Below are 115343 nucleotides of genomic sequence, written 5' to 3' on the forward strand. Positions count from 1 at the left end.
CCAGGCCGTTCTTGTACTGCCACTCTTCGACACTGCCGGACACCACATAGTCGAGCTTCTGCTCGCGGGCCCAGTCCATGGCCCCGGCCAGACGTTCGCTATCGTCCAGCAGGGCCGGCTCGCCCTGCCCCGGCGCGCCGCTGTAGACCTGGGGTTGCAGGCCACGGCTGCTGAGCACGCTGAGCAGGATCTGCTCACTGCGCTCGCCGGCCTGGGGCGTCTGCGAATAGTTGACCAGCGGCAACACGCCCCAGCGGGCATTTTTCGACAGTTCCGGGCTGCTTTGACCGGTAAAGCTGGTGCACCCGGCCATCAGCAAGGCGGCCATCGCCAAACTCACGCAACGAAGGGATTGCATAAGGTTCACTCCTCTTTGAATTCCATGATCAGCGTCCAAAACGCACGCTGTAGCTGACACCTGCAGTGCCGCCGGATTTGCCGGTTCCGCCTTGCGGCGCCGACTGGTAACCGAAGGTCACTGCCAATTCGTCATCCCCTATCACCTCGGTGCCGATACCGGTACTGATGGCGTAGTTGATGGTGTTGTCGGTCCACTGCCAGCCGGAGCTGACGTCCACCAGCCAGGTGTACTGCCCGCGCGTGCGGTTCAGCGCCCCCGGGAAGCCGCGGCGCCAGGCGCTGCCGAAGAACAGCTGGCCATAGCGTTTTTGCAGCAGGGTCTGGCTGTTGATCTGGTTCGGGTCGTCGAGCTGGATGCCGGCCAGATCGATGCCTCCGCCCAGGGTATTGGCCAGGTTGGGCAGCGCCCGATTGTTCAGGCTGTTCTGCTGGTAGTCGATGCCGCTGCGCAGTTCCCAGTTCGGACCTTCGAACTGCAGGGTGTGGTCGAACTCGATCTTCAGTGCCTGACCGCTGCCCAGGTCATCGCCGCCGCGGGTCGAGAACCAGCGCTGGGCCAGGTTCCAGGACAGCTGGTCGCGGGCCGAGTAGCGATGCCGACCACCGACCCAGAGATCGTCCTGCTGGCCGAAGGCACGCATCAGGCCGCTGTCTTCGTTCTTGCGGTGCCAGTCGGCGCCCAGGTCCAGTTCGTTGCCGCTGTCCACCTGCCAGCTGCGACTGATGCCCAGGCCGTTGCGGTCATCGTCCTTGCGCAGGCTGCTGTCGAAAATCAGCTTGTAGTTGCCGTTCTCCACCTGACGCTGCAGGGTCAGCTCGGTATTGGTCTCGTTGCCCAGGCGCGCGGTATCGAGGGTGTCGCCGCTGTAGCGGCCCTGCTCCAGCACCAGCTTGGCGTACCAGTTGTCGTTGAGGTAACGCGCGGCGGTCAGCCGCGGGCCGTTGAACACCAGTCCGCCGTAGTCCTGGCGCTCCCAGGCCAGTTGCACGCCCTGGGGCGTGCGCTCGGTCATCTCGATGGTCTGGCGCCGCAGTTGCTCACGCAGGGATGCCGGTTGGTCGTCACCCAGCGCCGACAGCCCGGTGGCCAACGCTTCGCCGCCGCGCCCGAGGCTGTTCAGGGCCTCGACCTGCTGCGCCGGATCAAGGCTGCCGCCGGCCACCAGACGCTCCAGGGCCTGGCGGTTACTGCCGCGCAAGGCTTCCTGGATCTGTTCGTAGCTGCTGATCTTCAGGCCCCGGCTGCGGGCCCAGGCCAGCCACTCGTCCTTCTGCGCCGACTGATTGAGGTCATCCAGGCGCGCAAGGAACTGATCGAACCACAGCTGCAGCATCGGCTTGGAACCGTCCTGCCATTGCATGGCCTTGTTCTGCGCCTTGCGCGACGAATAGCTGCTGGCCAGCAGGCGCAGCCAGGTGGCATAGCCCTGTGGCGTGGCGCGGATCTGCTCCGCGGTCACCTGGCGATCGAGCTTGAGCCGCAGGCGCTGGGCCGAGTCGGCGTAACCTGCACTTTCCAGGGCATCGGCATAGGCAGCCTGGACCATCCAGTCCTGCGAGTTGCCCTGCAGGTACAGGCGATACCAGGCCAGGGCCTCGGTATTGCGCCCCACCAGCTGGCTGGCGGCGGCAAATGGCAGCCACAAGGTGCTGTCGCTGCGGGCCAGGGAGCGCCATTGCTGCAACAGCGGCTTGATCTCGGCACTGCGCCCCAGGTCGACATACAGCCACAGCAGGCGTTCGCGGAAGGTGTTGTCATCCGGGAACCGGCTCAAGCCCAGGCGATACAGGCGCAACGCCTCGTCGCTGTTGCCCTGCTGCACCGCCAGGGCGCCGCGGGCGGCCAGCACCTGGGACTGATCGGCAGCGTCCGGGTACTGCTCGGCTTCCTTGAGCAGGTCGACCACCAGCGGCCAGTCCTGAAGCTCCTGGGCCAGTTGCAGGGCGGCCACCAGACGCTGGGGATTGTGCCCCTGGCGCCAGCTGTCGACGGTCAACTGCAGGGCCTTGCGTGGATCGCGGGTGCGATACAGGGCGATCAGCTGACTCTCGTCACCGCTGTTGAGCGAGCCCTTGATCGCCAGCATCCTCTCCAGCGCCAGCTGCAGCTCATCGTCCAGCTCCAGGTCCCAAGCCAGGGAGGCGCGGGACTGCCAGTAGTTGAGGTCGTCGATCTTGTTGCCATCGACCGCGGTGATCACCTTCCACGCCGACTGGCTGTCAAACAGCTTGAGGTAGTTGTTGGCCCAGTCCACCCGTTCGGTGCTGGTCAGCGGATACCGCTTGGCGAAGTTCTTCCAGACAGCCAGGCGCTCCGGGTACTGCTCGGTGTTTTCCAGGTTCTGCAACAGACGTACCCAGGCCAGCCGGTGCTTGGGGTACTTGGCGACGTAGCGGCGCAGCCATGCTTCCGCCCGCTCGGGGGTGCCGCGGGACTCTTCGGCGTACACCAGGGCGTCGAGCTCGACGTTACTCAGGGCCCGGGTGTCCATGATCCCGGCCAGCAACGGAATGCCACGGTCGAAGTCGTAGGTCTGCATGGCCAGGCGCCAGGTGTGTTCGAACTGCGCCGGGTCGTGACGCAGCTTGCTCAGGCTGATCCAGTAGCCCAGCGCCGAGGCCGAATCGCCCTGCCACTCGGCGAGATGGGCCATCTGCTCCAGCAGTGCCGGATCCTCCGGGCGCAGTTCCAGCAGTTGCACGCCTACCGCATGGGCGCCGTTGAGGTCGCCGAAGGCCAGGCGCTGCTTGAACTCCTTGGCCAGGACCTCCGGGCTGTCGGGCTGCAACTTGCGCCAGGCGCTGAAGAACTGCTCGGCCAGGTCCGCACGGTTGTGGGCAATCGCCACATCGACGCCCTGGTCCAGCAGTCCGGCATCGAATTCAGCCTCGGGCTGGGCCGCCAGTTCCCGGGCCAGCAGCTCGGCGGCCTGATCGCCACGATCCGCCGCCACCAGGGTGGTGAAGGCTTGCTGCAGGAGCTGGCGGCGCACGTCGGGGGCCTGGCTGGCATCGAGCAGTTGCACATAAAGGTCGGCGGCGCGTCCGGGCTGTTCGCTGGCCTGGTACCAGCGCGCCGCCTCGGGCAGCCAGTGCTGACCCTGCTTGGGATCGCGACGCGCCAGCTCGGCGTAGGCATCCGCTGCCAGCCCCGGGGCCTGGGCCGCCAGGGCCAGGGAAGCCAGGCGCTCCAGCTGCGGGCTGGGCAAGGAACGGTAATCGAAGGCCTTGAAGCGCTCGGCCAGGGCCTGCAACGCGGCGCTGTCGGTGCTGTTGTTCAGCGCCAGGGCATCGAGCTGCAAACGGTAGTAGGCCTTGAGCGCCGGGTCGGGTTGCGGCCGCTCGGCCAGGTGTTTTTCCGCCTTGGGGTAGTCGCCCAGCTGGATCAGCAGATCCAGCAGCTGGGTGCGCAATTCGCTGTTTTCCGGGTGCGCGGCCAGCAGCACTTCGGCATAGCTGGCGGACACCTCGTCCGGTTGCCCGCCCTTGGGCCGGAAGGCGTCTTCGTTGCGATAGGTCGCCCACAGCAGCACGCCGACGGCAATCGCCACCAGCAGCAAGGCCCAGGGATTGAGCAGCCGCGCCCGCGGGGCCTTGTCAGTTGCAGAAGAGTTGGCCATCACTCACCTGCTTCAAAGGAAGTTGGAAATGCCACAGGCCCTGTTCGGACTTGCCGGCGTAACGTTGCCCCTGGACCTCGACCCGGCAGGCGCTGGCCGACCGCACCGAGAACTCCAGGTTGAACTGGCCGGCAAAGGAGAACGTCACTTGCCGGTCATTCACATAACGCCAGTCGCGCAGGGGAATGTTCGCCAGCTCCAGGGCCGGACGCGGATCACGCTCGGGACGCAGGGCCAGCAACGGATGATCGCTGCTCAAGGCCACATAGCGCCCCTGGGGCAGATCACGGACCCCGGCCACGCCTCGGGAGCGACCCAGATCCGGCCAGCCGAGCTCAGGGTCCAGGCGCAGGGTGCGCAAGCCATCCAGGCCGCGCACCTGCCAGTCGCCTTCGGCGGTACGGGCCAGGCTGGCCTGGTACAGACCGTGGACCCGGTCCAGGTAGTCGCTCATCCACAAGGACAGCGGCTGCTGGCCACGCATGAACCGGTAGATGTCGGTCATGGCCTTGATCGAGGCCTGCTTGGTGCCCGAATAGAAGTGGTAGTACAGGTGAATGCCGCGCAGGCGCCGCGGGCTGTCGGTCAGCTCGAAGGTGTCGATCACATCGCGGAAACCGTAGTACGGGCCCTTCCAGAGGTTGGTGTACATGTTCTCGTTGATCACCGGCGCGTAGTACTGCAGGCCGCCTTCAGTGGGACGCAGCAAGGGATAGAGGCCGGTCAGCGACGGGTTGGCCTTGGTCAGGATGGTCTGTCCGCCGTTGACGTTTTTCAGCCCGGCGGCGTAGGCCATCTTGATGGTGTCGGCGCTGGGCAGCGCGTCCCCCGGCCAGAAGATCAGCTTCACCGGCTTCTGCGCGGTGGTCAGGCGGCTGTTGATGTAGTCCCGCGAGCCGTAGATCTCGCGCTTGTAGTCCAGGGTCTTGTACCCCGGGATGTTCAGGCGCAGGCCGTATTCGGCGTGGAAGTCCTCGTCCTTCTTGGCCTTGTCCGGCTGCATGTAGAACGGGTGGCTGTAGGTGTGGGTGGCCACCTCGACCTTGGGATCGGCAAAGATCTCCTGGGCGATCGGCTCCAGTTCCCGGGCGAGGAACGGCGACATGCCCTTGGGCCCGATCTCCCCTTCGATGATCGACACCGAGGTCAGGTACGGGTTGGGCCGGATGTAGTCATCCAGCACCTGGCGCCCGGAATACGGGGTGCCGCGCACTTCGGCGTGGGACGGAAAGCCGTCGCCGTCGATGTGCACCGTGGCGATCCGCCGGCCGTTCTCGGTGGTGGTGTCCGGGCGCGGTTGCGCCGGCAGGCGCAGGGCCTTCTGGATAAAGGCGAACGGGTCGAGCATCCAGCGGCTGCGCTCGACATTGGCCTCCACCACATAAGGGGCCAGGGCCATGCCGCCCCAGGTGCCGATGACCACGGGGGCATATTTGCCGCCCTTGTCGTCCCCCAGCAGCAAGGCCGGTTTCGGTCCGTCGGGCAGCAGCGTGACCCGGGTCAGTTCACGGGTCCGCGCCACCACCGGTGCTTCAAAGGCACCGATCAGGCTCTTGTCCTGGCTCAGCACCTGCAGGTTTCCACGGGTTCCCGGCGCCGCCAGGCCCAGTCCCAGGCGCTTGAGCAGTGCACGGTCTTCGATCGGCAGGCCGGCCATGATGGCCAGCGGCACCTGTTCGTCCAGGCGCTGGCCGATCCAGTGGCTGAAGGCGCGGCTGTCCTGGGGCGGGCCGCTGGTCATCCACACCACCACCCCGGCGTACAGCCCGGCGAAGCTGTAGGACGGCAGGCTGTCGTCGGCCGGCAGGTAGTCCACGCGGTAACCCAGGTATTCCAGCAGGCCGCCGAGCATCCGATGCCCGGCGTGATCGTAGAGTTCGCCTTCACGCGGGTCGTAGAGCATGGCGATGCGCCGCGGCTGCACTTCCACGGTGCTCAGGCCGATGGCGTTGAGGTCCGGGGTGGTGACCACCGGGATAAAGCCTTCCTGACTCAGTTGGCGGGCCAGCTTGCGCGCTTCTTCGCGGCGGTTGGGTGGCAAGTAGTCGATGGCCACCAGGGGAATGTTTTTGGCCCGCAGTGGCTTGAGTTCACCTTCGAGCCAGTTGCGATCGGACTCGGAAACCGGCCGATAACGCTTGGCCGCGGCATCCCAGCCGGCATGGATCGATTCGACGGCCACGGCCGCGGCCACGCCGTCCAGCTCCCCCAGCACCTCGAAGCCACGGTTGAAGAACAGCTTGAGGTTGGGCAGACGGCTGTGCAGCTCCCGCAGGAACGAGGCCAGGGCCTGGCGTTGCGCTTCGCGCTGGGCTTCAGGCAGCAGCTGGAAACTGTCCAGGGTATCGAGGAACAGGCCGGCATAGCCCTGGTCCTGCAAGGCCTTGGCGCGCTTGAACAGGTGTTCGCGCCAGGCCGGGGTGGCGATGTCCATCACCTGGCTGTCCCAGGCCTTGTTGCGGATGGCGCTGGCGCCCTGGGTCAGGGCCTGCTTGTCCAGTGCCGCGCGGTCACCGTCGAACTCGCCCACCGACAGGTAGGCGAACGGCTGGCTGCCCAGCTTGCGCAAGGTGGCGACATCCGCAGTGCTCATATGACCGGGCTCGACCACCGCCCACTCGTACTGCGCCAACTCCTCCAGCGGAGGTCGTTCGGCGTACCAGAAGCCGACGCTGGCAGGCGCCGCCGGCGCGGCCTGTACCAGCGAAGGGGTTGCACACAAGGCCAATGCGGTAAACAGGCGCCGAACCATGTTGAAGACACGCCCCCTGCGAAACTCGATGTCCATAACTCACTCTTCAGTAGATCAATCGGCACACCATCAGGCTGTCGAGCTCCGGCTCGCCGGAACGCTCAAGGCCAGGAAGCTAGAGACTGCGGTACAGCTGCGCCAGGCCCTCCCCGAGGCGGGTCGGCGTCCCCAGATCGAAGCGCTCGCGCAAACGTCGGTTGTCGGCCTTCGAATGGCGGATATCACCGGATCGCGCCGCGGCATGATTCACCTTCAGCGGCTGGCCGCTGATCTGTTGCAGGGTCGCGATCAGGTCGTTGAGGCTGGTCACGCCACCCAGGCCGACGTTGGTGGCATCGATCGCGGGCGCAGGTTGCTCCAGGCCCTGGACCAGGATCTTCACCAGGTCGGCGACATAGACGAAATCCCGGGTCTGCCCGCCATCGCCGAACAGGGTGATCGGCTGCTGGCTCCTGGCCCGTTCGCTGAAGATGCTGATCACCCCGGAGTACGGCGAGGAAGGATCCTGGCGCGGCCCGAAGATGTTGAAAAAGCGCAGGATCACCGGCTCCAGGCCATGCTGGCGGCGGTAGAAATCCAGGTAGTACTCGCTGGCGAGCTTGTCCGCTGCGTAGGGCGTGAGGGGCGACTTGGGCGTGTCCTCGCCAATCGCGGTGCCCTCGCCGTTGTTGCCGTACACCGCCGCGCTGGAAGCGAACACCACCCGGCGGATGCCCGCCGCGGCCATGGCCTCGCAGACCCGCAGCGTGCCGATGAAGTTGCTCTGGTGGGTGCGTACCGGGTCTTCGACCGAGGCCTGCACCGAAGCCACCGCCGCCAAGTGCACCACCGCGTCGCAGCCGCTCATGGCCGTGGCCAGGAGCGTGGCATCGGCGACATCACCGACCGTGAGTTTCAGGCCGTGATGGGTCAGCGGCAGATTGCTGGTCTTGCCGGTGGACAGATCATCCAGAACATGAACGGCATAGCCTTTGGCCAACAACGCATCGACCAAGTGGGAACCAATGAAACCGGCGCCACCCGTAACCAGTATCCGTTCAGAAGACATAGATCATCCCAAGGAAAATTTCGTCGCTACGCCGATTCAAGCTAGCACACCGGTTGAAAACACCCTGGCTAATAGCTGCCATGGGCGTCATTTTCCGGGGGGCTGTGGTTTGCCGAAGGCTCTAGCGCCTTGGCCCGAGCCGATCCGATGATGTTGGCGTCAAAAAAACATCAATAAAATCAATTGCTCAGCGAGCGCATACTGGGGTGAAAAAGCCATTACGTCAATATTACGTCTAGTTCTGGCCGTTTCTAAAAAACAATGAACTTTTAGCCAATATGTTGACGTAGAGCCTCGGCAGCCCTCCCCGACCACTGAGCGCGGAAAACCATGTCTGCGACATTCCGCCGCAGCACCAATAACCCGGGTCCGCGGGCAGGAACGACCACCCCTCCTGCGGCAAGCGATGGGAAAACCCTGATCATCCCCACGCAACAGCCAATGGCGCCCTTGGCTGCGGTCACCGATGGCCCAGCGCGCCGCCGAGGCCAGCATCAACTGGTCGTGCAAGGTCGGGAGCACTTGCCGGGCAAAGCGCGATGGCTACAGCCCGACATCCAGCCACAGGTGACAGGTCCCGTTCGGTGACAGCCGCTGCTGCGCACAGCTCATGAACGGGCCAAAGATCGCCAGCCCGCCCGGGCCCGGGAGCTGGAGCTGTTGAAGGGGGAACTGGCAAGGGGGTGGCTGGCGACGGGGAACGCCGTGGCCAAGGGTGACGGCGGGCATCGAGATGCTGGCTCGCCCCGTGAAATCTGCAAAAGAGTGCCGGGCTCCTCGCGAAACACCGGCACTCAGTGACGTGATGTAACCCTGCCTGGAGAAAGCATCCCGTCGGCCGGCAATCTAGCACGCAGGCTTTGCCGGCCTGATGTGCGACAACCTGCCACAGATTGCCCGCCGCCGGCCGGTGGATCGCCTAACTCAGCGCTGGCGGGCGGCACCTGCGGCGGGCGGTCGCAGTGGGGGTGTAAAAACCCCCTCCCTACACTGCGTCGATCGCGTCCGTGCGCGACAACCTGATGATAAGAACACGATGAGGACCATCATGAAGACGCTACTGGCTGCCGCCTGTTTACTCGCATTCACCAGCGCCCACGCCGCCCAGGACCCGGAGGCGGTGTTCAACCGCGCCTGCACCGCCTGCCACAGCGGGCAGTTGCCCATGGCGCCGAAAAAGGGCGATCAGCAGGCCTGGAAACCGCGCCTGGCGCAAGGCACAGACGTATTGGTCAAGCACGTGACCGAAGGCTTCAATGCCATGCCGCCCCGGGGCCTGTGCATGGATTGCAGCGCCGAGGACTACAAGGCGGTGATCGATTGGATGTCGAAGTAAGGCGCCGCGCGCCCTGCCCTGTTCTGCCCTTGCAGTGCAGGCCGGGCAGCCACTGCCGAGTCGCTTGAGCGAGCGCTGCCGAGAAAAATCGGCCAGCGCCGCATCCGTTTGCCGATGGGCACCGTACATTCAGCACCCTCATCAGGAGGGCCGAATAATCGAGGAGCTGCATCATGCACACGTTTAGCAAGCGCCTGGCCGCTGTCTGCTTTGCCGTATTCTCCGTCACTGCCCCGCTCAGCGGATTCGCCGCTGATTCGGTGATGGTCGGCGGCGCTGCGATGTACCCGAGCAAAACCATCGTGGAGAACGCGGTCAACTCCAAGGACCACACCACCCTGGTCGCGGCGGTCAAGGCCGCGGGGCTGGTGGACACCCTCAACAGCAAAGGCCCGTTCACCGTGTTTGCCCCCACCAACGAGGCGTTCGCCAAGCTGCCGGCCGGCACCGTCGACACCCTGCTCAAGCCTGAGCACAAGGCCGATCTGAGCAAGGTCCTGACCTACCATGTGGTGCCCGGAACCCACACCGCCGGGCAACTGCTGATCGAGGCCAAGCAACATGGCGGACAGGTCATGCTCAAGACCGTCCAGGGTGAAGCCCTGACGGTCAAACCCTATGAAGGCAAGCTCTGGGTCATCGACGCCAAAGGCGGCAAATCCGCGATCAGCATCGCCGATGTCATGCAGTCCAATGGGGTGATTCACGTGGTGGACAGCGTGCTGCTGCCGCAGTAACCCAAGGTGCCCGGCAGACCCGGGGTCTGCCGGGCATCAACCCTGGGCGGATAGCCGTCTCAGGGAATCGGCAACCAACGACGAAAGCCCGCGCCGCCCTTGGCGCTCAACGGGCACCAGGCAAAGTCCCAGGGCACCGGCGGGTACTCCTCCGGCCCGCCCTCGGCCTGCGGCACCAGGCGCGGCGCCACCTTCCAGTCGAACACCCAGTCCGCAGATTCGCGCCAGGCCAGTACCAGCCCACGGGCCTGACTGTCGTCGGTGTTGATCCAGCGCGCGGCCGCGGCGCTCATGAACGCCTCGATATGCTCCGCATTGATCCGCGCTGCGTAGCGCGACCCCAGCAGCCAGCGGCACAGGCTCAGGTAATAGGTCCAGTTCAGCGGCGGATGATTGCGGTAGGCCCAGGTCATGAAGCCACGAAAGATGTTCAAGCCGTCCGGCGGATCGAGCTTGAGCAGCCCCGGGCAGACATCGAACAGGGTGTGCCAGTACGGCAGCAGGCGCGCATCCAGGTGCACGAAGCTGCGAGCGTTGCTCGGGTAATCGGGAAACGGCAGCAGAAAGTCGCCGTGGTTGGGGCCCCGCGTGCTTTTACTCAGCAGACGGCTGACGCCAGAGGGGATCGCTAGTGCGCGCATGCCAGCCTCCGGCGACCCTTGTCCAGATTGGCGGCCACGGGCCGTGGCGGCTGTCGCCGGCCGTGAATGATTCGAGCCATGTGGTGCTCCTTTGCATCTTTGCAATAACCATGAACACGTCCTCGGCCACCGGCCGTGGGGACGCGCGAATGACAACGGTCATGCATCAGCGTGGGGAGAAGCCCGGGGATTGATCGACGGCCAGCGTTGGCGAGGCGTCAGCCTCAGCGGCCGGCCGCTCGGCAGGCGCGGTGCCAGGCCGAGGAAGACCGGCAAGACCGGGGAAGACGCCCCCAGCGGCGCAGCGCCGATCGACTGTGAGCAGCAGCAATGGCCCGAATCGCCCTGCACCGCCGAACTGGCCGGCTCTTTGTCCAGGGCCACGGCAAGCCGCACGCCGCCGGACGAACAGAAACTGCCCGCCAGCAGTTGCTCCAGGCTCAGGGTGCCCATGGCACTGGCCATGGGCAGCGCCGTGATCTTCAGCACAATGGCCAGGAACGCCGCGACCCAGGCGTTCTGCCGGCTGGCATTGCGCAGCCCGCACCCGAACATCAGCGGCGCGCGCCCAGGTCAGGGAGCCCGCGTTGAAAAGCGTTCATGCCACGTCCTCCACATCTTGAGAATCGAACGGCCTGCATTCAGCCACGCAGCCACGGCCGCGAACGGCAGCCAGAGGCAGGAGGGAGACAGGCCTACCGGCGGTCAGCGGCGAAGGCGGCTGTCCGCTTGCGAGCTCAGATCAGCGGGGAGGCTCGGGGATTGGCCGAGGGCCAGGAGTAGCGCGGGGGCGCCTTGCAGCGCGGTTCAAGGCTATGGCGCCGGAACTGGCCGATACGCAGCAGCCAGCTCAGGCAGAACAGCAGGACCAGACTCAGGGCCGCTCCCGAACAGACCGGGCAGGAGAAGCTGCCGGCCCAGGTGCTGGCGCTCTGGTCGCTGAAGTCGGACTGCTGCAGCGGGGCCTTGCTGACCAGGGAGGAGCAGAACTGCCCGCCCACACCGTTGAGGGCCAGGCCCATCATCTGGCCGTGCCCCAAGCCGCAGGCGAACACATTGAACAGGACGCAAAAATACAGGGTCCAGGCAATCAGCGAGCGGTCGGGGCGGGACAATTTCATGGGGCGCGACTTTAACACCGAACAACCCGGCGGATGAAGCGTGACCTGGCTGCTGGCAGCGGGCCCTGCGCCCGGGTCAAGGACCTCGGGCGCAGCGCACTCAGGTGTCGCTGTACGCTGGCCCCCTGAGCTGCCCTTGGGCCAGCGGCGGCGGGCTGTGCCGCTCGCTGAAATCCGCGGTCCAGCTCCAGTTGCGGATTTCCGGCAGGTCTTCGAAATGCTCGCGGATCCACAGCTGGTGGCGGCGCAGCTGGCTCTGGAAATGCTCCACCGCCGGCCGCGCCTGCTCCTGCAGGCGCGGCACATGGGTCAAGGCGTCCAGCGCCAGTTGATAGCGGCTCATGTTGTTCAGCACCACCATGTCGAAAGGCGTGGTGGTGCTGCCGCGATCGCTGAAGCCGCGCACATGGAAGCGCGCTTCGTTGGCCCGGCCATGGACCATGGAGTGGATCACCCAGGTCGAACCATGAAAGGCGAACATCACCGGCACATCGCCGGTGAACAGCGCTTCGAACGCCAGATGGTCCATGCCGTGGGGCCGGTCCTGGGGCGCGGCGAGAATGCCCAGGTCCACCACATTGACCAGCCTGACGCGGATGCCCGGGACATGCTTCTGCAGCAGCCAGCTGGCCGCCACCGCTTCCGCCGTGGGCACATCGCCGGCGCAGGCCAGGACCACATCGGGCCGCTGCCCGTGGTCGTTGCTGGCGAACGCCCAGATCGAAGCGCCCTGGGAGCAGTGCTGCAGCGCCGTCGCGAAATCCAGCCACTGAAAATCCGGCTGTTTGCCGCAGGTCACCACGTTGATGCAGTCGCGGCTGCGCAGGCAGTGATCAAACACATTCAGCAGGCAATTGGCGTCCGGCGGGTAGTACACCCGTACCACGTCGGATCGGCGCTGCAGCACATTGTCGACAAACCCGGTGGACTGATGGCTGAAGCCGTTGTGGTCGTTGCGCCAGGCATGACTGGTGATCAGGATGTTCAGCGACGCCAAGGGGCGCCGCCAGGCAAACTCCTTGCTCTGCTGCAGCCATTTGGCGTGCTGGGTGACCATTGAATCCACCACCTGGGCGAAGGCCTCGTAGGTCGACCACATGCCGTGGCGACCGGTCAGCAGATAGCCCTCCAGCCAGCCTTCGCACAGGTGCTCGCTGAGCACCTCCATGACCCGGCCGTCCGGCGCCAGCCGATCGTCGATCGACAGGCACGGGCCGCAGGCGGTGCGCCGGTCGGCTTCGAACACCGCATTGAGGCGGTTGGAGTTGGTTTCATCGGGGCCGAACACACGAAAGTTGCGCGGGTTGTTGCGCATCACGTCCCGCAGGTACTCGCCGAGCTTGCGCGGTGCCTCGGCAATCACCTGCCCGGGGCCTGGGACCTGCAGCCCGTAGTGCGCAAAATCCGGCAGCTCCAGGGCGATCAGCCGCCGGCCGCCATTCACATGGGGCACCGCGCCCATGCGCAACTCGGCCGCTGGCGTCAGGGCCTGGAGTTCGGGCAGCAACGCCCCGCTGTCACTGAACAAGGTGGCCGGCGCATAGCTGCGCATCCAGCTCTCCAGCTGCTGCAGGTGCTCGGGATTGTCGCGGACATTGGCCAGGGGCACCTGATGCGCGCGGAAGGTGCCCTCCACGGGCAGGCCGTCCACCACTTTCGGACCGGTCCAGCCCTTGGGGCTGCGCAGGATGATCAGCGGCCAGCGCGCCCGTACCGGCGAGCCGAGGGTCCTGGCCTGCGCCTGGATCGACAGGATCTGGTCGTGACAGTCATTGAGCGCCGCGGCGAAGCGTTGATGCATCCCGGGCAAATCGTCACCGGCGACGATCTGCGGCTGATAACCGCGCCCGCGATACAGCTCCAGCAAATCTTCATCGGCCAGGCGCGCCTCCACCGTCGGCCCGGAAATCTTGTAGCCGTTGAGGTGCAGGATCGGCAGCACCGCGCCGTCACGCCGCGGGTCCAGAAAGTGCACGCTCTTCCAACTGCCCTCCAGCGGGCAGGTCTCGGCTTCGCCGTCACCGACGACACAGGCCACCAGCAAGTCCGGGTTGTCGAACACCGCACCGAAGGCGTGCAACAGCGAATAGCCCAGCTCGCCGCCTTCGTGCAGTGAATTGGGGGTATGCGGCCCGCAGTGGCTGGGTATGCCGCCGGGGGTGGAGAAGCTGCGAAACAGCCGCAGCATGCCGGCTTCGTCCTGAGTGACGTCGGCGTGCACCTCACTGTAGGTGCCCTCCAGCCAGGCGCAGGCGTTGAGCGTGGGGCCGCCATGGCCCGGCCCGGAAATGAAGACGGTCTGCACGCCGCGCTCGCTGATCAGCCGGTTCAGGTGCACGTAGATGAAACTCTGCCCGACCGATGTCCCCCAGTGCCCCAGCAGCCGCGGCTTGATGTGCTCGGGGCGCAAGGGTTCACGCAGCAAGGCGTTGGCCTGCAGGTAGATCTGGCCGACGCACAGGTAGTTGGCCGCGTCCCAGTAGCGCTGCAGGCGTAGCAGCAGTTCGGGCGCCAGCGGCCCGGCTGACTCGGCAGCGCCGGCCTGGATCGGCAACGGGGTATCGACCAGCTCAGCGCTGGAAAGCCGTGCATTGAAGCGATACATAGCGACTCCACTGAATGCGTTGCCAGCCAGGTGGTGGCTGGCGAAACGGGGCTTGAGGCGCGGGACACCCGCAACAGAAGGAGCCGCGCGGCCTCTTCCCTATGCCCTTATGCGCCCGGTATTGACAGATTTGAGTCCGGCGCCCGTCAGTCTGGGCGTCGCTGAGTCGAATGTGCTGATCTGGATCAGAAAGTACCGACCTGGATGGCGGAAAAGACCGGCGCTACCCGGCGGCTCTTTAGGACATTTCTTAAAAAAGCCGGTTTCCAGCCGCGCCTGTCCCACTGTTAATCCGTGCTTAACGCTGTGGCGCTGAACTCCGCGCTTCATTGCCGGGGTGAAATACCCGGTGAATCAACGGTTTGAACACGACCCACGCAAAGCACCAAAGCTCCGGCCGGCGACAACGCGACCGCAGCGACCCCCAAGCATTGCCGCTCATGACGCCGATCCGCCGCTCCGGCCCGATCGGTCGGCACCGGGCAATGCGCGCAAATCATGCTTGAGGCAGGCAAGCCAGTGACGGCCGCCCTTGCCCCCTAATCCATCGGGTTGAGGCTTCTCAACCCAATCCGTCGACGCCGCAGGCAGGCAGCGCGTCCGGGAACCCAGACCGAGGAGTGTGCGAATGGTCCAACTGGACTTCTATGGAACCCTGGTGGCCGCGTCATTGGTGCTGTTGCTGGGACGGGGCCTTGTCACCCGGGTCGGTTTCCTGCGGGCCTACAACATCCCCGAACCGGTGGCGGGCGGCCTGGTGGTGGCCGTGCTGCTTCTGGCGCTTCGAGTTTTTGCAGACATTGAGGTCAGCATCAACAAATCACTGCAGGCGCCCTTGATGCTGGCCTTCTTCGCCACCATCGGCCTGAGCGCGGACTTTGCCAGCCTGAAAAAGGGCGGACGCAAACTGGCGATCTTCCTGCTGGTGGTGACCGCTTTTCTGTTGGTGCAGAACGCCATGGGCATCGGCCTGGCCAAGGCATTGGGGCTTGATCCGTTGATGGGACTGCTGGCCGGCTCGGTGACCCTGTCCGGCGGTCACGGTACGGGCGGCGCCTGGGGGGCGGTATTCAAGGAGCAGTACGGCCTGGCCTCGGCTCCGGAAATTGCCATGGCCTCGGCCACCTTCGGCCTGGTACTGGGCGGTTTGATCGGCGGACCGGTCGCCCGCCTGCTGGTCAAGCGGGTGCAGACTCCCGGCCTTGCCCAGGCCGAGCCGCGCCTGCCCAGGGGCTATGAGCAGCCGTACAAGGAGCGGCAGATCACCGCGTTGAGCTTCATCGAAACCCTGGCCCTGGTTGCCATCAGCCTGCAGGCCGGGAGCTTTCTCGGTGACTTGATCCAGGGCACGGCGCTGGAGTTGCCGACCTTCGTCTGCGTGCTGTTCGTCGGGGTGGTGTTGCGCAACGGCCTGTCGGCACTGGGCTGGCACCAGGTCGTCGATCAGGAGGTGTCGCTGCTGGGCAATGTCAGCCTGTCGCTGTTCCTGGCGATTGCCTTGATGTCGCTGCGGCTGTGGGACCTGGCCACCCTGGCCCTGCCGATCCTGACGCTGCTGGCCGTGCAGACCCTGGTGATGGCGCTGTTTGCGATCTTCGTCACCTTCCGCGTCATGGGCCGCAACTATGACGCCGCGGTTCTGGCGGCCGGCCATTGCGGCTTCGGCCTCGGCGCGACCCCGACCGCCATCGCCAACATGCAGGCGGTGACCCAGCGCTACGGGCCGTCGCAGATGGCGTTTCTGGTGGTGCCCATGGTCGGCGCCTTCTTCATCGACATCAGCAACGCCATCGTGATCAAGCTGTACCTGGCGCTGCCCTGGCTCGGCGTGGCCGCTTGATCGAGCGCTCCGCCCGCCCCTGACCCGGGCCGGCGGGCAGCTCATGCCCAGCCCAGCCCCAGGGCAAAGCTGTACAGCAGACTCACAACGTACAACCTAATCCCCCGGGTACGACTCTTCGCCGCCCAGACAGGCACTGGCCCTGTGCCGCTGGCCCGTCCCCCTGGGCTGGCGTCGGCGTAGGCACAGGAACAGCGCCATGACCGCAACCAGGCTCAACAGCAGGTAGATCCCCCACATGGCACTCTCCTGGGTTCGCAGAAGCCGGCAATGGCTTGTGCCGGAAGATTTTTAGCAGGCAATTCTGCAAATAACCTGTACAAAATCAAATTTTATGTACAAATATTACCCATGGATTTTCACGGTGTGAGCAGGGAGTCAGGCTCGCTGCCACGTCAATCGGTGGGTAACACACAATGAGCAATACCTTGAACATGCAGTCCCTGGGCGCGGGCTACCGTGCGCTGGTGATTGGCGCCAGCGGCGCCCTGGGTTCGGCCTTTTGCCAATGGCTCGAAGAGGACCCGCACTGTGCGGGGGTCCGCGCCCTGTCCCGCGGCACGCTTCCCGGGCTCGACCTCGAACGGCCCGAGAGCATTGCCGCGGCCGCCGCCGCATTGGCGGATGAGGCGCCCTACCAACTGATCGTGCATGCCGCCGGCCTGCTGCATCGCGCCGACGTCAAGCCGGAAAAAACCTACGCCGCCCTTGAGGACGAGACACTCAAGGCAGTGTTCCAGGTCAATGCGGTGGGCCCGGCCCTGGTCATGCGTCACTTCCTGCCCCTGCTGGCCCCCCAGGGCGCGATGGCGCTGCTGTCGGCCAAGGTCGGCAGCATCGGCGACAACCGCCTGGGCGGCTGGTACGCCTATCGTGCCTCCAAGGCCGCGCTGAACATGCTGGTCAAGACCGCGGCCATCGAACTGGCGCGAACCCGGCCCGGCGCCCGCCTGCTCAGCCTGCATCCCGGCACCGTGGTTTCGCAGTTGTCGCAGCCGTTCCGCGGCTCCGCGGCGGCGCGTCCGGCCAGCGTGGCGGCCCGGGAGCTGCTGGCGCTGATCGACCGCCTGAGCGCAGCCGACAGCGGCCAGTTCTTTGCCTACGACGGCGAGCGTCTGCCATGGTAAGCGCCGCTACTGGCGGTCGACTGGGGCTGGTGCTGGGCGACCAGCTGTCGTTCGACCTGGAGTTGCTCAAGGTCCTGGACCCGGCCCACGACACGCTGCTGATGGCCGAAGTCGACAGCGAAGCGCGTTATGTCCGGCATCATCCACAGAAAATCCTGCTGATCTTCAGCGCCATGCGCCACTTTGCCGCGCGCCTGCGCGAGCAAGGCTGGCAGGTGATCTACGTCACCCTGGACGACCCCGACAACAGCGGCAGCCTGCCCGGTGAGCTGCGGCGCTGGCAGGCGGCCCTCGGCGCGACGCAGCTGCATGTCACCGAGTGCGGAGAATGGCGACTGGAACAGGCGCTGCGCGATGCGGGCCTGCCCCTGACCTTTCATGTGGACCGGCGGTTCCTGTGCTCCCGCGAAGCCTTCGGCCGGTGGGCGGCCGGGCGGACGTCGTTGCGCATGGAATATTTCTACCGCGAGATGCGCAAGCAAAGCGGCCTGCTGCTGGAGCCCGACGGGCGCCCCTGCGGCGGCACCTGGAACCTCGATGCCGACAACCGCAAGGCCCTGCCCCGGGGTCTGCGCGGGCCCTTTGCGGCGCGCTTCGGCCACGACGCCATCACCCGCGACGTGATGCAGCTGGTGGGCCAGCGCTTCAGCGATCACTACGGTGACCTGGAGCGCTTCGACTATCCGGTGACCCACGAGCAGGCGCAGCAGCTGTGGCAGCACTTCCTGGACTTTTCCCTGGCCGCCTTCGGCGACTACCAGGACGCCATGGCCGAGGGCGAGCCCTTTCTGTTTCACGCGCGGATCAGTGCCGCGCTGAATATCGGCCTGCTGGATGTGCGCCAGCTCTGCGCCGATGTCGAGCGTGCCTACCGTGAAAACCGGGTGGCGCTGAATGCCGCGGAGGGTTTCATCCGCCAACTGATCGGCTGGCGTGAATATGTCCGCGGCATCTACTGGCTGCGCATGCCCGACTACGCCGAGCTTAACGGCCTGGGCAATAGCCGGGCCCTGCCGGAGTTCTACTGGAACGGCGCCACCGACATGCGCTGCATGGCCCAGGCCATCGGCCAGACCCTGGAGCTGGGCTATGCCCACCATATCCAGCGGTTGATGGTCACCGGCAACTTCGCCCTGCTGGCCGGCATCGCCCCCAAGGCCATCTGCGACTGGTACCTGGCGGTCTACCTGGATGCCTTCGACTGGGTCGAGTTGCCCAACACCCTGGGCATGGTGATGCACGCCGACGGCGGCTACCTGGGCTCCAAGCCCTATTGCGCCAGCGGCCGCTATATCCAGCGGATGTCCGACTACTGCGGCGGCTGCCGTTACCGGGTGGACCAGGCCACGGGCAACGATGCCTGCCCGTTCAATGCCCTGTACTGGCATTTCCTGATCCGCCACCAGGAGCAACTGGGCGGCAATCCGCGGCTAGCCCTCACCTATCGCAACCTGCAACGCATGGACGCCCCGCGCCGGGACGCCATCTGGCAACGGGGCGAGGAGTTACTCGCGCGCCTGGACGCCGGAGAGGCCCTGTGAAGAAGTCCGAACTGCCGCGCAAGGACTGCGCCGCCTGCGGCCGGCCCTTCACCTGGCGCAAGCGCTGGGCGCGTTGCTGGGATGAGGTGCGCTGGTGCTCCGAACGCTGTCGCCGCAGCGCCCGCGCCAGGCAGCCATGAGCCCTGGGCAGGCTACAGGCAGTCTTGCGCGGCCTTTTCGAAATGGGACGGGGCAAAGCTGGAGGCCAGCAGATGCCGCTCATAGAGGAACACCTTGCCGCCATTGGGGGCCTTGTAGGCTTCCAGTACGTTGTCCGCGGCCACCTTGCTGGTGACCACGATCCGGTAGCCGCGCTGCGACTGCGAAACGGTAGCGGTCTGGTCGCTGCTCTGCAGCTTGGGGATCACGCAATCGGCGTACTGGGCAGGTGTTTTGCGGGTCTGCATGACCAGGCTCGGGTCGTTCGGCGCGGAGGCACAGCCGGCCAGCACGAGAGCGGCAGAAGTCATGGCAAACAGGGGTAAAAGGCGCATCGGACAAATCCTGGAGTCAAGAACGCGGGTACAGGGCGCCACGGATCGAATCTGGCGGGCGCTATCGAGGGCGGCGATTTTCCACGGTTAGTGCGCCGAGCAAAATAGCTGTTTTTTGATTGTCACTATTACTTGAACCAATAGTTGCCCTCCGGGCAGACTGCCCGGCAGTCCAACTACAACTAAAAGGGATTCTTGCGTGCGAACTTTTGACCTGATCCGTGATGCCGTCCTGCCCGAGTTCCGCGACCGCGTCGCCGACTACCTGATCGAGTACGAAAGCGTGCTCGGCGACCCCAGCGCCGACCCGCAGCTGCTGCTGGCCGTGGCCTACCAGCTGCGCGGCTACCTGCGCGGCCTGAACACCACCCGGGTACTGGGCATGGCCGATTGGGAGGAGCTGGACCGGCGGGTGCTGGCGACCTGGTTGAGCCCTGTCCAGGACGCAGCCGACGCCGATTGAGCGCCGCTACGCCGCCCCGTCCAGCCCTCAGCGCCCCGAGACATCCAGCACAAAGACCTTGATGTACGCCCGCTGCGGCTCGGGGACGCTGGCCTCGAGCAGGCTCAGCATCTGCTCCGCACTCTGCGGCACCACGCCCCCGGGGCCGGCCCGGACCTTGGCTCGCGGTCCATGCCAGAACACACCGTAGATGCCGTAGCCACGGGCTCCGGGATCGGGGGTATAGAGCGCAATCAACTGATCCTGGATCGCGCTCCAGACGTCCTTGTGTGAACTGCGCTTGAGCTCGATCACCAGCTTGATGGGCCCGCTTTGCACCGCGATATCCACGCGTTTTTCATCGGCCATGTGCGCCTCGGGCTCGGCCGTGATCTGGCGTGCCTCCAGTCGCGGACGCAACAGGCTCAGCAGCACGTCGCGGCAGCTTTCCTCCCATTTGGGAGTGCTGATCCGGCCCTTGACCTCGTTCCAGAAGAACTTGTGCACGTCGAGGTTGCTGCGCAGCAGGCCGGCAATCCCTTGCAGCTCATCCAGCACCAGCGCCTGCATCTGCTCGATAGTGCCGGGCACGCCGTTATTCAGGACCTGCGCCACCTGCTCCCAGCCATGCCGGGTGTGCCGGGCATCACGCCGCCGGGCGTCGTTGAGCAGCAGCGCGTGGTTCAGGTAGGGGTGCCACGAGGCCAGACGCGGATGACCTTGCAAGCTGAGCAGATGACGCCGGGAGTCGTCGCAGGTCTTGCTCGCCAGATAGCTGATCAGTCCGGCCAGGAACTCATCGGCGTCCTCGGCCCCGGTGTTACTGAGAGCAAACCAATCGAAAGCCTGCGGCGTGGCCGGGTATTGGTCGGCGACCAGGCGGCAGAAACAGAACGCCTGCTCGGCGGACAGGTGCATGGGGCCGTCGAATCCGCGCACCAGCCCGGTCAGGTCGCGCAGGTACCAGACCACCTCATTGCGGGTGGCGGTATCGCTGGCTTGCAGCACAGGAGCGAACGACTCCAGCGACAGCAACAGCCCCAGGGTGATGATGAAGGCCTGATGTTCCAGGCCTGCACCGCTGCTCAGCAGTTGACTGATGCAGGGGCCAAAGCGTGGCAGGTCGAGGTGCCGGCAGAACGGTCGCACCACATCGTACAAGGCCGTCTTGTCCAGCGACGCGGCGCTATTGAGGACCTGGAACACCACATCGAGCTTGTCCGCCAAGGCGATTTGCCGGGTGGCTTTCCACGACAGGCAACTGCGCTGCCTGAAATGGTCCGGCAGCACCAGAAAGTGCAGGACGATGCAATCGATATAGTCCGCGTACTGCGCTTGGCGAAAGGCTGAGAACCAGGCCTCCCCGGCCAGGGTCTCGCGTTCGATACAGTCGAAGATCACGAACCCCAGCAGGAAAGCGTCACAGGTGAGCGGCGCCTCAGTGGCTTGCAGTTGCTGGTGCAACGCTGCAACCGCAGGTTGATATTCCTCGGGGCACGGATAGCCGCTCTCCTGCGGCTCGTCCGCGCTTGGCAGCTCTTGCTCAAGAAACTCGCAGCCCGCCAGCCCAGGATGGCTGGCGGCCCTGTCCAACAGGCCTTGGGCCGTCTCCGGACGTCGCTGCAGCGCCGCGCGCAGCCCATTGAACAGCCACGGATGCGGGTCGACCACGCCGGCATTGATAAACGCCAGCCATTGAAAGACTCGGGGCTCGTCCAGCACGGCCACGGTGTTGAGATACCGCACCAGCAAGTGCAGGACGAACCTGAGCACCTCGCCCCTGGGGTTGTCCTCAGCGATTTGCGGCCACAACTCGACCATGCCGTCCAGGCAAGCGGTCATCTCGGGATCGGCCACCACCTCATGCAAGCTCCAGCGCGCCAGCGAAGCGTAGGCGGCACCCTGGGCATCGGCGCCTTGGCGGTAGAGCTCCAGCAGCTGGTCATAGTGGACCTGGCCTGCCAGGCGGTGACTGAGGATGTAGCCACACAGGCTCCTGGCGTGCTTGTCGCCCACCAGGTCTTGGTAGGCCCGGCGCACCACCTGAGTTCCCTCCTCGCCCCAGCGCGCCAAGGCCTGCGCGGCGTAGGCACGCTCGTTCAGGTGAGTGCCCGCAGCGGCCAGCAATTGGGTCAAGGGTTGCAACATCGCCGGCAGTGGCTGGCCGGCGCGCAACAAGTCCAAGAGCAGCAAGCGCAGCTCGTGGGGCAGGCCCGGGTCGGACAACAAGCGTTGAAAACAGGGCTCCAGCCCAGGCTCGGTGAAGCCCGCCAGGTTCAATGCCGGAGGCTCCTGGCCACGGAACCAGGGATCGGCCAACGCCAGCGTGGCCAGTGCCTGCAGCAACTGGATCTTGCTCTGCACGCTCAGCGAGGCAGCGTCGCCATAGACCAGGATTCCATAAGGGTCCGCCTCGATGAACGGGCTGGCCTGCGCCCCGAGAAATACCGCCAGCCAGGCATGCACGCCGCGCAGGTACGAAGCCGGCTTGCCCTCGACACAGAGCAACAGGCGGATTCTGCTCAGCGGCAACCCGGCATGGAACTGCCCGGCAAGGTAGCGCGCCGCCAGGTACTCGGCGCTGGCCTTGTGGCCGTAGTCGAACACCCCGGGCTCGCGGGTCGAGGTAAAGACCCGGCTGGCCAGGGCCGCACGCAGCGCGGCAGTGCCAAATGCATGCAACTTGCGCAGGGGCGGATAGCGCCGGTCGTAGCGCTCGTCCGTGCTGAACCCGTCGATATCGGCCAGCAGGCGCAAGGCGCACAACAGGCCTGCCGCCTCCAGCATCTGCTGTTCCGAGAGTTGCGCATGGGGCTGACGATCATCGCGGTGCGCCGCATTGAGCTCGTCCAGCAACAGCACGCTGGAACGCTCGAACAGCTCCCTGCGGGTCAGGGGCCAGTGATCCTGGGCAACCACCTGGGCCAGCATCAGCAAGGTCAGCGGGTTGCCGAGCATTTCGCCCAGGCCGCGCTGGCGCGCCTGCTGCAGAAAGTCCTTAGGCGTGCCGCCATGCTGCTCCAGCACCTGCTGCTGTTCCTCTTCGCTGAGCGCCAGCAAGTGCAGCTCTTGCACCTGGTCCTTTCCCGGAAAGCAGCTGGACAACAGCTTCAGGTCATTGAGCCCCGCCCAATCGGCACTGCGACAGGCAATGCGCACCCGGCAAGGCGGCAAGCGCCCGAGGTGGCGAATCAGGTCGTCGAAGGCGGGCCGCTCGCCATACTGCGCACGGTGCTCATCCAGGGCATCGATGAACAAGGTGCTGCCCGCGGCGATCAGCGCGGGATCGCGCAACAGGAAGCCGCGCAGCGACATGGCCCGGCCGCCCGCCTGCTCGGCCCAGTGCTCGAACAGATGACTCTTGCCGGCTCCGGGATCACCCAACAGCACCAGGCAGGTCACGGATTCAAAGGTGGAAAACGCGCTAACGCTGCCATCAGCCGTTAACACCATGCGATCAGTCAAAGCCTGTTCCTTACCTGGATAGATGAATCGTCAAGCGCCGCACTGGCCAGCCTGCGGCGCGGCTGCAAAGAGTAGCGGCAAGTCGCTGGAATGTAACCCGCAGCAGCCCACGGCGTTCAGCGCCGCCGTCGCCACAGGCCACGCATCGGCGCTGACAAGGGCGCAGGGCCGCCCCTATACTCCATGGCTTTTTGAACCCTTGGACACCAGAGCCCCCCATGACCCAGCCAGACCTGATCTTCACCCCCGACCCGGACGCCGATTCCATTTCCTCCGACGTTGCCGCGTTCAACGGCATCCTGGTGTCGACCCAGATCCCCACGCGCGCCGACGGCAGCCTGGAACTGGGGGACATCACCCTGCAGAGCGAATGCACCCTGCAGGCGCTGAAAGTCGCCCTGGAGCGCGCCGGCAGCTCCATGGAGCGGGTCATGCACCTGACCATCTACCTCACCGACATGGCCGACCGCGCCGCGTTCAACGAGGTCTACCAGCGTTTCTTCGCCAAGCCCTGGCCGGTGCGCGCCGCGGTTGGCGTGGCCGCCCTGGCGGTGGAAGGCATGCGCGTGGAAGTCACCGCCATGGCCGCCAAGGCCTGACGCAGCGGCTGTAACCGGCGGCTGCGCGCAAGGCGTGGCCGCCACCGGGCAGCACACGGGTGCCGGGCACGCGTTTCGCCGCTACAATGCGCGCCTTGACCCTGATAAGCCTGACTAAAAAAACATGTCCTTGCCCAAACATCACCTGGAACTGCTCAGCCCTGCCCGCGATGTGGCCATCGCCCGCGAAGCCATCCTGCACGGCGCCGACGCGGTGTACATCGGTGGCCCGAGCTTCGGTGCCCGCCACAACGCCAGCAACGAGGTGGGCGAGATCGCCCAGCTGGTGGAGTTCGCCCGCCGCTACCACGCCCGGGTGTTCACCACCCTCAACACCATCCTCCACGACAACGAACTGGAGCCGGCGCGCCAGCTGATCCACCAGTTGTACGACGCCGGTGTCGATGCGTTGATCGTCCAGGACCTGGGGGTGATGGAGCTGGATATTCCGCCCATCGAGCTGCACGCCAGCACCCAAACCGATATCCGTACCCTGGAGCGGGCCAAGTTCCTCGACCAGGCCGGTTTCTCCCAGCTGGTACTGGCCCGCGAGCTGAACCTCAAGGAAATCAGCGCCATCGCCGCCGAAACCGACGCGGCCATCGAGTTCTTCATTCACGGCGCGCTGTGCGTGGCGTTTTCCGGGCAGTGCAACATCTCCCACGCCCAGACCGGGCGCAGTGCCAACCGCGGTGACTGCTCCCAGGCCTGCCGCCTGCCCTACACCCTGAAAGACGAGCACGGCGGGGTGATCGCCTACGAGAAGCACCTGCTGTCGATGAAGGACAACAACCAGAGCGCCAACATCCGCGCCCTGGTGGAAGCCGGCGTGCGCTCGTTCAAGATCGAGGGGCGCTACAAGGACATGGCCTACGTGAAGAACATCACGGCCTACTACCGCCAGCGCCTGGACGCCGTGCTCGAAGACCGTCCGGATCTGGCCCGCGCTTCCAGCGGCCGCACCGCGCACTTCTTCGTCCCCGATCCGGACAAGACCTTCCACCGTGGTAGCACCGATTACTTCGTCAGCGAGCGCAAGATCGACATCGGCGCCTTCGATTCGCCGACCTTCACCGGGCTGCCAGTGGGCACCGTGGAAAAAGTCGGCAAGCGCGACCTGCAAGTGGTGACCTTCGAGCCGCTGTCCAATGGCGACGGCCTCAACCTGCTGGTCAAACGCGAAGTGGTGGGTTTTCGCGCCAACATCGCCGAAGCCCGCGGCGAGTTCGAAGAAGACGGCGAGAAGCGCTACCGCTATCGGGTCGAGCCCAACGAGATGCCCGAAGCCCTGAGCCGCCTGCGGCCCAACCATCCGCTGAGCCGCAACCTCGATCACAACTGGCAACAGGCTCTGACCCGCACCTCCGCCGAACGGCGCATCGGCCTGTCGTGGCTGGCCCGCCTGCGGGAAGAACACTTGGAACTGACCGCCACCAGCGAAGAAGGCATCAGCGCCAGCGTCGCCCTGGACGGTCCGTTCGGCGTGGCCAACAAGCCGGAACAGGCCCTGGGGCAACTGCAGGACCTGCTCGGGCAACTGGGCACCACCCTCTACCACGCCACTGACATCAAGCTGGATGCGCCCCAGGCCTACTTCATCCCCAACTCCCAGCTCAAGGCGTTGCGCCGGGAAGTCATCGAAGCCCTGGACGCCGCACGCATCGCCGCCCATCCGCGAGGCACGCGCAAGGCCGAGAGCAACCCGCCGCCGGTGTACCCGGAGTCGCACCTGTCGTTCCTGGCCAACGTCTACAACCAGAAGGCCCGGGACTTCTACCACCGCCACGGCGTGCAACTGATCGATGCTGCCTTCGAGGCCCACGAAGAGCACGGCGACGTGCCGGTGATGATCACCAAGCACTGCCTGCGCTTCTCCTTCAACCTGTGCCCCAAGCAGGCCAAGGGCGTGACCGGAGTGCGCACCAAGGTGGCGCCGATGCAACTGGTGCACGGTGACGAAGTGCTGACCCTGAAGTTCGATTGCAAGCCCTGCGAGATGCACGTGGTGGGCAAGATCAAGGGCCACATTCTCGACCTGCCGCTGCCCGGCAGCGCCGCCGCCGAAGCCGTCGTCGGCCATATCAGCCCCGAAGACCTGCTCAAGACCATCCCCCGCGCACCGCATTGAGTGCCGGGCCGGCGCAACCCTAAGCGGTTGCGCCGGTTGCAGCAGCCGACAGCCGCTCACCCAGCACCTGCTCCAGCACCGCGAAAAACTGCTTGATGTGCGGCTGCTTCAAGGCTTGCGGCCGGGTCACCAGGTAGACCTCCAGCGGCGCAAATGCCATGGGCGCAAACACCTCCAGCAGATCCCCGGCCAAAATCCGCGGCATCACCGCAACCCCCATCCCCTGACGCACCGCCTCGACCTGCGCACTGAACGAGTTGACCCGGATCTGCTTGCCGTCAAGGCCTGCGGCCTTGGCCGTGCGCATCGGCGGCAAGTTGTCCAGGGGCGGCAGCAGGCCGATGGTGGGTGCGGTGGCCGGGGTGATGCCCGGGTAGCCGCGCAGCAGGTCCGGGCTGGCGAACACCCCGTATTCAAGCTTGCCCAGGGCTCGATAGATCAGCGACGGCTCTCCCAGGTGCGCGGTTCGCACGGCGATGTCCGTCACACCGCGAGCCAGCTTGTGAAACTCGGCACTGACCTGCAATTCCACCGAGCATCCAGGGTGGGCCGATGTCAGGCGCCGGGCCGCCTCGAGCACACTGGAGGCAAAGCCCTCCCCGGCGCTGACCAGGATGCTGCCCTGCAGTTCGCTCGGTCGCGGCGGGTTGCCCAGGGCCCGCTGTCGCCTGAGCCCGGCCTCCGCCGCCAGGGCCACGTCCACCAGCGCCTGGCCCCGAGGGGTCAACCAGCAGCCTTCGACGCCCCGCTCCAGCAACGGCTCGCCCAGGGCCGCCTCCAGCTGGCTCAAGCGCCGGGACACCGTCGACGGCGCCACCTGCAGCAACTGCCCGGCCTGTAGCAAGCTGCCCCGTCGCCAGACCGCCAGCAACAGGCGCAGATCATCCCAATTGGCTTCCAAAGTGCTACTCCCTGCCGTCAGCTGTGCAAATTCGCAAAGCCATTATGCAGGACTCGCCATTTTTCCGGGGTCTCGTCCAAGGTATATCTAGCGCCCTCGCCTCCCCATGGAACGGATTGAATGAGCAACGCCCCCGAACACCCTGTACCCACTGACACCGATAGCGGCTATTGCCCTGAAATGCACTGCACCTTTGTCACCGGTGCCACCGGCCTGCTGGGCAACAACCTGGTACGCGAGCTGCTGGCCCGAGGCTGCAAGGTCAAGGCCCTGGTGCGCTCCAGGGCCAAGGGCGAACAGCAGTTCGGCCCCCTGCACGGCCTGGAACTGGTGGTCGGCGACCTGGCCGATGTCGACGGGTTCGCCGCCGCGTTGCAGGGCTGCGACACGCTGTTTCATGCCGCGGCGTTCTTTCGCGACAATTACAAGGGCGGCAGCCACTGGCAGCAGTTGCACAAGATCAACGTCCTGGGCACGCAGCACTTGCTGGAGCGGGCCTACGGCGCCGGCATCCGCCGCGTCGTGCAGACCTCGTCGATTGCCGTACTCAACGGCGCGCCCGGCAGCCTGATCGATGAAACCTGCCTGCGCGACCCGGCAGGCGCGGACCACTACTACCGCAGCAAGATCCTCGCCGATCGCGTCCTGCTGGCCTTTCTCGACAACCATCCACAGATGCAGGGGTGCATGGTCCTGCCCGGCTGGATGTGGGGCCCCGGCGATATCGGGCCGACCTCCTCCGGGCAATTGCTCATGGACGTGGTGCGCGGCCGCCTGCCGGGACTGGTTCCCGGCAGCTTCTCCCTGGTCGACGCCCGGGATGTGGCCCTGGCGCAGATTGCCGCTGCCCGCTACGGACGCCGCGGCCAACGCTACCTGGCGGCGGGCCGGCACATGACCATGGCCCAGTTGGTGCCCATCATCGGGCGTATCGCCGGGGTCGCCACGCCGACACGCCCGCTGCCGGTGCCCTTGCTCTATACCCTGGCCGCCGTGCAGGAGGTCTATGCGCGCCTGACCGGCAAGCCGGTGTTGCTGAGCCTGGCGACCGTGCGCCTGATGCTCCGGGAAGCGGACCGCAGCCACTTCGACCCCCGCAAGAGCGAACAGGAACTCGAGCTGAATTTTCGCACCCTGGAACGCACCATTGGCGATACCCTGGCCTGGTACCGGGATCACGGCTGGATCGCCCAGGCTGCCCCCGCCTCCTCAAGCAGCACCAACAAGGACGTAGAAAGCCGTTGAACAACACCATCATTCTCATGCGTCACGGTCAGCCCCAAGGTATCGCCACCCGGAAAGTTTCCGCCCTCGACATGCAGGGCTGGATACAGGACTACGAACGTTCCGACATCGGCGGGCAACCGGCCCCGCCCTCCAGCCTGCAACTGGCCGCCAGCGCCGGGGTGATTGTCTCCAGCAACGCTCCGCGGGCCCTGGCGTCCGTCCAGGCGCTCAGGAGGGAGCCAACCCTGGTGGACCCGGTGTTCGGCGAGGCGCAACTGCCCTACGCACGCTGGAGACGACCACGCCTGTCGCCCTTTACCTGGGCCGCGATCCTGAGAATCCTCTGGGTGTGTGGTTACTCAAGGCAGGTCGAATCGGCCGCTGCGGCCCGCCAGCGCGCCGCTGTCGCCGCCCGTCGATTGCAGTCCCTGGCCGGACAACAGCCGGTGCTGTTGCTCGGTCATGGCTGGATGAACCGCCTGATCGGCAAGCAGTTGGCCGCGGCCGGCTGGAAACGCCAGCACAGCGACGGCAGTCGCTACTGGAGTGCGACAGTCTATCGACGGCAATAGCCCGCCCGGGGCGGCCCGGGAAATCCGCCATGCCCTGAGTCCTGATGGAATTTAACGGCACCGAACACTGTCTATTGCGCGCCGGTTGTCCGGCAAACGGGTATAGTTGCCGGCTTGCCCGGCGCGCTACAGGCAGCTTGGGCTACAGGACTTGGTCAGGACTTAATGGTTGCCGCGTGTTGGTAAGACTTCTATTGATTGCACTGCTGCTGGCGGTATCGGCCTGCAGCTCCCATTCCACCGATCCTGGCGGCAATGCGCCGCTCAAGGCCGGTGAATATCGGGTCAAGCGGGGTGACACCCTGTACTCGATTGCCAGCCGCAACGGCACCAGCTGGAAGGAAGTGGCGCGGCTCAACGGCCTCAAGGCGCCCTATACCGTGGAAGTCGGCCAGGTGCTGCGGGTAGGCGGTGCGGCCAAGAGCACCCGGGTGGCCAGCAGCTCGCGCAGCAGCGCCAGCAAGAGCAAGGCCAAGGCCGCCCCGCCTGCCCCGCCCATGCCCAAGGTCACCCTGCAGGGCTGGAGCTGGCCGCTGCGCGGGGTGCTGATCGGCCGTTTCTCCCCTACCGGCAAACTCAACCAGGGCATCCGCATCGCCACCACCGAAGGCCAGCCCATCCACGCCACCCTGGGCGGCAAGGTGGCGTTCGCCGGTTACATGCGCGGCTACGGCAACCTGATGATTCTCCAGCACGGCCCTTCCTACACCAGCACCTATGCCTACAACAGCAAGCTGCTGGTCAAGGAAGGCCAGATGGTGATCAAGGGCCAGAAGATCGCCGAAGCCGGCTCCCAGGACACCGACCGCGCCCAGCTGTACTTCGAGATCCGCGCCAATGGCGTACCGGTAGACCCGTTGCGGTTGCTGCCGCCGGGGTGAGTGCAGCAAGACCGCTGTGCTCAGGGCCAAGGCACGTCAACGAAACCCGAGGCGATGGCCTCTCGCGCTATTGAGCGGAGGCCGCGCGGAGTCAAATGCCTCGCAGTTCGTGCTCGATGGCATAGGGATCGCCCTCCCACCAGGTGGGAGTCTCCAGTAACTCCGGGATCGCCACCTGCCGTTCAAGCTGCGACTTCAACTTCTTCAGATACACCCGGGTCTGGATGGTCGGTTCCAGCTGGCAGAGGGCTTGCCAAGCCAGCTGGATATATTCCAGGTAGCGCGTGGCCTGCTCTGCACAGGTAGAGGAAGACTCCCATCGATCAGTAAACGCACCAAGGTAGGACAAGGCGTTCTTCGCCAATATTTCCCTGGCGCCCAGCTCCTGGGTGCTGCCGATCAGTTGCTTCAAGGCTGCGCATCCCAGGTCTTTGCTGGCCTCCGCGTACAGAGGGGAGCGCCCTTCAGTCAGAACCCACTTGAGCCGCGCATCATCCTGAATCAGTGCCTTCATGACGCCATCGGGTAGGGCGAACACATGAATGGCACGGCGTATCAAACGAGGCGCGAGCACCTCCTGTAGCGCCGCCACATAGTCCTCGCGCGCACGAGAAAATTCCCAGGAAGGGACACGCAGGGTGCCCTGAAAAGGTTCGGCATCCAGATAGAGGCGCTGCGGATCATCGCACTGAGCGGCAATGATCGCCGCCAGTCGCAGCTCGCGCTCACGGAGCGCCCTTTCAGGTGCGCTAGCGTCTTTGGCAACGCTTGCAAAAAAGCTCCTGATAAAACCGATGCACACTTCATAGTCGCCGCGCGCCGTGGACATGGCCCCTTCAATCTCGGTCGAGTAACAGAACTCGATCAATCTCAGGAGCTCTGCGGCGCTGCGCATCGCTCGTTCGAACGCCTCCCGTGAGTAGAGGGACGCGGTTCTGCCCAACTGCTCGCCATACTGGAAATTCGCCATATTGAGCATGGCGCAGGCCACTGCGGCCTCACCTTCATCGCTACGACTGGCCGCCTCGCGAATGAAGTCGTTGAGGGTCTGGGCACTCGGGTATTCCCCCCAGGATTTCACCAACCGGGAAAACTCGGGAATGGTGAACTCCACCTCGCGGACCGCCAGGCTCATCTCATATTGAATGTTTGCCAAAGACAGTTTGCTTCTGGCACGGCCCAGCTCTTCGATCAACTTCCACAGGCGCTTGTTATTGACTTCGTCCTTGGGACATTGCGCGGCGTTGAGCGCTGCTTGCTTGTGCTGCTCCTGTTTGGCGTTATTGGCATTGCCGAACATGCTGGCACCGAAGTCCGAGTGGACACCCAGCATGTGCTCTTCTACCACCTGGGCCACCTTGGGTTCGGTCTCACGCAAGAGGGTCTGCAGGATGATTCCGCGCCAGTCCAGTTGGCCCTCGGCATGCCGATCAGCCGCCGCGCCAAACACCGACAAACTGCGGCAGATGCGCTTGGCCTGGCGCGGATTGGTGGGAAACCACTCAGCGGTCTGCGCGATGGCCGTGTCCGGCAGGAATGGGCAGCAGTCTTTCAGGTTCCTGGCGACCATTCGCTGCACCTGCTTCGGGCTTGGCTCGGGCAACGTCACCGGCACATCGATGATCTTGTCCAGGAAGTGCTGGGCCGACTCGCCGAAGGCTTCGGAATAGGAGCGAAGTGCCTTGCCCACCACGTCCTTGTCGAAGGCCAGGACAAAGACGAATCCCGGCCAGTCCAGAAGTTCGCGCAGCGTCAACAGGGTCGCCGGGAGCATCCGCGGATCGGCACGGTCGAGGTCGTCGACAAAGACAATGATGCGTCTATCGCCCAGTTGCCCGCGCAGGGCATCCAGGTCGCTTTTTTCCAGTTGCAGTATTTCGCTCAGTTTCTCGAAGACCAGCCCTGCCGCACCGGCGGCCAAGGTTACGATTTCGCTGTAGCTGGCCGATTCGGGAAGCTTGAGGTCAGCGGTTTTCCTGGCGGCTTTTTCCAGGATATCGGCGATCTTTTTCGACTGGCGCTTGGTCCAGTGCTTGAAGGGTTCACCAACGCCTGAACGTTGCAATGCTTCTGCCAGCGCCAGATAGAACTGCACGATGAACTCCTGCTCGCCGCTGGTTCGCCACGCCGGAAGCCGCACTATGATGTCGCCCTTCTCCTCGGCTATAAGCTGCAAAAAATTCAGCACGCTGGTCTTGCCGCTGCCCCACGGGCCATACAGACCGAGCCGGGTCGACCAGCCCAGGGGCGTCGCGGTGATCATGCGATAGACCAGCTTGGCCACCGGCCAGCGATCCAGAAGGTCGTCGTCGCGCCGGGTCAGCGCCGCATCGTGTCCGCCCGGGGCGGTAAAAGCCTGTGTCACCGACATCTGCTGGGGTCCTTATTGCTGCTGCGGCTTGATCAGGTCGATGGAGATCATCTTGTACATGCCGCTGAGCGGCACCATGCGCTTGATGTCCATCTGGTAGAAACCGGCCACCGGGCTGATCGAAGCCGGCATGGCCGGGGTGCAGCCGGTCAGGCTGTAGAGGTTCATGTAGTCGGCATTGGGGTCGCCCACAGTGCCCTGGCGCATGGACAGGCTGCAACGCAGGCTGCCCTTGAGCCCGGGGCCGCCATCCCCCTGGACTTCCAGGCGCAACGGGCAGACACCCATGCGCCGCCCACCCATCCAGGGGTCCTGGGCCTGCGGGCATTCCTGGTCGCCGACGGTGGCCATGACCTGGCCCACCAGCTGGCGCAGGTCCTTGTTCTGGTCGGGCCAGACTTCGCCGTTGTCGACCATGCGGTCCTTGATGAACAGGGTGTAGCGCACCGGGAAGCCGACCTTGTTGCTGAGCATGAAAGCGCCCTGGGAATAGGCCAGCTTGTCACCGGCCTTGCATCCGGCGCGATCGGTGACGGCGAACTCGGTGGTGTTGAGGTTCTTGATCTCGGTGCCGCCGTTGAGCCTGATCAGGCACTGGGCCTGCCGGCCGTCGCGGCAGCCGTTTTCCACCAGGCGCAGCCCCTGGCTGACCACCGCACTGTCATCGATGACAAAACCGTTGAAGTTGACCATGTCGCTGGGCAGCACGCGGTTGATCCGCAAGTCGACGAGAAAGTCGCCGTTGGGCGCCAGCGAGGGCTCCAGGCTCATCGAAAAGCGTGCATTACATTGCTGCTTCAGAGTCACCTTGAAGTTCTGCGCATCCGGCAGGCCACCGATCATCCCGCCCGCACCGATCGGCAGGCCGAGAACGCTGCCCAGGGTACTCAGAATGCCCGAGATCACGACCTTGGTCTTGGCATAGGCCTCCAGCTCGTCGTTGGTCATGTCGTGCACTTGCGCGTCGCTGAAGTTGTTCGACTGCTTCCAGTTGAAGCTGGTGGTGGAGCTGATGGTCCCGCTGAGCCGGGCTTCGTCACAGGCCCCACGCTCCTGGCAGAACTTGAGGTTGAAACCCCAATCCTTGTGGAAGATATCGAAGATGTTAAACATCGGTTTGCTCAAGGCCATCACCAACATGCCCTGCTGGCGCGCGCCGATCATCACGGGACCGGACTCCAGGCCCTTGGCGGTGGCGTATTTGGGCACGCTTACCGGGTATTTGCGCTCGAAATCCGAAGAATCGACGTGGAACGGCGGCTCGAACGTGATGGGATAGTCGCCTTCGTTCTCGATCACCAGGGTGATGAAATCAGGCTCCGCTGCCTGAGTCTCAAGGCTGAGAACGGCCAGCGGCAGGCCGAGCAGGCAACTGGTCAGTACGGCGGTTTGGCAGCGGGTCCAGAATCCGGTCGGGCGCATCGTCAATCCTTGAACGAGGGTGGGGGACGCTCACTTTAATGACTTTATGGCCCATTGCCATCCCCTTGCTGAAGACTTCCGATCGACATCAAGCAGCACCGATCGCCTCGGTCTACAGTTAATCGTCAGGCTTGCCCTCCTCCCTTGCCGAGTCGGCTCAACCGTCGAGAGCCCCCCCATGCCGCCATTCGAAGCACGCCCGATTCAGGTACAGCACCTCAAGACCGCCTGCTCAAGTTGCAGCGTGCAGGAGTTGTGCCTGCCCATCGGCCTCAGCCACCAGGAAGTGGAGTGCCTGGACACCTTGATCCTGCAACGGTTGAAGGTGAAGAAAGGCCATGCGCTGTATCACGCCGGCGACCCCTTGCATTCGCTGTACGCTGTGCGCCTGGGGTTCTTCAAGACCTGCGTGCTGTCGGTGGATGGCCGCGAGCAGGTCACCGGGTTCCAGATGGCCGGCGAGATTCTCGGGCTGGATGCCATCAGCACCAACCAGCATGCCTGCAGCGCCTTTGCCCTGGAGGATTGCGAGGTCTGCCCGATTCCCTTTGCCCAGCTGGAGCACTTGTCCCAGGCCCTGCCTTCGCTGCAGCACAACCTGAACAAGATCCTCAGCCGGGAGATCGTGCGTGACCACGGCATGTTGCTGCTGATGGGCAACATGAACTCCGACGAGCGCCTGGCGGCATTCCTGCTCAATCTGTCCCAGCGCCTGAGCCTGCGGGGCTATTCGTCCCGAGCCTTTATCCTGCGCATGCGCCGCGAGGAAATCGGCTCCTACCTGGGGCTGCGCCTGGAAACCGTTTGTCGGGGCATAGCCCATCTGCGGGACCAGGGCCTGGTGACCATCAACGGCAAGCAGGTGGAGATCCTCGATCTGGAGGGCCTGAAGCAGCGGGTCGCGGGTTGCCAGAACGCGGCCAGGGACTAGGTCGCCGGGCCCGACTGCAACTCCACGCTGTCCCGGTATTCCGGCACCGACACCGACCAGCCCAGTTCCAGGCTGATGCGCCGGCGCAAGGTGTCGGCGGCGTTGGCCTCGCCGTGGACCACATACGTGTGTTTCGGCGGGCGCTTGAAGCCTCGCAGCCATTGCATGATCTCGTCGGCATCGGCATGGGCCGAGAGGTTCTGCATGGCCGTGACTTCGGCGCGGATCGGCACCTCCCGGCCATGGATGCGCACCGACTCGGCGCCGGCGATGATCTGCGCGCCGCGGGTGCCGCCGGCCTGAAACCCGGGAAACAGCAGGCTGTTGGCCGGATCGGGCGCCAGCACCTTGAGGTGGTAGAGCACCCGGCCACCGGTGGCCATGCCGCTGGCCGCAATGATCACCGCCGGGCTCTTGAGCTGGTCCAGGGCCATGGACTCCTGGGTGCTGCGCACGATGAGCGCCACATGGCACATGCCTTCGCACTCCTCCCGGGACAGTCGATGGTCACTGCGAAAGCGCTGGTACAGATGGGTGGTGTCGGTGGCCATGGGGCTGTTGAGGTAGATCGGCAGGTCGGGGATCACCTGGCGCTGGCGCAGGCGATACAGGTGGTACATCAGCAGTTGCGCGCGTCCCACGGCAAAGGACGGCACCAGGGTGATGCCGCCACGCTCGGCGGTGCGGTTGATGACATCGGCCAGTTGCTGCTCGGGGTCGTCCCGGGGATGCAGGCGGTCGCCGTAGGTCGACTCCACCAGCAGATAATCGGCTTGCTCGATGCTTTCGGGGGCGAACATCAGCGGGTCCTGCATGCGGCCCAGGTCACCGGAAAACACCAGGCTCATGCCCGCGGCGTCGACCTGGACCGTGGCGGCGCCGAGAATGTGCCCGGCGCCGCGCAACTGGATGTGCAGCCCCGGCAGCACTTCCACCCGATGGTGCAATTGCAGCGGATGCAGGAGTTTCAGGGCCTGCTCGGCATCGCGCTCGGTGTACAGCGGCAATGCCGGAGAGTGCTTGGAGAAGCCATGGCGGTTGGCATAGGCCGCCTCCTCTTCCTGCAGGCGCGCACTGTCGCGCAGCAGAATCCTGGCCAGCTCGCAGGTGGCCGCCGTGGCATACACCGGCCCGCGATAGCCATTGCGCACCAGCAGCGGCAGGTAGCCGCTGTGATCCAGGTGAGCATGGGTCAGCACGATGGCGTCCAGCTCGCGCAGCGGCAGGCCGAAGGCTTCCCAGTTGTGCTGGCGCAGCTGCTTGTAGCCCTGGAACAGCCCGCAGTCCACCAGCACATGCCGGTCCTCATGCTGCAACAGGTATTTGCTGCCGGTGACGGTGCCGGCGGCACCGAGAAAGCTCAGGCGCATCTCCATCTCCTTCGTGTCGGGCGAGGTTGCGGGGCATGGCCGGGCCTCACTCCTGGGGCTCCACCAGCATCAGGCTGCAGGGCGTGTGATACAGCAGTTGCTCGGCGCTGCCGCCGACAAAGCGTTGCAGGCCCCGGCGATGCGCGCGCCCGAGGATCATCAGGTCGAAGTCGTTGTCGGCGGCAAAGCGCGCGATGACCTGATGCGGCACGCCCTCCAGGCGATGACAGTGCTCCGGGGCTATGGCGTAGCGCTCGGCCAGAGTCTCGAACGCTTCCTGCTGCGCGTCGTTCACCGCATCGCGCATGCTGAGGTCGTTGTCGGGACTGTAGATGGGCAGGCCGGTGGCGTTTTCCGTGGCCCAGTCCACCACGCTCAGCAGGTGCACCCGGGCGCCGCAGTATCTGGCCAGGGTCGCGCCCATCTCCAGAATCCGCTGGTTCAGGCTCTGGGTCAGGTATTCCAGGTGGGACAGATCCAGGGCCGCCAGCACCTTCAACGGCAAGGGATGGCGGCTGTCGGTCACCAGGTGCAGCGGCTGGCGCAGGTCGCGCAGCAGCAACCAGTCCAGGGGCTTGTAGAAAATGCGCCGCAGGGCCGGTACTGGCTGGGCGTCCTTGATCACCAGGTCCGGGTGGTAGTCGGTCACATAGTCGAGGATGTCCTGCAGCCGGGCCTTGGCCCACAGCACTTCGGTGGTCACCCGCAGGCCATTGGCCCGTTCGAAGCGAGCCTGTTGCTCCAGCCACTGCCGATGCACCTGCAGGTAGCCTTCCCGGGCCTGGGCCATGGCCTGGTGATCGAACAGCCCGGCGACCTCCAGCACTTCGATGAAGTCGAAGGCGACGATGTGCAGGCTGGCGCCCATGGCCCGGGCCAGGGCACTGGCCCGGTCGAAAGCCGGCGTACGAGACAGCGCCGTGGGGGCGATCAACAACACGCGTTGCAGTGTGGACATGGGCACCTCCCGGGCGGCGCACTGGACAACGGCCCGGGAGTCCCGAGCCGATGCGCCGATGATGCGCGCCGCTCGGGCCGCCGATTTGACAAAAGTCACAAAGCCTCGGGTTAAGCCCGCGCCGACAGTCAATATCCGCGGCGGTGGGCCGCATCTGATCCAGATCAGATCCTGCCCCGGGCAACAGGGGTAAAGGATAGTCAGCACGCGGCCGCGGGTCGCGGGCCCACCTTCATCGTCCCCAGAGGATCGCCCCATGTTCAGCATCAAGGAACACAACGATCAGGCCGCCGCTGCCTACGGCACCGTGACCGGCCTGCACTGGATCGAGGCGCTTAATGACGGCCGCCATGTGCTGATACGGCCCTTGGCCGAGAAAGACCGCGAGCGCGAGTACAACTTCATCAAGCGCCTGTCCCCGCAATCGCGACACATGCGCTTTCTGGCGCAGATCAAGGAGCCCGACGCCGCCATGCTCGAGCAGTTGATGGACGTCGACGGCAAGCAGCGTCTGGCCTACATCGCCCTGGTGCATGAACAGGGCCAGTTGATCGAGATCGGTGTCAGCCGCTATGCCGCCACGTCCCACGATGAATGCGAGTGCGCCGTAACCGTGGCCGATCAATGGCAGCATCTGGGTCTGGGGTCATTGCTGATGACCCATCTGATCCGCGCCGCCCGCCAGCATGGGTTTGTGCAGATGTATTCGGTGGACAGCGTGAACAACCAGGCCATGCGCGAGCTGGCCGCGCACCTGGGTTTCACCACCCACACCGACCCGGACGACGCCCATCAGGTGGTGCATCGTTTGCTCCTGTGACCGGCGGTGCCACGCCGGTGCGGCACCGGCGTGGCCTGGTGCGGCTCATGGCAAGGGGTCACGCGGCGGCTTGACCGCCCAGATACTGCAGGGTGCCTGCAACAGCAGATGTTCGGCGGTGCTGCCCAGGCGCTTGTGCAGGCCGCGGTGCTGGGTGGTGCCCATGACGATCACATCGCTCTGGTGCTCCTCGGCGAAACGGCAGATTTGCTGCAGCGGCATGCCCTCGATGAAGTGGCTGCGTTGCGGGGGCACGCCGTGGCGCTCCGCCACGGCGCGATACACGTCGCGTTGCGCCTCCCCCAGGGCTTCGTACAAGCCGCTGGCCAGGGACAGCGCGCCGACCCCGGCGTCCTTGGCGTAGACCGCCACCCAGTCATACACATGCAACAGGTCCAGCTCGGCGTCGCATTGCTCGGCCAGTTTCACCGCCGCGTCGACGATCTGATCGTTGAACTGCAGGTCCTGCACTTCGCTGCGCAGTACATCGATGATGGCCAGCACCCGGCGTGGCCGTGGGTGCCGGGCCTCGGTCACCAGATGCACCGGCAGCGCGCAATCGCGCAGCAACTGCCAGTCCAGCGGGGTATAGAAGATCCGCCGCATCGCCGACTCGGCATGGGCGTCCTTGATGATCAGGGCCAGGGGCATCTCGCTGGCGAACAGCTGGATCTCCTGATACGGCTGGCTGGCCCAGCGCGCTTCGCAGGTCACCAACAGGCCACGCTCGCGCATGCCTTGCGCCTGCAGCTCCAGCCATTGCCCGTGCTGTTCCAGGTAGGCCGCCTGCAACTGCTCGGCCTCACGGCTCTCGAACAGCCCGGCCAGCGTCAGGGCCTGCAGATGATCCAGGGCGACGATATGCACCGGCAATTGCATGGCCAGGGCCAGTTGCTCCGTGCGTTCGAACGCCGGCGTGCGTTGCATCTGCTGGGGCGCGATCAAGAGTAAACGCGGGGTTTGCGACATGGTTCACCTCGGCACTGGAGCTTGAAGAAACCGCTAGGGGGTCATTCAAGACTGAGCGCAATGGCCAGGCACGAGTTGATCTTTATCAGGCGGCGCGGCATTTTTTCGACCTGGCAGCCGCTTATTGCAGCCAGACACCGACCCACATCGCCAGGGTTAGCAGTGCCTGCCCGGGCACGACGTACAGCGCAAAGCGCCATCCACCGCTGAGGGCCGCCAGCATGCACTTGCTCAGGGAGTTGCTGCTGACCGCCAGCATCACCGCGCTGCCGATGGCGCTGCCGGGCAGTTGCCCGGACTTGACCAGCGAAGCAATGGACGCCGTGGACGCATGGGCATCGGCAAAGCCGCTGATCAAGGCGCTCAACATCAGGCCCAACTGCCCGAAGTAATTGAGCATCAGCGAACAGGCGAAGGTAATGGCGCTCATGGTCAGGGCCACGATCAAGGCCAGCTTGGGATTGAACGCGCCCTTGTCGCTGACCGGTTCGACGCTGCTGGGCTGGCTGCGGGGAAACACCAGGCAAGCGGCATACAGCGCGGTGCAGAGCCCACCCAGCACCAGGGGCAGCCACATGGTTTGCAGCAGTGCGCTGTCGACCGTTACCAGGATCAGAGCGATCTGGGTCACCGTGGCCAGGTTGGACAGCAGCGCCGCGGCGGCCAGAACCCTGACCTGCCCGGGCGCCTTGGCGACCCGCTGGCCCATGGAGGCGATGGTCAAGGTGCTGGAAACGAATCCCGACGCCACGGCGCTGAGGGCATAACCGTAATGGGCGCCCAGGGTCCGCACCGCGACGTGGCCCAGGGCCCCAACCGCCATCAGCAACACGGTCAGGGTGCCGATGGTGCGCAGGTTGAACGCCTCGTAGGGGCCGATGAAACGATCCGGCGCCAGGGGCAGGATCACCAGCGCCGCCACCAGCAGCGTCAGACCGTCGGCGATTTCCCGGTCGCTCAACTGACTGCGCACAAAGTGATGGAGTGTCTGTCGATAGGCCAGCAAGGCGGTCATGACCACGGCGATGGCCAGCGCCAGCTCCGGGGCCGTGCCACACAAGGCCCCGAGGATCAGCACCGCCAGCAGCGCCACTTCGCTGGTGACTCCCGGGTCCTCTTGCTCGTTGCGCCAATAGGCCACCGTCACCAACCCGGCCACAGCAATGGCCAGCGAGGCCAACAGCAGCGGACCGCCGACTCGCTGGCCGATGAACCCCAACAGCGCGGTAATGGCGAAGGTACGCAACCCGGCGCTGCCACGCTGAGGCCCCTGCCCTTTGCGCCGCTCGCGCTCCAGGCCCACCAGCATGCCGATCCCCAGGGCCGCGGCGGCGTTGGTCAGGTCGATGGTTTCAAGCATTGCACGCCCCAGGAAGACAGCCCACACCGAGAATAGAGCGCTGCCGGCGCTTTCGCGAATCGGCAGCCCAGCGCCTTGCAGGAGCCGGCTTGCCGACGAAGGCTGAGAGTGATGCAGGGCTTGCGGGCCTCTTCGCTGGCAAACCAGTTTCTGCGGCCAGTGCTGCCGATCAGCTCGGGCGACGTTTCAGGGTCTGGCTGGGCAACTCCTTGAATAGCGCCCGATAGCTGCTGGAAAACCGTCCCAGGTGCCAGAACGACCAGTGCATCGCCACCTCGGCCACGGTGGTCTCGCTGGGCCCGCGGCTGAGCAGTTCGCGGTGCGCGCTGTTGAGCCGGCGCAGGCGCAGCCACTGGCTGGGGGCCATGCCGGTAAAGGCCTTGAACGCGCTTTGCAACTGACGCAGGGAAACCCCGGCCACCTGGGACAGCTCCAGCAGATTGAGGGTTTCCTCAGGGACGTCGGCCGCCCATTGCGCCACCCGCTGCATGATCACCCGCTCTTCGCTGCGCCGTTGCAGGCTGCCCGGGTCCAGGCGCACGCAGGCGTTGTCGAGGATGTACAGGCAGTCGTCCAGCAGTTGCTGGGTCAGGGCTTCGCGGCTGGGGGGATCGAGGGTCTGGGACAGGCGGGTCAAGGTGGCGCTCAGCCAGCGGCAAAACAGCGCATTCTGCTGGCTGCCCAGCGGCGCCATGAACAGGCCGTCCAGGCGTTCCAGCCCCAGGCCCTGGCGCTGGACGAACTCGGGGCCGAACACCACCGCCACTTCCTGGTAGTTCTCCGGGGTGATCCAGATATTGCGACTCTCGCCATTTAGCAGGTACAGGGCGTTGTCACTGCGGTCGAAACAGAACGCCAGGGCGCCTTGCGGGGCGCTGAAATTCTGCTCGACCCGGGTGTTCATGCACTCCTCGTAGATCTCCACGCCCTGCAGGTCGAGGTAGCGCACCAGGCCGTTGAAATGCCCGGGGGACATCTGCTGGTAGTGCTGCACCCAACCCGGGGTGGCACGAATCTGATCGGCGACATCGAAGGTGTTGAACGCTTGAACCTGAAGCGGATTGGACGCTGTCATCGGGGGACCTTGCGCACTCTTTTGGTGCGCTTTGGTGCTGCTTAAAGTGGATAGATGGAACAACAAGGCTCGCCCAAGATAGTCGCCAATGCGCCGCAGGGGAAGCCTTGCCGGGATACTCCCGCTCACCTCGGAGCAGACAAGAACAATCATCGAGGTCTTTATGAACGCCCCTTTCGATCAGCTGTCCTCCTGGCTGAAAGATCACAAGATTACCGAAGTCGAATGCGTGGTCAGCGACCTGACCGGCATTGCCCGCGGCAAAATCGCGCCCACCAACAAGTTCCTGCACGAGCGCGGCATGCGCCTGCCGGAAAGTGTCCTGCTGCAAACGGTAACCGGGGATTTTGTCGACGACGACCTGTACTACGAACTGCTGGACCCGGCGGACATCGACATGGTCTGCCGCCCGGATTCGTCGTCGATCTACCTGGTGCCCTGGGCCATCGAACCCACCGCCATCGTCATCCACGACACCTTCGACAAGTTCGGCAACCCCATCGAGCTGTCGCCGCGCAACGTGCTGAAAAAGGTTCTGCAGCTGTACACCGACAAGGGCTGGCAGCCGATCGTCGCCCCGGAAATGGAGTTCTACCTGACCCAGCGCTGCGAGGACCCGGACCTGCCGCTCAAGGCCCCGCTGGGCCGTTCCGGTCGCGCGGAAAGCGGCCGCCAGTCGTTCTCCATCGACGCCGCCAACGAGTTCGATCCGCTGTTCGAAGACGTCTATGACTGGTGCGAAGCCCAGGGCCTGGACCTGGACACGCTGATCCACGAAGACGGCCCGGCGCAGATGGAAATCAACTTCCGCCACGGCGACGCCCTGGACCTGGCGGACCAGATCACCGTGTTCAAGCGCACCCTGCGCGAGGCGGCGCTCAAGCACAACGTCACCGCCACCTTCATGGCCAAGCCGGTGGCCGACGAACCCGGCAGCGCCATGCACCTGCACCAGAGCGTGGTGGACATCGCCACCGGCAAGCCGATCTTCGTCGATGCCGACGGCCAGAAGAGCCAGCTGTTCCTGCACCACATCGGCGGCCTGCAGAAGTACATCCCCAAGGTGCTGCCGATGTTCGCCCCCAACGTCAACTCGTTCCGCCGCTTCCTGCCGGACACCTCGGCCCCGGTGAACGTCGAATGGGGCGAGGAAAACCGCACCGTCGGCCTGCGCGTGCCCACCGCCAGCCCGGAAGCCATGCGCGTGGAAAACCGCCTGCCCGGCGCCGACGCCAACCCCTACCTGGCGATCGCCGCCAGCCTGCTGTGCGGCTACCTGGGTATGGTCGAAGGCATCGAACCCAGCGCCCCGGTGGAAGGCCGGGCCTATGAGCGCCGCAACCTGCGCCTGCCGATCACCATCGAGGACGCCCTGGCGCACATGGAGGATTGCCCGACCATCGAGCAGTACCTGGGGCGCAAGTTCGTCCGTGGCTACGTGGCGGTCAAGCGCGCCGAACACGAGAACTTCAAGCGCGTGATCAGCTCCTGGGAACGCGAGTTCCTGCTGCTCAGCGTCTGATTCCCCAGCGTCTGCAACCCATAAAAACAACCCGAAGAGGTGTCGATATGCGTCTTTTGCAAGCAGTGATCCCGGCAGCACTGGCGGCCTTGATGAGCGCCGCCGTCCAGGCACAACCCAGTGTCAGCGTGTACAACTGGACCGACTACATCGGCCAGACCACCCTCGCCGACTTCCAGGGCAAGACCGGGATCAAGGTGATCTACGACGTCTTCGACTCCAACGAAACCCTGGAGGGCAAGTTGCTGGCCGGGCGCACCGGCTACGACGTGGTGGTGCCCTCCAACCATTTCCTGGCGCGCCAGGTGAAGGCCGGCGCGTTCCTCAAGCTGGACCGCTCGCAGTTGCCCAACTGGCAGAACCTGGACCCCAAGCTGCTGGCCCTGCTGGAGCAGAACGACCCCGGCAACCAGTACTCGGTGCCCTACCTGTGGGGCACCAATGGCATCGGCTACAACGTCGACAAGGTCAAGCAGGTGCTGGGCATCGACCACATCGACTCCTGGGCGGTGCTGCTGGAGCCAGAAAACCTGAAGAAGCTCCAGCAATGCGGGGTGTCGATGATGGACTCGCCGGATGAAGTGTTCCCGGCGGTGCTCAACTACCTGGGCCTGGACCCGCGCAGCGAAAAGCCCGAGGACTACCAGAAGGCCGAGGCCAAGCTGCTGACCCTGCGTCCATACATCACCTACTTCCACTCCTCCAAGTACGTCTCGGACCTGGCCAACGGTGATATCTGCATCGCCTTCGGCTACTCCGGGGACGTGTTCCAGGCCGCCAACCGGGCCAAGGAAGCCAAGAACGGGGTGAACATCGCCTACTCGATTCCCAAGGAAGGCAGCAACCTGTGGTTCGACCTGCTGGCGATTCCCGCCGATGCCGGCAACGTCAAGGAAGCCCACGCCTTCATCAACTACCTGCTGGACCCGCAGGTGATCGCCAAGGTCAGCGCCTACGTCGGCTACGCCAACCCCAACCCGGGTTCACAGCCGTACATGGACGCTGAGCTGGTGAACAACCCCGAGGTGTATCCGCCGCAGGCCGTACTCGACAAGCTGTACATCTCCAGCACCCAGTCGCCGGCCATCATGCGCTTGATGACCCGTTCCTGGAGCAAAGTGAAGTCCAACAAATGAATCAGCCACGACACTCGGGCAGCGCCAGCGAGCATGCCCGCTCCTACTACGCCGCCTCCGCCGGGCCCCTGCCCGGCTACCCGGCCCTCAGTGGCGACCTGCAGGCCAATGTGTGTGTCATCGGCGGTGGTTTCACCGGGGTCAACGCCGCCATCGAACTGGCCCAGCGCGGGCTGTCGGTAATCCTCCTGGAAGCCCGGCGCATCGGCTGGGGCGCCAGCGGGCGCAACGGCGGCCAGCTGATTCGCGGCATTGGCCATGACGTCACGGGCTTTGCCCGCTACGTCGGCCAGGATGGGGTGAAATACCTTGAGCGCGCCGGGATCGACTCGGTGGAACTGGTGCGCGAGCGCATCGCCACGCACGGCATCGATTGCGACCTGCGCTGGGGTTTCTGCGAACTGGCCAATACCCGGGCCCAGTTCGCGGCGTTCCAGGCTGAACAGGATCACCTGGCGAGCCTGGGCTATCGCCACCCGACCCGCCTGGTGGAGCCCCAGGACATGGCGCAGGTGGTGGCCTCCTCGGTGTATGCCGGGGGCCTGGTGGACCTGGGCTCGGGGCATCTGCATCCCCTCAAGCTGGTGCTGGGGGAAGCGCGGGTTGCGGCGTCGCTGGGGGTGCGGGTGTTCGAGCAGAGCCCGGTGCTGGAGTTGACCCACGGCGACAGCGTCACCGTGCGCTGCGCGACCGGCACGGTCAGCGCCGGGCACCTGGTGCTGGCCTGCAATGCCCACCTGGAGGATCTGGAGCCGCGGCTCAGTGGCAAGGTGCTGCCGGCCGGCAGCTACATCATCACCACCGAGCCCCTGAGCGAAGAGCGCGCCCGCGCGCTGATCCCGCAGAATCTGGCGCTGTGCGACCAGAAGGTCGGCCTGGACTACTACCGGCTGACCGCCGACCGGCGCCTGCTGTTTGGCGGTGCCTGCCACTATTCGGGACGCGACCCGGCGGACATCGCCGGCTACATGCGGCCGAAGCTGCTCAAGGTGTTCCCGCAGTTGCAGGATGTGGCCATCGACTTCCAGTGGGGCGGCAAGATCGGTATCACCGCCAACCGCTTCCCCCAGGTCGGACGTCTGCGCCAGTACCCCAACGTGTATTACGCCCAGGGGTATTCCGGGCATGGCCTGAACGTCACCCACTGGACCGCCCGGCTGCTGGCCGAGGCGATCGAGGCCGGCCACAGCCAGGGCCTGGACGTGTTCAGCGGCGTGCCGCACATGACCTTTCCCGGTGGTCCTGCGCTACGCGCACCGCTGCTGGCCCTGGGCATGCTCTGGCACCGGATGCGCGAAATGCTCGGTTGAGCGACCTCCTTCGCCGGCCGCATCCGCCGCCGGGGGAGCCGGCTTGCCGAACAGGGATCGCCGCCTTGCGCCGCCCCTGCCGAGGCCTTCGCTGGCAAGCCAGCGTCCGAGGAACCGGCGGGTGCTCTAGGTGAACCGTCGCTGCAGAAAATCCAGCAACAGGGCATTGACCCGCTGCGGCTGCTCATTCTGGATCCAGTGTCCGCAGTCCGTCAGCAGGTGCTGTTCCAGGTCGGCCACCTGACCGGGCATGCGCTTGAGGGTATGGGCTTCGAGCACGCCCACCGGATCACGGTCGCCCAGCAGGAACAGGGTCGGCTGCTGCACCCGGGGCTGGGCCAGGAACTCGGTGCGCTGCCAGGTGCGCTCGAAGTTGCGGTACCAGTTCAGGGCACCGCGAAAGCCGCGCCCGGCAAAGGTCTGGCGATAGGCCTGGAAGTCCTCCTCGCTGCACCACGGCGGCAATTCTCGTGGCACCCTCACCCCGTCGAACAGCCGGGCATCGGCCGGTTTGGGCTCGAGCAAGGCCTGCACATTGCCCATGAACAGCCGCAGGCTGGCGTCGATATCGGCGTCCAGTTCCGCCTCGGCCACCCCGGGCTGCTGAAAGTAGAGGATGTAGTTGAAATGCCCGCCATGCACCTCGCGCATGATCTCGCTGGCCGGCCGTTTCGGACGCCCGGCAAAGGGCACGGAAAGGGTCGCCAGTGCCGCCACCCGCCGCGGCTCCAGCAATGCCAGGTGCCAGGCGACCGGGGCGCCCCAGTCGTGGCCGACCATGCACACCCGCTGATGACCAAAGGCATCCATGGCCTGCTGGACGTCCGCGCACAGGGTCAGAAGATCGTAGGCCTCCACCGCTTCCGGCGCCGAACTGCGGCCGTAACCGCGCATCTCCGGCACGAATACGCGAAACCCGCCGCGCACCAGGGCCGGCACCTGATGGCGCCAGGAGTGCCAGCACTCGGGAAAACCATGCAGCAGCCATACCGGGACTCCGTGCTCCGGTCCGGCGACCTGGACACTGAGTTCGATTCCATTGACGGCCAGAAGATGCTGTTGATAGGCAGGCATGCCGGGCGCTCCAGGGCAGATGCGAGGAGCAGAACCTAGCAGATGGTGGCCGCAGCCTTGAGCAATATTGATGGTTTGAATGAGGGTGCCACGCCTGCCGGCACCCTGAGGTGCGGGCAGGCGTGGCGTCCGCTCAGGCAGGAATCATGCCGGCCAGGGACTGGCTGTGCTGACGAATCAGGCGCTGGGTGTTCAAGACCTTTTCCAGGGCCTGCTCGGAATCGGGATCTTGCATGGGGGCGCGAATCGCTGCCGACACCAGGCTGATCAGCTTGGCCATGACTTCGGCATCGGTGGCCGGACGCCCCAGGCTCATGGCCTGCATCAGCAGGCGCAGTTCGGTGCCGGCCATGACCCCGGAAATCGCCTTGAGGGCGAACTGCAGACGCACCCCCAGTTCGTTGCGCGGCAGGTCCGGCAGCGCCAGGGCAAAGGCCTTGAAGAAGCGCTCGAACACCGGTTGATAGTGTTCCTTGAGGTATTCCTGAATGAATGGCGAGGTATCGCTGTATACCCGGCCGAGGAAACGAATGAACGACCGGCCTTCCAGGCCACCGCTTTCATCACTGCGCTCCAGGCCCATGGCGGGAGCGAAAAGCACCCCCAGCAGGGTCTCGCAATCCAGCGGTCCGTCGGCCTGCTCTTCGCACTTGGCCAAGAGTTCCAGACGTTGATCGTTGAGCGGCCCCAGGCGTTGCATCAGCAGGGCCTTCATCAACGAATCCTTGTCGCCGAAGTGGTAGTTCACCGCCGCCAGGTTGACCTTGGCGCGCTCGGTGATCTGACGCAGCAGCACGGCGTCGTAGCCGTACTTGATGAACAATGCCTCGGTCGCTTCCAGCAGTCGGGTCTTGGTGACATTGGGGGCACTGAGTTTCTTGGCGACCATGGAGGACTAACCTTTGCTGGGTGAAAAACTGACCGTTCGAACAGTGTTTTAAAAAAAAATTTGATTTTTTATACCCGCGAGAAGCCCTAAAAGCAAGCGCCCCAAGGACCCACGCCGGCCTGCAAGTACCTTTTATGACCCACGGGTCCCCGTGTTTCGGCCGCCGCGAAAAAACCTCGAAAAGCCCCCAATTAGCCGGTTCAGACGGCTGGCGCACCAGGATGAACGCAGTTACTATTCAAACAATTTTTTAAAACAATAAATAAAAACCAGAGCTTGGCCTTGCCCCTGGACCCCGCGCAACGCGACGCCTGCGCACCGTGGATATTCAAGCAAGCAGTCGAGCCAGCCGGCGCGGTAAGCGATGACAGCGACGATAATCGACTCAGGTTTTATCTCCCTGCAAGGCATAGGCAAGAGCTATCGGCTGGCGGAGCAACCGCTCCACATTCTCAAGAACGTCTCCCTGTCCATCGACTCCGGCGAGAGCTGCGCCATCCTCGGTGCCTCGGGTTCCGGCAAAAGCACCCTGCTCAATATCCTCGGCCTGCTGGACCTGCCCGACAGCGGCGAGTACCGCTTCGCCGGCCACGATATCTTCCGCGCCAGCCCCGACCAACTGGCGGCCATCCGCAACCGGCAGATCGGCTTCGTATTCCAGAGCTTCAACCTGCTGCCGCGCCTCAGCGCCCTGGACAACGTCGCCCTGCCCCTGAGCTACCGCGGCGTGGCCCGGCGTGAATCCCTGGAACGTGCCCAGCACATGCTCGATCAGGTGGGCCTGGGGCAACGGGCTCAGCACCGCCCCGCCGACCTCTCCGGCGGCCAGCGCCAGCGCGTGGCGATCGCCCGGGCCCTGGTGGGCGAGCCATCGGTGATTCTCGCCGACGAACCCACCGGCAACCTCGACAGCCACACCGCCCGGGACATCATGGACCTGCTGCTGGCGCTGAACCGCGAACGCCAGGTGACCCTGATCATCGTCACCCACGACCCGGGCATCGCCCAGCGGCTGGAGCGGCAGATCCGCGTGACCAACGGCGTGGTCCAGGAGGTCTGCCCGGCATGAGCCTCAAGGTCGAGCAGAGCGCCAGCCAGCTGCTGCACGAAGCCTTCGTCAGCCTGCGCACCCTGGGCAAGCGTTCGATCCTGGCCCTGCTGGGCATCGTCATCGGCAGCTCATCGGTGGTGGCCCTGATCAACATCGGCCACAACGCCGCCCAGGACGCCGCGGCGATCTTCCAGGACATGGGCACCGACACCCTGGCGGTGCAATTTCCCGATTCCTCGGCCAGCCGCGCGCCCATGCCGCCGCTCCTCGACCTGGCGGCCCTGCACCTGGCCCTGCCGCAGTTGCTGGACATCGCCCCGGTGGCGCTGTTCAGCGGGCCGGTGGTGTACCGCGGACGCTCCAGCAACGCCAACCTGGTGGGCAGCACCCCGTCCCTGGCCAGCGCCATGCGCCTGCAGGTGCAGCAAGGGCGCTTTCTCTCGGCGTTCGACAGCGGGCAAACCTACGCGGTGGTCGGCGCCCAGGTCGCCGAAGCCCTGAGCACGCCCCACGACCCGCTGCGCCTGGGGGAACGGATTCGCATCAACGACTACCTGTTCCAGGTGATCGGCATCCTCGCCAGGCAACCGGCGGCGGTGCTGATCCCGGTGCAGACCAACGAATCCCTGTTCATCCCCCTGGAAGGCATGCGGCGGATTTCCTCGAGCCCGCAGATCAGCAACCTGATCGCCCGCGCGGCACCGGCCCAGGACATGAACCGGCTGGCCGCGGCCCTGGGCGACACCTTGAAGCAGCACCTGCCCGGGCGCAGCGTCGAGGTGCAGGTGCCGCAGAAGATCATCGACGGCATGACCCGGCAAAGCCGCACCTTCGGCTACCTGCTGATGGCCCTGGGGGGCATCTCCCTGGTGGGCGGTGGCGTCGGGGTGATGAACGTGATGCTGATGAACGTCTCGGAGCGGCGCCGGGAGATCGGCATCCGCATGGCCCTGGGCGCGCGGCGCCGGGACATCCGCAACCTGTTCCTGCTCGAAGCGGTGACCCTGACCGCCGTGGGCGCACTGTCCGGTGCGGTGCTGGGCATGAGCGCCGCCTACCTCTATGCCCGCCTCTCCGGCTGGCAGTTTTCCCTGGCCGGCGCCTCCCTGCCCCTGGGGATCGGCAGCACCCTGCTGATCGGGCTGTTCTTCGGCCTGTACCCGGCCGTCTCGGCCTCGCGCCTGCAACCGGTGGAGGCGCTGCGGGATGAATGATCGCCAACGCGCCGCGCTCTTGCTGCTGTGCCTGCTCAGCCCCCTGGGCCAGGCCGGCTCCCGGGACATGGACGTGGCCCGCCAGGCGTCGGCCCCGACCCTGCGCAGCGCCTACGAACGCAGCGTGCTGCTGAGCCAGCAGCAGACCGAGCTGACCCTGGCCGATGCGGTCTACCTGGGCCTGCGCAACAACCGTGGCATCCGCAGCGCCTACCTGCAGCGGGTGGCACAGAAGTTCGACCTGCGGGTGTCGGAGGACACCTTCAACCCCAAGCTGCTGCTCAGCGGCACCTACCGGGCCAACAAGGGCAGCAACGACGGGGTGCGCAACACCACCCTCAATCCCAGCTCCAGCCTGCTGGGGGAATACGGCACACGCCTGAACATGGCCTGGCACCAGGAACTGAGCCAGGCCAACCGGGCCGGCTACTACCGCCGCGACGGCCTGGACCTGTCGATCATCCAGCCGCTGCTCAAGGGCGCCGGCTGGGACGTGACCACCGCGCCGCTGCGCCTGGCGCGGATCAACGAACAGGCCTACCGCCTCAACCTCAAGGCCAACGTGGCGCAGACCATCAGCGACATCATTGGCGCCTACCGCGAACTGCTGCGGGCCCAGGAACAGCTGGCGATCGTCGAGGACGCCCTCAAGCGCGCCAATGCCCTGCTCCAGGTGAACAAGGCGCTGATCGCCGCCGGGCGCATGGCCGAGTTCGAGATCGTGCAGACCGAAGCCGACATCGCCAGCCAGGAGCTGGGGGTGGAAGAGGCACGCAATCAGGTGGACATCAACCGCCTGTCGCTGCTGCGCCTGCTGGCCCTGGACCTGTCGACCCGGATCCGCGCCAGCGACGGCCTGCAAGCGGCGAAAGTCAGCATCGACCAGCAGGACGCCCTGCGCCTGGCGCAGATCCAGCAACCCACCTACCTGGCGACATTGCTGGGCAGCCAGCAGGCCGACCTCAACCTGATCATCGCCAAGGACCAGAGCCGCTGGGATGTGTCCCTGGTGGCCGGCGCCAATCAGGTGCGCAACCGTTACGACAACGACGGCGGCAACGGCGCGGGACGGACCTGGGACAGCTATGCCGGCGTGCAGGTGCAGATTCCCATCGGCGACTTGAGTACCCGTCAGGCCGAGGTGCATGCCCGGGTCGACGTGGAAAACCAGGCCCTGGTGCTGGCCGATGCCCGCCAGGCCCTGGAGCGCAGCGTCAGTGACGTGGTGCGCGACCTGGGCACCCGCTGGCGCCAGTACGAGATCGCCCAGCGCGCCGTGGAACTGTCCAGGCGCAAGCTGGATATCGAACGGGAAAAACTCAGCGCCGGGCGCTCCAGCAACTTCCAGGTGCTGAGTTACGAAAGCGATTTGCGCACCAGTGAAAACGCCCGCCTCAATGCACTGATTGCCTACCTCAACGCCCAGACCCAGCTGGATCTGACCCTGGGCACGACCTTGGAGACCTGGGACATTGCGCTCAACGACTTCTGAGCAGAAAAACTGGCGCAAGCGCGGCCTCCTCGGCGGCACCGCCCTGATCGTGCTGGCCGTGGCCGGCGTCGCCCTCACCCACTACCGCGCCGTGGACGATCCGGCGCTGCAACAGGGTCACTGGATCGAGGTCAGCACTACGCCGCTGATTCATCAGATCGGCCTGGTGGGCAAGATCGAGCCCCAGCGCACCATCAGCCTGACGGCGCCGTTCGACGGCAACGTTCTGGCCAATCTGGTGGAACAGGGCCAGCGGGTGGAGGCCGGTCAAACGCTGCTGAAGATGGACCCCAGCCTGATCGAGATCCAGGTGCGCGAAGCCTTGTCAGCCCAGCTCAAGGCCCGGCGCAGCGTTCAGGAACTGCAGAACTGGGACAGCAGCGCCCTGGTGACCCGGGCCCGGCGCACCTTGCGCGCCTCGCAGATGGCGGTGAGCAATTCCGAACGCAAGCTCAGTGAAAGCCAGAGCCTGTTTGCCCGGGGCATCATTCCCCGCAACGAACTGGACGATCTCAAGCAACTGCTGCAGAGCCAGCGCCTGGACCTGACGGCGGCCCAGGGCGAACTGCAACAGGCGCTGGATCAGGGCAAGGGTGAATTCCGCCAGATTGCCGAGATGGAGCTGACCAATGCCACGGTCAAGTACGAAGCCCTGCGCGCGCTGCTGGCGGGTAAGGACGTGGTCGCCCCCTTTGCCGGAATCGTGGTCCCGGCGCCGGGGCTCAACCTGACACCCATCGCGTCGGCGGCGGCCTCGGGGCCGGTGCAGACCGGCAGCAAGGTCGGCCAGGGCCAGGCCCTGTTCGGCCTGGCCAACATCGAGCAACTGAAGATCGTCAGCAAGGTGTCGGAGCTGGACATCAACCAGCTGCGCGAGGGCCAGAGCGTGGAAATTCTCGGTGACGGCTTTGACGGCGAGCGCCTCCAGGGCCAGGTGGACATCGTCAGCAGTCTGGCGCTGCCGGGGGACGCCAGCGGTGCCAGCGCGCAGTTCCCGGTGACCCTGTCGGTGCCCAAGCTGACCCGCGAACAACAGCAGCGCGTCCGCCTGGGCATGAGCGCGCGATTGAGCATCATTACCTACCGCAACGATCAGGCCATAGTGCTGCCGCCAGCGGCGATCCAGCGCGAGGCCGACGGCATGAGCGTGGAATACCGGGCAACGGCCGATCAACCAGGCCGGCGGGTACCGGTGAGCGTGGGCCAATCGACCCCGGAGGGCGTGGAAGTGTTCGGCCTGCAGCCGGGCCAGGTCCGCCTGCCCAACGCCTTGTAGGTTCAGGCTTGCCCGGCTATCACCCGAAGAACCTCTAGCGCCCTCGGGACGCTTGCGTCCCTGCGGGCCGTTCGCAGCCTTCGGCAGCGGCTACAGTGATCGCCGTGGAGGTAGCCGCTGCCGAGCCCCGGCGAGGCTGCGAAAAGGCCCGCAGGGCCTTGCTTGACGATCTTCAGAAGAACCTCGGACGCCCTCGAAACTAACGCAGGGCGCGGCGCAGGACCTTGCCGACGGTGGTCTTGGGCAACTCTTCGGTACGGAACTCGACGTAGCGCGGCACCTTGTAGCCGGTCAGGTACTCGCGGCAGTGGGCCAGCAACTGCTCCTGGGTCAGGTTCGGGTCCTTGCGCACCACGAAGATCTTCACCTTCTCCCCGGTCACCCCATCCTCGACGCCAATCGCCGCCACCTCGGCGACGCCCGGATGCAGGGCCACCACGTCCTCGATCTCGTTGGGGTACACGTTGAAACCCGAGACCAGGATCATGTCCTTCTTGCGGTCCACCAGACGGATGAAGCCCTGCTCGTTCATCACCCCGATATCCCCGGTGGACAGCCAGCCGTGGCGGTCCAGGACCTTGGCGGTCTCTTCCGGACGCTGCCAGTAGCCCTTCATCACCTGGGGCCCGCGCACCTGTAGCTCGCCCTCCTCGCCCAGTTCTGCCAGCTCGCCGTCCTCGCGCACGAAGCGCACCCAGGTCGACGGCAGCGGCACGCCGATGGTCCCGGTGAAATCGCCCTCACGCATGCGCGCGATGTCGATCGGGCTGATGCTCACCACCGGCGAGCACTCGGTGAGGCCGTAGCCTTCGATGATCGGCACCCCGGTGACCTCCTTCCAGCGCCGGGCCACAGCGGTGTGGGTGGCCATGCCTCCGGCGATGGCCAGTTTCAGGTCGGAGAAGTCCCGGCCGCGAAACTCCTCGTTTTCCAGCAGGCCGTTGAACAGGGTGTTGACCCCGACGATGCCGCTGAACTTCTCCTTGCGCAGGATCATCTGCACCCGCTTCACGTCCCGCGGGTTGGCGATGAGGATGTTGCGCCCGCCCAGGCACATGAACATCAGGCAGTTCACCGTCAGCGACAGCACGTGATACAGCGGCAGCAGGGTGACGTTGGTTTCCTGCTGGTTCTCGTCCAATTGATCGCCGACCCAGGCCTTGGCCTGCATCAGGTTGGCGAGGATGTTGCGGTGGCTGAGCATCGCGCCCTTGGCATCGCCGGTGGTGCCGCCGGTGTATTGCAGGAAGGCGATGTCATCCTGCTTGAGCTCCACCGGCCGGTGCTCCAGCACACTGGCCAGTTTCATCATCGCCGGGAAGCGGATCGAGCCCGGCAGGTTGAACTTGGGCACTTGCTTCTGCACGTGGCGCAGGGCGAAGTTCAGCGCCGCGCCCTTGAAGGTCCCCAGCAGGTCGCCGATGGCGGCCACCACGATGTTCTTCAGGCGGCTGCCCGGCATCGCCTGCTCCAGGGTGTGGGCGAAGTTCTCGAAGATCACCACGGTTTCGGCGCCGCTGTCCTTGAGCAGGTGCCGCAGTTCATGGGCGGTGTACAGCGGGTTGACGTTGACCACCACCGCCCCCACCAGCAGGGTGCCGAACAGGCAGATCGGGTATTGCAGGCAGTTGGGCATCATCAGGGCCACCCGGTCGCCCTTCTTCACCCCTTTGGATTGCAACCAGGCGGCGAAGGCGAACACCCGCTTCTCCCACAGGTCGTAGCCCATCTCGGTGCCAATGCTGACGTAGGCCACCCGGTGGCGGTACTTGTCCACGTGTTCGAGGAACACTTCCCGCAGTGACGGGTAGCGGTCGATGTCGGCTTCGATATCGCTGGGCACCCCCGGCAGGTAGGCGTTCAGCCAGATACGCTCGGCGGGTTGCAGGCTCACGACACTCATTGGCAGTCTCCTTGTTATTTTATTTTTCGACGATGGCGGTGACACCCAGCCCGCCTGCGGCACAGACGGAAATCAGTCCCCGACCGGAGCCGCGCTGGTGGATCGCCTTGGCCAGGGTCGCCAGCAGGCGTCCGCCGGTGGCGGCAAACGGATGCCCACAGCCCAGGGAGCCGCCGTTGACGTTGAGCTTGCTGCGCTCGATGCTGCCCAGCGGCCCTTCAAGGCCGAGTTTTTCCCGGCAGTAATCGGCGTCTTCCCAGGCCTTGAGGGTGCACAGCACCTGAGCGGCGAAGGCTTCGTGAATCTCGTAGAAATCGAAATCCCCCAGGCCCAGCCCTTCCCGGGCCAGCATGCGCGGCACAGCGTAGGCCGGGGCCATCAGCAGCCCTTCGCTGCCGTCGACAAAATTCACCGCGGCGGTTTCCCCGGTGCGCAGGTAGGCCAGCACCGGCAGGTTGTTGGCCGCGGCCCAGTCTTCGCTGGCCAGCAGCACCACCGAGGCACCGTCGGTGAGCGGGGTCGAGTTGCCGGCGGTCAGCGTGCCGTTGTGGCGGTCATAGGCCGGGCCCAGGCCGGCGAGCTTCTCCAGGCTGGCATCGGCTCGCAGGTTGTTGTCACGGGTCAGGCCGCGATACGGGGTGATCAGGTCGTCGAAGAAGCCGCGCTGATAGGCGGCATGCAACTGCTGGTGGCTGGCCAGCGCCAGTTCATCCTGGGCCAGGCGCTTGATGTGCCAGCGCTTGGCCATTTCTTCACAGTGCTCACCCATGGACAGCCCGGTGCGTGGCTCGCCGTTGCGCGGCAGCAGCGGCTTGAAGAACATCCCCGGGCGCACCTTAAGCAGGCTGCGCAGCTTGTTGCCGGTGCCCTTGGCCCGGTTGGCCTGGAGCAGGATCCGGCGCAGTCCTTCATTGATGCCGATCGGCGCGTCGGAGGTGGTGTCGGCACCGCCGGCAATCCCCACCTCGATCTGCCCCAGGGCGATCTTGTTGGCCACCAGCAACGCCGCCTCAAGCCCAGTGCCACAGGCCTGCTGCACGTCATAGGCCGGGGTCTGGGGCGCCAGGGTGGTGGACAGCAGGCTCTCCCGGGCCAGGTTGAAATCCCGGGAATGCTTGATCACCGCCCCCGCGGCGAACTCCCCCAGGCGCTGGCCGGACAGGCCGTAGCGATCCACCAGCCCCTGCAACGCCGCCACCAGCAGGTCCTGGTTGCTGTCGTTGGCATAGACCGTGTTGGAGCGGGCGAAGGGAATCCGGTTGCCGCCGATGATCGCCACCCGGCGCACCGGCGCCGGATTGAAACTGTACTCAGTCATTGCCCAGCTCCCCAGATAAATAGGCCGCGCATGTGGGGCTTGTCCCCCGCGTTGTTGCGCACTTCGAACTCATGGCGCGGACCGTCCGGCAGACGGTTCCACAAGGTCACCGCCGCCGGCAGCAGGATCGGCAGCTTGAACTCGCAGTCCAGCTCCGCCGCCGCCAGCGCATGAGGCGGTTGCTGGGCCGCCAGGGCCCGGCCCAGGGTCCACATGCCGTGGGCGATGGGGCGGCGGAAACCGAACAGCCGGGCGCCGAGCCAGGAGGTGTGAATCGGGTTGAAGTCGCCGCTGACCTGGGCGAAACGCCGTCCCAGGTCGCCCGCCAGGTTCCAGCGCTGGGTGCGAATCAGCGGCGCTTCATCCTGCTTCAGCGCGCCTTCCCAGGGCTCGCCGATGGGGCTGGACACGCCACGGCGCAGGTACAGGCTGTGGCTTTCCCAGACCAGGCTGCCACCGCTGTGGGCCCGGGTGGCGATGGACAGCGCCTGGCCCTTGGGATGGGCCAGCCAGCGTTCGGCGAACACTTCCAGGCGCAGGGCCTGGCCCTCCTCCAGCTTCTGGTACTGGCGAATGCGATTGGCCAGGTGAACCATGCCGCTGGCCGGATAGGGAAACCTGCGGTCGGTCAGCAACAACAGGTGCAAGGGAAACGCCAGGGTATGGGGAAAGGCCAGCGGCACCCCGTGTTCCCGGCGAAAGCCGCAGGCCTGGGCGTAGCGGGCGATCCCGGCGGCCTGCAACTCCACCGCCGGACGCACCAGGCGCTCGGCGGGCAGCGCCGGCGCGGCGTCCGGCTTGGGCTTGCGCAGGCTGCGGATGCCGTCATAGAGCAGTTGGCCCCGGGACGGTGGCGGTTCGATGATGCGAATGGCGCTGTCGCTATTCATGGCTCAGGCCCCCAGCAGGCTTTGCCCGCAGACGCGGACCACCTGCCCATTGATCCCGCCGGAACCCGGATGGGCCAGCCAGGCGATGGTTTCCGCCACGTCCACGGCCTGCCCGCCCTGGTTCATGGAGTTCATGCGCCGTCCCGCCTCGCGGATCAGCAGCGGGATCTTCGCGGTCATCTGGGTTTCGATGAACCCCGGGGCCACGCCGTTGACGGTGATCTGCTGGCGCGCCGCCAGGGGCGCCAGGTTCTGCACCAGGCCAATGACCCCGGCCTTGGAGGTGGCGTAGTTGCTTTGCCCGAGGTTGCCGGCGATTCCGGAAATCGACGACACACAGACGATCCGCCCACCGGGGTTCAGGCCCTGGCCCGCGAGCAACGCCTGACTGAGCAGCAGCGGCGCTTCCAGGTTGACCGCCATGACCTTGCGCCACGCCGCCTCGGTCATCTTGGCCAGGGTCTTGTCCTGGGTGATGCCGGCGTTGTGCACGACGATATCGAATGCGCCGTGCTCACCGACGAACTCCAGCAAGCGTTGCCCGGCCCCGGCGGCAGTGATGTCCAGGGCCAGGGCATCGCCCTTGAGGCCGGCTGCGGCCTGCTGCAACTCGCCCTCGACCTGGGGAATGTCCAGGCACACCACCTGGGCGCCGTCCCGGGCCAGGACCTTGGCAATCGCCAGGCCGATGCCGCGGCAGGCACCGGTGACCAGGGCTCGCCGTCCGCTCAAGGGCCGCTCCCAATCGATGTGCCGGGGCACGTCCACCGGCTCGCCGATGCGCACCACCTGGCCCGAGACATAGGCCGAGCGCCGGGACAGGAAGAAGCGCAGGCTGCTGTCCAGTTCGGCTTCGGCACCGGGCTCGACATACAGCAACTGGACGGTGATGGCCCGACGCAGTTCCTTGCCCAGGGAGCGCACGAAACCTTCCAGGGCCCGCTGCGCCACCGCCTGCTCCAGCGCCTTGCAGTGTTCCGGCGGCGTGCCCAGCACCAGCACCCGAGCATGGGCGCCCAGGCGCCGGACATTGGCGTGAAAGCAGCGGTACAGCTCATCGAGCTGGGCGATATCCGCCAGCCCGCTGGCGTCGAACACCAGGCCCTGGACCTTCACCGTCGAGGGTGCATTGATACTCGCGGCCTGGGCCGCCACGGTGTCGGTGGCGGCGAAGATCCGTTGCAGCTCGCCCAGCAGGCGGCCTTCGGGCGCCGCGGCGAGGATCACCGGGTTGATCAGGTTGCCGCCCTGCCCCTCGCGGTGGCGCTGGAGCGGCACCGGTTGCGGCAAGCCGGTACGCTGGGCCAGCCAGCGGCCCCACCCGGAATTGACGAACGAAAGATAACCGTCAGACATAAAGAGATCCCGATCCAATCCAGTAGAGGGTCAATAGGCCGAATCGCTGGCGACCACCGCGTCTTCGCTGCTGGCCGCACGTTTGCGCGAGGCCGGCCTGGCGCCTTGCTCGAAGTGCGCCTGACGCTGCTGCAGGGCTTCCAGCAGACCGAAGTCCTGAGGGAAGTCGTCGACCTGGATCGCGTGATCGCCGTATTCCACGTAGCGCCCCAGCAGCTCGTCCTCGTCCGCGCTGATCAGTTGCAGTTCCAGGGCCTTGACCCGCCAGATCACGAAGGCCTCGCGGGAGATCGGCAGCAGCGCCAGGACGCCCTGCTTGATCGCCGGCTTGAGCCGCGCCTCGATCAGGTCCACCTGCGGCTGCAGACGGAACGCCAGTTCGCCATAGGCCAGCTTGTCGATGTCCGGCTGCGGGATGTAGGAGTCGGCCAGCAGGCGGTCGCGGGTCGGGCCCGGGGTCTGCACCAGCTCGGCCACTTGCGCCAGCAGGCGATCCGAGGGTTTGCGCTGGGCAATGCCCAGGGGAAAGCTCAGGCCGCGAATGATCCGCGCAGCCGCCTTGGACGGGTAGTTGTCCAGCACTTCGGCCAGGGCTTCATGGGCCCGCAGCAGGGAGTCTTGAGCGGCCCAGTGCACCAGGGGCAGATCGGCCTGGGGCCGGCCGTCGTCCTCGAAACGCTTCAACACGCAGGACAGGATGTACAGCTGGGACAGAATGTCCCCCAGGCGCCCGGTGATGCTTTCCTTGCGCTTGAGGGCACCGCCCAGCACGCCCATGGAAATGTCCGACGCCAGGGCCAGCACCACCGACAGGCGCTGGATCTGCCGGTAATAGCCGGCCAGGGCCTTGTCGGTATTGGCCGGGGCCTTGATCAGACGGCCGCCGGTCAGCGCATGCACGGCGGCACGCACGGTGTTGGCGAAGACAAAGCTGATATGACCGAACATCGCGCTGTCGAACTCTTCCAGGCCCTTGCGTCCGGTGTCCCGCGCCGCTTCCATTTCGCGGAACACGTAGGGATGGCAACGGATCAGCCCCTGACCGTAGATGATCAGGCAGCGGGTCATGATGTTCGCGCCTTCCACGGTGATAGCGATCGGGCTTTGCTGGTAGGCCCGGGCCAGGAAGTTGTTGGGGCCCATGCAGATGCCCTTGCCGGCGACGATGTCCATGCCGTCGTTGACGATGGCCCGTGCGCGCTCGGTGACGTGGTACTTGGCGATGGCCGAGATCACCGACGGCTTCTCGCCAGCATCCAGGGACGCCACCGAGACCTTGCGCACCGCGTCACAGGCATACAGATGCCCGGCCATGCGCGCCAGGGGCGCCTGCACCCCTTCGAACTTGCCGATGGGCAGGCCGAACTGCTTGCGCATCGCCGCATACGCCGTGGTGCCGCGCACCGCCACCTTGCCCAGGCCGACGTTGGCCGACGGCAGGGAAATGGCGCGCCCGGCGGCCAGGCATTCCATCAGCATGCGCCAGCCATTGCCCACCTGGGCGCCACCGCCGATCACCCATTCAAGGGGAATGAACACATCCTTGCCGGTGGTCGGGCCGTTCTGGAACACCGCGTTCAGCGGCCAGTGGCGACGCCCGGTATTGACCCCTGGATGGGTGGTAGGAATCAGCGCGCAGGTGATCCCCAGGCTGCCCTTGCTGCCCAGCAGGCCGTCCGGGTCTTCGGCGCGAAACGCCAGCCCCAACACCGTGGCGATCGGGCCCAGGGTGATGTAGCGCTTGTCCCAGGTGACGCGAAAGCCGAGCACTTCCTGGCCTTCGAACTGGCCCTTGCACACCACCCCGACATCGGGGATGGCCCCGGCGTCGGAACCGGCATAGGGGCTGGTCAGGGCAAAGCAGGGAATGTCTTCGCCGCGAGCCAGGCGCGGCAGGTAATGCTGGCGCTGGGCCTCGGTGCCGTAGTGCAGCAGCAGCTCGGCTGGGCCCAGGGAGTTGGGCACCATCACCGAGATCGCCGCCGCCGAGCAGCGGGTCGAGAGCTTCATCACCACTTGGGAATGGGCGTAATGGGAGAAACCTTTGCCGCCGTACTGCTTGGGAATGATCATCCCCAGGAACCCGGCGTCCTTGGTGTATTGCCAGGCCTTGGGCGACAGGTCCTGCCAGATCTGGGTGGTCTCCCAGTCGTTGGCCATGTCGCACAGGGTTTCCACTTCGTTGTCCATGAACGCCTGTTCCTCGGCGCTCAAGCTGGCCGGAGCGCTCTGCAACAGACGCGGCCAATCCGGCTTGCCGCTGAACAGCTCGGCGTCCCACCAGACCGTGCCGGACTCGATGGCCGCACGCTCGGTGTCGGACATGGCCGGCATGATCTTGCGGAACATCGCCAGGGCGCGGCGGGTAAGCAAGGCGCGGCGCAAGGGCTTGATGCACAGCAGCGCGGCCGGCGCCAGCACCAGCAACACGCCGAGGGTCAATCCCAGGGTGCCCACCAGGCTGAACAGATACGCGACCGCCAGCCACACCACTGCGGCACCCAGCCACAGGGCGGCTGTCGCCTGTCGATAAGCCAGCGCGAGCGCTGCGGCAAGTCCCACCAATAACCAGACAATCATGGAATACCTCTCTTGTTCTAACGAGACGACCACCAGGGCCCTGGGCGTTGTGCCGGCCCCCTGCAGATCACCCTACAAAGGAAAGAAGCATGTTTCAAATTTTATTTTTAAATATTGTTTTGAGTGAATTCGCCAATGCATAACGGCTGAACAGCGTCAGCCCGGGGTTGAAAAAAACAGGTTGAAGACGGGTCTGGAGCCGACCCGTGCAGCCAACGGCAGTAGCGCAATCCCTTTGTACTGCCGTCGTATCAGCGCCCGGATAAGGCCTGGGGCCTCAGAAGTGATAGGTCGCGGAGAGACTTACCACTTCACCTTTGGCGTCGACCTTGCCATCGATGCTGGAACCACCGAGGCGATCCTGGTTGACGGTCTTGAGCTTGGCCTCCTTGACGAACTGCCGCGAGTACGCGCCGTCGATGGTCAACCCTGGAATGGCCTTGATGTCATAGCCGAATCCCAAAGAGGTGAACCAGCGATCGTTGTCCGGGATCCGTGGGTCACGTGTGGAATTACGGGTTGGGGTTTCATCGAAGGCCACACCGGCGCGCAGGGTCAGTTGGTCGGTGAACTTGTAGTCGCCTCCTAACGAGTACATCACCGCGTCCTTGTACTTGTAGGGAATGGCGACCAGGACATTGCCGTCGGACTTGAGCGTCAGGTCCTTGAACGACGACCACTGGGTCCAGAGCACACTGGCGCCGAGGGTGAAGCGGTCATTGAACACGTGCACCCAATCCAGCCCGGCGGTGGCGGGAATATCCAGTTGGGTACTGGCGTTGGCACCATCGGGGAAGAGCTTGAGGCCTGGATACGCCAGTTCCGTAAGGGTCTCGCCATTGGGGCCTGCCGGCAGAGTGGTGAAGTTTCGACCCAAGGCATCGACGCGAATGTTGTACTTGCCCTCCATCTTGTTCTTGATCTTGGCGTGATAGTTCAGGCCCACGGTGTCCTGTTCGGTGGGTTTCCAGGTGACGCCGGTGAACCAGCCGACCGAGGTGTTATCCACCTTGACTCGCATCAGGTCCGAACCGGCGCCGGAAGGCGCTCCAGGCAGTACGGACATGCCAGCTGCGCCGCTGAGGTTGAGGTTCTGGCTGACGAAGCCCTTGCTGTGCTGCACGATTAGACCAGCACCGATGGAGAAATCTTCGCGAACCTTGAACGAAAGAGCCCCGGTCAGACCAACCGTTTCGATCTTGGTATCTACAGCGAAGTCGCGGCCCTTCCAGCCCTCATCCCAGGTGCTGCGCATGCCCAACGGCACCACCTGACTGAGGCCGAAGGCGAAGCGGTCGTTGATCGGCAATACCATGAAGCCGGTAGGTAGCCAGGCAGTGAAACCACCCTCCCCGCCATTTCCGGTCAGCGGCACGGGGTCTCCACTGATGCTGCCAAACTCGTCCACGGGAACGGTGGAGGCCGGATTGCCCTGATAGTCGTTGACATTGCCTTTGAATTTCATCTTGATCCGTGCGTAATCCACGGTCATCTGTGCCACGTTCTGATCGATGAACGCCATGGCCGCCGGGTTGTTGAAGGCCGCACTGGGATCATTCTTGAACAGCGACCCCCCACCGAACGCCCGGCCCCAGCCGGGAGCACCGTACGTTGGAGTAGAGAAACCACCCGCTTGAACCGACCCGGAACTGATCAAGCCACCCAGCACGGCCAGGCCGATGACTGTCTGGATCTTGTGTTTCTTATTATTCATGCCCCACTCCTTATTATTATCGACCGCGGTCGGTCACCACCGATCCGGGGGACTGCAACAGGCGCCTCTGACGAGGCGCCTGTTTTTTTCAGCAAGTGATCAACAGGCTGAAGTCAGATCAACTTCATGGAGTGACAGTGAACGCCGGGCTTGGGTTGACGCTCAGAGCCGTGATCTTGCAGCTGCCGACGGTTTGCGCCGAAGGAATGCTCAGGGTGTTGGTGGCGTTGTTCCAGGTGACGTTGATGGTCACTGGAGCGCTGCTGCAGTTGGAGAGGATCTTGAAGTTGACCCCGGTCACGGTACCCGCAGTGGCGCTGGACGCGGTCAGGGTCCAAGGCAGGCCCAGCAGCGACGGCACGCCGCACAGCGAGTTGCTGCCACTGACAGTGGCGCCGGTGATCGAAGCATTGGAGCCGTTGGCGGCCACGGTACCGGTGAAATTGATGTTGCAGTTGACCGGCACACCGAACGACGCCGGCGAAGACACCGAAATGGTGCCTGGTGCCGAGAAGGTCGCCCCGGCAGGCGCGATGGTTGCGGCGTTGGCCATCGACGCGGCGCCGAGGCAGATGGCGAAGGAAGCTACGGATACCAGAGTCTTGATGCTTTGCATTGTTGTTTTCCTCAAGATTTAGGCAACAGGCAGTTGCCAGGGGGTTATCAGCCTTGCCAGGGGGTCGATGACGCCATCGGCTCTCGGGCTCGACCGAATTCGGTACTGGAGCGCGCTAGGGCGATACCGACCCGGCTTGAACAACCGGTACTTCCGGACTCAATCGCAGTGTCATCAGCGTCCCTCCATGGATGGTGTGCTGGCTTCAGGGCGCCACCCGGAACGTGGGCGGCATCTGGATCGATACGGTCTTGATGGTGCAGCCGCCGTCGAGGCTGACCTGGGCCGCCTCGAGTTTTCCGGTGCTGTTGTTCCAGCTGCCCTCGGCGGTGCTCGGCCCGCATTCGCCGCCCACCAGGGGCGCGTGCACCGTGACCCGGATGCCGGACATGGCGCCGCTGGTTTCGTCCTTGGCGACCAGCTTCCAGGGCAGGTGCGTGGCCTCCACCTGGCCGCACTTGAGGCCACCGCTGAAGTCGACCTTGTCGACGCTGGCGAAGCTGCCGTCGGGGCTGACCTTGCCGCTGACCTGGATGGTGCAGTCGGCATTGATGATGCTTTTGGCAAAGCTGATGGGGCCCTTGGCACTGAACTCGGTATTGGCCGGCTCGATGCGCGCGGCTTCGGCGGCGTTCAGCAGTGACACGCCCACCAGGACCACGAACAGACGGGCAGCGAACAGAGGTGAAATAGACATCCGTGACTTCCTTGCAGTTGCTTATTGTTGTTGTCGGTCAACTTGGCGTAAGGACTTCGGTGTTGCCTCGCTGGCCCTTCAAGCGGATGCCCCGGACAGGCCACCGGCGCTTGAAGGCGAGCGGAACAGCTAAACGGCGGTGCCTGGATCGGTGTCGGTAAAACCGTATTGCCGCAGCAGTTCGGCACGCTTGGCCGGATGCAGATTGGCCAGCCGCACGTCCCCGGCGTAATGCGCCAGGACCCGGTGGTCCATCAGCCGCCGCCAGAGCACTGGCACATAGGCCCAGACGATCATGGTGGCGTAGCCATAAGGCAGCTGCGGCGACTCGTCGAAGTGGCGCAGGGCCTGGTAGGAGCGGGTCGGGTTGGCGTGGTGGTCGGAGTGCCGTTGCAGTTGGAACAGGAAGATGTTGGTGACGATACGGTTGCTGTTCCAGGAGTGGCGTGGCGAGCAGCGTTCGTAGCGGCCGTTGGGCTGCTTCTGGCGCAGCAGGCCGTAGTGCTCGACGTAGTTCACCACCTCCAGCAGGGAGAAACCGTAGATGCCCTGGATCACCAGGAAGGGAATCACCGCCGCCCCCAGCCAGACGATCAGCACGCCCCAGAGCACCACGCTGTAGAGCCAGGCGCTGAGCACGCCGTTCTTCCAGTGCAGGGTCGGCAGCCCGAGCTTGTGCAGGCGCTCGCTTTCCAGATGCCAGGCCGAACGCAGGCTGAACCACACGGTGCGCGGCAGGAAACTCCAGAACGACTCGCCAAGGCGCGAGCTGGCCGGATCTTCAGGGGTCGCCACGCGAACGTGGTGGCCACGGTTGTGCTCGACGAAGAAGTGCCCGTAGAAGGTCGAGGCCAGGGCCAGTTTGGCCAGGAACTTGGCCATACCGCGGTTCTTGTGCCCCAGTTCATGGGCGATGTTGATGGCGATGCCGGTGGCGGCACCGGTGGACATGGCCATGCCCAGGTAGGTGAACCAGCCGACGCTGCCGTGCAGTTGCGCACGCTCGGTAAGGAATGTGGCGAAGTTCGCCAGGCCGCCCTGCAGGTGTAGCTGCTGGCTCAACTGCAGCAGGCCGCCGGCGATGATCCAGTCCACCCCGCTGACCGCCATCCAGGCAGTGACCACCAGGGACAACACCGAGAGCACGGCGCAGCTGTAGACGATAAAGCGGTAGTAAGGCTGTTTCTCCAGATCGGGAACCGCGGATTCCGGCGGGTTGCTGGCGTCTTCCCCCAGCAGGCCGTCAATCAGTGGAATCAGGCCAAATATCACCACCACGCCGCTCCACCAGAACACCTGGACACCGGTGGTGAGGGCAAACAGCCCGGCCAGCAAAGGGGTGATCATCGGCAAGGTGCCAAGCCACCAGAGGTGGCGCTTGCCATCGGTCCAGACGCCGGGTGCCGCCACGGAAACAGTCATGGCAGCCTCCGCACAGAGGCAGTGGACAGGGATGCTATAAAGGACAGCGCGATGACGCTGCATGGCGCGTGATTGGATGAAAAAACAAAAGCGTGAAATGGCGTTATTTTCATTATTTTAATCGCTCAATTGCACTTTCAAAAAAAACATTCAAAACATTTTTTTAAAAAAATAGCTCGGGTTCGTTAGCTCGTCAACTATTTTTTCGGCTTGTCCTGAATGTCGCCCGTGACGCATTTACAGCGGCTTGCAGAGGGGTTGGGGGGAGGCTCGAAACCGTCCCCGACCTCCCCTCTAGCTTGCTCGTGATGCCGCGAACGGCGGGCGCAGCACCGTGGCGCTGCGGTGCGGCGTCGCCCGGGAGGCGACCTCCTCAACCAGGGCCACCACCCGTTCGACGGCGCTGATCGGCAGCATGTGCCCCCTGCCCTGAACAATCTCCAGGGACAGCCCCGGCACCTTGCCGACCATCGCTTGCCCATGCTTGCGGTCATTGAGTACCGAGTCCGCCGAGCCATAGATCAAGCCGACCGGCAGCTTCAGGCTGGGGTAGCGCTTGACCATCTCCGGCAAGGAACGGTTGACCACGGCGATCTCGCTGGAAGCGTTGTAGAAGTTCTGCGAACGCATGCCCAGCAAGCCCCCGCCGCGCTCGGCGAAGTCCTCGGGGACCGGGTCCGGGGCGAATATCGCCTTGACCAGCCCACGGCGGCCGAGCATGGCCATGGGCGCCGCCAGGGTCAGGGCCATCCAGCGGCGCAGCCAGGCCGGGCGCACGCCCAGGGACAGGAACACCAGCGGCAGCATGCGCTGCGGATGAGTCAGGGGCGCCACGAGGATCAGCCCGGACACCGATTGCGGATGATCCAGAGCCAACGACAGCGCCACCGCGCCCCCCAGGGAATGCCCCAGTACCAGCGGCTGCCCCAGATCCAGGGTACGTATGAATCTGGCCACCAGGGCGGCCTGGGCCGGCAGGTCCGCCGCCGCCCCGCGGGCCCGGGTGGAATAGCCGGACCCGGGTCGGTCCAGGGTGATGACCCGGAACCGCTCGCGCAATGAAGGAGCCAGGGAGTGGGTCAGGTTGCGCCCGCAGCCGGACAGGCCATGGATCATCAGCAATGCCGGACCGCGGCCTTCGTCGGTGTAGTGAATACGCTCGCCGCCGATCTCCAGAAAACGCCCGTTGATCGGAACCTGGCGTTCGATCCTGCGATTGATGCGCACGCTCACGCCCCAGAGCAGCGCACTGACCACCAGGAAGACTGCCGCCGCCACTAGCCATTCCATAACCCGCCCCCTCAGCTTCCCTGCGCCGCACGCCAGGACCAGGATGATCCGGCTGCATGGCTGTCGCCTTGGCCTGGTGCCGCCTGTGGCGTCGCCGGCGCAGTGCGCAGGCGCCCGGTCAAAATCCACAAGCCGATGGCGTAGGTGACATTTCCAGGTGATTTATTTAAATTAATTTTTAAAACATTATTTTAAATTGTGCAATCCTGAGATTTCACTCACCGACGAAAGTCACCCCAAGCGTCACCCTACAATCGAGGTACACACCATGAATGCGTACTCGCCACCCGACGACCCCGAGGTCGTGGACATCGCCATCATCGGCGCCGGCTTTGCCGGGCTGTGCATGGCGATCAAGCTCAAGGAAGCCGGGCTAGTGGATTTCTTTGTCGCCGAACAAGCCGCGTCCCTGGGGGGCACCTGGCGCGACAATCACTACCCCGGCTGCGCCTGCGACGTGCAATCCCATGTCTATTCCTATTCCTTTGCGCCCAATCCGCACTGGACCCGGCAGTTCGCGCCCCAGGCGGAAATCCGCGAATACCTGGAAAACTGCGCCCGGGATTTCGCCCTGGCCCCCTGGCTGCGCTTCAACATGGGTTTGGAACAGGCGCGGTTCGATGAGGCCAGCGCGCGCTGGCAACTGCGCTTTGGCAACGGCCGCCAGGTCAGTGCCCGGGTGCTGGTGTCCGGCATGGGCGGTCTGTCGCGCCCCGCGCTACCGGAGATTGACGGGCTGGAAAGCTTCACCGGCAAGCGCTTCCACTCCCAGCAGTGGGACCATCGCTATGCCCTGCAAGGCAAGCGCGTGGCGGTGATCGGCACCGGCGCCAGTGCCATCCAGTTCGTGCCGAAAATCGCTCCGCGGGTGGCCCAGCTCAAACTGTTCCAGCGCACCCCGCCCTGGATCATGCCCAAGCCCGACCGCGAACTCAGCGCCCTGGAGCGCTGGGCCTTCAAGCACCTGCCATTCACCCAGCATCTGGTGCGTTCGGCACTGTACTGGGCCCTGGAAAGCCGGGTCATTGCCTTTGCCCGGCGGCCGCAACTGATGAAGCTGGTGCAGCGCGTGGCCCTGCGTCACCTGCGCAAGCAAGTGCCCGACCCGCTGTTGCGCCAGAAACTGACCCCTGACTACAGCATCGGCTGCAAGCGCATCCTGATCTCCAACGACTACTATCCGGCCCTGTCCCGGGGCAATGTCGGGGTCATCAGCGAGCCGATCCTGCGCATCGACGGCGACGCCGTGATCACCGCCGACGGCAACCGCCATGCGGTGGACTGCATCATCTTCGGCACCGGCTTCCAGGCCACCGACCCGTTGCCCCACGGCCTGCTGTTCGGCCGCCAGGGCCAGGACCTGGTGGACAGCTGGTCACAGGGCGCCCATGCCTACCTCGGCACCTGCCTGCCGGGCTTTCCCAACCTGTTCATGATCGTCGGCCCCAACACCGGCCTGGGCCACAACTCGATGATCCTGATGATCGAGGCCCAGGTGGACTACATCCTCAAGGCCCTGGACCGGATGCGCCAGGACGGCCTGGCCAGTATCGAGGTGCGCCCCGAGGTCGAGCGCCAGTACAACCAGCGCCTGCAGCAGCGCCTGGCCGGCGCCATCTGGAGCGTCGGCGGATGTCGCAGCTGGTACCTGGACCCGCGCAGCGGCAAGAACACCACCCTGTGGCCCGGGTCCACCTGGAGCTTTCGCAGGACCGTGCAGCACTTTCGCCTCCAGGACTACCTGAGCACCCAGCTGCCCCCGCCCGGAACCGCAGCCGCCGCCGAAGCCGCAGCGCGCCCACTGAACCTCGAAGAGGCCGTCCGATGAAAAACTTTAACGGTAAAGTCGCCGCCATCACCGGCGCCGCCTCCGGCATGGGCCGGGCCCTGGCCGTCGCCCTGGCCCGCGAGGGCTGCCACCTGGCCCTGGCCGACAAGAACCCCCAGGGGCTGGCCCAGACCGTGGCCCAGGCCCGGGCCGCCACGCTGTTGCCGCTGCGCATCAGCAGCCAGGAGCTGGACGTCGGCGATCGCGAGGCGATGTTCGCCTGGGCCGCCGCCAGCGCCGCCGAACACGGCCAGATCAACCTGATCTTCAACAACGCCGGAGTCGCCCTGTCCAGCACCGTGGAAGGCTCCAGCCTGGCGGACCTGGAGTGGATCGTCGACGTCAACTTCTGGGGCGTGGTCCATGGCACCCAGGCCTTCCTGCCCTACCTCAAGCAGGCCGGCGAGGGGCACATCATCAACACCTCCAGCGTGTTCGGGCTGTTCTCCCAACCGGGCATGAGCGGCTACAACGCCACCAAGTTCGCGGTGCGCGGCTTCACCGAGTCCCTGCGCCAGGAACTGGACATGCAAGGCCACGGGGTCTCCGCCACCTGCGTGCACCCGGGGGGCATCCGCACCGACATCGCCCGCACCAGCCGCATCAGCGACAACGTCAAAGGCTTTTTGATCGACAACGAACAGCAGGCCCGGGACGACTTCGAAAAACTCTTCATCACCAGCGCCGAAACCGCCGCCAAGGTGATCCTGCACGGGGTGCGCAAGAACAAGCGACGGGTGCTGATCGGTCGCGACGCGCACCTGCTCGACCTGTTCGTGCGCCTGCTGCCCAGTGCCTACCAGGGACTGGTGGTGTGGCTCAGCCGGCGCCTGGCGCCCAAGCCGGGCCGGGAGCGGCCGCCGCTCTACAAGCCCCAGGACGAACGCGGCCTCTGAGGCCCCCACCTTCACCGCCAAGTGTCTAGAGGAGCGCCAGCCATGCTGCCCATCCGCCGTGACATCAAGGTTGAACTGCCTGCCGAACGTGCCTGCGACTGGCACGAACAAGGCAGTCACGTCAGCCACTTCTTCAATGCTCTGTCCCTGCTGTTTCCCGCCGGCGAACTGTTCTTCATGGACAGCGTGCGCCACTACCGCGAGCAGATTCACGACCCCGAGCTCAAGCGCCAGATCCAGGGCTTCATCGGCCAGGAAGCCATGCACAGCCGCGAGCACCAGCACTACAACGACCTGTTGCAGAACGCCGGACTGCCGGCCCATCTGCTGGATCGGCGACTGCGGATCATCCTCGACTTCCAGAAGAAACACTTTCCGCCGGCCTTCAACCTGGCGATCACCGTGGCCCTGGAACACTACACTGCGATCCTCGCCGACCTGCTGCTGCGCGACCCCAGCCGCTTCGGCCACTCGGTGGAAGGCTACCGGCAGATGTGGCTGTGGCATGCCCTGGAGGAAACCGAACACAAGGCGGTGTCCTTCGACGTCTTCAACCAGGTGATCCGCCCCGGACCCAAACGCTACCTGCTGCGCAGCGCGACCATGCTCTTCACCACCCTGACCTTCTGGCTGGTGGTGTTCGACTTCCATGTGCGCATGCTGATCGCCGACCGCCGTCGCGGCGGCCACTGGCGCGGCCTGTGGCGGGTGCTCAAGTACCTCTATGGCAGCCAGGGCGTATTCCCGCGCATTGCCCTGCCCTGGCTGCAGTTCTTCAAACCCGGCTTTCATCCCTGGGACCACGACAACCGCGAGCAACTGCAACGCATCGAGGGCCTGGTGCAGGACATCCAGCGCACCCGCGCCGCCGCGGCCAAGTGACGGGGCAGCCGCCAGCCAGGCCGGCGCGGGCTCAGTCCCGCGCCACCTGGCTCCGCACATAGGCCGCCGGCGGCTGGCCCACCATGCGCTGGAAATCCCTGACGAAATGCGCCTGGTCGAAGTAACCCAGGCGCAGGGCCAGTTCGGCATCCGGCTGGGCCTCGCCGCGCTGCAGCAAAGCCAGGGCCTCGTGCAGGCGATAGCGGGCAATGACCCATTTCGGGCTCACCCCCACGTAATGGGCAAACAGCCGCTGCAACTGGCGCGGGCTCACGCCGGCCCGTTGCGCCAGGTCCTGCACGCGGGTCAGGTGCGGGTCGGCGGCGGCCCGCTCCACCAGTTGGTTGAGCCGCTCCACGCGCTCATCGACCGCAGGCAGGTGGGCCAGCAGCCAGGCCGTGGCCCGCTCGCACATCGACGCCATGCCCGGCCAGGGGCCGGCCTCAAGCAGGCTGTCGGCCGTTCCCAAGACCTCGGCCGCAGCGAGCGAACGGTCGCGCAACAGTTCCATGGAGCGCCCCCAGAACGGCTGGAACGCCGCCGCACGAAACTTGATGCCGAACACCCAGCCGTGACCGGCCAGGGTCTTGCAAAAGCGTTGCCGGTGCGGCCCCCAGATCCGCGCCTGATTGCCCTCCAGCACCAGATGCACGTTGGGGTGGGGCAAGGTTTGCTGGTGCTCGACCCGCGATTCGGGCAACGCCCAGCCCACGTACCAGAAGTGCTCCACCCAGGGCGCCAGGGCGGGCGGCGGTGCCTGCCGCAAGTGTTCGACGTGCCGGGCCGCCAGACGCTGATTGAGCACGCCCCGAGCCGGCCCGGGAGCGGTGGCGGCTGGCGGTCGCGTTTTTCCAATGCACTGCATGATGCGTGTGTTTTCATCCTTGTCCCCGAACCGGGGCCCAACGCCCCAAGGTTCGCCGCGCATTATCACCCAGCCGATACCGGAGAACAGCATGCTCGCCACAGGACAATTCAGCGTCAAACTGCCCGCCCACCCCGTAGCCCCGGGCACCGAAGCGGCCCAACTGGGGCGCATGGCCATTCACAAGACCTTCGAAGGCGACCTGCAGGGAACCAGCCTCGGCGAAATGCTCAACAGCCTCGGCACCGTGGCGGGCTCGGCAGGCTATGTAGCCCTGGAACGCGTCGAGGGCAGCCTGGCCGGCCGACACGGCAGCTTCGTGCTGATGCACTACGGGGTCATGGACCGGGGCCAGGCGACCCAGCATATCCAGGTGCTGCCCGACTCCGCCGGGGGTGAACTGCTGGGTCTGGCGGGCCGGATGCAGATCCGCATCCAGGATGGCCAGCACCACTACGAGTTCGACTACAGCCTGCCCGGCGACTGCTAATCTGCAGCGCACCTTTTGTGCTGCGAGCCCGCGCTATGTTCCTGATCCTGCTGCCCCACGCCGACTACGACCCCACTGAAAGCAGCCTGCCCTGGCAGGCCGCCCGGGACGCCGGGTTCCAAGCGCAATTCGCCACGCCGCAAGGGATGCCGGCCTACGCCGATTCGCGCCTGGTGAGCCTGGGCTTCGGCCCGCTCAATCCGCTGTTGATGACCCCGGCGGCGGATCTGCAGCGCTACCACAGCATGACCCGGGACCCGGAATTTCGCCGTCCGTTGAAGTACACCGAGGTCGATCCGCAGGCCTTCGAGGGCCTGCTGATTCCCGGCGGCCATGCCCGGGGCATGCGCAGCCTGCTGGAGTCCGAGGACGTGAGGCGGATCATCCTGGCCTTCTTCAAGGCCGACAAGCCGGTGGCCGCGGTGTGCCATGGCCCCCTGGCCCTGGCCCGCTGCATCGATCCCGACACCGGGCGCTCCGTGCTCTATGGGCGCAAGGTCACCGCGCTGCTGGCCGGCCCCATGGAACTGGCGGCCTGGATCGTCACCGCGCCCTGGCTGGGGCGCTACTACCGCACCTACGACTGCAGCGTCGAGGCAGAGATCAAGCAGGCCCTGGCCAGCCCGGCGGATTTTCTGTCCGGACCCTGGCTCCCGCGCCGGGACTCGGCCGCCCATCCCGAACGCGGTTTTGTGGTACGCGACCGCAATCTGCTGACCGCCCGCTGGCCGGGAGACTGTCACCGCTTCGCCAACGAATGGGTGACCCTGCTGCAACAGGCGCGGCAGGCTCAGCCGGAACAGAGCGCCCGCTGACCCGGCTTGAAGGCATGGGCCCGCGCGCTCCACACCAGACTCAGCCCCGCCAGGGCCAGCGCCAGCATCGCCCAGGGCAAGGACACCGCGCCAAAGCGTTGCAGCAGCAGGCCACCGGCCATGCCCCCGGCGGCCACCCCCAGATTGAAGACCGTCACCAGCATCGACTGGGCAACATCCGCCCCCTCCCCGGCCGCATCCGCCACCGCCGTCTGCAGCAGGGTCGGGGCACCGCCGAACGTCAGGCCCCAGGCCGCGATGCCAAGCCACACCAGCCACTCGCGGCCGCCACCGATGCCCAGCAGCAGTGACGCCAGGGCAAAGCCAGCCAGGCTGCACAGGGTCAGGTTGCGCAACCAGCGATCGACTTTCAGCCCGGTGAAGCCGATGCCCAGCAGCGAAGTCAGGCCGAACAGCAACAGCGCCCGATCCAGGGAGTCCGCCATTGCCAGGGACGCCAGGTAGGGCGCGATGAAGGTATAGAGCAGGTTGTGGGCCAGGATCCAGACAAAGATCACCAGCAATGCCTGGCCAATCCCCGGGGTCAGGAAGATCTGGCCGATCGATTGGCGCTGGTGCACCTGCTGTCCCGGGTAATCCGGCACGGCGAACCGCACCCAGACCCACAACCACGCCGCCAGCAGCGTCAATCCCCAAAAAATCGTCGGCCAGGCCATCTGCGTGCCCAGCCAGGCCCCCAGCGGCACGCCGAGGCACAAGGCAATCGGTTGCCCCACCCCAACCACGGCCAGCGCCCGCCCTTGCAACTCGGGCACCACCAGGCGCCGCGCGTAGCCGGCCAACAGCCCCCAGACCAGGCCGGCGGCCATCCCCGCGGCAAACCGCGCCGCCAGGGTCAGCAGGTAGTGGGTCGACAGCGCGGTCAGACTGTTGAACAGCACCAGCCCGCCAATGGCCAGCAACAGCAAGGGCCGCCGGCGCCAGCTGCGGGTCGCGGCAATCAGGGGAATGGCCGCCGCTACCGAGCCCAGCGCATACAGACTGATCAACTGCCCGGCCATGGCCTGACTGATGCCAAGTCCCTGGCTGATCTGCGGCAACAGCCCGGCGGGCAGGGTTTCGGTGACGATGGCGACAAAGCCCGCCAGGGTAAAGGCCAGCAGTCGCCAGACCGGCAGCCTGCTGGAGGCGGCCGATGAAGGTACAGAAATGCTCATAAGAAAACGCTCACGCAAGAAAACCAGACACCCATCGCAGGAACCCGTTTGCCGGCGAAGAAGCCCTCAAGCCCCAAGCCCGACTCACGGACGCCGGCAACGAAAAATGCGATCTGCCGCCGCAGGAACCGGCTCGCCGGCGCACGAGCCCTCAAGTCCTGCACCCGAGTGACGGACGCAGGGACTGGCAGGCCCGCGCCTGCAGCGGCGGTAACGGCCAGCTCAACCGAGGTAGGACGCGGCCATGTCCTTGTCGCCATGGCCTTGCTCCATTGCGCGCTGGAAGCGCTGGAGGCCGGCTTCGGCCAGATCGACCCGAACCCCGGCCGAGTGGGCGGCGGCCACCACCAGTTGCGCGTCTTTCAAGGCATTGGCCAGGGTGAAGCTGGGCTGGTAATCAGCGCTGAGCATGGCCCGGGTCTTGGCCTGGAAGTAACCACTGTCCAGCGGCCCGCCCGTGACCAGTTCCACCACCAGCGCCGGATCCAGCCCCAGGCCTTTGGCCAGGGCCAGGCTTTCGGCGGCGCCATGGTTCAGTGCCAGCACCCAACTGTTGAGCGCCAGTTTCAGGCGGCTGGCATCCCCTGGCCGCTCACTGACCCAGAGCACCCGTTTGGAAATCGCCGCGAACAGCGGCTGCAACGCCTCACGGTGACTGCCGGAACCGGCCCCCAATACCACCAACTGGCCCTGCTCCGCCGGTTGCCGGGTGCCCAGCAGCGGTACGTCGTAGAACACCAGCCCGCGCGCCCGGGCAAAGGCCTGCAGCTCATCGCAGGCCTCCACCCCCACCGTGGCCATCTGCAACCACAGCGCCGCCGGTTGGAAGCCGTCCTGCGCCTGCTGCATGGCCTGGAGCACCGCCGGGCCATCCTTGCCCAGCGTGATGATCACCTGGGCGCCGCGCACCGCCTGTTCGGCTTCGGCATGCACCTGGATGCCCTCGGCCTCCAGGGCCTGGGCCGCCTGCGGCGTGCGATTCCAGGCATGCACGACAAACCGCTGGCGGTGCAGATTGCGCGCGACGGCGGCGCCCATGATGCCGATGCCTAATACCGCGATGGGTCCTGATTGCTTGGACATCTGTGTTTCTCCGGTGTTGAATCAATAATGGAATGATCATTCCAGTACAAGGCAAAAAAACGCTCTCACGGCCGGACACTGGCTGGCCGGCGTCATCGCCGCCCCGCCGGATAGCGCCTTGAGAGCCGCTTCGTCGGCAAGCCGCTGCTACGCCACGGGCTGGGCCTGAAACAGACTGGCCAGCGTCACCTCGACCACATCCAGCAGGCGCTGGCGCCGCTCGCCGGGCAAGCTGCCCTTGCCCAGCACCCGCAAGCCCTGCACCGTGCACACCACAAAGCTGGCCAGGGCCCGGGGCTGTTTCCCCGGGTCGACCTCGCCCAGTTCCTGGCCGCGGCGCAGCACCCGCTCCAGGGCCGCTTCAATCCGTTGAAAGTTTTGCGCGACAAGCTGCGCCACCGCCGGGTCCTGGCCGGCCATTTCCAGCGAAGCATTGGCCGCCAGGCAGCCCAGGCGCCGGTCATCCTCCAGCTCGTTGTCGACAATCCGCATCAACAAGCGCCGCACCAACTCCCTGGCCGGCGCGTCCTGGGCCAGCAATTCGACGTTGGCGGCAGTCAGTTGCTGGTAGCGCTTGAGGGCACAGGTGTACAAGCCATGCTTGCTGTCGAAGGCGTTGTACAGGCTGCTGCGGCTCAGGCCCGTCCCCTCCACCAGATCCTGGATGGACGTGGCGGCATAACCGCGCTGCCAGAACACCTGCATGGCCGCATCGGCAATCTGGTCGGGGTCGAACTCCTTGGGACGCATGGCAACTACCTTTCTGGAATGATCATTCCACAAAGTAAAGAGCAACGCCGCGAAGGTCAACCCGCCCGGCGAAAAATGTCGCCGGGGTGCTGCCTCGCGCTTCAGGAAGCCAGGGGTTTGTTCAGCTCGCCGATCTTTTCCAGCCGCGCCCGCACGATGTTGCGGCTGATGTTCAACAGGCGCCCGGTCTGCAGCTGATTGCCGTGGCAGTAGCGGTAGGCCTCGCGAAAGATCGTCTCTTCGATGTGCTCGTACAGATCCGGGATGTTTTGCTCGAACAGCGCCTGCAATGCCTGCCCCAGATCCGCCGGGGCGCTGGGGAGCGAGGCCGACGGCGCCGCCGATTCCTGATGGATGCCCGTGGAGCGCATGTCCACCAGATGCAGATCCCCCGGAGCCACCCGCTGCTGGCGGCATACCAGCAAGGCGTGGTGGATGGCGTTTTCCAGCTCGCGGATGTTGCCCGGCCAACTGTGCTCCAGCAGCTTGCGCTCGGCCTCCTCGGTCAGCGAGGCACGGTTGTAGCCCAGCCGCTGGCAGTGCTCCTCCAGGAAGAACTCGGCCAGGGGCAGGATGTCCCCCGGACGCTCACGCAGCGGCGGCAGGCGGATGGTGGCCACGTGCAGGCGATAGAACAGGTCCTCACGAAAATGCCCGGCCACCACCGCGTCGGCCAGGTTGACGTTGGTCGCCGCCACCAGCCGCACATTGATCGGGATCGGGGTGCGCGAGCCCAGGCGCACCACCTCGCGCTCCTGCAACACCCGCAGCAGCTTGACCTGCATGTTCAGCGGCAGATCACCAATCTCGTCGAGAAACAGCGTGCCGCCGTTGGCCGCCTCGAACCAGCCGGCCTTATGGGTGGTGGCACCGGTAAAGGCGCCTTTTTCATGGCCGAAAAGCTCGCTTTCCACCAGGGTTTCGGCGAAGGCCCCGCAGTTCACCGCAACGAAGGGCTCGCGCCCGCGGCGACTCAGGTGATGGATATGCCGGGCCACCAGTTCCTTGCCGGTGCCGGTCTCGCCAATGATCAGGGTATTGGCCTCACTGGGGGCCAGACGCTCGATGCGGCTGAGCAACTCCTGGGAGCGCGGGTCCTTGAACACCAGAACGGTAGCCCGTACCGACTTGGTCAATTCGCGGGCGTGTGGATGAGTGATCAGCGACATGGTGCATTCCTGGCAGTAAAAGCGCGGGTTCAATAATGCACGAAGATATTTAGACTAAATAATTATTAATTAATCTTTAGATATTCCATTTATGCATATGTGCCATCACTGCTCCCGCCCTGCTGCTGGAGCAGCAATCGGCCAGCACCCGCCTGTTCGCAGATCAGCAGCGGTGGCCTGCGACGAACCGGGCCGACTCTCCTGAAACCCACGGCCAGCAAGGCTTGCAGGGATTTTTTCGGGTCCTGGCATGCAATCTGCTCTCTCTGCCAACACCAGCGCCAGCAGGGAAACGCCGCAGCATTCGCCGTAGGAGCTGGCTTGCCAGCGAAAGCACCCGCCGGGACGACACAAGGCTCAAGGCCCTCTTCGCCGGCAAGCCGGCTCCTACAGGAAACGCCGCGGCATCCGCCGTAGGAGCTGGCTTGCCAGCGAAAGCACCCGCCGGGACGACACAAGGCTCAAGTGCCTCTTCGCCGGCAGCCGGCTCCTACAGGAAACGCCGCAGCATTCGCCGTAGGAGCTGGCTTGCCAGCGAAAGCACCCGCCGGGACGACACAAGGCTCAAGGCCCTCTTCGCCGGCAAGCCGGCTCCTACAGGAAACGCCGCGGCATCCGCCGTAGGAGCTGGCTTGCCAGCGAAAGCACCCGCCGGGACGACACAAGGCTCAAGTGCCTCTTCGCCGGCAGCCGGCTCCTACAGGAAACGCCGCGGCATCCGCCGTAGGAGCTGGCTTGCCAGCGAAAGCACCCGCCAGGGCGATGCGGCGGAATCGGCGGTTGGCGAACTGAGGATTTTTTTCTAGGGAGAACGCAATGCAAGCTCTATGGCACAAGACCCTGGCCGCTCTGGCCGGGCTGCTGATCAGCCTCACCGCTGCCGCCGAGCCGGCGCCCGCCTCGGTGAAGATCGCCATCGTCGCCTTTACCCAGGGCGGCAAGCCGGTGTTCGGCGGGATCGCCGGGCGGGTCATCGAAGACGGCTGGCTGGAGCAGCAGCTCAAGCAGCGCGGGATCCAGCTGCAGTGGATCGCCCTGCCCCACGCCGGCGCCGGGCCGCAGATCAACGAAGGCTTCAGCAACAACAGCATCGACTTCGCCGTGCGCGGCGACCTGCCCTCGGTGATCGCCGGTGCCGGCGGCGTGCCGGGCAAGCTGATCGTGCCCGGCGGCAGCGGCAACAACATCTATCTGGTGGTGCCGGCGAACTCCACGGCCAAGAGCATCGACGACCTCAAGGGCCAGCGCCTGGCCCTGCATCGCGGCCGGCCCTGGGAGTTCGCCTTCAGCAACTTCCTGGCCAGCAAGGGCCTGAAGCTCGACGACTTCAAGATCGCCAACCTCAACCCTCAGGTCGGTGCGGCGGCGGTCGCCGCCGGCAAGGTCGACGCCGCGGTACTGCTCAACGAAGCCTATGCCCTGGAGGACAAGGGCGTGGCGCGCATCCTCTGGTCGAGCAAACAGGGGGCCAATGACTGGCGCCTGGTGTCCGACCTGTGGGGCACCGACAGCTTCATCGAACAGCACCCGGACATCACCCAACTGCTGGCCACCGCCTGGGTCAAGGCCGCCTGGTGGATTTCCCAGGAACCCAACCAGGACGCCTACTACCAGCTGTCCTCCCGCGCCGGCACCGCCGAGAGCGTGCTGCGCCGCGACGACCAGGGCGACCCGGTGGCCTGGAAGGAGCGCTGGGCGCCGAAAAGCGACCAGCAGCTCAAGGCCCACTACCAGGCGCTGAGCGCCTACGCCCTGGCCAATCAGCTGATCCGCACGCCCTACGACATCGCACCCGCCCTGGCCACCGGTTTCACCCGCCAGGCCCTGATCGATCTGCAGCTCACTGACTACTGGCCCGCCCTGCGCGGCCAGGTCACCACCCATCCCTGAACCCTGAGCACGAGTCCTCTTGATGAAACTGTCCGCGAAATTCGTCTTCGGTCTGAGCGTCCTGGCCGTCTCCCTGTCGGCCCTGGCCGGCCCGACCTACGCACCCAAGCCCGATCCCTTGCAGGGCGACGGCCGGGTATCGGCCTTCTACACCTGGCAGGACGCGATCCCCGCCACCCCGGGCAAGCTGCTGCGCAGCGAACCCCTGGAAGCCACCCTGAGCCTGCCCAACGCCGCCAGTGCGCAACGGATTCTCTACACCTCCACCGACGGCATCGACGGCAAGACCCCGGTGGTGGTTTCCGGCACCCTGTTCCTGCCCAAGGGCAAGGCTCCGGCCGGCGGCTGGCCGGTGGCCTCCTGGGGCCACGGCACGGTGGGCGTGGCCGATGTCTGCGCACCGTCCTGGCAGGGCCGCTCCTACCGCGACGTGCAGTACCTGAGCCGCTGGCTGGACGAAGGCTTCGCCATTGTCGCCAGCGACTACCAGGGCCTGGGCGTGCCCGGCGGCCATCCGCTGCTGAACAACCGCATGGCCGCCTACGGCATTCTCGACGCCGCCCGGGCGGTGGTCGCCGGGGTGCCCGGGCTGGCCAACAAGGTGCTGATCGTCGGCCAGTCCCAGGGCGGCGCCGGCGCCTTCGCCTCGGCCGCCTACGCCGCCACCTACGCCCCGGACCTGGGAGTCAAGGGCAGCATCGGCACCGGGGTGATCTACACCATCGGCGCGAAGAACGTCGGCGAGCAGGACCCGAACAAGGTCGATGCCTCCCTGGCCTACGGCTTCTACACCCTGCTGGCGGCCCAGCAGTACGACCCGAGCATCAACCCCAAGGATTTCTACACCGACAAGGCCCTGCCGCTGTTCGAACAGGCGCGCACCAGTTGCCTGGCCTCCCTGGTCAGCGACGTGGTGGGGGTCGGCCTGACCCCGGCCAACGCCAAGAAGGACTACCAGGGCTCGCAACTGGCGGCCTGGCAGAAACAAGTGTCCTACCCGACCCTGAAAACCGCGCAGCCGGTGTTCATCGGCACCGGCGCCGAGGACAAGACCCCGGCCGCCGCCACCCAGGTGGCCCTGATGCAGGACGCCTGCCAGGCCGGCTCGGTGGTCGAGGGCCATCTGTACAAGGGCCTGGGCCACAGCGAAACGGTCAACGCCTCGCTCAAGGACTCGGTGCCCTTCGCCCACAAAGTGATCAAGGGCCAAACCATCACCCCCATCTGCAACCCCAGCGTGCAATAGCCAGGAGGCCTTTCCATGAGCATCGAATTCTTCACCCGCCTGCCCCTGCACGGCGAAACCCAGTTCCTCCCCGGCGACCCACGCAACCGCGGCGACTGGCACCGCGGCGGTCCCAGCACCGGCGCCGTTTCCAGCTTCAGTGTCGGTGATCACTTCACCTACATCGACTACCTCGGGCAGATCGCCCGGGCCGCCGAGATCAACGGTTTCGGTGGTGCACTGATGGTCAACGCGCCCTCCGGCGAAGAGCCCTGGACCGTGTGCTCGCTGCTGGCCCGAGAAACCCGCACCCTGAAGTTCGTCACCGCCTTCCAGCCCTACCACTACACCCCCTGGGTCGCGGTGCAGCAGGCCGCCACCTACCAGCGCGCCACCGGCAACCGCCTGGTGTGGAACATCATCAACGGTGGCTCGGACGCGATTCAGCGCCAGGTCGGTGACTTCAGCGACCACGATGAGCGCTATGCCCGCGCCACCGAGTTCATGGATGTGGTCAAGGGCTTCTGGCACCACGAGAACTTCCACTACGAAGGTCGCTTCTATCGCGCCGAAGGCGGCGGCCTGCGCGGCCCGCTGAAGAAGGCCGAATTGCCGCTGATCTGCACCGCCGGCTCCTCCATCGTCGCCCGCGAGTTCGCCGCCAAGCATGCCGACTTCTACCTGATGCGGGCCGAGCACCCGGAGGAAATCGCCGCGCTGATCGCCGACATCCGCGAGCGGGCCCTCAAGTACGGGCGCAGCGACATTCGCTTCGGCCTGTCGATCGACGTCATCACCCGGGAAACCGAGGAGCTGGCGCGCACCGAAGCCAAGCGCTTCTTCGACGAAGGCATCGCCAAGGGTGCGGTCAAGGCCGTGGCCGCCCATGCCGGGCTGCGCACGGCGCGCAAGCTCAGCTACGAAAACCAATTCGCGCAGAAAACCGAAACCCAGGGCTTCGACGACTTCTTCATCCACCCCAATGTCTGGACCGGTTTCGGCTACATCGGCATCCCGCCGGGCTGCGCGCTGGTGGGCAGCTACGAAAACGTGGTGGCGCGGATCCGCGAATACCACGCCATCGGCATCGACCTGTTCTTCCTCGCCGGCTACCCGCACCTGGAAGAGGCCTATCGCCTGGGCGAGCACATCCTGCCGCACTTTCGCGGCGAACGCGCAACCCTCGGCCGCCACCCCGAAGCGCCGCTGGAGCTGCGCAGCGCCAACGGCCCGGCCGGAGCCTGATGCCATGAGCCAGGACTTCGGGTCTTTGAGCCGCCGCCGCTTCCTCGGCCACAGCGCACTGTTCGGCGGCGGCTTGCTGCTGGGCAGCAGCCTGCTGGCCGGCTGCGATGCGGACCACACCAGCACCCCGGGCGCGGCCTCCGACGCCGGCAATCAACCGCGCTACGGCGGGCGCCTGCGCCTGGGCATTCTCGACGGCAACCAGAGCGGCAACCTGGATGCCCACAAGCCCATCGGCAGCGGCATCGTCCGAGGCTTTGCGCTGTACAGCAAACTCTGGGAATGGGACGAGCAGATGCAGCCGCGCCTGGCCCTGGCCGAGTTCGCCGAACCCAATGCCGATGCCAGCAGCTGGACCCTGCGCCTGCGCCAGGGCCTGGAATTCCACCACGGCAAGAGCATCGACGCCGATGACCTGATCTTCTCCATCCGCCGCCTCACCGACCCGCAACTGGCCTCGCCCTACGCCGCGCTGCTGCACTGGGTCGATCGCGACCACCTGCAAAAGCTCGACGAGCGCACCGTGCGCCTGCGCTTTCGCGAGGGCCGCAGCTACATGCCCCTGGCGGAAACCTGGGTCAACTTCGGTGGCATCGTCCCGGTGGACTACCACCCGGTGACCAACCCGGTGGGCGCCGGCCCCTATAAGCTGAAAAGCTTCACCCCGGGCCAGCGCTCGCTGTTCACCCGCTTCGCCAACTACTACAAGGACGGCCAGCCCTACGCCGACGAACTGGAGATCATCGACTTCAAGGACCAGGTGGCACGCCTGGCGGCCCTGCGTTCCGGGCAGATCGACATGGCCAACGTGATGCCCACCGAACAGCTGCCAGTGCTGCAACGGGACCCGCGGGTGCGCCTGCTCAAATCGGTGACCGGCAACTGGCTGTCCTTCGACATGAACCTGGACAAGCCGCCGTTCAACGATCCCCGGGTGCGTGAGGCGTTCCGCCTGCTGGCCGACCGCGAGGAGCTGGTACGCCGCGCCCTCAATGGCCAGGGCCGGGTGGCCAACGACCTCTACGCCCCCAGCGACCCGACCTTCAACCACAGCCTGGGCCCGCGCCCCCACGACCCGCAGCGCGCCGCGCAACTGCTCAAGGAGGCCGGGCAGGAGAACCTCGAACTGGAACTGGTGACCACCCCGGGCCCGGGCCTGACCTCGGCTCTGGTCCTGGCGGAGCAGGCCAAGCGCATCGGCGTGACCCTCAAGGTCAGGCAGGTGGACCTGGCGACCTTCCAGGGCCCGCAGCGCAACGACTGGACCCTGAGCACCGGTGGCAGCATCGGTGCACCCTTCCTGGCCAGCGCGATCCACACCGACGCGCCCTTTGCCGTGTCCAACAAGACCCACTTCAACGACCCGCAATTCAACGAAGTGTTTCTGGCGGCCATGGCCCAGCCCGACCTGGAACGCCGCAAGGCCCTGGTGCACCAGGCCCAGCAGATCCAGTACGAACGGGGCGGGATGCTGATCTGGGGCTACGCCGATTTGCTCGACAGCGTCTCCAGCCGCGTGGGCGGTGCCCGGGAAGAACAGTCGCTGTTCAGCACCTGGCGTTTCGAAAGGTTGTGGCTCAACGACAGCGCCTGACCCACCGCCCACCGTAGGAGCTGGCTTGCCAGCGAAGACGCCCGCAAGAGCACCGCCAACCTCCAGGCCCTCTTCGCCGGCAAGCCGGCTCCTACAAGGAACCACCGCAACCGCCACACAACCCGTAGGAGCTGGCTTGCCAGCGAAGGCGCCCACAAGAGCACCGCCAACCTCCAGGCCCTTTCGCCGGCAAGCCGGCTCCTACAAGGAACCACCGCAACCGCCACACAACCCGTAGGAGCTGGCTTGCCAGCGAAGACGCCCACAAGAGCACCGCCAACCTCCAGGCCCTCTTCGCCGGCAAGCCGGCTCCTACAAGGAACCACCGCAACCGCCACACAACCCGTAGGAGCTGGCTTGCCAGCGAAGGCGCCCACAAGAGCACCGCGAGCCTCCAGGCCCCTTTCGCCGGCAAGCCCGCTCCTGCAGAACACCCATGCGATTCAATATGAGGCTCATGCGCCATGCCCTCCAACGCCTTCGCTCGCCCCGCATTCGGCCCGGCCCTGGCCGTAGTGATGTTTTCTCCCCTGGCCTCGCCGCTGTACGCCGCCGATACCCAGCTGCAAACCGTCACCGTCCAGGCCAGCAGCAGCCAGTCCGACGACGATGCCCTGCCCACCCGACCGCCGACTTCGGTGTATGGCGGCACCGAAACCAAGGTGCTCGATACGCCACGCTCGGTGACCCAGATCAACGCCGAGCAACTGGCCAACGACCCGATCCGCAGCGCCGACGACCTGGTCAAGTACGCCCCGGGCATCACCCGCGGCGGCGGGCAGAACGCCGGCATCGCCCCGCAGTTCCGCGCCCAGGGCTCCGAAGTGTTCCAGGACGGGCAGCGCGCCTACGGTGTGCGCCATCCGGCCAACTTCAATGCCTACGAGGGGGCGGACATCGTCGCCGGCCCGTCCTCGGTAACCTACGGTTCGGTGTCCGGCAGTGGCGGCTACGTCAACTACCTGAGCAAGAAACCCGATTTCAGCGGTTTCAAGACCCGCCTTGGCGGCGAACTCGGCGCCTGGGTGCCGGACGGCCAATCCCGGGATTCGCGCAAGTTCAGCATCGACAACACCGGTCCCCTGAGCGACCAGCTGGCCTACCGGGTCAGCATCACCCAGCAGCGCCAGCAGGACTACTACGACAACGTCGACAACAACTTCGACGCCTTCTACGGAGCCCTGGCCTGGCGCAACGACAACCTGCGGGTGGACTGGAACGCCAGCTACGACAACTACTACGACTACAACATCACCCACGGCTGGAACCGCGCCACCCAGCCACTGGTGAACAGCGGCCAGTACTACGCCGGACGCGCCACGCCGATCATCCAGAACGGCAACACCCTGTGGTCGCCGGTGCTGGCCTCCGGCGCCGCCGATGCCCCGACCCTGGGCTGGGTGCAGCGCCAGCGCAACGCCCAGGGCCAGTACAGCGTGGTCGACGGCAGCTTCCAGGCCGCCTCGCCCAACACCCAGGCCAGCCCCGGCAGCCTGCGCGGCTGGGTCTACGACCCGAACCTGGCGGGCAATGGCCTGACCTCGCTGTCGCCCCAGGCCGGTCAGCGCAGCGAGGACCAGAACAGCTCGCGGCGCTTCACCACCCAGTTGCGCATCGAGGGCGACCTGTCCCCCGGCGTGACCCTGGCCAACAGCACCTTCTACCAGCGCTCCAGGGACCTGACCGATGCCGTCGGCGCCTTCCAGGTGCAATCCAAGGACAACCTGCTGGACAACCGTTTCGAACTGCGCTCGCGCAATGAAACCGGGCTCGGCGGCCTGACCCTGCGGGACGACAGCAACAGCGGGCTGATCTACCGCCGCGAGTTCAACCAGTCGATCGCCGCCAACAACAGCTTCGGTTCCACCATCAATGCCTATGACCTGACCCTGGACCCTTCGGGCAAGAACCCCGGCGACCTGCTGGGGCTGAGCGCCAGCAACCCCGCCGGCGGCAACGGCGCCTGGATCGGCCAGCCCGGGGTGCCCCAATACTCCAGGTACTACGGCTGGCTCAACCTGGCGGCCATGTACCCCGCCGGCCACGGCCTGTACGCCGAGTCCGTGGCGCCCTATACCGCCGAAAGCACCTGGACCACCAAGACCCTGTTCAGCCAGCACAACCTGCGTCTGGGTGAACGCCTGGGCCTGAACATCGGCGCCAGCCGCAGCTGGATCGACGCCCGGATCGACAACCCCTTCGTCCTTGCCGGTGGCCACTCGCGGCGCGACAGCGACAACTATCGATTATTCGCCTTCCAGGTCAGCCCCTACATCAAGCCCACCGAGAACAGCACCCTGTACTACACCTTCGACCGCTCCCTGGCGGTCAACACCGGGTTCTTCTCCAACGGCCTGGGCTGGGGCAGCGGCAGCGGCGCCAACCAGCTCAACCCCCTGGCCTTCCAGAGCCTTAGCGTGCTGCATGAAGTGGGGCTCAAGGTCGAGGCCATACCCGACCAGCTGTTCATGACCCTGGCCACCTTCAAGCAGGCCCGCGACCAGTCACCGGACAGCAACAACAACATCGCCCGGCTGATCATCAAGGGCACCGAGGCGACCCTGCGCTACCAGCCGGACAACCACCTGCGCAGTGGTCTGAACCTGTCCCGGCTCAGCGCCTACAACGAGTTCACCTCCCAGGCCGGCTTCGCGTCCGCCGGTTTCATCGCCGACAACGGCACCGTGTTCGGCGACAACAACAGCCTCAACCAACGACCCTCCGGGCGCTTCGATGCCGTGCAGATTCCCGAGTACACCGCCAGCGGCTACCTCGACTACCGCTTCGACTCGGGCTTTGGCGCCGAGCTCTCGGGCTGGTGGACCAGCAGCTGGTACCTGAACCTGAGCAAGACCGTGAAGATCCCCGACGAATACAACCTCGACCTGGCCCTGTACTACCGCCAGCCGCAGTGGAGCACCACCTTGCGCGTGCTCAACCTGACCAACGAGTTGAACTTCGTCAGCGGCCTGGCCGGTTCCACCAACACCTTCCTGCAACCCATGCCCGGACGCACCGTGCTGGCCCAGGTGGACTACCGCTTCTAAGCAGCCCCTTGTCTCTCACCCCCAGGAAATCCCTCTATGAGCATCGAATTCGTCGGCATGATCTTCCCCCGTCAATGGTCCGAAACCCGCGGCATACGCAGCCCGGACTTCGACCTGGAGTTCATCCGCCAGCACGCCCGCGCCCATGAACACGCCGGCTTCGACCGGGTGCTGATCGCCAGCGGCCCGGGCAGCGCCGACAGCCTGCAGATCGCCGCCTACGCCGCGGCCCACACCGAGCGCCTGGGCTTCATGATTGCCCACCGCCCGGCCCTCAGCGCCCCCACGGTGGCCGCCCGGGCCTTCGCCACCCTGGACCACACCACCGGCGGCGGGCGCATCCGCCTGAATGCGATTACCGGCATCACCGCCGAACCCCAGGAAGGCGACACCTTGCTGGACAAGACCGAACGCTATAAACGCACCGACGAATACCTGGAGATCGTGCGACGCACCTGGACCGCCGAGGAGCCCTTCGACTTCGAAGGCCGCTACTTCACGCTCAAGGGCGCCTTCTCTCCGGTGAAACCACTGCAACAGCCGCACATACCGATCTCCTTCGGCGGCTCGTCGGACATCGCCTACCAAATCGCGGTCAAGCACGCCGATCTCTATGCCCTGTGGGGCGAGCCGCTGGACGGCGTGGCGGAACAGATCGGCAAGCTCAAGGCCGCCGCCCGCGCCGCAGGGGTGACCGCGCCCAGGGTCAGCCTGTCGGTGCGCTTGATCCTGGGCGCCACCGAAGAACTGGCCTGGCAACGGGCCGAGCGGATCCTCGCGCAGATCCAGGCTAACCCGCAGTTCGCCGCCGGCAGCCCGTGGCAGAAGCGCCTCAAGGGCACCGGCTCCGAACGCCTGCTGGCGGCCGCGGCCCGCGGCGACCGCCACGACCGCGCGCTGTGGATGCCCACCGCCACCGCGGTCGGTGCCTACGGCGACACCACCGCCCTGGTGGGCACCCCGGAAACCGTGGCCCAGGCCCTGCTGGACTACGTCGACCTGGGCGTGACCACCTTCCTCAATCGCGGTTACGACCCCTACTACGACACCATCGACTACGGCCGCTGGATCATCCCCGCGGTCCGCGAAGCCGCCGCCCGCCGATCCCCCTCCCCCCACCCTGCCGTGTAGGAGCTGGCTTGCCAGCGAAGGCGTCCGCAAGAGCAACACCCGACTCACGGGCCTCTTCGCCGGCAAGCCGGCTCCTACATGCAAAACCACACGCGGCACAGACCCGGTAGGAGCTGGCTTGCCAGCGAAGACATCCGCAAGAGCAACACCCGGCTCACGGGCCTCTTCGCCGGCAAGCCGGCTCCTACATGCAAAACCACACGCGGCACAGACCCGGTAGGAGCTGGCTTGCCAGCGAAGACGTCCGCAAGAGCAACACCCGGCTCACGGGCCTCTTCGCCGGCAAGCCGGCTCCTACATGCAAAACCACACGCGGCGCAGACCCGGTAGGAGCTGGCTTGCCAGCGAAGACGTCCGCAAGAGCAACACCCGGCTCACGGGCCTCTTCGCCGGCAAGCCGGCTCCTACATGCAAAACCACGCACGGCGCAGACTCGGTAGGAGCTGGCTTGCCAGCGAAGACGTCCGCAAGAGCAACACCCGACTCAGGAATCCTTCAGCCACACGGCGTCCCACAGGGGGTAGTCGTGCAGGCGGGTGACAAGGCCGGCGCGAATCGGGTTGGCGATGAGGTAGCGGGCCACCACGCGCAGGTCCTCGTCACGACGCAGGGCGCGATCGTGGTAGCCCTTTTGCCAAAGCCGACCGCTGCGTTGCAGGTGGGCGTTGATCTCCCGTGCGCTGCAGGACTTGATCCGGCGCATCAGGGCCGCCAATAAGCAACCGCCCAGTTCCAGCAGCCAGTGAAGATGATCCGGCATCACCACCCAGGCCAGGGAATGGGCCAACCCTTGCCGCTGGGCCTGACGCAGTTGCCACACCAGCAGGCGGCCGATGCGCCAATCGTCGAAGCACCGCTCACGGCAGTGGGTCACCGCGGTGAGCAGGTAGATCTGGCCGGTTTGCGAGTAGCGTGCGGTACGCAGTCGGTTGCCGTGAAAACGCTGGAGCATGGTGTTGCCCTCCGAATGCTCGGTTCACAGGGGAAGGCTAATGCGTGGGGACGCTTGCGGCGGGGAGTTGTGGATCGGGGTGTTTCTGTGAGGGCCCATTCGCCGGCAAGCGGGCTCCTACGGGTGCGCGCAGGCCTTGTAGGAGCTGGCTGGCCAGCAAAAACGGCGCAATTGCCGCAGAAGATGTCGCCGTCAGCCCAGCCGCGGCGAGTTGTCCAGCAGGCTCTGGGTGTAGGCCGCTTCGGGCCGGTCCAGCACCTGCTCCAGCGTGCCCTGCTCCACCACTCGCCCGTGCTGGAGCACCAGCACCCGGTCGGCGATGGCGCGCACCACCCCCAGGTCATGGGTGACGAACAGCAAGGTCAGCCCCTCCTCCTGCAGTTGCCGCAGCAAGGCCAGGATCGAGGCCTGTACCGAGACGTCCAGGGCCGAGGTGACCTCATCGCAGATCAACAGCGTCGGCTCGCACACCAGCGCCCGGGCAATCGCCACCCGTTGGCGTTCCCCGCCGGACAGGCTGTGGGGGTACTGGTCGGCCAGGGCCGGCGACAGCGATACCCGTTGCAGCACCGCGTTCACCCGGGCCCGGGCCTGGTCGCCCTTGATGCCGAAAAAATGCGCCAGCGGCGCGCTCAGGGTCTGGTACAGGGTGTGACGCGGGTTCAGCGCCCGGTAGGGGTTCTGGAAGATGTACTGGATCTGGTGCCGCCGCCCCTTGTCGCGCTGCCGGGCAGACAGGCTCAGGGGCTGGCCGGCATAGCGCACCCGGCCTTCGGCGTTCTCCCCCAGCCCGGCCAGGGCCCGGGCCAGGCTGGTCTTGCCGGAGCCGGATTCGCCCACCAGGGCCAGGCACTCGCCCGGCGCCACCTGCAGCGAGACGTCAAACAGCACCTGGCGATCGTAGGCGACGCTCAGCCCTTGCACCTCCAGCAACGGCGGCGCACCGTCCGGCTGCCGCGGCCGGTCGGACAACAGCGGCTGCGGCTCAGTCAGCGGGTGCCGGTGCGGGTCGATGCAGGCTACCTGAACCTCGCCGGACAACGGCTGCAGGGCCGGTTCCGCCAGGGTGCATGGCGCGCTGCGCCGAGGGCAGCGGGCCGCAAAGGCACAACCGCTGGGCCGCTGCCCGGGTGCCGGGGCCTGCCCGGGAATCGCCAGCAGCGGCCGGCGCCGGCCGACATCGGGAATCGCCGCCAGCAGCCCCCGGGTATAGGGATGGGCCGGCTGGCGAAACAGCGCCTCGCGGCTGGCGCTTTCAACGATGCGCCCGGCGTACATCACCAGCACCCGATCCACCAGGTCCTTGATCACCGCCAGATCGTGGGACACGTAGATCGCCGCCACCCCCAGGCTTTTGCACAGGCGGCGCAAGGTGGCGAGGATGTGCGCCTGGGTGGTCACGTCCAGGGCCGTGGTCGGCTCGTCGAGCACGATCAGTTGCGGACGCAGAACGAAGGCCAGGGCCAGCATCACCCGCTGCTGCTGGCCTCCGGACAGTTGGTGAGGGAAGCGCCGCAAAAACTCGGGGTCGCTCGGCAGCCCCACCTCCTGCAAGGTGTCGTGAATGCGCTGGCGCTGCGCGTCGCGGTCCAGATGCAACTGATGCACCGCCAGGGTTTCCCCTAGCAACTCGGCGATGCGCAGCGCCGGGTTGAGGGCGGTTGCCGGGTCCTGGGCGACATAGCCGATCAGGCTGCCCCGGGCGCGGCGCAGGGTATCGCCGCCCAGTTCCAGCAACGACTGCCCGGCCACCTCGACCCGACCGCCGACAATCCGCGCACCCTGTCGGGCATGGGCCAGCAGGGCCGTGGCCAGGGTGGTCTTGCCCGAACCCGACTCTCCCACCAGGCCGAGGATCTCCCCGGCAGCAACCTTGAACGACACCCCCGACAACACATCGGCGCCGCTATCCAGCTCCACCCGCAAGGCCTGGACCTGCAGCACCCCGGCTTCCCGGGCAACCTGTACCACGGCGTTCATGGGCGCTTCTCCCCGATCCGCGCCCGGCTGCGGCCAATGCCCTCGGCGAGGATATTGGTGCCATAGGCGAAGACCCCGATCAGCAAGGCCGGCGCCAGCACCGCCCAGGGCTGGACCAGCAGGCCGGCCTGGTTTTCATTGATCATCAGCCCCCAGTCGGCGGCCGGCGGCGCCACCCCGTAACCGAGAAAGCTCAGGCCCGAAAGCATGCCCACGCCCCAGGTCAGCAGGTTGCCGAAGTGCACCAGCAAGGGCGTGAGGATGTTCGGCAGGATCTCGCCAAACACGATCCGCCAGCGCGAGTACCCCATCATCTGCGCCGCCTCGACAAACTCCTGCCCGGCCACCGCCACCGCACTGCCCCGGGCCAGACGCACCACCCCGGGGGTGAAGGCAATGGCCACGGTGAGCACGATCAGCCAGGGCGCGCGGCCCAGCATGGAGACGATCAGCAGCACCAGGATCAGATCGGGAAAGGCCAGGGACACATCCGCCAGCCAACTGATCGCCTGATCCAGGCGCCGCCGCGACAGGCCGGCCAGCAGGCCCAGGGTGGTGCCCACCAGCAAGGCGATGCCGGCCGCAGCCAGGGACATCCACAACACCGACAGGCCGCCGCTGAGCAGCCGTGACAGCACGTCATGGCCCAGAAAGTCGTAGCCCAGCCAGGCCCCGGCGCCGGGGGCGCCATACACCGGGCCAAGCATCTCGGTGCTGCCCCGGGGCGCGAGCCAGGGCCCCAGCAGGGCCAGCAGCACCACCAGCAGGGTGATCAGGGCGCCCTTGCGGGTTTGCGGCTCGGTGGGCCATGGACGGGAAATCGTCGGGAAATCGCTCATGCATCAGTTCTCATGCTGCAGGTTCAGGGGGCCTTGGGCGCCGAACGGCGCCACCAGGGCTGGATGCCGCGCCGGTTGCGGCGAATCAGGCTGACCCGCCTCGCCGTGCGCAACTTGGGGGTCAACAGCACGGTCGCCAGGTCCGCCAGCAGGTTGATCAGCACCACCGCCAGGGTGATCACCAGGACGATGCCCTGGATCATCGGCAGGTCGCGCATCTGGATCGCCGAATTGAGCGAGGTGCCGATGCCCGGGTAGCTGAACACCACCTCCGCCAGCAGTGCCCCGCCGATCAGGGTGCGCAGGGTCAGGGCCACGCCCTGGATCGCCGGCACCAGGGCATTGGGCAAGGTGTGGCGCCAGACGATGCGCCTCTCGGGAATGCCCCGCAGCCGCGCGGCGATCACGTAGTCCGACTCCAGGGCCTCGATCATCGCCGCGCGCACCATGCGCGTCAGGTAGGGCAACGCCGACAGGCCAAGGGCCAGCACCGGCAGCACCAGGAACGGCAACTGGCGCCACAGCGACAACTGCGGATCGAGGATCGACACCGCCGGCAGCAGGTCCATGTGCGGCATGGAGAACAGCAGTACCAGGGCGATGGCCAGGAGAAAGCCCGGAGTCGCCTTGAGCAGGATCAGCAGCGACAGGCTCCAGCGATCCAGGCGGCTGTCGCGGCGCAGGGCCAGGGTCACCCCCAGCAGCAGCGCCGCCGGCACCACCAGCGCCATGACCCCGGCCAGCAGCGCCAGGGTATAGCCCAGGCGTGCGAAGACAATCCCGGCCACGGGGGCATCGGAGTCCAGGGATCGTCCCAGGTCGCCGCGAAGGGTCTGCCCCAGCCAGTGCAGGTATTGCTCCAGCAGCGGCCGGTCCAGCCCCAGTTGCCGTTGCAGGGTGAGGATACTGTCCAGCGGCGCGTCGGGGCCGAGGATCACCCGCGCCGGGTCCGAGGGCAGCGCCTGGGTGGCGATGAACACCACCAGGCTGATGACCCAGGCCGTGAGCAGGCCGTAGCCCAGGCGGCCGATGAACCAGGACAGCCAGGCCGGGGTGCGGGGAGTCTTGCGGCAAGCATCAGGCATGGTTCAACCACATGTCGTCAAAGCGCCAGGAGGCGAAGGTTGTCTGTTCCGGCACCAGGCCGCCGACCCGCACCGAGGCGGCGTCCAGCACGTCGTTGAAGCCCCAGATCAGCAGGCCGCCGCGCTGGTGCTGGATGAGCTGGGCTTCGTGCACCAGTAGCCGACGCTGTTCCAGGTCGGGCTGGGCCAGGGCCTGGCGGTACAGCTCGGCAAAGCGCGGGTCGTGGAAGTTGCTGCGGTTGTAGATGGCCTGGGGGGCATCGTTGTGCAGCGCCGAAGCGAGAAAGCCCCGGGCCGGCGTGCTCCCCGGCGACAGCGACCAGTTTTCCCGCTGCGGGCCGTTGAACAGCGATCCGTCGACCTGGGTCACCTTGATCTCGACCCCGGCCTTCTTCGCCTGCTGGGCGAACACCAGGGCCGCGTTGACCCCCGGCCCCGGGGGCGTGGTCAGCTCCACCCGCAGATCGCTCTGCCCGGCCTGACGCAGCAGCGAGCGGGCCTGCTCCAGGTCATGGGGGCGCTGGGCAATGCCGTGGTTGTAGGTGGGGTCGTGGGGCGAATACAGGTCGTTGGCGATCCGCCCGAAGCCATTGAGGCCACGGTCCAGCAGTTCCTGACGGTCGGCCAGCAGGCGGAACGCCTGGCGCACCCGCACATCCTGGAACGGCGCCTTGGCCAGATTCAGGTTGAAGCCGGTAAAGGAGGTGCTTGGCGAGGCATAGAAGCGCAGCCGTGGATCGGCCCGGAACAAGGCACTGTGCTCGGCCTGCACGCCACTGGCCACGTCGATCTGCCCGGCGCGCAGGGCCGCCGCCCGCGACACCTGGTCCTTGAACTCGATGATCTCCAACTCGTCGGCATAGGGCTGCCCGGGCTTGTAGTAATTCTCGAAGCGGCTGTACAGCGAGCGCTGGCCGGGAATGAAGCGCTTGAGCCTGTAGGGCCCGGCGCCCACCGGGTTGGTCTGCGGGTGGTAGTCGGTGGGCACGATGCCGCCGAAACTGATCAGGGTTTCGTCCAGGGGAAAGAAGCTCTGGCCCTCCTTGAAGCGGATCTCGATGGTGCGCTCATCGCGCTTGCGCAGGGCCTGGCGGTCGATGGCCGCCACCAGCCCGGCAAACGGCGAGGCCAGTTGCGGATCGGTCAGGCGCAGGATGGAAAACAGCATGTCGTCGGCGCCGATGCTCTTGCCGTGGTGAAACTCCAGCCCCGGCTTGATGCGGATGGTCCAGGCGCTGGCGTCGGCGTTGGGCTCGGCGAACTCCGCCAGGGCCAGCCGGGTGCTGACGTCCGGGTTCCATTCCCAGAACTTGCTGTACAGCGCCCAGCCGCGAATGATCCCGCCGCCCACCGGCTTGTGGGCGTCGAGGTTGCCGGACTGGTCGCCATCGATGATCCCCACCCGCAGGCGTCCGCCGCGCTGCGGCGTGCTGGCAAGCAGCGCCGCATCAAGCGGCGCCGCGCCGCCATCGCAGCCGCTGAGCAGGCTGCCGCCCAGCAGCAGGCCGCCACCGACGGCCAGGGAATGGCCGAGAAACTCCCGACGGGAGAAGACTTCGCTCATGGCGCGCTCCTCAGGCCGGCTCGGCGGCTGGTGCGGGCTGCCGGGGCGCCGGGCTGACACCCAGGCGCGGCACCTCGAAGCCGTGGTCCAGGTCCAGCAGCGGGAACAGCAGGTCCGCCACCCGGTGAGCTTCATCGATCAACGGGAAGCCCGACAGGATGAAGGCCGAGGTGCCCTGCTCTTCGTACTCGCGAATGCGTTCGGCCACTTGCTTGGCGCTGCCCACCAGGTAGGTACCAGCGGCCGGTCCGAGGATGTTGAAACCGAACAGGCTGGGACCGAGCCAGACATTGGGGTAGATCTCCAGGTCCCGGGCCTTGGGCAGGCGCCCGGCGCGGATCGTTTCCAGGTTGCGCTGAATCTGCGGGTCGTCGCTGTGGAAGCTGTCCAGGGTTTGCCCGGGGGGCAACTGGCGTTCGATGGAGGCCCGGGCGGTCTGCAACGAAGTGCGCTGCAACAGCGCCTCGGCGTGGGCCCAGGCCTCCTCCTCGGTGTCCCTGACGATGATCTGCAGGCGCGTGCCGAAGGTCAGCTCACGGCCGATCTTCGCCGCCTCGGCGGCCACCTTGCGGAACTTCTCGCCGAGCTTGGGCGGGGTGTTGGCGAAGCTCAGGTACACGTCGAGCAACTGCACCGAATGGGCCACCCCCGGGCCGGAGGTGCCGGCGCCCCACAGCGGAATGCCGGGGCGTTGCCGGGGCGCATGCCAGCCGCCCAGGGGATGATCGGCCGCCGCCGGGGCGCGCGGCGCCAGCTTGACGTAGCGGCCGTCGTAGCCCTCGGTGTCGCCGGCGTAAAAGCCCTGGAAGGCCCGCCAGTACTCCAGGCTGAAGTCGTAGCGCTCATCGTGGGGATAGTGCACCCCCAGGGTGGCCAGCCCGGCGTCACTGCCATTGACCACGTTGAACAGCAGACGGCCGTTGGAGAACTGATCGAAGGTCAGCGCCCACTTGGCCAGCACCGCCGGCGACAACTCACCCGGATGCTGCGCCACCAGAAAGCGCAGACGCTGGGTGGCATCGATCAACGCCGCCGAGACGGCCAGGCTTTCATTGGGGCTGGAGCCCAGCAACGAGCCGTAGTAACCCAGGCGGTCGCTGGCCACCGCCAGTTGCTTGAGGTGCTGGAAATCGGTGTTCCAGCGCCCTTGTGGTTCCCAGGGATAGGGGCCGTCGGGGGTGGTGAGGTACCAGAGAATCTTGACTGCCATGCGCTTGCTCCTTGAATGATTGAATCCTGTCCTGCCTGCGCTGCCCTGTAGGAGCCGGCTTGCCGGCGAACAGGCCCTTGAGCCTGGCGCCGCTCCTCGCGACGCCTTCGCTGGCAAGCCAGCTCCTACGCAAGCCGAGGCCCGCGCCGTGGCGCTGTGGGTTGCGGGTCAGCGACGGTCGATGCCGGGCACCAGGCCCAGTTCGGTGGCGCGCTCGTACAGGCCGCTCATCTTCCATTGCTGGGTCAGTACCCCCGGGCCGTAGGGCCGGGAACCGCCCAGGGCATCGGCCAGCAGTTGCAGTTGCGCGCCCTCTTCCAACAGCAGGATGAATTCCGCCGTGGCCCGCAGGCCCTGTTTGCCCCACACCGTGGAGCCGCCATTGGCTTCGAGGATCGCCAGGTTGAAGGGGTTCTGGGCAATGCTGTCGAGGATGAAATCCACCTCGGGCTGGCGCCGATCGATGTACACCGGCAACTCCCGGGCCAGCTGGTAGCGCTGCACCGGCACGTAATGAAACGGCAGGGTCCGGTGGGTCTGGGCCCAGGCCCCCAGGTACGGCGAGTGCACGTGGGACACGGTGGTGATGTCGGCATGCTCCTGGAACAGCTTGGTGTAGCGCCCCAGGCCGCCCTTGCCCTGGCCGAGGATGACCTGGCCGGCAAAGTCGGTGACCGTGGCCTGCAGTGGCTTGCGGTAGTTCCACGGGCCACCGTAGTTCACCGACACCAGCAATTCCTGGCCCGGCACCCGCTCGATGAAGCCCACGGTGCCGTTGGCGGTGATGGTCCGGGTTTCGCGGAACACGGTGAACGCCTGTTCGGCCTCCAGCAGCACCTGATCGACGAAGGCCTGCAGTTCCTGGGTGATGGGTTGTGGGTTGAGCAATGCGGTCATGGCGAGTCTCCGGGTTCAGGCGCGGCGCTGGGCCAGCAGTTCATGGGCGGCTTGCAAGGGGCGTGGGTCGACCCAGTCGGCGATGGCGAAATCCCGTTCCAGGAAGCCGTGCCGATAGAGGAAGTTTTTCTGGATATCGAGGAACTCCAGGCGCTGTGGCGACAGATCCGGTGCCAGGGTGGTGTGGAAGTCGCCGCGGTAGGCCTCATTCACCCCGGCGCTGCCGGCCCGGGTTTCTTCTTCGAGGATGGCGTTCAGTGCAGGACGGTTGTGCGCCGCCCAATCGGCGGCCCGCAGGGTCTGGGCGAGAAAGCGCACCACCAGGTCGAAGTGGTCGTCCAGCAGGCTCTGGTGCACGGTGATCGGCCGTGGCGTGCCATTGTTGATGCGATAGCGCGGCTCGGCGATCAGATCCAGGTCGATGCCCACCACCAGCCCCAGGCGCCGCGCCGCGTCGGCCGCGGCGGCGCCCTTGACGTAGACCGCATCCACTTCGCCGCGCACCAGATAGTCCAGGCCCGACCACAAGCGCTGCAGACCTTCCTGCGGGGTCGCGGCCCGTTCCTGGTCCTGCAGCGCCACTTCAACCAGTTCGACGTCGTCGAACCCCAGGCCCGCCAGACTCAGCGCGCCTTTATAGCCGTGCAGGCTCATGGCCCGGGCGATGCTGCCCGGACGGTTGTCGCCCCAGGCCGGCAGCGCCAGGCGCTTGCCCTTGAGGTGTTCGGGCCGGCTGATACCGGAATCCGGGCGCACCAGCAGGGTTTGCCATTCCTCGATCCAGGTCAGGCCGATCAGTCGGCTCGGCGAACCGGCGGCGCGGGCGGCCAGTGCCGGGACGTTGCCGCCCTCGCGAAACAGCCCGGGCAACTGGTGATCGTAATGGTGATGACCCAGTTGCCGGGTTTCCTGCAGGGTCGCGACCGGCAGGCCGTCGGCGGCGAACTCTTCGCCGAGCCAGCCCAGCTTGTAGGCGATCCCGGAAGCGGTGGGCACCGGGCAGCGGGTGAACCAGATCTGTTCCAGTCCGGAGCGGGCAGCGGATGAACGTAACGGAGCAGCGAGTGTCATGGGCCAGTTCCTGTGCAATGGCGGTTGCCAGAGCCTTTGCAGCGCCCGTGCCAACCGCGCAAAGCCACGGATTACGCGGCCTGGGCCAATACCCGGGATAAAACCGCGGCCATGATTGCTGCCCGGCCAGCAAGGTTGCATGACGACTGCTGCCAGCGCAGCAGCCCGGCGGCGGACGGTGCTGCCCCAGCAACAACCGCACATGAACAAGGCCTTGGCCACCCCGCCCCGGGCCTTGCCGGACAAGGCCCACCACAAATTTTCAGCACCTGAAAAAGACCCTGGCGCAGAACTTGCTCAAGCCCTCTCAAACAGCCCCTGTGCTGTAGGAGCGGGCTTGCCAGCGAAGACGTCCGCAAGGGCGATGCCAGGCTCAAGAGCCTCTTCGCCGGCAAGCCGACTCCTACACAGACAGATGCACCGCGAAACCCTGTAGGAGCTGGCTTGCCAGCGAAGACGTCCGCAAGGGCGATGCCAGGCTCAAGGGCCTCTTCGCCGGCAAGCCGGCTCCTACACAGACAGATGCACCGCGAAACCCTGTAGGAGCTGGCTTGCCAGCGAAGGCGCCGGCAAAAGCCGGCGTCCTGTCAGGAACGGATTTCTTAGATAGAGGTACCAGCATGAGTAGCGTCCAAACCCTTTCCGAAACGCCGATCCGCGTCCTGGGCAGCGAGGCCGAGGCCATCGCCGCGGCCCGGGAAATCGCCACGGAAATTGCCGCCATCGCCGCCGACAGCCAGGCCAACGGTCAGTTGCCGCGGCGGCAGGCCCAGCTGTTGTCCGAGAGCGGCCTGACCGCCATCGGCGTGCCCAAGGCCTTCGGTGGCCTGGGAGCCTCGGTGGCGACCATTGTCGAGACGGTGCGCCTGATCTCGGTGGCCGACGGCGGCGTCGGGCAGTTGCTGCAGATTCACAACGTGATGCTGCGCGGCCTCTTCAACGGCTATCCGGAGGCGGTGCGCGACCGCCTGGTCAGCGACGTGCTGGCCGGCAAACGCCTGGGCAACGCCCTGGCGGAAGTCGGCGGCAAGAACAAGTTCGCCCTCAAGACCCGCATCGAACGCCGGGCCGATGGCAAGCTGATCCTCAATGGCAGCAAGTTCTACTCCACCGGCTCCTACCTGGCCGAATGGATCTCCCTGACCGCCGCCAGCGAGGACGGCGGCGCCGGGGTGCTGCTCAACCGCAACGCGCCGGGGCTAACCCTGGTGGACGACTGGCACGCTTTCGGCCAGCAGAACTCAGTCAGCGGCACGGTGATCTTCGACAACATCGAACTGGACGAAGACTTCGTCTCGCCGCGCAAGGGCCCGATGAAGCGCACCGGCCTGACCTTCCCGCAGATCCTGCATGCGGCCATCGACACCGGGATCGCCGCCGGGGCCCTGGGGGCCGCAGTGGACTACCTCAAGCAACACGCCCGGCCCTGGGTCGAAAGCGGCGTCGACCACGCCAGCCAGGAGCCGCACATCATCAAGCAGATCGGTGAATACGCCGTGGCCCTGCGCGCCGCCGAATCCTTGCTGCGCGATGCCGCCCGGGTGTTCGACGAACACGAACAGGACCCGGACAACAAGGAGCTGCAGGACCAGCTGATCCTCAGTGTGGCCACCGCCCGTGCCCATTCCGACAGCGCCTCGCTGAAGATCTCCAGCGATATCTTCTCGCTGCTGGGGGCCAGCTCTTCCCTAAGCAAATGGAACCTCGACCGCTTCTGGCGCAACGCCCGGGTGCACACCACCCACGACCCGATCCGCTGGCGCCTGCACCACGTCGGCAACTACTACCTCAACGGCGTCGACCCGGGCGAATACACCGCGATCCTCAACGCCAAGGAGCAACAGGGCGCGACCCGCCCGACCCCATAACCCCAACCACCACCGCCACCCCTCGTAGGAGCTGGCTTGCCAGCGAAGGCGCCCTCAAGACCGACACCAGGCTCGGGGGCCTATTGCCGGCGAGCCGGCTCCTACGGGGGGTGGCCGATTTTTTGAACGAGCCCTGCATGATCGAAAAACACCCTCTTCTGCGCGCGCTGGCGATCTACCGGGAAATGCCCTGGCGCTTCGCCCTGGTGGCCGCCTTGTATATCGCGGTCAACCTCGGGCTGGTCTGGCAGCAGTGGCTGATCGGCCACGCGGTCAACGATGTCAGCAGCGGACGCGCCGTACAAAGACTGGCCGACGGCAGCCTGGACGCCAGCCGTGGCTGGTACTGGCTGTGGCTGCTGCTGGCGGTGGCCCTGGCCCGCGGCGTGTTGCAGTACGCCGCCGGCGTCCTGTCCCTGGTGCTCAGCCAGGAGCTGCTGACCCGCCTGCGCGAACGCATCCTGCAGCAGGTCCAGGGGCTGCACCTGGGCTACCACTGGCAGCACGGCATGGGCGAGATGATCACCCGCACCACCCGCGATGCCGACAAGGTCCGCGATGCCTTGATCAGCTTCTGGCGCCAGGTGGTGGAAACGCCCCTGGTGGTGCTGGCCACGGTGGGCCTGCTGGCCTGGTACAGCCCCTGGCTGGCGCTGGTGCCGCTGCTGCTGACCGCTTGCGGCCTGTGGATCTTCGTGCGCCAGACCGAACACCTGGTGAGCCTGGATCGCGCCGTGGGCGCGGCCTACGACCGGGTCAACCAGGACCTCAGCGAGGGCATCGGCGGAGTGCGGGTGATCAAGTCCTTCGCCCTGGAGCAGAGCCGCATACAGGGCTTTGCCAGCCAGGTAGCCCTGTTCGCCGGCCACGCGCGCCGCGCCCTGGCCTATTCCAGCTCGCGAATTCCCCTGCCCCAGGCGGTGGTCGCCATGAGCCACGTGTGGGTCCTGGTCTATGGCGCCCATCGGGTGGCCGCCGGGCAACTGGGGATCGGCGAGCTGGTCAGCGCCCTGCTGATCGTCACCACCCTGGTGTTTCGCATCGAAGGCATCGGCCGGGTCATGCAGACCTTCGCCGACGCCCGTTCCAGCGCCGAGCGCATCTGGCACCTGCTGGACGAACCCATCGCCATTGGCAGCGGCAACGCCCGGCTGCCGGACACGCCCCTGGGGCTGAAGCTGGAGGCGGTCAGCGTTCGCGCCCCCGGTGGCGGACGGCAGATTCTCGATGACTGCTCACTGACCCTGCAGCCCGGCGAAGTGGTCGCCCTGGTGGGTGCCACCGGCACCGGCAAGAGTCTGCTGGCCAGCCTCGTGCCGCGCCTGTGCGAGGTTTCTGGCGGGCGCCTGCTGCTGGGCTCCGAGCAACACGGCTGGCAGGACGTGCGCGACCTGGACCTGGAGCAACTGCGCCGCCGGGTGCATGTGGTGCCGCAGGAGAGCTTTCTGTTTTCCGACACCCTGGCCGCCAACCTGCGTCTGACCGCGCCCCATGCCAGCGACCAGGCGCTGCGCCGTGGGCTGGCCCTGGCCGCGGCCGAAGATGTGCTGGAGCGCCTGCCCCACGGCCTGGACAGCCGCCTGGGGGATCGCGGAGTGACCCTCTCCGGCGGCCAGCGCCAGCGCTTGAGCCTGGCCCGGGCCCTGCTCGGCGCGCCGGACATCCTGTGCCTGGACGACGCCACCAGCGCCCTGGACGCCATCAGCGAACGCCGGGTGCTGGACAACATCCGCCAGTTGCGCCGCGAACAGGGTCGGGCCACCACCCTGCTGGTGATCAGCAGCAAGCTCTCGACCCTGCTTCTGGCGGATCGGGTGCTGCTGCTCGAAGACGGGCGCATCAGCGCCAGCGGCCGCCACGCCGAACTGGCGCAGAGCAACGCCCATTACCGCGACCTGCTGGGAATCGACCATGACTAAGCCCACCGCCGGCAAAGCCCTGAGTGATATCGAAATTGAAGAAATGCTCGCCCGCAAGGCCCTGGACCGTCGCATGTTCACCCGCCTGCTGCCACTGTTGCGGCCGATCCGCGGGTCCATCCTGGCGGTGATCGGCATCGAGCTGCTGCTGGTGTTCACGGTGTTCCTGCGGCCCTGGTTCGTGCGTGAACTGCTGGACCACGGACTAGTGCCGGAACAGGGCCACTGGCTGCTGGACTCATCGCTGTTGCTGTGGCTGGGCCTGGGCCTGGGCCTGGCAGCCAGCTGGCTGGGGCGTTTCCTCCTGGCCGGGGTTTCGCAGTTCATCGCCGGCAGCGCGGCGATCCGCGTGCTCAACGCGCTGCGGGTCCAGGTGTTCGCCCATATCCAGGCCCTGAGTGTCAGCTACTTCGACCAGACCCGTGCCGGACGGATCATTTCCCGCGCCGACCGCGACGTCGACAGCCTGGAACCCCTGGTGATCCAGGGCCCTCCGGAACTGTTGGGGGCCCTGCTGCGCTGCGGGCTGGCCGCGGTGATGCTGTGGCGCATCGAGCCGCGCTTCTTCCTCAGTCTGGCGGCGACCGTGCCGCTGCTGGTGCTGGCGACCTGGAGCTTCAAGCGCATCTCCCAGCGCAACTGGGCCAGGGTCGCGGAGAACCGCAGCCGCTTCACCGCCCATCTGGTGGAAAGCGTCAGCGGCGTGCGCATGCTCCAGCAATGTGGCCAGCAAGCGGCCAACCTGCAGCGCTATCGCGGCCTGCTGGACGACTTCAATCAGGCGCTGATCCGCGGCAGCCTGCGCTCCGGCTGGTTCGCCCCCTTCACCGCCCTGCTCAGCAGCGCCGGCATGGCCGCCCTGTTGCTGGTGGGCGGCTACGGGCTGGCCGACCATCAGGTGAGCGTCGGCCAAGTGGCCGAGAGCCTGTTCTACGTGTTCCTGTTCCTCGGTCCGCTGCAGGAGCTGTCCGATCTGTTCGAGCGCTACGCCACCGGTTCGGCCTCGGCCCAGCGCATATTCCTGCTGCTCGACACTCGGCCCCAGGTGCAGGACTGCCAGACCCCGCAGCCTCTGCCGCAGCTGCGGGGCGAGGTGCACTTCGAGCAGGTGCGCTTTGCCTACGACCCCCACAGCGCCACGCCGGTGATCAACGACCTGGAGCTGAAGATCCAGGCCGGGGAAGTGCTGGCCATCGTCGGGCCCTCGGGTCATGGCAAGAGCACCCTGGTGCAACTGCTGACGCGTTTCTACGACGTACAGGGCGGCGCGGTGAAACTCGACGGCGTGGACATCCGCCATCTGGCCCAGCATGAGCTGCGCCGGGCGGTGGCTGTGGTGCTGCAAGACAACGTGCTGTTCAGCGGCAGCATCCTCGACAACCTGCGCCTGGCCGCCCCCGGCGCCGATGACGCAACCCTGATCGCGGCGGCCCGGGAGCTGGGCGCCGATGAAGTACTGGAGCGCCTGCCGCACCAGTACCACAGCGAAGTCGGGCCCCTGGGTGGGCACCTGAGCCATGGCCAGCGCCAGCTGGTGTGCCTGGTGCGGGCCTATCTGGCCAACCCGGCGGTGCTGGTGCTGGACGAAGCCACCTCGGCGGTGGACATCCACACCGAGCGGCGCATTCAACGCGCCCTGCGTCGGCTGTGCCAAGGGCGCACGGCAATCATCATTGCCCACCGCCTGGCGACCATCCGCGATGCCCAGCGAATTGCCGTGATCCGCCACGGCCGGTTGGTGGAACAAGGCGCGCATCAGCAACTGATCCGGCAGAACGGCGCCTACGCGGCGCTGTACCAGGCCTACCTGCGCAGCGCCGAAACCCCCAGCGCCGAACCCAGCCTCGCCTGACCAGCCCCTGTGGGGATATCGCCGATGTTGCGCCAGTCGTAGGAGCTGGCTTGCCAGCGAAGGCGTCTTCAAGGCCGGTGCATGGCTGGTGGGCCCCTTCGCCGGCAAGCCGGCTCCTACACAAAACCACGGCATCACGCACACCGTAGGAGCTGGCTTGCCAGCGAAGGCGTTTTCAAGGCCGGTGCACGGCTCGCGGGCCTTTTCGCCGGCAAGCCGGCTCCTACACGTAACCACGGCATCACGCACACCGTAGGAGCTGGCTTGCCAGCGAAGGCGTTTTCAAGGCCGGTGCATGGCTGGTGGGCCCCTTCGCCGGCAAGCCGGCTCCTACACAGAACCACGGCATCGCGCACACCGTAGGAGCTGGCTTGCCAGCGAAGGCATCTTCAAGGCCGGTGCATGGCTCGCGGGCCCCTTCGCCGGCAAGCCGGCTCCTACACAGAACCACAGCATCACGCACACCGTAGGAGCTGGCTTGCCAGCGAAGGCGTCTTCAAGGCCGGTGCATGGCTCGCGGGCCCCTTCGCCGGCAAGCCGGCTCCTACACGTAACCACGGCATCTCGCACACCGTAGGAGCTGGCTTGCCAGCGAAGGCGTTTTCAAGGCCGGTGCATGGCTGGTGGGCCTTTTCGCCGGCAAGCCGGCTCCTACACAGAACCACGGCATCACGCACACCGTAGGAGCTGGCTTGCCAGCGAAGGCGTCTTCAAGGCCGGTGCATGGCTCGCGGGCCTTTTCGCCGGCAAGCCGGCTCCTACACAGAGCCACGGCATCACGCATACCGTAGGAGCTGCCTCTGTTGCGCGCTCAGCAACGGTTGCTGACAGGGTGCTGCTACAGCAGCACTCACCCTCGCCGCAGTCTCTGGCATAGCACCGCAACCCCCGGGCCTGAGGCCTTGGCGGTCCATGGCATGGCCGTTGCAATCGCCCCTGGCAGGCGTCTTCGCACCCGCGCGGCGCAACGCGTTACTGCATCAGGAGCACCCATGAGCACTGAATTTTTCTGGCGCCTGCCGCTGGGCACCGACGGTCCGCAGTTGAGCACCGACAAGCACAATCGCGGCAATCCCCAGCCCCGTCCGGGGCATATCGCCCCCGGGCGCCTGGCCAACGGCGAACCCGACGGTTTCACCTACATCGACTACATCGCCCAGGTGGCCAAGGCCGCCGAACTGGCGGGCTTCGAAGGCGCGCTGCTGCCCACCGGCCCCGAGCCCTGGGTCGTGGCGGCGGCCCTGGCCCGGGAAACCCGCCGCATCCGCTTCCTGATCGCCTTCCAGGCCACCTGGACCCTGCCGGCCTACGCCGCGCAGCAGGCGGCGATCCTGCAGAACCTCAGCCACGGCCGCCTGGACTGGAACATCATCACCGGCGGCAACCCGGTCAGCCAGCGGGCCAACGGCGACTACCTGGACCACGACCGCCGCTACCAGCGCACCGGCGAGTTCCTCGACGTGATCCAGGGCCTGTGGCAGAACGAGCGCTTTTCCTACCAAGGCGACATCTACCAGCTGGAGAACGGCGCCCTGCCCCCCGGTTTGCAGCAGGAACGCAAGCCCGGGGTGTACTTTTCCGGCTTCTCCGATGCCGCCCTGGACGTGGCCGCGCGGCATGCCGACGTCTACCTCAACTGGGCCGAGCCCATCGACCAGCTCAAGCCGCACATCGAGCGGGTCCGCGAGCTGGCGGACAAGCAAGGGCGCACGGTGCGCTTCGGCCTGCGGGTCGACCTGTTCGCCCGGGAAACCGAAGAGCTGGCCTGGGCCGACCTGCGTCGCCAGTTCGACAAGCTCGAAGGCAAGAGCAGCCTGATCGCCAAGCACTTCACCAGCGGCTCGGATTCGGTGGGCGGCGCGCGGCAGACCGCCTATCACCAGCACATCGACCGCTTTGACGACCTGATCCTGGGCCCCAACCTCTGGGCCGGTTTCGCCAAGGCCAAGCCGGGGCCCACCGTGGGCCTGGTGGGCAGCCACGAGAACATCGCCGAGCGCCTGGCGGAATACCGCGATGCCGGGTTTTCCACCTTCATCCTGGCCGGCAACCCGCACCTGGAAGAAGCCCTGCGCATCGGCCAGGAGGTCCTGCCCCTGGTGCAGCAACGCCCCGTCGCCGAGGCGACGCCCCTGCAGGCCCGCGCCTGAGCCCACACAAGGAGCCCGTTCATGTCCCATCCTCTGGACACCCTCTGGTACACCCGCTGCCCGGTTCCCACCGGCCTGGGCATCGCCGTGCAACAAGGCTGGCTGCAAGAAAGCCTCGGTGCCCTGGGCACCCGGGTGCAATCGCTGCGCGAATCCGACGACCAGGCCGTGCGCGAGTCGCATTTCGACCACAGCCTGCGCAACTCGGTGCGCCACGGCGGCAGCATCCCGGCGCTGTGGGCCCGGGCCCAGGGCCGCGAAACCCGGCTGATCGGCCTGTCCTGGGCCGACGAGGTGCAATTGATCCTGACCCGCGCCGACAGCGGCATCCACAGCATCAGGCAGCTCAAGGGCCGACGCTTCGGACTGCCGGACTGGGCCGGCGCGCAGATCGACTTCACCCGGGCCCAGGCCCTGCGCGGCCTGGAAAACGCCTTGCTCCTGGACGGCCTGCAAGTGGGTGACCTGCAACTGGTGAATTACCGCTACGGCGGCACCTTCAGCGACCCGCAGGTGCAGACCCTGGCCGACACCCCGGTCAGCACCCAGCCGGCCGGCGGCCGCAATCTGGAGCTGCAGGGCCTGCTACGAGGCGAGGTCGACGCGATCTTTCTCAAGGGCGCCAGCGCCGCGCGCCATGCCCATGAATTCGGCCTGCGCACGCTGCTCGACACCGGCGCCCACCCCGACCCGCTGATCCGCTGCAACAACGGCACGCCGCGCACCCTGACCGTGGACAGCCATTTGCTGGAGCAGCACTTCGAGGTCGTCCGCAGCATTCTCGGCGCGGTGCTGCGGGCCGAGGACTGGGCCCGCAGCCACCCGCAAGACACCCGTCGCTACCTGGCCAGGGAAACCAACAGCAGCGAGTACTGGGTCAGCGCCGCCTATGGCGAGGACGCCCACCTGCGCCTGCGCACCGGCCTGGATGAGCAGGCCATCGACGCGCTGCAGGACTTCAGCGCCTTCCTGCGGCGCTGGCGCTTCATCCCGCAGCCGGTCGATGTGCGCCCATGGATCGACCGCCAGCCGCTGGATGCGCTGCTGGCCCACCCCACCGCTCTGGCCGGCTGACCGTGCCAGGTTTCATGGATTGGAATTGAAGACCCTTATGAGCAAACCACTCGATACCCTCTGGTACACCCACAGCCCGGTGCCCACCGGGCTCGGCATTGCCGTGCAGTCCGGGCGCCTGGCGGAGGCCTTCCTGCCGTTCGGCACCAATATCCAGTCCCTGCGCGAATCCAGCGAACGCGAAGTGCGCGAGGCCCACTACGACCATCACCTGCAGAACTCGGTGCGCCACGGCGGCAACATCCCGGCCATCTGGGCCTATTCCAGCGGCGTGCAGACCCGGGTCCTGGGGCTGTCCTGGAGCGACGAGGTGCAGTTGATCCTGACCACCGCGGAAAGCGGCGTGAAGAGCATCCGCGACCTGAAGAACCGGCGTTTCGGCCTGCCCAAATGGGCCAACGTGCAGATCGACTTCACCCGCGCCCAGGCCCTGCGCGGGCTGGAGAACGCCCTCAAGCTCGAAGGCCTGGAGGTCAGCGATGTCGAACTGGTGGACTACCCCTATGGCGGCACCTACAGCGATGAGCAGAAACAGCACCTGTACGGCTCCGAAGTCAGCCTCGGGGTGAGCCGTTTCAGCCGGCGCAACAACGAACTGATCGGCCTGCTGCGCGGCGACATCGACGCGATCTTCCTCAAGGGCGCCCACGCCGTGCACCTGGCCAACGAGTTCGGTCTGCAGGTGGTGGTGGACACCGGCTCGCACCCTGATCCGCTGATCCGCTCCAACAACGGCACGCCGCGGACCCTGACCGTGGACACCCACCTGTTGCGCGAACATTTCGATGCCAGCGTGAAGATCGTCGACACCGTACTGCGCACCGAGCAATGGGCCTGGGCCAACCCCGAGGAAACCCGGCGTTTTCTGGCCCGGGAGCTCAACACCAGCGAGTACTGGGTGGCCGCGGCCTACGGCGAAGACGCCCACCGGCGCCTGCGCACCACCCTGGATGCGCGTTCCATCGAGGCGCTGCAGGACTTCACCGACTTCCTCCACCGCTGGCAGTTCATTCCCCGGCGATTCGATGTACGGGAATGGATCGACTTCAGCGTGCTGGAGACGGTCATCGGCTCCACTTCCCGAGTGGCTGTGTAACCCCGCCCCAGCGAAACTGACGGCGCACCCGTAGGAGCTGGCTTGCCAGCGAAGACGTCAGCCCAGGCGATGCATGTCTTACGGGCCTCTTCGCCGGCAAGCCGGCTCCTACAAGGGCATCGCCGATGCTGTGCCGACCGTAGGAGCTGGCTTGCCAGCGAAGGCGCCAGCCCAGGCGATGCATGTCTTACGGGCCTCTTCGCCGGCAAGCCGGCTCCTACAAGGGCATCGCCGATGCTGTGCCGACCGTAGGAGCTGGCTTGCCAGCGAAGGCGCCAGCCCAGGCGATGCATGTCTTGCGGGCCTCTTCCCCGGCAAGCCGGCTCCTACAAGGGCATCACCGATGCTGTGCCGACCGTAGGAGCTGGGTTGCCAGCGAAGGCGCCAGCCCAGGCGATGCATGTCTTACGGGCCTCTTCGCCGGCAAGCCGGCTCCTACAAGGGCATCGCCGATGCTGTGCCGACCGTAGGAGCTGGCTTGCCAGCGAAGGCGCCAGCACAGGCGATGCATGTCTTGCGGGCCTCTTCGCCGGCAAGCCGGCTCCTACACCCAACCACGGTTTCTGCGGGCCGGGGTGCTGGTCTGGCAACAGCCGAACCGGCCACCGCTGCTGCTCCAGCAGCACTCGCCAAGCATCTTCTGCTGAATACTGCGCAAGTGGTTTTAAAGCGCTTGATGCGCCGCTCTAAAACGCCGTCCAAGACGTGGCCAACCCTCCTCAATCAATAACAATTAGTCCTTATTTATCAATTCCTTAATCAAACTAACGGCGCACTCTAAAAGCCGCCAATCCTGTTGGCACGTTCTCTGCTCTAGCCCTCTTAGCGAAACTTTTAACGGGGGAGTTCAACATGCATAAGCTAAATCCAATCACCAAGGGGCTGTGGCTGGCTCTGGCCCTGGCCGGCGGTACGTTCAGCCAGCCTCTGCTGGCCGCCGACACCACGGAAGCCGACAGCCGCAAAAACACCACGAACACCACGGAACCGGCCCTGAAGACCGTGACCGTCACCGCCCAGCACCGGGAACAAACCCTGCAAGAGGTTCCGGTGGCGGTGTCGGCGGTCCAGGGCACCAGCCTGGTGGCCGACGGGGTGCGCAACATGGGCGACATCACCACCTTCATTCCCAATGCCTCGGCGAAGAACCCGGACGGCGACGGCCGCCCACGCTGGTACATCCGCGGCCTGGGCACCGGCGATACCGGGGCGGCCACGGTGTATCCGGTGGGTATCTATGCCGATGACGTCTACCTCAACGCACCGATCGCCGGCGGCGGACCGCTGTTCGACCTGGAGCGCATCGAGATCCTGCGCGGCCCGCAAGGCACCTTGTATGGCAAGAACACCACCGCCGGGGCGGTCAATGTGATTTCCAAGAAACCGACCTTCGACACCGACGGCTACGGCACCCTGGGCATCGGCAGCAAGAACGAGCGCATTCTCAACGGCGCCATCGGCGGCACCCTGGTGGATGAGCGGCTGGCCGCACGGCTGTCGCTGTACTCCGAGGAGCGCGACGGCTTCCAGAAGAACCTCACCGACGATCACAGCTACGGTGATGTCGACAAGAAGGCCGTACGCCTGCAGTTCCTGGCCAAGCTCAACCCCGACCTGGACGCCCTGCTGAAGATCCACGCCCGTGAATACAAGGGCGATGGCAGCAACGGCTCGCTGCCGGTGGGGCGCTACTACAACGTCGGCTACCAACGGCCCAACGGACGCAACATCGCCCTGAACGTCGACGAGGACGCCAAGCTCGATCACGACGGCACCTCGCTGACCCTGAACTGGCACCTGGGGGACTACACCCTGACCTCGATCAGCGCCTACGACTACATTCGCGGCCAGTCCACCAGCGACGCCGACTACACCCCCTACGAAGTCAATGGCGCGGCCATCAGCGACAACCGCTACAACCAGTACTCCCAGGAACTGCGCCTGGCCTCGCCGCAGCAGGAAACCCTGCGCTGGCTGGCAGGATTGCATTACTTCCATGAAGACCTGGACAGCTCGGCCAAGCGCCTGATCACCCCTGGCCCCACGCCCAACGGCACCGGCTCCAACCAGACCGGCGGCGCCACCGACTTTCGTGACCTCAACTACCAGCACACCACCGACAGCTACGCGCTGTTCGGCAACCTGACCTACGACTTCACCGACGACTTCAGCGTCACCGGCGGCCTGCGCTGGACCCAGGAAAAGAAAGACATCGACCTCAACCTGACCCAGCTGACCCGCGCCACCGCCAATGGCCCGCTGATACCCCTGAGTGCCAGTGGCAGCAACGGCAGCCGCGACGAGAGCAAGACCTGGGAGGCCTGGACCTACGACCTGACCCCGGAATACCGGATCAACGACAACCTGCGGGTGTTCGCGCGCTATGCCCACGGCTTCCGCTCCGGGGGGTTCAATACCGGGCTGTCCACCAGCCTGGCGCAGCTGACCACGGTGGACCCGGAACAGCTGGACGCCTACGAGATCGGCCTCAAGTCGGAATGGTTCAACCGCCGCCTGACCGCCAACGCCAACGTCTTCTACTACGACTATTCCGACATCCAGGTGAACCTGCTGACGGTCAACAACGGCGTGCTCACCACCGCCCTGACCAACGGCGCCAAGGGCAAGGTCAAGGGCGCCGAGCTGGAGCTGGAAGGCCAGCCCACCGATTACCTGCACCTGCGGGCGGCGATCTCGTTCCTCGACACCCAGTACACCGACTTCAAGAACACCAACCCCAACACCGGCGCGGTCACGGGCGACTACAGCGGCAACAGCTTCGTGCGTTCGCCGCGCAACGTGGTGTCCCTGGGGGCCGACTACACCATTCCCCTGGAGATCGGCGGCAAGCTGGTGGCCGGCGGCGACCTGAGCTTCCGTGACAAGGAGTACTTCCTCGCCGACCGCCAGAGCAGTGCCGACAAGACCCTGAGCCAGCCCCACTACACCCTGGCCAACAGCCGCCTGACCTGGTTCAGCCCAGATGAAAAGCTCAGTGTCACCGGCTTCGTCAACAACCTCACCGATCGCCGCTACCAGGTCCATGGCCGGCCCAACGGCACCCTGGGGCAGTACGTCGTCACCTACGGCGACCCGCGCACCATGGGCCTGAGCGTCACCAGCCGCTTCTGAGCCCCGGGGCGAGCCCCCTAACCCTGATTTCCGGGCCGCCGGTATCGCCAACTACCGCCCGCACCTACCGTGCAGGAGCCGGCTTGCCGGCGAAGAGGCCCGCAAGCCTTGCGCCGTCCATGACGACGCCTTCGCTGGCAAGCCAGCTCCTACGGGGCGGTCGGGCGTCATCCATTTCAAAAGGAATCCGCAGATGTTCCATCGCAATCCGTTGGCCGGCGCCGTGGCGCTGGTCGTCGGCAGCCTTGCCGTGCCCGCGTTCGCTGCCCAGACCTCAAGCAATGCCCCCGGCGCCAGTGCCGATCACCTGGACACCGTGGTGGTGCTGGGCACCCGCCGCAGTGACGTCACGGCCCTGGAAAGCGCCGCGCCGGTGGACGTGTTGTCCGCCGAACAGTTGCAGCAGACCGGGGCCAGCGACCTGTCCGGCGCCCTCACCGCCCTCTCGCCTTCGTTCAGCTACCCGCAGTCGCCCCAGGGCGCCTTTGCCGGGTCCATTGCCCAGGGCGCCTCCTTGCGTGGCCTGGCCTCGGACCAGGTGCTGGTGCTGGTCAACGGCAAGCGTCGTCACACCAGCGCCAACGTCACCCGCCAGAGCCTGGTCAACGGCCGCGGCGCGGCGGCGGTGGACCTGAGCCTGATCCCCCTGAGCGCCATCCAGCGGGTGGAGATCCTGCGCGATGGCGCCGCCGCCCAGTACGGCTCCGACGCCATCGCCGGGGTGATCAATATCGTGCTCAAGGAAAAGGACGACGGCGGCAGCGTCGGCTACCGCTTCGGCGGCTATGACAAGGGCGACGGCCTGCAGCGCAAGCTCAGTGGCTGGAAAGGTTTCAGCCTGCCCAACGACGGCTTCCTGACCCTGAGTTTCGACGCCGGCAGCCAGGACCCGGCCAGTGACACCAACCCCGACAACCGGATCTTCTACCCCGGTTCCACCAGCACCCAGACCCCGCGGGAGCAGAACAACCGCTACCGCACCTGGCGCTGGGGCTCGGGCAATGTCTCGGACCAGTACAACTTCGCCGCCAACAGCGAGTTCGGCCTGGGCGAAGGCCTGACTGCCTACGGTTTTGCCACCTACTCGCACAAGAACACCGACGCCGAAGGCTTCTTCGACCCGCCCACCACCCTGCGCAACAACTACGCCAGCACCGCCCTGCAACGCTACCCCGATGGCCGCCTGCCGATTACCCGCTACGCCCTGGAGGACTATGCCCTGACCGGCGGCCTGCGCTATGAGGACGAGCGCCTGGGCAAGTTCGACCTGGCCCTGAACCACGGTGACAACAGCCTCGAATCCACCGACCGCAACGCCATCAACCCCAGCTGGGGTAACGCCAGTCCGGAGAAGATCTACACCGGCCGGCGCGAGGCCGATCAGACCAACCTGACCCTGGACTGGGTACGGGACTTCCCCACCGACCTGCTGTTCAAGCCCCTGACCCTGTCGGCGGGCCTGGCCTGGCGCCAGGAACGCTATGAGCTCAGCGCCGGCGAGGCCGCGGGCTGGCAGAACGGGCCGCTGTTCAATACCGTCGACCCGGTCACCGGGCGGCGCGTTCCCGGCTACTACTCGGGCATTACCCAGGTCGATGCCGCGTCCCTGGAGCGCAAGGTCTGGGGCGCCTACATCGACGTCGAAGGCCAGATCACCGAGAAGTTCCAGGCCGGGGTGGCGGTACGCACCGAGCATTACTCGGACTTTGGTGACACCACCAACGGCAAGCTGTCGCTGCGCTACGACTTCACTCCGCAACTGGCGGCCCGGGCCACTGCCAGCACCGGCTATCGGGCGCCGTCCCTGGTGCAGAGCGGCTTGTCGTCCTTCAGCGTGCAGGTGGTCGAACAACCGCCCGGCAGCGGCAATTACGTCGAGGTGCAGCAACGTACCCTGCGCGCTGACAGCCCGGAAGCCCGGCTGCTCGGCGGCAAGGCGCTCAAGCCCGAGGAGTCCACCAACTACTCCCTGGGCCTGGTCTGGCGCCCACTGGCCAACGCCTCGGTGACCCTGGATGCGTACCGGATCAACATCGACAACCGCATCACCCTGTCCGACCAGTTGCCGGCCTCGGTGGTCTCGCCGATTTTCGCCGGCACGCCCTACGCCAATATTCAGAGCGCGGCGTTCTACACCAACATCGCCGACACCCGCACCGACGGCGTCGAGCTGACCGGCAACTACCAGCTGGACCTGCAGCAATGGGGGCGGCTGAACCTGTCCAGCGGCTACAGCCAGAACGACACCCGGATCACCGCCCTGCGGGACGTGGGCCACATCGCCGGTTCGCAGATTGTCGGCCGCACCACCCAGGGCCTGATCGAGGACGGCACGCCGAAGAACAAGCTGACCCTGAGCGCCAACTGGCTGTATGACAGCTGGGGCGTGACCCTGGCCCAGCGCCGTTACGGGCAATGGAAAAGCCTCAACGCCAGCAACCCGACCCTGGACCAGACCTACAGCGCGCAATGGGTCACCGACCTGGACATCTCCTACAGCTTCGACAAGGCGCTAAAGCTCTCGGTGGGCGCCATCAACCTGTTCGACACCCACCCGGACAAGGCTGCGGGAGCGCAGTTGTACGGCGTGCCCAAATATTCCATCACCAGCCCCGAGGGAGCCCAGGGCGCGTTCTACTACACCAGCCTCAGTTACGACTTCTGAGGTTGCACTGCTGCCGGGGTGTTGCCCTGGCAGCAGTGACTGCTGCCCAGGCATCAGTGTCGCGGGCACGCCCCACCCACACGCCGCACCTCCCGTAGGAGCCGGCTTGCCGGCGAAGAGGCCCGCAAGCCCTGCATCGCCCTTGCGGGCGCCTTCGCTGGCCAGCCAGCTCCTACCACAATCAGATACATCCCGCAGGCACGCCCGCCCCCGTAGGAGCCGGCTTGCCGGCGAAGAGGCCCGCAACACCTGCATCACCCTTGCGGACGCCTTCGCTGGCCAGCCAGCTCCTACCACAATCAGATGCATCCCGCAGGCACGCCCGCCCCCGTAGGAGCCGGCTTGCCGGCGAAGAGGCCCGCAAGCCCTGCATCGCCCTTGCGGGCGCCTTCGCTGGCCAGCCAGCGCCTGCGAGGTCGCTCTGGCACAGGTCTTGCGATGGGCATCGGGTCCTTCGCCGATATAAGAACCGCCATGGCTCATTCCTTGCGCTGCACCCTCACTTCCCTGACGTGGCTGATCTCGCCCCTGGCGCTGTTGCTGCTGTGGACCCTGGTGGCCGAGGCCGGGGTCTTTCCGCGCAATCTGCTGGTGCCACCGGCCCAGGTGCTGCAAACCTTCGAAACCCTGCTGGCCAGTGGTGAGTTGCTGGAGCACTTGCACAACAGCCTGTCGCGCCTGGGCCTGGGCTTCGCCCTGGGGGCGCTGGGCGGTCTGGGGTTCGGGGTGCTGATGGCCCTGTCGAAAACCGTGGCGGCCTACTGCGCGCCGCTGTTCCATACCCTGCGGCAGATCCCCAGCATCGCGTTGATCCCGATGTTCGTGCTGCTGCTGGGCATCGATGAAACCTTCAAGATCGTCATCGTCGCCAAGACCGCGTTCTTCCCGGTGGCCCTGGCCGCCAGCGAAGGGGTCAAGGCGATTCCCCGCAGTTACTTCGAGGTGGCCGACGTCTACCGCCTGCGCTGGCCGACCCTGGTACGCCAGATCGCCCTGCCCGCCGCGGCGCCGCCGATCATCACCGGGCTGCGCATCGCCCTGACCCGCTGCTGGGTGGTGCTGGTGGCCACCGAACTGTTGGCGGCCGACAGCGGCCTGGGGCAGATGATCGAGATGGCCCGGCAGATGCTGCGCATCGATGTGGTGATGGTGGGAATCCTGGTCACCGGCGTGATTGGCTTTGCCCTGGACTTTTCCTTCCGTCGCCTAGAGCTGCGTGTACTGCGCTGGCAGACCCGCTAGGAGCACCGAACATGACTGACTTGTTGAACAGATTCCGTGGCCTGTTGCTGCCCTTGCTGCTGATCGGCGCCTGGGAATGGCTGTCCCGGCAGGACGCCGCCGGGGCCTATGCCTTCGTCCCGCTATCGACCATCGGCAGCGCCCTGCTGGAGCTGCTGGGCAACGGCGAGTTGCGGGTCAACCTGCTGGCCAGCCTGGGCCGGGCCAGCGGCGGCCTGCTGCTGGGCTCACTGGCCGGGGTGCTGCTGGGAGCGCTGATGGCGCAATCGGTCCTGGCCAATCGGCTGATCGGCCCGTTGTTCCATGCCGTGCGCCAGGTGCCGATGCTCGGCTGGATCCCGCTGATCGCCATGTGGTTCGGCAATGGCGAATTTTCCAAGATGCTGATCGTCAGCCTGGCGGCCTTCTATCCGATGGTGCTCAACACCTACCAGGGCTTTTGCCAGGTCGAGCGGCGCTACCGCGAGGTGGGCCAGGTGCTGGTGCTCGGCCCGGCCCAGCGACTGCGGCATATCCTGCTGCCGGCGGCGCTGCCGAGCATGGCCACCGGCCTGTTGCAGGCCCTGGCCTTTGCCTGGGTCACGGCGGTGGGCAGTGAGCTGTTCCTGTCCTCCGGCGCCGGCCTGGGCAACCTGATGATGAACGCCGAGGCCGGCTCGCGCATGGAGGTGATCGTGCTCTGCGTGCTGTGCATCGGCCTGTGCGGTTACCTGATGACCCTGTTGCTGACCCTTCTGAGCCGCCGCCTGCTGCGCTGGCGCCCTACCCGTTAAGGCCCAATCCATGAATGCCATTGCCCAATATGCCCCGCTCCACCCGCACCTTCTCCAGCCGTCCGGGGCCCTGCAGATCCGTGGCCTGAGCAAGCGCTACCGGATTCAGGGCCGCGACCTGCCGGTCTTGCAAGGCATCGACCTTGACGTGCGCCCCGGCGAGTTCGTCAGCATTGTCGGCGCCAGCGGCTGCGGCAAATCCACCCTGCTGCGGCTGATCGTCGGCCTGGAGGGCGACTATCAGGGGCAGATGCTGCTGGACGGCCAACCGGTGACCGGTACCAGCCTGGAGCGCGGCATCGTGTTCCAGGATCACCGGCTGTTTCCCTGGATGACCCTGACCCAGAACATCGCCCTGGCCCTGAAGAACCACCCCTTGTCCGACGCCGAGAAGCAGCGCCGGGTGGCCGAGCACATTGCCCTGGTCAACCTGCAGGGCTTCGAGCAGGCCTACCCGCACCAGCTGTCCGGTGGCATGGCGCAACGAGGGGCGATTGCCCGGGCGCTGATCAACCAGCCCAAGGTGCTGTTGCTGGACGAACCCCTGGGGGCCCTGGACGCCCTGACCCGGGTGCGCCTGCAGCACGAACTGCAACGCATCTGGGTGCAGCAGCGCTGCACGGTGATCATGGTCACCCACGACATTGAAGAAGCGCTGTACCTGGGGGATCGGGTGATTGTCATGGACGCGCATCCGGGGCGGATCAAGCACGAGATTCGCGTCGACCTGCCCCACCCGCGGGACCGCTCCTCGCCCCTGTTGCAGGGCTACAAGGAGCAGCTGCTGGAGGAACTGGTGGGGCATTGAGCTCCACCGGCCGTAGGAGCTGGCTTGCCAGCGATGGCGTCAGCCTGGGCGATGCAAGGTTTGCGGGCCCCTTCGCCGGCAAGCCGGCTCCTACAAGGCTCAGGCGTGGGACCAGCGACGGTGCAGGCCGCGGGCCAGGGCGTCGAGGGCAAAGCCCAGCACGCCGATCAGCAGGACCATGGCCATCAGTTCCGAGTAGGCCAGGCGGTCCCGGGTGTCGAGGATGAAGTAGCCCAGGCCGGCGCTGACCCCGAGCATTTCGCAGGGCACCAGGACGATCCACAGGATGCCGATGGACAGGCGCACCCCGGTCAGCACGTGCCCCAGGATCCCCGGCAGGATGATCTTGCGCAGGGTTTCCCAGCGGGTGGCGCTGAGGCTGCGGCTCAATTGCAGCCAGCGCGGGTCCAGTTGGCGCACGCCGGCCGCGGTGTTGAGCAGGATCGGCCACAGCGCGGCGAACGCCAGGAGGAAGTAGATCGGCTGGTCGCCCACGCCCATCAGCATCACCACCACCGGCATCCAGGACAGCGGCGAGATCATCCGCAGAAACTGGAACGCCGGGGTGGTGGCCGCTTCCAGGTGCCGGTAGCTGCCCACCAAGAGGCCCAGGGGCACGCCGATCAGCAGCGCCAGCAGCAGGCCCACCAGGATGCGCTTGAGGCTCACCAGCACGTGCTCATACAGCTCGCCACGCCCCAGCAGTTCCACCAGGCTGGCGAAGGTGGCCTCGGGCGAGAAACGCGCCGCCAGGCCGTTGCCGCCGCCCAGCAGGTGCACCCCCAGCCACCAGGCCAGCAGCAGGCTCGCCAGCCCCGCCAGGCCCAGGACCCAGTGGTTCAAGGAGGAAGGTTGCTTGCCCATCAGAGACCGAACTCCTCGCTACGCTCGAAACTGTCCGCCAGGCCGAAGGCCTTGAGCCCGCCGACGGCGGCGATGGCGTTGCGCACGAAGCGCTCGTCCACCAGGTCCTGGGCGGTGTGCGCCGGATCGAGGCCGGCGAGAAAACCCTTGTCGCCCTCGATCAGGGTGTCCTTGAGGCGCTTGACCAGCTCTTGGGTGTAGCTGGGGAACGGGTACGGCTGGAAGTCGATGCGCTGCTCGTCCCAGTGGCTGTGCCGGATCGCGCCGCTGGCCAGGTAGGCCTCGCGGTCCGTGGCCGCCGGAGCCAGCACCCGGTTGAGCACCTGGGGCGCATGGGGCGTGTAGCGGTTGGCACCGTCCTTGGACAGCAACTGGGCGGCCTCGGCGCGGTGGTCGCGGGTCCACAGCTGGGCCTTGACGATGGCGTTGACCACCTTCTGCGACCACTCAGGGCGGTTGTTCAGGTCGTGCTCGTGCATGAACACCACGCAGCAGGCGTGATTGCGCCAGACATCCCCGGTGAAGCGCTGCACCCGGCCGACCTTGAGTTCCTCGGCCAGGGCATTGAACGGCTCGGCGACGATGTAGCCGGCGATCCGCTGGCTGGCCAGGGCCGGCGGCATGTCCGACGGCGGCAGCACCAGCAGGTTGACCTCGTTGGCCCCCAGGGCACTGCCGGCGGCCTTGCTCACCGGCACCAGGCCGTTGTCACGGAACAGTTGCTGCACCACCACGTTGTGGATCGAGTACC

Annotated in this window: 89 protein-coding genes (2 of these 89 running past the window's edge); 43 read left to right on the forward strand and 46 right to left on the reverse strand. The window is 66.0% G+C overall.

Annotated elements, in window-relative coordinates:
* The 4 genes from L1O02_RS15950 to L1O02_RS15965 form a co-directional block, all read right to left on the reverse strand.
* Positions 1-358: the 5' portion of a hypothetical protein gene (locus L1O02_RS15950; protein ID WP_060839223.1), read on the reverse strand. Its footprint begins 164 nt before the window's first position; 358 of the gene's 522 nt are visible here — the first part of the coding sequence; its start codon is at positions 356-358; its stop codon lies off the left edge, out of view.
* 28 nt (positions 359-386) lie between these two features.
* Positions 387-3980 carry a tetratricopeptide repeat protein gene (locus L1O02_RS15955; protein ID WP_235758261.1) on the reverse strand — a complete coding sequence of 1198 codons (3594 nt, stop codon included), beginning with the start codon at positions 3978-3980 and terminating at the stop codon, positions 387-389.
* Entirely contained in the window at positions 3958-6768 is a 2811-nt protein-coding gene (locus L1O02_RS15960; protein ID WP_060839221.1) for a bifunctional glycoside hydrolase 114/ polysaccharide deacetylase family protein, read from the reverse strand. The genes L1O02_RS15955 and L1O02_RS15960 overlap by 23 nt, the downstream gene beginning before the upstream one ends.
* Positions 6769-6847: 79 nt before the next feature.
* Positions 6848-7780: an NAD-dependent epimerase/dehydratase family protein gene (locus L1O02_RS15965; protein WP_108543654.1), complete on the reverse strand. Its 933-nt coding sequence runs from the start codon at positions 7778-7780 to the stop codon at positions 6848-6850.
* A 1048-nt stretch (positions 7781-8828) separates the two neighbouring features.
* On the opposite strand from L1O02_RS15965, the gene L1O02_RS15970 reads away from it, so the two are divergent.
* Positions 8829-9116, forward strand: coding sequence for a c-type cytochrome (locus tag L1O02_RS15970; RefSeq protein ID WP_108543652.1), 288 nt, complete (start codon positions 8829-8831; stop codon positions 9114-9116).
* 173 nt (positions 9117-9289) lie between these two features.
* Positions 9290-9853, forward strand: coding sequence for a fasciclin domain-containing protein (locus L1O02_RS15975; protein WP_108543650.1), 564 nt, complete (start codon positions 9290-9292; stop codon positions 9851-9853).
* Between the two features lie 59 nt (positions 9854-9912).
* Here L1O02_RS15975 and L1O02_RS15980 read toward each other — a convergent pair whose 3' ends face one another.
* The 4 genes from L1O02_RS15980 to L1O02_RS15995 form a co-directional block, all read right to left on the reverse strand.
* Positions 9913-10494 (reverse strand): putative natural product biosynthesis protein, encoded by a 582-nt coding sequence (locus tag L1O02_RS15980; RefSeq protein ID WP_060843545.1) that lies wholly within the window; start codon positions 10492-10494, stop codon positions 9913-9915.
* 159 nt (positions 10495-10653) lie between these two features.
* Complete coding sequence (locus L1O02_RS15985; protein WP_235758263.1) at positions 10654-11049, reverse strand: DUF2946 family protein; 396 nt, start codon at positions 11047-11049, stop codon at positions 10654-10656.
* Between the two features lie 182 nt (positions 11050-11231).
* Positions 11232-11615: a DUF2946 domain-containing protein gene (locus L1O02_RS15990; RefSeq protein ID WP_129406074.1), complete on the reverse strand. Its 384-nt coding sequence runs from the start codon at positions 11613-11615 to the stop codon at positions 11232-11234.
* A gap of 100 nt (positions 11616-11715) precedes the next feature.
* Positions 11716-14220 (reverse strand): phosphoketolase family protein, encoded by a 2505-nt coding sequence (locus L1O02_RS15995; protein WP_235758265.1) that lies wholly within the window; start codon positions 14218-14220, stop codon positions 11716-11718.
* 628 nt (positions 14221-14848) lie between these two features.
* Here L1O02_RS15995 and gltS point away from each other — a divergent pair.
* Positions 14849-16060 carry a sodium/glutamate symporter gene (gene gltS, locus L1O02_RS16000; protein WP_235758267.1) on the forward strand — a complete coding sequence of 404 codons (1212 nt, stop codon included), beginning with the start codon at positions 14849-14851 and terminating at the stop codon, positions 16058-16060.
* 96 nt (positions 16061-16156) lie between these two features.
* Here gltS and L1O02_RS16005 read toward each other — a convergent pair whose 3' ends face one another.
* Positions 16157-16300, reverse strand: coding sequence for a hypothetical protein (locus L1O02_RS16005; RefSeq protein ID WP_159426422.1), 144 nt, complete (start codon positions 16298-16300; stop codon positions 16157-16159).
* 176 nt (positions 16301-16476) lie between these two features.
* Here L1O02_RS16005 and L1O02_RS16010 point away from each other — a divergent pair, with 176 nt between their 5' ends.
* From L1O02_RS16010 to L1O02_RS16020, 3 genes are read left to right on the forward strand one after another with little or no spacing between them, the layout of a single operon-like run.
* Positions 16477-17187 (forward strand): SDR family oxidoreductase, encoded by a 711-nt coding sequence (locus L1O02_RS16010; RefSeq protein ID WP_060839213.1) that lies wholly within the window; start codon positions 16477-16479, stop codon positions 17185-17187.
* On the forward strand, positions 17181-18728 hold the full coding sequence (locus L1O02_RS16015; RefSeq protein ID WP_235758269.1) for a cryptochrome/photolyase family protein: 1548 nt from the start codon (positions 17181-17183) through the stop codon (positions 18726-18728). Before L1O02_RS16010 ends, L1O02_RS16015 begins: the two co-directional genes overlap by 7 nt.
* Positions 18725-18868: a DUF2256 domain-containing protein gene (locus tag L1O02_RS16020; protein WP_082729243.1), complete on the forward strand. Its 144-nt coding sequence runs from the start codon at positions 18725-18727 to the stop codon at positions 18866-18868. The genes L1O02_RS16015 and L1O02_RS16020 overlap by 4 nt, the downstream gene beginning before the upstream one ends.
* Positions 18869-18880: 12 nt before the next feature.
* On the opposite strand, the gene L1O02_RS16025 is transcribed toward L1O02_RS16020, so the two are convergent.
* Positions 18881-19222 (reverse strand): hypothetical protein, encoded by a 342-nt coding sequence (locus tag L1O02_RS16025; protein WP_060839211.1) that lies wholly within the window; start codon positions 19220-19222, stop codon positions 18881-18883.
* Positions 19223-19421: 199 nt separating this feature from the next.
* Here L1O02_RS16025 and L1O02_RS16030 point away from each other — a divergent pair, with 199 nt between their 5' ends.
* The gene (locus L1O02_RS16030; RefSeq protein WP_060839210.1) at positions 19422-19685 is read left to right on the forward strand and encodes a hypothetical protein; all 264 of its coding nucleotides are present in this window, start codon (positions 19422-19424) and stop codon (positions 19683-19685) included.
* Positions 19686-19712: 27 nt separating this feature from the next.
* On the opposite strand, the gene L1O02_RS16035 is transcribed toward L1O02_RS16030, so the two are convergent.
* Positions 19713-23117, reverse strand: a complete 3405-nt coding sequence (locus L1O02_RS16035) for a hypothetical protein (RefSeq protein WP_235758271.1) — start codon at positions 23115-23117, stop codon at positions 19713-19715.
* A gap of 230 nt (positions 23118-23347) precedes the next feature.
* Here L1O02_RS16035 and L1O02_RS16040 point away from each other — a divergent pair, with 230 nt between their 5' ends.
* The gene (locus L1O02_RS16040; protein ID WP_129406069.1) at positions 23348-23728 is read left to right on the forward strand and encodes a RidA family protein; all 381 of its coding nucleotides are present in this window, start codon (positions 23348-23350) and stop codon (positions 23726-23728) included.
* A 124-nt stretch (positions 23729-23852) separates the two neighbouring features.
* A complete protein-coding gene (locus L1O02_RS16045; RefSeq protein WP_129406068.1) occupies positions 23853-25856 on the forward strand; it encodes a U32 family peptidase in 2004 nt (667 codons plus the stop codon).
* A gap of 19 nt (positions 25857-25875) precedes the next feature.
* On the opposite strand, the gene L1O02_RS16050 is transcribed toward L1O02_RS16045, so the two are convergent.
* Positions 25876-26757 (reverse strand): LysR family transcriptional regulator, encoded by an 882-nt coding sequence (locus L1O02_RS16050; RefSeq protein ID WP_129406067.1) that lies wholly within the window; start codon positions 26755-26757, stop codon positions 25876-25878.
* Positions 26758-26937: 180 nt separating this feature from the next.
* Here L1O02_RS16050 and L1O02_RS16055 point away from each other — a divergent pair, with 180 nt between their 5' ends.
* The 3 genes from L1O02_RS16055 (at position 26938) to L1O02_RS16065 (ending at position 29437) form a co-directional block, all read left to right on the forward strand.
* On the forward strand, positions 26938-28002 hold the full coding sequence (locus L1O02_RS16055) for an SDR family oxidoreductase (RefSeq protein WP_108544055.1): 1065 nt from the start codon (positions 26938-26940) through the stop codon (positions 28000-28002).
* A gap of 17 nt (positions 28003-28019) precedes the next feature.
* Positions 28020-28556 (forward strand): histidine phosphatase family protein, encoded by a 537-nt coding sequence (locus tag L1O02_RS16060; protein ID WP_181321567.1) that lies wholly within the window; start codon positions 28020-28022, stop codon positions 28554-28556.
* Between the two features lie 176 nt (positions 28557-28732).
* Complete coding sequence (locus L1O02_RS16065) at positions 28733-29437, forward strand: peptidoglycan DD-metalloendopeptidase family protein (RefSeq protein ID WP_231979035.1); 705 nt, start codon at positions 28733-28735, stop codon at positions 29435-29437.
* 91 nt (positions 29438-29528) lie between these two features.
* Here L1O02_RS16065 and L1O02_RS16070 read toward each other — a convergent pair whose 3' ends face one another.
* Together L1O02_RS16070 and L1O02_RS16075 are read right to left on the reverse strand one after the other, a co-directional pair.
* A complete protein-coding gene (locus tag L1O02_RS16070) occupies positions 29529-31808 on the reverse strand; it encodes a P-loop NTPase fold protein (protein WP_108543636.1) in 2280 nt (759 codons plus the stop codon).
* A 12-nt stretch (positions 31809-31820) separates the two neighbouring features.
* Positions 31821-33230 carry a hypothetical protein gene (locus L1O02_RS16075; RefSeq protein ID WP_108543634.1) on the reverse strand — a complete coding sequence of 470 codons (1410 nt, stop codon included), beginning with the start codon at positions 33228-33230 and terminating at the stop codon, positions 31821-31823.
* Between the two features lie 178 nt (positions 33231-33408).
* Here L1O02_RS16075 and fnr point away from each other — a divergent pair, with 178 nt between their 5' ends.
* Entirely contained in the window at positions 33409-34161 is a 753-nt protein-coding gene (fnr, locus tag L1O02_RS16080; RefSeq protein WP_060843532.1) for a fumarate/nitrate reduction transcriptional regulator Fnr, read from the forward strand.
* Here fnr and L1O02_RS16085 read toward each other — a convergent pair.
* Positions 34158-35531, reverse strand: a complete 1374-nt coding sequence (locus L1O02_RS16085) for an MBL fold metallo-hydrolase (protein ID WP_235758273.1) — start codon at positions 35529-35531, stop codon at positions 34158-34160. The two genes, fnr and L1O02_RS16085, sit on opposite strands and share 4 nt — an antisense overlap.
* 46 nt (positions 35532-35577) lie before the next feature.
* Positions 35578-36489, reverse strand: coding sequence for a universal stress protein (locus L1O02_RS16090; protein WP_108543629.1), 912 nt, complete (start codon positions 36487-36489; stop codon positions 35578-35580).
* A 256-nt stretch (positions 36490-36745) separates the two neighbouring features.
* On the opposite strand from L1O02_RS16090, the gene L1O02_RS16095 reads away from it, so the two are divergent.
* Positions 36746-37309, forward strand: coding sequence for a GNAT family N-acetyltransferase (locus L1O02_RS16095; RefSeq protein WP_102865085.1), 564 nt, complete (start codon positions 36746-36748; stop codon positions 37307-37309).
* A gap of 45 nt (positions 37310-37354) precedes the next feature.
* Here L1O02_RS16095 and L1O02_RS16100 read toward each other — a convergent pair whose 3' ends face one another.
* From L1O02_RS16100 to L1O02_RS16110, 3 genes are all read right to left on the reverse strand, one after another.
* Positions 37355-38278 (reverse strand): universal stress protein, encoded by a 924-nt coding sequence (locus L1O02_RS16100; RefSeq protein WP_235758275.1) that lies wholly within the window; start codon positions 38276-38278, stop codon positions 37355-37357.
* A 121-nt stretch (positions 38279-38399) separates the two neighbouring features.
* A complete protein-coding gene (locus L1O02_RS16105) occupies positions 38400-39638 on the reverse strand; it encodes a DUF4010 domain-containing protein (RefSeq protein WP_060839197.1) in 1239 nt (412 codons plus the stop codon).
* 169 nt (positions 39639-39807) lie between these two features.
* Positions 39808-40713, reverse strand: coding sequence for a helix-turn-helix domain-containing protein (locus L1O02_RS16110; protein ID WP_235758277.1), 906 nt, complete (start codon positions 40711-40713; stop codon positions 39808-39810).
* Between the two features lie 163 nt (positions 40714-40876).
* Here L1O02_RS16110 and L1O02_RS16115 point away from each other — a divergent pair, with 163 nt between their 5' ends.
* From L1O02_RS16115 to L1O02_RS16125, 3 genes are read left to right on the forward strand one after another with little or no spacing between them, the layout of a single operon-like run.
* The gene (locus L1O02_RS16115; RefSeq protein ID WP_060839195.1) at positions 40877-42235 is read left to right on the forward strand and encodes a glutamine synthetase family protein; all 1359 of its coding nucleotides are present in this window, start codon (positions 40877-40879) and stop codon (positions 42233-42235) included.
* 47 nt (positions 42236-42282) lie between these two features.
* Positions 42283-43371, forward strand: coding sequence for a polyamine ABC transporter substrate-binding protein (locus L1O02_RS16120; protein WP_235758279.1), 1089 nt, complete (start codon positions 42283-42285; stop codon positions 43369-43371).
* A complete protein-coding gene (locus L1O02_RS16125; protein ID WP_235758281.1) occupies positions 43368-44681 on the forward strand; it encodes an FAD-binding oxidoreductase in 1314 nt (437 codons plus the stop codon). Before L1O02_RS16120 ends, L1O02_RS16125 begins: the two co-directional genes overlap by 4 nt.
* A gap of 126 nt (positions 44682-44807) precedes the next feature.
* On the opposite strand, the gene L1O02_RS16130 is transcribed toward L1O02_RS16125, so the two are convergent.
* Together L1O02_RS16130 and L1O02_RS16135 are read right to left on the reverse strand one after the other, a co-directional pair.
* The gene (locus tag L1O02_RS16130; protein ID WP_235758283.1) at positions 44808-45755 is read right to left on the reverse strand and encodes an alpha/beta hydrolase; all 948 of its coding nucleotides are present in this window, start codon (positions 45753-45755) and stop codon (positions 44808-44810) included.
* A 133-nt stretch (positions 45756-45888) separates the two neighbouring features.
* The gene (locus tag L1O02_RS16135) at positions 45889-46644 is read right to left on the reverse strand and encodes a TetR/AcrR family transcriptional regulator (protein ID WP_060839191.1); all 756 of its coding nucleotides are present in this window, start codon (positions 46642-46644) and stop codon (positions 45889-45891) included.
* Positions 46645-47008: 364 nt separating this feature from the next.
* Here L1O02_RS16135 and L1O02_RS16140 point away from each other — a divergent pair, with 364 nt between their 5' ends.
* The 4 genes from L1O02_RS16140 (at position 47009) to L1O02_RS16155 (ending at position 51677) form a co-directional block, all read left to right on the forward strand.
* Positions 47009-47713, forward strand: coding sequence for an ABC transporter ATP-binding protein (locus tag L1O02_RS16140; RefSeq protein ID WP_060839190.1), 705 nt, complete (start codon positions 47009-47011; stop codon positions 47711-47713).
* Entirely contained in the window at positions 47710-48909 is a 1200-nt protein-coding gene (locus L1O02_RS16145) for an ABC transporter permease (protein ID WP_235758285.1), read from the forward strand. The genes L1O02_RS16140 and L1O02_RS16145 overlap by 4 nt, the downstream gene beginning before the upstream one ends.
* Before the next feature lie 67 nt (positions 48910-48976).
* Positions 48977-50401 carry a TolC family protein gene (locus L1O02_RS16150; protein ID WP_231979054.1) on the forward strand — a complete coding sequence of 475 codons (1425 nt, stop codon included), beginning with the start codon at positions 48977-48979 and terminating at the stop codon, positions 50399-50401.
* A gap of 91 nt (positions 50402-50492) precedes the next feature.
* Complete coding sequence (locus tag L1O02_RS16155; RefSeq protein ID WP_235760254.1) at positions 50493-51677, forward strand: HlyD family efflux transporter periplasmic adaptor subunit; 1185 nt, start codon at positions 50493-50495, stop codon at positions 51675-51677.
* A gap of 199 nt (positions 51678-51876) precedes the next feature.
* Here L1O02_RS16155 and L1O02_RS16160 read toward each other — a convergent pair whose 3' ends face one another.
* From L1O02_RS16160 to L1O02_RS16205, 10 genes are all read right to left on the reverse strand, one after another.
* Entirely contained in the window at positions 51877-53580 is a 1704-nt protein-coding gene (locus L1O02_RS16160) for an AMP-binding protein (RefSeq protein ID WP_060839186.1), read from the reverse strand.
* A gap of 19 nt (positions 53581-53599) precedes the next feature.
* Entirely contained in the window at positions 53600-54898 is a 1299-nt protein-coding gene (locus tag L1O02_RS16165; RefSeq protein WP_060839185.1) for an acetyl-CoA C-acetyltransferase, read from the reverse strand.
* Positions 54895-55788 carry a MaoC/PaaZ C-terminal domain-containing protein gene (locus L1O02_RS16170; protein WP_235758287.1) on the reverse strand — a complete coding sequence of 298 codons (894 nt, stop codon included), beginning with the start codon at positions 55786-55788 and terminating at the stop codon, positions 54895-54897. The genes L1O02_RS16165 and L1O02_RS16170 overlap by 4 nt, the downstream gene beginning before the upstream one ends.
* 3 nt (positions 55789-55791) lie before the next feature.
* Entirely contained in the window at positions 55792-57144 is a 1353-nt protein-coding gene (locus L1O02_RS16175; RefSeq protein WP_235758289.1) for a 3-oxoacyl-ACP reductase, read from the reverse strand.
* Between the two features lie 30 nt (positions 57145-57174).
* Entirely contained in the window at positions 57175-59724 is a 2550-nt protein-coding gene (locus L1O02_RS16180; protein ID WP_235758291.1) for an acyl-CoA dehydrogenase, read from the reverse strand.
* 277 nt (positions 59725-60001) lie between these two features.
* Positions 60002-61438 (reverse strand): outer membrane protein transport protein, encoded by a 1437-nt coding sequence (locus tag L1O02_RS16185; protein ID WP_108543607.1) that lies wholly within the window; start codon positions 61436-61438, stop codon positions 60002-60004.
* A 124-nt stretch (positions 61439-61562) separates the two neighbouring features.
* Positions 61563-62054 (reverse strand): alkane oxidation protein activator PraB, encoded by a 492-nt coding sequence (gene praB / locus L1O02_RS16190; protein WP_060839180.1) that lies wholly within the window; start codon positions 62052-62054, stop codon positions 61563-61565.
* Positions 62055-62259: 205 nt separating this feature from the next.
* Positions 62260-62751 carry an alkane oxidation protein activator PraA gene (gene praA, locus L1O02_RS16195; protein ID WP_060839179.1) on the reverse strand — a complete coding sequence of 164 codons (492 nt, stop codon included), beginning with the start codon at positions 62749-62751 and terminating at the stop codon, positions 62260-62262.
* Between the two features lie 129 nt (positions 62752-62880).
* Entirely contained in the window at positions 62881-64173 is a 1293-nt protein-coding gene (locus L1O02_RS16200) for an alkane 1-monooxygenase (RefSeq protein ID WP_108543605.1), read from the reverse strand.
* A 294-nt stretch (positions 64174-64467) separates the two neighbouring features.
* The gene (locus L1O02_RS16205) at positions 64468-65463 is read right to left on the reverse strand and encodes an alpha/beta hydrolase (RefSeq protein ID WP_235758293.1); all 996 of its coding nucleotides are present in this window, start codon (positions 65461-65463) and stop codon (positions 64468-64470) included.
* 268 nt (positions 65464-65731) lie between these two features.
* Between L1O02_RS16205 and L1O02_RS16210 the strand changes: the two genes are divergently transcribed.
* The 3 genes from L1O02_RS16210 to L1O02_RS16220 are packed head-to-tail and all read left to right on the forward strand — an operon-like array spanning position 65732 to position 69069.
* Positions 65732-67291, forward strand: a complete 1560-nt coding sequence (locus tag L1O02_RS16210) for an NAD(P)/FAD-dependent oxidoreductase (protein WP_108543601.1) — start codon at positions 65732-65734, stop codon at positions 67289-67291.
* A complete protein-coding gene (locus L1O02_RS16215; RefSeq protein ID WP_060839175.1) occupies positions 67288-68187 on the forward strand; it encodes an SDR family NAD(P)-dependent oxidoreductase in 900 nt (299 codons plus the stop codon). The genes L1O02_RS16210 and L1O02_RS16215 overlap by 4 nt, the downstream gene beginning before the upstream one ends.
* A 42-nt stretch (positions 68188-68229) precedes the next feature.
* Positions 68230-69069: a metal-dependent hydrolase gene (locus L1O02_RS16220; protein WP_060839174.1), complete on the forward strand. Its 840-nt coding sequence runs from the start codon at positions 68230-68232 to the stop codon at positions 69067-69069.
* A 31-nt stretch (positions 69070-69100) separates the two neighbouring features.
* Here L1O02_RS16220 and L1O02_RS16225 read toward each other — a convergent pair whose 3' ends face one another.
* On the reverse strand, positions 69101-69874 hold the full coding sequence (locus L1O02_RS16225; RefSeq protein ID WP_108543599.1) for a helix-turn-helix domain-containing protein: 774 nt from the start codon (positions 69872-69874) through the stop codon (positions 69101-69103).
* Between the two features lie 151 nt (positions 69875-70025).
* On the opposite strand from L1O02_RS16225, the gene L1O02_RS16230 reads away from it, so the two are divergent.
* Both L1O02_RS16230 and L1O02_RS16235 read left to right on the forward strand, forming a co-directional pair.
* The gene (locus L1O02_RS16230; protein ID WP_060839172.1) at positions 70026-70424 is read left to right on the forward strand and encodes a DUF3224 domain-containing protein; all 399 of its coding nucleotides are present in this window, start codon (positions 70026-70028) and stop codon (positions 70422-70424) included.
* 35 nt (positions 70425-70459) lie between these two features.
* A complete protein-coding gene (locus L1O02_RS16235; RefSeq protein WP_108543597.1) occupies positions 70460-71239 on the forward strand; it encodes a type 1 glutamine amidotransferase domain-containing protein in 780 nt (259 codons plus the stop codon).
* On the opposite strand, the gene L1O02_RS16240 is transcribed toward L1O02_RS16235, so the two are convergent.
* The 4 genes from L1O02_RS16240 to L1O02_RS16255 all read right to left on the reverse strand — a co-directional run bounded on the left by L1O02_RS16240 (position 71215) and on the right by L1O02_RS16255 (position 75419).
* On the reverse strand, positions 71215-72417 hold the full coding sequence (locus tag L1O02_RS16240; protein WP_108543595.1) for an MFS transporter: 1203 nt from the start codon (positions 72415-72417) through the stop codon (positions 71215-71217). The two genes, L1O02_RS16235 and L1O02_RS16240, sit on opposite strands and share 25 nt — an antisense overlap.
* A gap of 222 nt (positions 72418-72639) precedes the next feature.
* The gene (locus L1O02_RS16245; protein WP_108543591.1) at positions 72640-73500 is read right to left on the reverse strand and encodes an NAD(P)-dependent oxidoreductase; all 861 of its coding nucleotides are present in this window, start codon (positions 73498-73500) and stop codon (positions 72640-72642) included.
* Positions 73501-73647: 147 nt separating this feature from the next.
* On the reverse strand, positions 73648-74250 hold the full coding sequence (locus L1O02_RS16250) for a TetR/AcrR family transcriptional regulator (protein WP_108543589.1): 603 nt from the start codon (positions 74248-74250) through the stop codon (positions 73648-73650).
* A gap of 101 nt (positions 74251-74351) precedes the next feature.
* Positions 74352-75419, reverse strand: a complete 1068-nt coding sequence (locus L1O02_RS16255) for a sigma-54 dependent transcriptional regulator (protein WP_108543587.1) — start codon at positions 75417-75419, stop codon at positions 74352-74354.
* Between the two features lie 816 nt (positions 75420-76235).
* Between L1O02_RS16255 and L1O02_RS16260 the strand changes: the two genes are divergently transcribed.
* The 6 genes from L1O02_RS16260 (at position 76236) to L1O02_RS16285 (ending at position 85551) form a co-directional block, all read left to right on the forward strand.
* Positions 76236-77309 (forward strand): ABC transporter substrate-binding protein, encoded by a 1074-nt coding sequence (locus L1O02_RS16260; RefSeq protein ID WP_108543585.1) that lies wholly within the window; start codon positions 76236-76238, stop codon positions 77307-77309.
* 22 nt (positions 77310-77331) lie between these two features.
* Positions 77332-78555, forward strand: coding sequence for a lipase family protein (locus tag L1O02_RS16265; protein WP_108543583.1), 1224 nt, complete (start codon positions 77332-77334; stop codon positions 78553-78555).
* Between the two features lie 15 nt (positions 78556-78570).
* Positions 78571-79779, forward strand: coding sequence for an LLM class flavin-dependent oxidoreductase (locus L1O02_RS16270; protein WP_108543580.1), 1209 nt, complete (start codon positions 78571-78573; stop codon positions 79777-79779).
* Between the two features lie 4 nt (positions 79780-79783).
* Positions 79784-81373, forward strand: a complete 1590-nt coding sequence (locus L1O02_RS16275; RefSeq protein WP_108543578.1) for an ABC transporter substrate-binding protein — start codon at positions 79784-79786, stop codon at positions 81371-81373.
* Between the two features lie 464 nt (positions 81374-81837).
* On the forward strand, positions 81838-84420 hold the full coding sequence (locus L1O02_RS16280) for a TonB-dependent receptor plug domain-containing protein (RefSeq protein ID WP_108543577.1): 2583 nt from the start codon (positions 81838-81840) through the stop codon (positions 84418-84420).
* 36 nt (positions 84421-84456) lie between these two features.
* Positions 84457-85551, forward strand: a complete 1095-nt coding sequence (locus L1O02_RS16285) for an LLM class flavin-dependent oxidoreductase (RefSeq protein WP_235758295.1) — start codon at positions 84457-84459, stop codon at positions 85549-85551.
* A 484-nt stretch (positions 85552-86035) separates the two neighbouring features.
* Here the strand turns inward: L1O02_RS16285 and L1O02_RS16290 are convergent, their stop codons facing one another.
* From L1O02_RS16290 to L1O02_RS16325, 8 genes are all read right to left on the reverse strand, one after another.
* On the reverse strand, positions 86036-86503 hold the full coding sequence (locus L1O02_RS16290) for a transposase (protein ID WP_108543571.1): 468 nt from the start codon (positions 86501-86503) through the stop codon (positions 86036-86038).
* A gap of 192 nt (positions 86504-86695) precedes the next feature.
* The gene (locus tag L1O02_RS16295) at positions 86696-88483 is read right to left on the reverse strand and encodes an ABC transporter ATP-binding protein (protein ID WP_108543569.1); all 1788 of its coding nucleotides are present in this window, start codon (positions 88481-88483) and stop codon (positions 86696-86698) included.
* Positions 88480-89322 carry an ABC transporter permease gene (locus L1O02_RS16300; RefSeq protein WP_129406041.1) on the reverse strand — a complete coding sequence of 281 codons (843 nt, stop codon included), beginning with the start codon at positions 89320-89322 and terminating at the stop codon, positions 88480-88482. The genes L1O02_RS16295 and L1O02_RS16300 overlap by 4 nt, the downstream gene beginning before the upstream one ends.
* 23 nt (positions 89323-89345) lie before the next feature.
* The gene (locus L1O02_RS16305; RefSeq protein ID WP_108543567.1) at positions 89346-90407 is read right to left on the reverse strand and encodes an ABC transporter permease; all 1062 of its coding nucleotides are present in this window, start codon (positions 90405-90407) and stop codon (positions 89346-89348) included.
* Positions 90400-91971 carry an ABC transporter substrate-binding protein gene (locus tag L1O02_RS16310; RefSeq protein ID WP_108543565.1) on the reverse strand — a complete coding sequence of 524 codons (1572 nt, stop codon included), beginning with the start codon at positions 91969-91971 and terminating at the stop codon, positions 90400-90402. Before L1O02_RS16310 ends, L1O02_RS16305 begins: the two co-directional genes overlap by 8 nt.
* A gap of 10 nt (positions 91972-91981) precedes the next feature.
* Positions 91982-93181, reverse strand: a complete 1200-nt coding sequence (locus L1O02_RS16315; protein ID WP_108543563.1) for an LLM class flavin-dependent oxidoreductase — start codon at positions 93179-93181, stop codon at positions 91982-91984.
* 168 nt (positions 93182-93349) lie between these two features.
* A complete protein-coding gene (locus tag L1O02_RS16320; protein ID WP_235758297.1) occupies positions 93350-94078 on the reverse strand; it encodes a class II aldolase/adducin family protein in 729 nt (242 codons plus the stop codon).
* Between the two features lie 15 nt (positions 94079-94093).
* Positions 94094-95149 carry an ABC transporter substrate-binding protein gene (locus L1O02_RS16325; protein WP_108543558.1) on the reverse strand — a complete coding sequence of 352 codons (1056 nt, stop codon included), beginning with the start codon at positions 95147-95149 and terminating at the stop codon, positions 94094-94096.
* A gap of 620 nt (positions 95150-95769) precedes the next feature.
* Between L1O02_RS16325 and L1O02_RS16330 the strand changes: the two genes are divergently transcribed.
* The 11 genes from L1O02_RS16330 (at position 95770) to L1O02_RS16380 (ending at position 113728) form a co-directional block, all read left to right on the forward strand.
* Positions 95770-97017: an acyl-CoA dehydrogenase family protein gene (locus tag L1O02_RS16330; RefSeq protein WP_108543556.1), complete on the forward strand. Its 1248-nt coding sequence runs from the start codon at positions 95770-95772 to the stop codon at positions 97015-97017.
* 137 nt (positions 97018-97154) lie between these two features.
* Complete coding sequence (locus L1O02_RS16335; protein ID WP_108543554.1) at positions 97155-98936, forward strand: ABC transporter ATP-binding protein; 1782 nt, start codon at positions 97155-97157, stop codon at positions 98934-98936.
* Positions 98929-100788 (forward strand): ABC transporter ATP-binding protein, encoded by a 1860-nt coding sequence (locus L1O02_RS16340; protein WP_235758299.1) that lies wholly within the window; start codon positions 98929-98931, stop codon positions 100786-100788. Before L1O02_RS16335 ends, L1O02_RS16340 begins: the two co-directional genes overlap by 8 nt.
* A gap of 992 nt (positions 100789-101780) precedes the next feature.
* A complete protein-coding gene (locus L1O02_RS16345) occupies positions 101781-102938 on the forward strand; it encodes an LLM class flavin-dependent oxidoreductase (RefSeq protein ID WP_108543546.1) in 1158 nt (385 codons plus the stop codon).
* 21 nt (positions 102939-102959) lie between these two features.
* Positions 102960-104012, forward strand: coding sequence for an ABC transporter substrate-binding protein (locus L1O02_RS16350; protein WP_108543544.1), 1053 nt, complete (start codon positions 102960-102962; stop codon positions 104010-104012).
* Between the two features lie 37 nt (positions 104013-104049).
* The gene (locus tag L1O02_RS16355; RefSeq protein ID WP_108543542.1) at positions 104050-105108 is read left to right on the forward strand and encodes an ABC transporter substrate-binding protein; all 1059 of its coding nucleotides are present in this window, start codon (positions 104050-104052) and stop codon (positions 105106-105108) included.
* An 852-nt stretch (positions 105109-105960) separates the two neighbouring features.
* Entirely contained in the window at positions 105961-108240 is a 2280-nt protein-coding gene (locus tag L1O02_RS16360; RefSeq protein WP_108543540.1) for a TonB-dependent receptor, read from the forward strand.
* 193 nt (positions 108241-108433) lie between these two features.
* On the forward strand, positions 108434-110905 hold the full coding sequence (locus L1O02_RS16365; RefSeq protein ID WP_108543538.1) for a TonB-dependent receptor: 2472 nt from the start codon (positions 108434-108436) through the stop codon (positions 110903-110905).
* A 474-nt stretch (positions 110906-111379) separates the two neighbouring features.
* Positions 111380-112147, forward strand: a complete 768-nt coding sequence (locus L1O02_RS16370) for an ABC transporter permease (RefSeq protein ID WP_129406028.1) — start codon at positions 111380-111382, stop codon at positions 112145-112147.
* A gap of 11 nt (positions 112148-112158) precedes the next feature.
* The gene (locus L1O02_RS16375; protein WP_108543532.1) at positions 112159-112920 is read left to right on the forward strand and encodes an ABC transporter permease subunit; all 762 of its coding nucleotides are present in this window, start codon (positions 112159-112161) and stop codon (positions 112918-112920) included.
* Between the two features lie 10 nt (positions 112921-112930).
* Positions 112931-113728 carry an ABC transporter ATP-binding protein gene (locus tag L1O02_RS16380; protein ID WP_108543530.1) on the forward strand — a complete coding sequence of 266 codons (798 nt, stop codon included), beginning with the start codon at positions 112931-112933 and terminating at the stop codon, positions 113726-113728.
* Between the two features lie 99 nt (positions 113729-113827).
* Here the strand turns inward: L1O02_RS16380 and L1O02_RS16385 are convergent, their stop codons facing one another.
* Both L1O02_RS16385 and L1O02_RS16390 read right to left on the reverse strand, forming a co-directional pair.
* Positions 113828-114592 (reverse strand): ABC transporter permease, encoded by a 765-nt coding sequence (locus L1O02_RS16385; protein ID WP_060843510.1) that lies wholly within the window; start codon positions 114590-114592, stop codon positions 113828-113830.
* On the reverse strand, positions 114592-115343 hold the 3' portion of the coding sequence (locus L1O02_RS16390; RefSeq protein WP_108543526.1) for an ABC transporter substrate-binding protein. The gene runs 448 nt beyond the window's last position; the window shows 752 of its 1200 coding nt (coding positions 449-1200); the start codon falls outside the window, past its right edge — the gene reads right to left on this strand; the stop codon is at positions 114592-114594. The genes L1O02_RS16385 and L1O02_RS16390 overlap by 1 nt, the downstream gene beginning before the upstream one ends.

The organism is Pseudomonas sp. BC42 (assembly GCF_021560055.1).
Taxonomy (GTDB): Bacteria; Pseudomonadota; Gammaproteobacteria; order Pseudomonadales; family Pseudomonadaceae; genus Aquipseudomonas.

Coding starts and splice junctions, on each gene's coding strand:
- L1O02_RS16200 (WP_108543605.1), bottom strand. CDS start 64,173: ATGACTGTTTCCGTGGCGGCACCCGGCGTCTGGACCGATGGCAAGCGC.
- L1O02_RS16375 (WP_108543532.1), top strand. CDS start 112,159: ATGACTGACTTGTTGAACAGATTCCGTGGCCTGTTGCTGCCCTTGCTG.
- L1O02_RS16180 (WP_235758291.1), bottom strand. CDS start 59,724: ATGATTGTCTGGTTATTGGTGGGACTTGCCGCAGCGCTCGCGCTGGCT.
- L1O02_RS16135 (WP_060839191.1), bottom strand. CDS start 46,644: ATGGTCGCCAAGAAACTCAGTGCCCCCAATGTCACCAAGACCCGACTG.
- L1O02_RS16240 (WP_108543595.1), bottom strand. CDS start 72,417: ATGAGCATTTCTGTACCTTCATCGGCCGCCTCCAGCAGGCTGCCGGTC.
- L1O02_RS16085 (WP_235758273.1), bottom strand. CDS start 35,531: ATGCGCCTGAGCTTTCTCGGTGCCGCCGGCACCGTCACCGGCAGCAAA.
- L1O02_RS16370 (WP_129406028.1), top strand. CDS start 111,380: ATGGCTCATTCCTTGCGCTGCACCCTCACTTCCCTGACGTGGCTGATC.
- L1O02_RS16150 (WP_231979054.1), top strand. CDS start 48,977: ATGGACGTGGCCCGCCAGGCGTCGGCCCCGACCCTGCGCAGCGCCTAC.
- L1O02_RS16265 (WP_108543583.1), top strand. CDS start 77,332: ATGAAACTGTCCGCGAAATTCGTCTTCGGTCTGAGCGTCCTGGCCGTC.
- L1O02_RS16305 (WP_108543567.1), bottom strand. CDS start 90,407: ATGCCTGATGCTTGCCGCAAGACTCCCCGCACCCCGGCCTGGCTGTCC.
- L1O02_RS16005 (WP_159426422.1), bottom strand. CDS start 16,300: ATGTGGGGGATCTACCTGCTGTTGAGCCTGGTTGCGGTCATGGCGCTG.
- L1O02_RS16215 (WP_060839175.1), top strand. CDS start 67,288: ATGAAAAACTTTAACGGTAAAGTCGCCGCCATCACCGGCGCCGCCTCC.
- L1O02_RS16125 (WP_235758281.1), top strand. CDS start 43,368: ATGAATCAGCCACGACACTCGGGCAGCGCCAGCGAGCATGCCCGCTCC.
- L1O02_RS16160 (WP_060839186.1), bottom strand. CDS start 53,580: ATGAGTGTCGTGAGCCTGCAACCCGCCGAGCGTATCTGGCTGAACGCC.
- L1O02_RS16055 (WP_108544055.1), top strand. CDS start 26,938: ATGCACTGCACCTTTGTCACCGGTGCCACCGGCCTGCTGGGCAACAAC.
- L1O02_RS16045 (WP_129406068.1), top strand. CDS start 23,853: ATGTCCTTGCCCAAACATCACCTGGAACTGCTCAGCCCTGCCCGCGAT.
- L1O02_RS16170 (WP_235758287.1), bottom strand. CDS start 55,788: ATGAATAGCGACAGCGCCATTCGCATCATCGAACCGCCACCGTCCCGG.
- L1O02_RS16090 (WP_108543629.1), bottom strand. CDS start 36,489: ATGTCCACACTGCAACGCGTGTTGTTGATCGCCCCCACGGCGCTGTCT.
- L1O02_RS16010 (WP_060839213.1), top strand. CDS start 16,477: ATGAGCAATACCTTGAACATGCAGTCCCTGGGCGCGGGCTACCGTGCG.
- L1O02_RS16165 (WP_060839185.1), bottom strand. CDS start 54,898: ATGACTGAGTACAGTTTCAATCCGGCGCCGGTGCGCCGGGTGGCGATC.
- fnr (WP_060843532.1), top strand. CDS start 33,409: ATGCCGCCATTCGAAGCACGCCCGATTCAGGTACAGCACCTCAAGACC.
- L1O02_RS16185 (WP_108543607.1), bottom strand. CDS start 61,438: ATGAATAATAAGAAACACAAGATCCAGACAGTCATCGGCCTGGCCGTG.
- L1O02_RS16245 (WP_108543591.1), bottom strand. CDS start 73,500: ATGTCCAAGCAATCAGGACCCATCGCGGTATTAGGCATCGGCATCATG.
- L1O02_RS16060 (WP_181321567.1), top strand. CDS start 28,020: ATGCGTCACGGTCAGCCCCAAGGTATCGCCACCCGGAAAGTTTCCGCC.
- L1O02_RS16140 (WP_060839190.1), top strand. CDS start 47,009: ATGACAGCGACGATAATCGACTCAGGTTTTATCTCCCTGCAAGGCATA.
- L1O02_RS16275 (WP_108543578.1), top strand. CDS start 79,784: ATGAGCCAGGACTTCGGGTCTTTGAGCCGCCGCCGCTTCCTCGGCCAC.
- L1O02_RS15980 (WP_060843545.1), bottom strand. CDS start 10,494: ATGCGCGCACTAGCGATCCCCTCTGGCGTCAGCCGTCTGCTGAGTAAA.
- L1O02_RS16145 (WP_235758285.1), top strand. CDS start 47,710: ATGAGCCTCAAGGTCGAGCAGAGCGCCAGCCAGCTGCTGCACGAAGCC.
- L1O02_RS16255 (WP_108543587.1), bottom strand. CDS start 75,419: ATGTCGCTGATCACTCATCCACACGCCCGCGAATTGACCAAGTCGGTA.
- L1O02_RS16280 (WP_108543577.1), top strand. CDS start 81,838: ATGCCCTCCAACGCCTTCGCTCGCCCCGCATTCGGCCCGGCCCTGGCC.
- L1O02_RS16365 (WP_108543538.1), top strand. CDS start 108,434: ATGTTCCATCGCAATCCGTTGGCCGGCGCCGTGGCGCTGGTCGTCGGC.
- L1O02_RS16315 (WP_108543563.1), bottom strand. CDS start 93,181: ATGGCAGTCAAGATTCTCTGGTACCTCACCACCCCCGACGGCCCCTAT.
- L1O02_RS16325 (WP_108543558.1), bottom strand. CDS start 95,149: ATGACACTCGCTGCTCCGTTACGTTCATCCGCTGCCCGCTCCGGACTG.
- L1O02_RS16035 (WP_235758271.1), bottom strand. CDS start 23,117: ATGGTGTTAACGGCTGATGGCAGCGTTAGCGCGTTTTCCACCTTTGAA.
- L1O02_RS16110 (WP_235758277.1), bottom strand. CDS start 40,713: ATGACAGCGTCCAATCCGCTTCAGGTTCAAGCGTTCAACACCTTCGAT.
- L1O02_RS15960 (WP_060839221.1), bottom strand. CDS start 6,768: ATGGACATCGAGTTTCGCAGGGGGCGTGTCTTCAACATGGTTCGGCGC.
- L1O02_RS16290 (WP_108543571.1), bottom strand. CDS start 86,503: ATGCTCCAGCGTTTTCACGGCAACCGACTGCGTACCGCACGCTACTCG.
- L1O02_RS16250 (WP_108543589.1), bottom strand. CDS start 74,250: ATGCGTCCCAAGGAGTTCGACCCCGACCAGATTGCCGATGCGGCCATG.
- L1O02_RS16310 (WP_108543565.1), bottom strand. CDS start 91,971: ATGAGCGAAGTCTTCTCCCGTCGGGAGTTTCTCGGCCATTCCCTGGCC.
- L1O02_RS15995 (WP_235758265.1), bottom strand. CDS start 14,220: ATGTATCGCTTCAATGCACGGCTTTCCAGCGCTGAGCTGGTCGATACC.
- L1O02_RS16335 (WP_108543554.1), top strand. CDS start 97,155: ATGATCGAAAAACACCCTCTTCTGCGCGCGCTGGCGATCTACCGGGAA.
- L1O02_RS16210 (WP_108543601.1), top strand. CDS start 65,732: ATGAATGCGTACTCGCCACCCGACGACCCCGAGGTCGTGGACATCGCC.
- praB (WP_060839180.1), bottom strand. CDS start 62,054: ATGCAAAGCATCAAGACTCTGGTATCCGTAGCTTCCTTCGCCATCTGC.
- L1O02_RS15970 (WP_108543652.1), top strand. CDS start 8,829: ATGAAGACGCTACTGGCTGCCGCCTGTTTACTCGCATTCACCAGCGCC.
- L1O02_RS15965 (WP_108543654.1), bottom strand. CDS start 7,780: ATGTCTTCTGAACGGATACTGGTTACGGGTGGCGCCGGTTTCATTGGT.
- L1O02_RS16040 (WP_129406069.1), top strand. CDS start 23,348: ATGACCCAGCCAGACCTGATCTTCACCCCCGACCCGGACGCCGATTCC.
- L1O02_RS16350 (WP_108543544.1), top strand. CDS start 102,960: ATGTCCCATCCTCTGGACACCCTCTGGTACACCCGCTGCCCGGTTCCC.
- L1O02_RS16230 (WP_060839172.1), top strand. CDS start 70,026: ATGCTCGCCACAGGACAATTCAGCGTCAAACTGCCCGCCCACCCCGTA.
- L1O02_RS16345 (WP_108543546.1), top strand. CDS start 101,781: ATGAGCACTGAATTTTTCTGGCGCCTGCCGCTGGGCACCGACGGTCCG.
- L1O02_RS16295 (WP_108543569.1), bottom strand. CDS start 88,483: ATGAACGCCGTGGTACAGGTTGCCCGGGAAGCCGGGGTGCTGCAGGTC.
- L1O02_RS16205 (WP_235758293.1), bottom strand. CDS start 65,463: ATGGAATGGCTAGTGGCGGCGGCAGTCTTCCTGGTGGTCAGTGCGCTG.
- L1O02_RS15975 (WP_108543650.1), top strand. CDS start 9,290: ATGCACACGTTTAGCAAGCGCCTGGCCGCTGTCTGCTTTGCCGTATTC.
- L1O02_RS15985 (WP_235758263.1), bottom strand. CDS start 11,049: ATGTTCGGGTGCGGGCTGCGCAATGCCAGCCGGCAGAACGCCTGGGTC.
- praA (WP_060839179.1), bottom strand. CDS start 62,751: ATGTCTATTTCACCTCTGTTCGCTGCCCGTCTGTTCGTGGTCCTGGTG.
- L1O02_RS16095 (WP_102865085.1), top strand. CDS start 36,746: ATGTTCAGCATCAAGGAACACAACGATCAGGCCGCCGCTGCCTACGGC.
- L1O02_RS16025 (WP_060839211.1), bottom strand. CDS start 19,222: ATGCGCCTTTTACCCCTGTTTGCCATGACTTCTGCCGCTCTCGTGCTG.
- L1O02_RS15990 (WP_129406074.1), bottom strand. CDS start 11,615: ATGAAATTGTCCCGCCCCGACCGCTCGCTGATTGCCTGGACCCTGTAT.
- L1O02_RS16355 (WP_108543542.1), top strand. CDS start 104,050: ATGAGCAAACCACTCGATACCCTCTGGTACACCCACAGCCCGGTGCCC.
- L1O02_RS16130 (WP_235758283.1), bottom strand. CDS start 45,755: ATGCCTGCCTATCAACAGCATCTTCTGGCCGTCAATGGAATCGAACTC.
- L1O02_RS16015 (WP_235758269.1), top strand. CDS start 17,181: ATGGTAAGCGCCGCTACTGGCGGTCGACTGGGGCTGGTGCTGGGCGAC.
- gltS (WP_235758267.1), top strand. CDS start 14,849: ATGGTCCAACTGGACTTCTATGGAACCCTGGTGGCCGCGTCATTGGTG.
- L1O02_RS16100 (WP_235758275.1), bottom strand. CDS start 38,278: ATGTCGCAAACCCCGCGTTTACTCTTGATCGCGCCCCAGCAGATGCAA.
- L1O02_RS16120 (WP_235758279.1), top strand. CDS start 42,283: ATGCGTCTTTTGCAAGCAGTGATCCCGGCAGCACTGGCGGCCTTGATG.
- L1O02_RS16235 (WP_108543597.1), top strand. CDS start 70,460: ATGTTCCTGATCCTGCTGCCCCACGCCGACTACGACCCCACTGAAAGC.
- L1O02_RS16320 (WP_235758297.1), bottom strand. CDS start 94,078: ATGACCGCATTGCTCAACCCACAACCCATCACCCAGGAACTGCAGGCC.
- L1O02_RS16220 (WP_060839174.1), top strand. CDS start 68,230: ATGCTGCCCATCCGCCGTGACATCAAGGTTGAACTGCCTGCCGAACGT.
- L1O02_RS16175 (WP_235758289.1), bottom strand. CDS start 57,144: ATGTCTGACGGTTATCTTTCGTTCGTCAATTCCGGGTGGGGCCGCTGG.
- L1O02_RS16070 (WP_108543636.1), bottom strand. CDS start 31,808: ATGTCGGTGACACAGGCTTTTACCGCCCCGGGCGGACACGATGCGGCG.
- L1O02_RS16285 (WP_235758295.1), top strand. CDS start 84,457: ATGAGCATCGAATTCGTCGGCATGATCTTCCCCCGTCAATGGTCCGAA.
- L1O02_RS16075 (WP_108543634.1), bottom strand. CDS start 33,230: ATGCGCCCGACCGGATTCTGGACCCGCTGCCAAACCGCCGTACTGACC.
- L1O02_RS16300 (WP_129406041.1), bottom strand. CDS start 89,322: ATGAGCGATTTCCCGACGATTTCCCGTCCATGGCCCACCGAGCCGCAA.
- L1O02_RS16105 (WP_060839197.1), bottom strand. CDS start 39,638: ATGCTTGAAACCATCGACCTGACCAACGCCGCCGCGGCCCTGGGGATC.
- L1O02_RS16260 (WP_108543585.1), top strand. CDS start 76,236: ATGCAAGCTCTATGGCACAAGACCCTGGCCGCTCTGGCCGGGCTGCTG.
- L1O02_RS16380 (WP_108543530.1), top strand. CDS start 112,931: ATGAATGCCATTGCCCAATATGCCCCGCTCCACCCGCACCTTCTCCAG.
- L1O02_RS16330 (WP_108543556.1), top strand. CDS start 95,770: ATGAGTAGCGTCCAAACCCTTTCCGAAACGCCGATCCGCGTCCTGGGC.
- L1O02_RS16385 (WP_060843510.1), bottom strand. CDS start 114,592: ATGGGCAAGCAACCTTCCTCCTTGAACCACTGGGTCCTGGGCCTGGCG.
- L1O02_RS16340 (WP_235758299.1), top strand. CDS start 98,929: ATGACTAAGCCCACCGCCGGCAAAGCCCTGAGTGATATCGAAATTGAA.
- L1O02_RS16270 (WP_108543580.1), top strand. CDS start 78,571: ATGAGCATCGAATTCTTCACCCGCCTGCCCCTGCACGGCGAAACCCAG.
- L1O02_RS16115 (WP_060839195.1), top strand. CDS start 40,877: ATGAACGCCCCTTTCGATCAGCTGTCCTCCTGGCTGAAAGATCACAAG.
- L1O02_RS15955 (WP_235758261.1), bottom strand. CDS start 3,980: ATGGCCAACTCTTCTGCAACTGACAAGGCCCCGCGGGCGCGGCTGCTC.
- L1O02_RS16360 (WP_108543540.1), top strand. CDS start 105,961: ATGCATAAGCTAAATCCAATCACCAAGGGGCTGTGGCTGGCTCTGGCC.